General features: G+C 72.8%; 99 protein-coding genes and 2 pseudogenes (2 of these 101 only partly in view). 56 read left to right on the top strand and 45 right to left on the bottom strand.

What is annotated here, in order from left to right; genetic code table 11:
• On the top strand, positions 1–1,481 hold the 3' portion of the coding sequence (locus ACZ56L_RS23515) for a chitinase (RefSeq protein ID WP_471066053.1). Its footprint begins 361 nt before the window's first position; only the last 1,481 of its 1,842 coding nucleotides appear in the window; the start codon falls outside the window, past its left edge; its stop codon occupies positions 1,479–1,481.
• Between the two features lie 138 nt (positions 1,482–1,619).
• Here ACZ56L_RS23515 and ACZ56L_RS23510 read toward each other — a convergent pair whose 3' ends face one another.
• Positions 1,620–1,763: a hypothetical protein gene (locus ACZ56L_RS23510; RefSeq protein ID WP_468690031.1), complete on the bottom strand. Its 144-nt coding sequence runs from the start codon at positions 1,761–1,763 to the stop codon at positions 1,620–1,622.
• A gap of 474 nt (positions 1,764–2,237) precedes the next feature.
• Between ACZ56L_RS23510 and dps the strand changes: the two genes are divergently transcribed.
• Complete coding sequence (gene dps, locus ACZ56L_RS23505) at positions 2,238–2,795, top strand: DNA starvation/stationary phase protection protein Dps (protein WP_345219711.1); 558 nt, start codon at positions 2,238–2,240, stop codon at positions 2,793–2,795.
• Positions 2,796–3,409: 614 nt separating this feature from the next.
• On the opposite strand, the gene ACZ56L_RS23500 is transcribed toward dps, so the two are convergent.
• Positions 3,410–3,910 (bottom strand): MarR family winged helix-turn-helix transcriptional regulator, encoded by a 501-nt coding sequence (locus tag ACZ56L_RS23500; protein ID WP_401760371.1) that lies wholly within the window; start codon positions 3,908–3,910, stop codon positions 3,410–3,412.
• Positions 3,911–4,002: 92 nt separating this feature from the next.
• Between ACZ56L_RS23500 and ACZ56L_RS23495 the strand changes: the two genes are divergently transcribed.
• Both ACZ56L_RS23495 and ACZ56L_RS23490 read left to right on the top strand, forming a co-directional pair.
• Positions 4,003–4,452 (top strand): SgcJ/EcaC family oxidoreductase, encoded by a 450-nt coding sequence (locus ACZ56L_RS23495; RefSeq protein WP_471066050.1) that lies wholly within the window; start codon positions 4,003–4,005, stop codon positions 4,450–4,452.
• 336 nt (positions 4,453–4,788) lie between these two features.
• Positions 4,789–5,250 carry a GNAT family N-acetyltransferase gene (locus tag ACZ56L_RS23490; protein WP_471066304.1) on the top strand — a complete coding sequence of 154 codons (462 nt, stop codon included), beginning with the start codon at positions 4,789–4,791 and terminating at the stop codon, positions 5,248–5,250.
• A 9-nt stretch (positions 5,251–5,259) separates the two neighbouring features.
• On the opposite strand, the pseudogene ACZ56L_RS23485 reads toward ACZ56L_RS23490, so the two are convergent.
• The 3 genes and pseudogenes from ACZ56L_RS23485 to ACZ56L_RS23475 form a co-directional block, all read right to left on the bottom strand.
• Positions 5,260–6,136 (bottom strand): annotated as a pseudogene (locus tag ACZ56L_RS23485) (IS5 family transposase).
• A gap of 335 nt (positions 6,137–6,471) precedes the next feature.
• A complete protein-coding gene (locus tag ACZ56L_RS23480) occupies positions 6,472–7,398 on the bottom strand; it encodes an NADP-dependent oxidoreductase (RefSeq protein WP_401760625.1) in 927 nt (308 codons plus the stop codon).
• A 208-nt stretch (positions 7,399–7,606) separates the two neighbouring features.
• Positions 7,607–8,272 (bottom strand): endonuclease, encoded by a 666-nt coding sequence (locus ACZ56L_RS23475; protein WP_471066048.1) that lies wholly within the window; start codon positions 8,270–8,272, stop codon positions 7,607–7,609.
• A 520-nt stretch (positions 8,273–8,792) separates the two neighbouring features.
• Here ACZ56L_RS23475 and ACZ56L_RS23470 point away from each other — a divergent pair.
• The gene (locus ACZ56L_RS23470) at positions 8,793–9,053 is read left to right on the top strand and encodes a hypothetical protein (RefSeq protein WP_401760360.1); all 261 of its coding nucleotides are present in this window, start codon (positions 8,793–8,795) and stop codon (positions 9,051–9,053) included.
• A gap of 565 nt (positions 9,054–9,618) precedes the next feature.
• Positions 9,619–11,028 carry an erythromycin esterase family protein gene (locus ACZ56L_RS23465; protein WP_471066045.1) on the top strand — a complete coding sequence of 470 codons (1,410 nt, stop codon included), beginning with the start codon at positions 9,619–9,621 and terminating at the stop codon, positions 11,026–11,028.
• Here the strand turns inward: ACZ56L_RS23465 and ACZ56L_RS23460 are convergent.
• Together ACZ56L_RS23460 and ACZ56L_RS23455 are read right to left on the bottom strand one after the other, a co-directional pair.
• Positions 10,988–12,625, bottom strand: a complete 1,638-nt coding sequence (locus ACZ56L_RS23460) for a sensor histidine kinase (RefSeq protein ID WP_471066043.1) — start codon at positions 12,623–12,625, stop codon at positions 10,988–10,990. The two genes, ACZ56L_RS23465 and ACZ56L_RS23460, sit on opposite strands and share 41 nt — an antisense overlap.
• 79 nt (positions 12,626–12,704) lie before the next feature.
• The gene (locus tag ACZ56L_RS23455; RefSeq protein ID WP_471066041.1) at positions 12,705–13,394 is read right to left on the bottom strand and encodes a response regulator transcription factor; all 690 of its coding nucleotides are present in this window, start codon (positions 13,392–13,394) and stop codon (positions 12,705–12,707) included.
• A gap of 140 nt (positions 13,395–13,534) precedes the next feature.
• Here ACZ56L_RS23455 and ACZ56L_RS23450 point away from each other — a divergent pair, with 140 nt between their 5' ends.
• The 4 genes from ACZ56L_RS23450 (at position 13,535) to ACZ56L_RS23435 (ending at position 19,717) form a co-directional block, all read left to right on the top strand.
• Positions 13,535–14,383, top strand: coding sequence for an ABC transporter ATP-binding protein (locus tag ACZ56L_RS23450; RefSeq protein ID WP_471066040.1), 849 nt, complete (start codon positions 13,535–13,537; stop codon positions 14,381–14,383).
• Positions 14,383–16,899, top strand: coding sequence for an FtsX-like permease family protein (locus ACZ56L_RS23445; protein ID WP_471066038.1), 2,517 nt, complete (start codon positions 14,383–14,385; stop codon positions 16,897–16,899). The genes ACZ56L_RS23450 and ACZ56L_RS23445 overlap by 1 nt, the downstream gene beginning before the upstream one ends.
• 339 nt (positions 16,900–17,238) lie before the next feature.
• The gene (locus ACZ56L_RS23440; RefSeq protein WP_471066036.1) at positions 17,239–18,414 is read left to right on the top strand and encodes a serine hydrolase domain-containing protein; all 1,176 of its coding nucleotides are present in this window, start codon (positions 17,239–17,241) and stop codon (positions 18,412–18,414) included.
• A gap of 424 nt (positions 18,415–18,838) precedes the next feature.
• A complete protein-coding gene (locus ACZ56L_RS23435; protein WP_471066034.1) occupies positions 18,839–19,717 on the top strand; it encodes an alpha/beta hydrolase in 879 nt (292 codons plus the stop codon).
• 187 nt (positions 19,718–19,904) lie between these two features.
• Here the strand turns inward: ACZ56L_RS23435 and ACZ56L_RS23430 are convergent, their stop codons facing one another.
• A complete protein-coding gene (locus ACZ56L_RS23430; protein WP_401760340.1) occupies positions 19,905–20,306 on the bottom strand; it encodes a peptidase inhibitor family I36 protein in 402 nt (133 codons plus the stop codon).
• 740 nt (positions 20,307–21,046) lie between these two features.
• On the opposite strand from ACZ56L_RS23430, the gene ACZ56L_RS23425 reads away from it, so the two are divergent.
• From ACZ56L_RS23425 to ACZ56L_RS23410, 4 genes are all read left to right on the top strand, one after another.
• Positions 21,047–22,012: a D-alanyl-D-alanine carboxypeptidase family protein gene (locus ACZ56L_RS23425; RefSeq protein ID WP_471066031.1), complete on the top strand. Its 966-nt coding sequence runs from the start codon at positions 21,047–21,049 to the stop codon at positions 22,010–22,012.
• 74 nt (positions 22,013–22,086) lie between these two features.
• Complete coding sequence (locus ACZ56L_RS23420) at positions 22,087–23,001, top strand: endonuclease/exonuclease/phosphatase family protein (RefSeq protein ID WP_380837496.1); 915 nt, start codon at positions 22,087–22,089, stop codon at positions 22,999–23,001.
• Positions 23,002–23,075: 74 nt separating this feature from the next.
• Complete coding sequence (cseB, locus tag ACZ56L_RS23415) at positions 23,076–23,816, top strand: two-component system response regulator CseB (protein ID WP_468690002.1); 741 nt, start codon at positions 23,076–23,078, stop codon at positions 23,814–23,816.
• 11 nt (positions 23,817–23,827) lie between these two features.
• Entirely contained in the window at positions 23,828–25,102 is a 1,275-nt protein-coding gene (locus ACZ56L_RS23410; protein WP_471066029.1) for a sensor histidine kinase, read from the top strand.
• 433 nt (positions 25,103–25,535) lie between these two features.
• On the opposite strand, the gene ACZ56L_RS23405 is transcribed toward ACZ56L_RS23410, so the two are convergent.
• Positions 25,536–26,405: an AraC family transcriptional regulator gene (locus ACZ56L_RS23405; RefSeq protein ID WP_401760329.1), complete on the bottom strand. Its 870-nt coding sequence runs from the start codon at positions 26,403–26,405 to the stop codon at positions 25,536–25,538.
• A gap of 316 nt (positions 26,406–26,721) precedes the next feature.
• On the opposite strand from ACZ56L_RS23405, the gene ACZ56L_RS23400 reads away from it, so the two are divergent.
• Positions 26,722–27,645, top strand: coding sequence for an aminoglycoside phosphotransferase family protein (locus tag ACZ56L_RS23400; protein WP_471066026.1), 924 nt, complete (start codon positions 26,722–26,724; stop codon positions 27,643–27,645).
• Positions 27,646–28,355: 710 nt separating this feature from the next.
• Here ACZ56L_RS23400 and ACZ56L_RS23395 read toward each other — a convergent pair.
• Positions 28,356–29,207, bottom strand: coding sequence for an alpha/beta fold hydrolase (locus ACZ56L_RS23395; RefSeq protein ID WP_471066024.1), 852 nt, complete (start codon positions 29,205–29,207; stop codon positions 28,356–28,358).
• Positions 29,207–29,824: a TetR/AcrR family transcriptional regulator gene (locus ACZ56L_RS23390; RefSeq protein ID WP_471066022.1), complete on the bottom strand. Its 618-nt coding sequence runs from the start codon at positions 29,822–29,824 to the stop codon at positions 29,207–29,209. Before ACZ56L_RS23390 ends, ACZ56L_RS23395 begins: the two co-directional genes overlap by 1 nt.
• A gap of 97 nt (positions 29,825–29,921) precedes the next feature.
• On the opposite strand from ACZ56L_RS23390, the gene ACZ56L_RS23385 reads away from it, so the two are divergent.
• The 5 genes from ACZ56L_RS23385 to ACZ56L_RS23365 all read left to right on the top strand — a co-directional run bounded on the left by ACZ56L_RS23385 (position 29,922) and on the right by ACZ56L_RS23365 (position 34,883).
• Entirely contained in the window at positions 29,922–31,439 is a 1,518-nt protein-coding gene (locus ACZ56L_RS23385) for a carboxylesterase/lipase family protein (protein ID WP_471066020.1), read from the top strand.
• 198 nt (positions 31,440–31,637) lie between these two features.
• The gene (locus tag ACZ56L_RS23380) at positions 31,638–32,180 is read left to right on the top strand and encodes a hypothetical protein (RefSeq protein ID WP_468689988.1); all 543 of its coding nucleotides are present in this window, start codon (positions 31,638–31,640) and stop codon (positions 32,178–32,180) included.
• Positions 32,181–32,205: 25 nt separating this feature from the next.
• Positions 32,206–32,970, top strand: a complete 765-nt coding sequence (locus ACZ56L_RS23375) for a hypothetical protein (protein WP_471066018.1) — start codon at positions 32,206–32,208, stop codon at positions 32,968–32,970.
• Between the two features lie 712 nt (positions 32,971–33,682).
• Positions 33,683–34,360 carry a GGDEF domain-containing protein gene (locus tag ACZ56L_RS23370; RefSeq protein ID WP_471066017.1) on the top strand — a complete coding sequence of 226 codons (678 nt, stop codon included), beginning with the start codon at positions 33,683–33,685 and terminating at the stop codon, positions 34,358–34,360.
• 244 nt (positions 34,361–34,604) lie between these two features.
• Entirely contained in the window at positions 34,605–34,883 is a 279-nt protein-coding gene (locus ACZ56L_RS23365; protein ID WP_468689983.1) for a hypothetical protein, read from the top strand.
• 16 nt (positions 34,884–34,899) lie between these two features.
• Here the strand turns inward: ACZ56L_RS23365 and ACZ56L_RS23360 are convergent, their stop codons facing one another.
• Complete coding sequence (locus ACZ56L_RS23360) at positions 34,900–35,505, bottom strand: TetR/AcrR family transcriptional regulator (protein WP_471066014.1); 606 nt, start codon at positions 35,503–35,505, stop codon at positions 34,900–34,902.
• Positions 35,506–35,744: 239 nt separating this feature from the next.
• Here ACZ56L_RS23360 and ACZ56L_RS23355 point away from each other — a divergent pair, with 239 nt between their 5' ends.
• The 3 genes from ACZ56L_RS23355 to bla all read left to right on the top strand — a co-directional run bounded on the left by ACZ56L_RS23355 (position 35,745) and on the right by bla (position 39,936).
• Positions 35,745–37,187: a purine-cytosine permease family protein gene (locus ACZ56L_RS23355; protein WP_471066012.1), complete on the top strand. Its 1,443-nt coding sequence runs from the start codon at positions 35,745–35,747 to the stop codon at positions 37,185–37,187.
• Between the two features lie 43 nt (positions 37,188–37,230).
• Positions 37,231–38,883, top strand: a complete 1,653-nt coding sequence (locus tag ACZ56L_RS23350) for an amidohydrolase (protein ID WP_471066010.1) — start codon at positions 37,231–37,233, stop codon at positions 38,881–38,883.
• A gap of 132 nt (positions 38,884–39,015) precedes the next feature.
• Positions 39,016–39,936: a class A beta-lactamase gene (bla, locus tag ACZ56L_RS23345; protein WP_471066008.1), complete on the top strand. Its 921-nt coding sequence runs from the start codon at positions 39,016–39,018 to the stop codon at positions 39,934–39,936.
• A 90-nt stretch (positions 39,937–40,026) separates the two neighbouring features.
• On the opposite strand, the gene ACZ56L_RS23340 is transcribed toward bla, so the two are convergent.
• Positions 40,027–40,857, bottom strand: a complete 831-nt coding sequence (locus tag ACZ56L_RS23340; protein ID WP_471066006.1) for a hypothetical protein — start codon at positions 40,855–40,857, stop codon at positions 40,027–40,029.
• A gap of 344 nt (positions 40,858–41,201) precedes the next feature.
• Between ACZ56L_RS23340 and ACZ56L_RS23335 the strand changes: the two genes are divergently transcribed.
• Positions 41,202–42,215, top strand: a complete 1,014-nt coding sequence (locus tag ACZ56L_RS23335; RefSeq protein WP_471066004.1) for a GNAT family N-acetyltransferase — start codon at positions 41,202–41,204, stop codon at positions 42,213–42,215.
• Between the two features lie 64 nt (positions 42,216–42,279).
• Here ACZ56L_RS23335 and ACZ56L_RS23330 read toward each other — a convergent pair whose 3' ends face one another.
• The 3 genes from ACZ56L_RS23330 to ACZ56L_RS23320 all read right to left on the bottom strand — a co-directional run bounded on the left by ACZ56L_RS23330 (position 42,280) and on the right by ACZ56L_RS23320 (position 44,472).
• Positions 42,280–43,161, bottom strand: a complete 882-nt coding sequence (locus tag ACZ56L_RS23330) for an alpha/beta fold hydrolase (protein WP_471066002.1) — start codon at positions 43,159–43,161, stop codon at positions 42,280–42,282.
• Positions 43,158–43,424, bottom strand: coding sequence for a DUF5133 domain-containing protein (locus tag ACZ56L_RS23325; protein WP_471066000.1), 267 nt, complete (start codon positions 43,422–43,424; stop codon positions 43,158–43,160). Before ACZ56L_RS23325 ends, ACZ56L_RS23330 begins: the two co-directional genes overlap by 4 nt.
• Positions 43,425–43,602: 178 nt before the next feature.
• Positions 43,603–44,472 carry a SigB/SigF/SigG family RNA polymerase sigma factor gene (locus ACZ56L_RS23320; protein ID WP_471066302.1) on the bottom strand — a complete coding sequence of 290 codons (870 nt, stop codon included), beginning with the start codon at positions 44,470–44,472 and terminating at the stop codon, positions 43,603–43,605.
• A 338-nt stretch (positions 44,473–44,810) separates the two neighbouring features.
• Here ACZ56L_RS23320 and ACZ56L_RS23315 point away from each other — a divergent pair, with 338 nt between their 5' ends.
• Complete coding sequence (locus ACZ56L_RS23315; RefSeq protein ID WP_471065998.1) at positions 44,811–45,413, top strand: NAD(P)H-dependent oxidoreductase; 603 nt, start codon at positions 44,811–44,813, stop codon at positions 45,411–45,413.
• Between the two features lie 123 nt (positions 45,414–45,536).
• The gene (locus ACZ56L_RS23310) at positions 45,537–46,757 is read left to right on the top strand and encodes a PP2C family protein-serine/threonine phosphatase (RefSeq protein WP_471065996.1); all 1,221 of its coding nucleotides are present in this window, start codon (positions 45,537–45,539) and stop codon (positions 46,755–46,757) included.
• Positions 46,758–46,795: 38 nt separating this feature from the next.
• On the opposite strand, the gene narI is transcribed toward ACZ56L_RS23310, so the two are convergent.
• The 3 genes and pseudogenes from narI to ACZ56L_RS23295 all read right to left on the bottom strand — a co-directional run bounded on the left by narI (position 46,796) and on the right by ACZ56L_RS23295 (position 49,029).
• The gene (narI, locus tag ACZ56L_RS23305; RefSeq protein WP_471066300.1) at positions 46,796–47,452 is read right to left on the bottom strand and encodes a respiratory nitrate reductase subunit gamma; all 657 of its coding nucleotides are present in this window, start codon (positions 47,450–47,452) and stop codon (positions 46,796–46,798) included.
• 233 nt (positions 47,453–47,685) lie between these two features.
• Positions 47,686–48,114, bottom strand: a pseudogene (locus tag ACZ56L_RS23300) (transposase); the annotation flags it as partial.
• A 45-nt stretch (positions 48,115–48,159) separates the two neighbouring features.
• Complete coding sequence (locus ACZ56L_RS23295) at positions 48,160–49,029, bottom strand: 3-hydroxyacyl-CoA dehydrogenase family protein (protein ID WP_345219676.1); 870 nt, start codon at positions 49,027–49,029, stop codon at positions 48,160–48,162.
• Between the two features lie 311 nt (positions 49,030–49,340).
• Here ACZ56L_RS23295 and ACZ56L_RS23290 point away from each other — a divergent pair, with 311 nt between their 5' ends.
• Complete coding sequence (locus tag ACZ56L_RS23290) at positions 49,341–50,552, top strand: YhgE/Pip domain-containing protein (RefSeq protein WP_345219675.1); 1,212 nt, start codon at positions 49,341–49,343, stop codon at positions 50,550–50,552.
• Between the two features lie 79 nt (positions 50,553–50,631).
• Here the strand turns inward: ACZ56L_RS23290 and ACZ56L_RS23285 are convergent, their stop codons facing one another.
• Positions 50,632–51,543: an SMP-30/gluconolactonase/LRE family protein gene (locus ACZ56L_RS23285; RefSeq protein WP_471065993.1), complete on the bottom strand. Its 912-nt coding sequence runs from the start codon at positions 51,541–51,543 to the stop codon at positions 50,632–50,634.
• A gap of 65 nt (positions 51,544–51,608) precedes the next feature.
• Positions 51,609–52,490, bottom strand: a complete 882-nt coding sequence (locus ACZ56L_RS23280) for a 3-hydroxyacyl-CoA dehydrogenase NAD-binding domain-containing protein (protein WP_468689956.1) — start codon at positions 52,488–52,490, stop codon at positions 51,609–51,611.
• Positions 52,491–52,782: 292 nt separating this feature from the next.
• Between ACZ56L_RS23280 and ACZ56L_RS23275 the strand changes: the two genes are divergently transcribed.
• Positions 52,783–53,685 carry a LysR family transcriptional regulator gene (locus ACZ56L_RS23275; protein WP_471065991.1) on the top strand — a complete coding sequence of 301 codons (903 nt, stop codon included), beginning with the start codon at positions 52,783–52,785 and terminating at the stop codon, positions 53,683–53,685.
• 337 nt (positions 53,686–54,022) lie between these two features.
• Here ACZ56L_RS23275 and ACZ56L_RS23270 read toward each other — a convergent pair whose 3' ends face one another.
• Entirely contained in the window at positions 54,023–54,802 is a 780-nt protein-coding gene (locus tag ACZ56L_RS23270) for a S1 family peptidase (protein WP_468689954.1), read from the bottom strand.
• Between the two features lie 259 nt (positions 54,803–55,061).
• Between ACZ56L_RS23270 and ACZ56L_RS23265 the strand changes: the two genes are divergently transcribed.
• From ACZ56L_RS23265 to ACZ56L_RS23245, 5 genes are all read left to right on the top strand, one after another.
• Entirely contained in the window at positions 55,062–55,292 is a 231-nt protein-coding gene (locus tag ACZ56L_RS23265; protein WP_471065989.1) for a hypothetical protein, read from the top strand.
• 103 nt (positions 55,293–55,395) lie between these two features.
• On the top strand, positions 55,396–56,826 hold the full coding sequence (locus ACZ56L_RS23260; protein WP_380837490.1) for an amino acid permease: 1,431 nt from the start codon (positions 55,396–55,398) through the stop codon (positions 56,824–56,826).
• A 339-nt stretch (positions 56,827–57,165) separates the two neighbouring features.
• Positions 57,166–57,972, top strand: coding sequence for an ABC transporter substrate-binding protein (locus tag ACZ56L_RS23255; RefSeq protein ID WP_471065987.1), 807 nt, complete (start codon positions 57,166–57,168; stop codon positions 57,970–57,972).
• A gap of 13 nt (positions 57,973–57,985) precedes the next feature.
• Entirely contained in the window at positions 57,986–58,780 is a 795-nt protein-coding gene (locus ACZ56L_RS23250) for an amino acid ABC transporter permease (RefSeq protein WP_471065985.1), read from the top strand.
• Between the two features lie 5 nt (positions 58,781–58,785).
• On the top strand, positions 58,786–59,592 hold the full coding sequence (locus ACZ56L_RS23245; RefSeq protein WP_471065983.1) for an amino acid ABC transporter ATP-binding protein: 807 nt from the start codon (positions 58,786–58,788) through the stop codon (positions 59,590–59,592).
• Here ACZ56L_RS23245 and ACZ56L_RS23240 read toward each other — a convergent pair.
• The 3 genes from ACZ56L_RS23240 to ACZ56L_RS23230 form a co-directional block, all read right to left on the bottom strand.
• Positions 59,567–60,955, bottom strand: coding sequence for an MFS transporter (locus tag ACZ56L_RS23240; protein WP_471065981.1), 1,389 nt, complete (start codon positions 60,953–60,955; stop codon positions 59,567–59,569). The two genes, ACZ56L_RS23245 and ACZ56L_RS23240, sit on opposite strands and share 26 nt — an antisense overlap.
• Positions 60,952–62,016: a nucleoside hydrolase gene (locus tag ACZ56L_RS23235; protein ID WP_471065979.1), complete on the bottom strand. Its 1,065-nt coding sequence runs from the start codon at positions 62,014–62,016 to the stop codon at positions 60,952–60,954. Before ACZ56L_RS23235 ends, ACZ56L_RS23240 begins: the two co-directional genes overlap by 4 nt.
• A 737-nt stretch (positions 62,017–62,753) precedes the next feature.
• Positions 62,754–63,605: a ribokinase gene (locus ACZ56L_RS23230; RefSeq protein ID WP_471065977.1), complete on the bottom strand. Its 852-nt coding sequence runs from the start codon at positions 63,603–63,605 to the stop codon at positions 62,754–62,756.
• A gap of 270 nt (positions 63,606–63,875) precedes the next feature.
• Here ACZ56L_RS23230 and ACZ56L_RS23225 point away from each other — a divergent pair, with 270 nt between their 5' ends.
• Positions 63,876–64,628 (top strand): GntR family transcriptional regulator, encoded by a 753-nt coding sequence (locus ACZ56L_RS23225; protein ID WP_345219663.1) that lies wholly within the window; start codon positions 63,876–63,878, stop codon positions 64,626–64,628.
• A 49-nt stretch (positions 64,629–64,677) separates the two neighbouring features.
• Here the strand turns inward: ACZ56L_RS23225 and ACZ56L_RS23220 are convergent, their stop codons facing one another.
• The 7 genes from ACZ56L_RS23220 to ACZ56L_RS23190 form a co-directional block, all read right to left on the bottom strand.
• Complete coding sequence (locus ACZ56L_RS23220) at positions 64,678–64,917, bottom strand: hypothetical protein (protein ID WP_471065975.1); 240 nt, start codon at positions 64,915–64,917, stop codon at positions 64,678–64,680.
• Between the two features lie 3 nt (positions 64,918–64,920).
• Complete coding sequence (locus tag ACZ56L_RS23215; protein ID WP_471065973.1) at positions 64,921–65,661, bottom strand: dienelactone hydrolase family protein; 741 nt, start codon at positions 65,659–65,661, stop codon at positions 64,921–64,923.
• Positions 65,662–65,742: 81 nt separating this feature from the next.
• The gene (locus ACZ56L_RS23210; RefSeq protein ID WP_471065971.1) at positions 65,743–66,294 is read right to left on the bottom strand and encodes a hypothetical protein; all 552 of its coding nucleotides are present in this window, start codon (positions 66,292–66,294) and stop codon (positions 65,743–65,745) included.
• On the bottom strand, positions 66,291–67,754 hold the full coding sequence (locus ACZ56L_RS23205; protein WP_471065969.1) for a sensor histidine kinase: 1,464 nt from the start codon (positions 67,752–67,754) through the stop codon (positions 66,291–66,293). The genes ACZ56L_RS23210 and ACZ56L_RS23205 overlap by 4 nt, the downstream gene beginning before the upstream one ends.
• A gap of 134 nt (positions 67,755–67,888) precedes the next feature.
• Entirely contained in the window at positions 67,889–68,584 is a 696-nt protein-coding gene (locus ACZ56L_RS23200; RefSeq protein WP_401760241.1) for a response regulator, read from the bottom strand.
• Positions 68,585–68,768: 184 nt separating this feature from the next.
• Positions 68,769–70,091 carry an acyltransferase family protein gene (locus ACZ56L_RS23195; protein ID WP_471065966.1) on the bottom strand — a complete coding sequence of 441 codons (1,323 nt, stop codon included), beginning with the start codon at positions 70,089–70,091 and terminating at the stop codon, positions 68,769–68,771.
• Between the two features lie 167 nt (positions 70,092–70,258).
• Positions 70,259–71,176, bottom strand: a complete 918-nt coding sequence (locus tag ACZ56L_RS23190; RefSeq protein WP_471065964.1) for an SGNH/GDSL hydrolase family protein — start codon at positions 71,174–71,176, stop codon at positions 70,259–70,261.
• Positions 71,177–71,357: 181 nt separating this feature from the next.
• On the opposite strand from ACZ56L_RS23190, the gene ACZ56L_RS23185 reads away from it, so the two are divergent.
• The 4 genes from ACZ56L_RS23185 (at position 71,358) to ACZ56L_RS23170 (ending at position 75,479) form a co-directional block, all read left to right on the top strand.
• Positions 71,358–72,119, top strand: coding sequence for an isocitrate lyase/PEP mutase family protein (locus ACZ56L_RS23185; RefSeq protein ID WP_471065962.1), 762 nt, complete (start codon positions 71,358–71,360; stop codon positions 72,117–72,119).
• 279 nt (positions 72,120–72,398) lie between these two features.
• Complete coding sequence (locus ACZ56L_RS23180) at positions 72,399–73,052, top strand: type III effector protein (protein ID WP_468689925.1); 654 nt, start codon at positions 72,399–72,401, stop codon at positions 73,050–73,052.
• Positions 73,053–73,144: 92 nt separating this feature from the next.
• A complete protein-coding gene (gene htpG / locus ACZ56L_RS23175) occupies positions 73,145–75,064 on the top strand; it encodes a molecular chaperone HtpG (protein ID WP_468689923.1) in 1,920 nt (639 codons plus the stop codon).
• A gap of 157 nt (positions 75,065–75,221) precedes the next feature.
• Positions 75,222–75,479, top strand: a complete 258-nt coding sequence (locus ACZ56L_RS23170; protein WP_345219652.1) for a hypothetical protein — start codon at positions 75,222–75,224, stop codon at positions 75,477–75,479.
• 70 nt (positions 75,480–75,549) lie between these two features.
• Here ACZ56L_RS23170 and ACZ56L_RS23165 read toward each other — a convergent pair whose 3' ends face one another.
• From ACZ56L_RS23165 to ACZ56L_RS23155, 3 genes are all read right to left on the bottom strand, one after another.
• A complete protein-coding gene (locus ACZ56L_RS23165; protein WP_471066298.1) occupies positions 75,550–76,767 on the bottom strand; it encodes a serine hydrolase domain-containing protein in 1,218 nt (405 codons plus the stop codon).
• 282 nt (positions 76,768–77,049) lie between these two features.
• A complete protein-coding gene (locus ACZ56L_RS23160) occupies positions 77,050–80,229 on the bottom strand; it encodes an amidohydrolase family protein (protein WP_471065959.1) in 3,180 nt (1,059 codons plus the stop codon).
• A gap of 336 nt (positions 80,230–80,565) precedes the next feature.
• Positions 80,566–82,203 carry an FAD-dependent oxidoreductase gene (locus ACZ56L_RS23155; protein WP_471065957.1) on the bottom strand — a complete coding sequence of 546 codons (1,638 nt, stop codon included), beginning with the start codon at positions 82,201–82,203 and terminating at the stop codon, positions 80,566–80,568.
• Positions 82,204–82,428: 225 nt separating this feature from the next.
• Between ACZ56L_RS23155 and ACZ56L_RS23150 the strand changes: the two genes are divergently transcribed.
• The 8 genes from ACZ56L_RS23150 to ACZ56L_RS23115 all read left to right on the top strand — a co-directional run bounded on the left by ACZ56L_RS23150 (position 82,429) and on the right by ACZ56L_RS23115 (position 91,604).
• Positions 82,429–82,893, top strand: coding sequence for an SRPBCC family protein (locus ACZ56L_RS23150; protein ID WP_471065955.1), 465 nt, complete (start codon positions 82,429–82,431; stop codon positions 82,891–82,893).
• A 161-nt stretch (positions 82,894–83,054) separates the two neighbouring features.
• Entirely contained in the window at positions 83,055–84,332 is a 1,278-nt protein-coding gene (locus ACZ56L_RS23145; protein WP_471066296.1) for a cytochrome P450, read from the top strand.
• Between the two features lie 458 nt (positions 84,333–84,790).
• Positions 84,791–85,798 carry a glycoside hydrolase family 5 protein gene (locus ACZ56L_RS23140; RefSeq protein WP_345219646.1) on the top strand — a complete coding sequence of 336 codons (1,008 nt, stop codon included), beginning with the start codon at positions 84,791–84,793 and terminating at the stop codon, positions 85,796–85,798.
• Between the two features lie 185 nt (positions 85,799–85,983).
• Positions 85,984–87,333, top strand: coding sequence for a discoidin domain-containing protein (locus tag ACZ56L_RS23135; protein WP_345219645.1), 1,350 nt, complete (start codon positions 85,984–85,986; stop codon positions 87,331–87,333).
• Positions 87,333–88,628, top strand: coding sequence for an MFS transporter (locus ACZ56L_RS23130; RefSeq protein WP_468692884.1), 1,296 nt, complete (start codon positions 87,333–87,335; stop codon positions 88,626–88,628). Before ACZ56L_RS23135 ends, ACZ56L_RS23130 begins: the two co-directional genes overlap by 1 nt.
• On the top strand, positions 88,625–89,614 hold the full coding sequence (locus ACZ56L_RS23125) for a TolB-like translocation protein (protein WP_471065952.1): 990 nt from the start codon (positions 88,625–88,627) through the stop codon (positions 89,612–89,614). The genes ACZ56L_RS23130 and ACZ56L_RS23125 overlap by 4 nt, the downstream gene beginning before the upstream one ends.
• A 121-nt stretch (positions 89,615–89,735) precedes the next feature.
• On the top strand, positions 89,736–90,479 hold the full coding sequence (locus ACZ56L_RS23120) for a response regulator transcription factor (protein WP_471065950.1): 744 nt from the start codon (positions 89,736–89,738) through the stop codon (positions 90,477–90,479).
• 9 nt (positions 90,480–90,488) lie between these two features.
• Positions 90,489–91,604, top strand: a complete 1,116-nt coding sequence (locus ACZ56L_RS23115) for a sensor histidine kinase (RefSeq protein WP_471065949.1) — start codon at positions 90,489–90,491, stop codon at positions 91,602–91,604.
• On the opposite strand, the gene ACZ56L_RS23110 is transcribed toward ACZ56L_RS23115, so the two are convergent.
• Together ACZ56L_RS23110 and ACZ56L_RS23105 are read right to left on the bottom strand one after the other, a co-directional pair.
• Positions 91,579–92,136, bottom strand: a complete 558-nt coding sequence (locus ACZ56L_RS23110; protein ID WP_471065947.1) for a DM13 domain-containing protein — start codon at positions 92,134–92,136, stop codon at positions 91,579–91,581. The genes ACZ56L_RS23115 and ACZ56L_RS23110 overlap by 26 nt on opposite strands.
• A gap of 277 nt (positions 92,137–92,413) precedes the next feature.
• Entirely contained in the window at positions 92,414–92,608 is a 195-nt protein-coding gene (locus ACZ56L_RS23105) for a hypothetical protein (protein ID WP_471065945.1), read from the bottom strand.
• A 210-nt stretch (positions 92,609–92,818) separates the two neighbouring features.
• Here ACZ56L_RS23105 and ACZ56L_RS23100 point away from each other — a divergent pair, with 210 nt between their 5' ends.
• Positions 92,819–93,787, top strand: coding sequence for a glutathione S-transferase family protein (locus tag ACZ56L_RS23100; RefSeq protein WP_345219639.1), 969 nt, complete (start codon positions 92,819–92,821; stop codon positions 93,785–93,787).
• A 48-nt stretch (positions 93,788–93,835) separates the two neighbouring features.
• Here the strand turns inward: ACZ56L_RS23100 and ACZ56L_RS23095 are convergent, their stop codons facing one another.
• A complete protein-coding gene (locus tag ACZ56L_RS23095) occupies positions 93,836–94,765 on the bottom strand; it encodes an AraC family transcriptional regulator (RefSeq protein ID WP_471065943.1) in 930 nt (309 codons plus the stop codon).
• A gap of 112 nt (positions 94,766–94,877) precedes the next feature.
• Between ACZ56L_RS23095 and ACZ56L_RS23090 the strand changes: the two genes are divergently transcribed.
• On the top strand, positions 94,878–95,558 hold the full coding sequence (locus tag ACZ56L_RS23090; RefSeq protein WP_345219637.1) for an NAD(P)H oxidoreductase: 681 nt from the start codon (positions 94,878–94,880) through the stop codon (positions 95,556–95,558).
• A gap of 79 nt (positions 95,559–95,637) precedes the next feature.
• Here ACZ56L_RS23090 and ACZ56L_RS23085 read toward each other — a convergent pair whose 3' ends face one another.
• On the bottom strand, positions 95,638–97,662 hold the full coding sequence (locus ACZ56L_RS23085; protein ID WP_471066294.1) for a GTP-binding protein: 2,025 nt from the start codon (positions 97,660–97,662) through the stop codon (positions 95,638–95,640).
• Between the two features lie 273 nt (positions 97,663–97,935).
• The gene (locus tag ACZ56L_RS23080; RefSeq protein ID WP_345219636.1) at positions 97,936–98,607 is read right to left on the bottom strand and encodes an AIM24 family protein; all 672 of its coding nucleotides are present in this window, start codon (positions 98,605–98,607) and stop codon (positions 97,936–97,938) included.
• A 184-nt stretch (positions 98,608–98,791) separates the two neighbouring features.
• On the opposite strand from ACZ56L_RS23080, the gene ACZ56L_RS23075 reads away from it, so the two are divergent.
• Positions 98,792–99,523 (top strand): DUF7873 family protein, encoded by a 732-nt coding sequence (locus ACZ56L_RS23075; protein WP_345219635.1) that lies wholly within the window; start codon positions 98,792–98,794, stop codon positions 99,521–99,523.
• A 433-nt stretch (positions 99,524–99,956) separates the two neighbouring features.
• On the opposite strand, the gene ACZ56L_RS23070 is transcribed toward ACZ56L_RS23075, so the two are convergent.
• The gene (locus ACZ56L_RS23070) at positions 99,957–100,199 is read right to left on the bottom strand and encodes a DUF6411 family protein (RefSeq protein WP_345219634.1); all 243 of its coding nucleotides are present in this window, start codon (positions 100,197–100,199) and stop codon (positions 99,957–99,959) included.
• A gap of 335 nt (positions 100,200–100,534) precedes the next feature.
• Between ACZ56L_RS23070 and ACZ56L_RS23065 the strand changes: the two genes are divergently transcribed.
• Positions 100,535–102,127 carry a S8 family peptidase gene (locus tag ACZ56L_RS23065; protein ID WP_468692867.1) on the top strand — a complete coding sequence of 531 codons (1,593 nt, stop codon included), beginning with the start codon at positions 100,535–100,537 and terminating at the stop codon, positions 102,125–102,127.
• Between the two features lie 136 nt (positions 102,128–102,263).
• On the opposite strand, the gene ACZ56L_RS23060 is transcribed toward ACZ56L_RS23065, so the two are convergent.
• From ACZ56L_RS23060 to ACZ56L_RS23050, 3 genes are read right to left on the bottom strand one after another with little or no spacing between them, the layout of a single operon-like run.
• Positions 102,264–103,280 (bottom strand): ABC transporter substrate-binding protein, encoded by a 1,017-nt coding sequence (locus tag ACZ56L_RS23060; protein WP_468692864.1) that lies wholly within the window; start codon positions 103,278–103,280, stop codon positions 102,264–102,266.
• 14 nt (positions 103,281–103,294) lie between these two features.
• Positions 103,295–104,074 (bottom strand): ABC transporter ATP-binding protein, encoded by a 780-nt coding sequence (locus tag ACZ56L_RS23055; protein WP_345219632.1) that lies wholly within the window; start codon positions 104,072–104,074, stop codon positions 103,295–103,297.
• Position 104,075: 1 nt separating this feature from the next.
• Positions 104,076–105,095, bottom strand: coding sequence for a FecCD family ABC transporter permease (locus tag ACZ56L_RS23050; RefSeq protein WP_471066291.1), 1,020 nt, complete (start codon positions 105,093–105,095; stop codon positions 104,076–104,078).
• 464 nt (positions 105,096–105,559) lie between these two features.
• On the opposite strand from ACZ56L_RS23050, the gene ACZ56L_RS23045 reads away from it, so the two are divergent.
• From ACZ56L_RS23045 to ACZ56L_RS23030, 4 genes are all read left to right on the top strand, one after another.
• Positions 105,560–106,633: a pyridoxal-phosphate dependent enzyme gene (locus ACZ56L_RS23045; RefSeq protein WP_401760185.1), complete on the top strand. Its 1,074-nt coding sequence runs from the start codon at positions 105,560–105,562 to the stop codon at positions 106,631–106,633.
• 73 nt (positions 106,634–106,706) lie between these two features.
• A complete protein-coding gene (locus ACZ56L_RS23040) occupies positions 106,707–107,528 on the top strand; it encodes a Rossmann-like domain-containing protein (protein WP_471065938.1) in 822 nt (273 codons plus the stop codon).
• On the top strand, positions 107,525–108,799 hold the full coding sequence (locus ACZ56L_RS23035; RefSeq protein WP_471065936.1) for an MFS transporter: 1,275 nt from the start codon (positions 107,525–107,527) through the stop codon (positions 108,797–108,799). The genes ACZ56L_RS23040 and ACZ56L_RS23035 overlap by 4 nt, the downstream gene beginning before the upstream one ends.
• 266 nt (positions 108,800–109,065) lie before the next feature.
• A complete protein-coding gene (locus tag ACZ56L_RS23030; protein ID WP_471065934.1) occupies positions 109,066–110,376 on the top strand; it encodes a phytase in 1,311 nt (436 codons plus the stop codon).
• 7 nt (positions 110,377–110,383) lie between these two features.
• Here the strand turns inward: ACZ56L_RS23030 and ACZ56L_RS23025 are convergent, their stop codons facing one another.
• Positions 110,384–111,655, bottom strand: coding sequence for a serine hydrolase domain-containing protein (locus tag ACZ56L_RS23025; RefSeq protein ID WP_471065932.1), 1,272 nt, complete (start codon positions 111,653–111,655; stop codon positions 110,384–110,386).
• 303 nt (positions 111,656–111,958) lie between these two features.
• Here ACZ56L_RS23025 and ACZ56L_RS23020 point away from each other — a divergent pair, with 303 nt between their 5' ends.
• Positions 111,959–112,975 (top strand): permease, encoded by a 1,017-nt coding sequence (locus ACZ56L_RS23020; protein ID WP_345219627.1) that lies wholly within the window; start codon positions 111,959–111,961, stop codon positions 112,973–112,975.
• Positions 112,972–113,119 carry the beginning of a TIGR03943 family putative permease subunit gene (locus ACZ56L_RS23015; protein WP_471065929.1) on the top strand. It continues 713 nt past the right edge of the window, so 148 of the gene's 861 nt are visible here — the first part of the coding sequence; it begins with the start codon at positions 112,972–112,974; the stop codon falls past the right edge of the window. Before ACZ56L_RS23020 ends, ACZ56L_RS23015 begins: the two co-directional genes overlap by 4 nt.

The following is a 113,119-nucleotide window of genomic DNA, read 5'->3' as shown; positions in this document are numbered from 1 at the left end:
GCACCACGGACGTGTCCACCTGGACGCAGTCCGCCGACGCCTACAAGCAGCTCAGCACCACCTTCAAGACCGGCGCGAACACCACCCGGGTGCAGATCTACACCCATGGCTGGTACGGAACCCCCGCCTACCACGCCGACGACCTGAGCCTCATCGGCCCCGGCGGCCCCTCGCAGCCGCAGCCGCCCGCCGCCCCGGCCGGGCTCGCGGCGGGCACCGTCACCTCGACCACCGCCGCCCTGAGCTGGTCGGCCTCCGCCGGAGCCACGTCGTACGCGGTCTACCGCGACGGCGTCAGGGCGGCCACCGTCACCGGCACCTCGGCCACCCTCACCGGGCTCGCCCCCGCCACCGCCTACCGTGTTCAGGTCGCCGCTCTCAACGACGACGGCGAATCGGCGAAGTCGGCTGCCGTCACCGTGACCACTCCCCCGGGCGGCGGCGGCCCCGGCCCCGGTGACGGCCTTCCCGCCCACGCGCTGATCGGGTATCTGCACTCGAGCTTCGCCAACGGCTCCGGATACGTGCGGATGGCCGACGTTCCCGCTTCCTGGGACGTCATCAACCTGGCCTTCGGCGAGCCGACTTCCGTGACCAGCGGCGACATCCGGTTCGCGCTGTGCCCGGTCGCCGAGTGCCCGAATGTGGAGTCCGGGGCCGAGTTCAAGGCGGCGATCAAGGCGAAGCAGGCACAGGGCAAGAAGGTGCTGATCTCCATCGGCGGGCAGAACGGGCAGGTACGGCTCACGACGGCAGCCGCCCGTGACGCCTTCGTCGCGTCCGTCTCGAAGATCATCGACGAGTACGGGCTGAACGGCCTCGACATCGACTTCGAGGGCCACTCGCTCTCCCTGGACACCGCCGACACCGACTTCAAGAACCCGACGACCCCGGTCGTGGTCAACCTCATCTCCGCGGTGAAGGCCCTGAAGGCGAAGTACGGCAAGGACTTCGTCCTGACCATGGCGCCCGAGACGTTCTTCGTGCAGTTGGGCTACCAGTTCTACGGTGTGGGCAAGTGGGGCGGGCAGGACCCCCGGGCGGGCGCCTACCTCCCGGTCATCCACGCGCTGCGCGACGACCTGACCCTGCTGCACGTCCAGGACTACAACTCGGGCCCGATCATGGGCCTGGACAACCAGTACCACTCCATGGGCGGCGCCGACTTCCACATCGCGATGACCGACATGCTGCTCACCGGCTTTCCCGTCGCGGGCGACGCGAACAACGTGTTCCCGCCGCTGCGCCCCGAGCAGGTCGCCATCGGGATGCCGGCCTCCACGCAGGCCGGAAACGGGTGGGTGTCCTCCGCCGAGGTCAACAAGGCGCTGGACTGCCTGACGAAGAGGACCAACTGCGGCAGCTACGCGACCCACGGCACCTGGCCGTCCCTGCGGGGCCTGATGACCTGGTCGATCAACTGGGACCGCTTCAACAACCAGGAGTTCAGCCGCAACTTCGACGCGTACTTCGGGAGCTGACGGGGAGTGCTCCGCGCGGGTGTGGCTCCTCACGCCCGCGCGGAGCGCACCCCTGCGCAGGCAGGACTTCACGGGTGATACCGATGCCGGTGCCGGTGCCGGTGCCGGTGCCGGTGCCCGGGAGAGGCCATAGATCCGTCAACGCCGTGCGGACGGCCCGGTGGCCGCGACGGGGGCTCCCACCTGAGCGTGCACCTCACCGGCCACCAGGAGCACGCCCTGGTGCTCGTCCTCAGCAGTGGCCCCGACGCCGAACGCCCCGATACGGACTTCCTGCTGCATGCCGTCGCAGCCCAGGGCGCAGCGGACCGCGGGGCGGAATCCGCTGCGGACGGCCGCCGCCGGTGGGCATCCCTTCCCCTTACGCCTCCACCACTCACGCACCTCCCCCGTCACCGCAGAACGGGCGAGCTGAAGCACAGCGCCGCCGTGTCCGCCCCAGGCAGTGTCCGACTTCGCGGCGGGCGGCGCGCGGCTCCAGGGCCTCGCGACATGCGGAGGAGTCGTCGGCCGTTCGTCTGCTCCAGCAGCTTCGCCACCCGGCCGGACGTGTCGTCTCCGGCTGTGATGAGGGTGCCGTCCTCGGTCGCCGCCACGACGGCGGCCCGGGGCGTCACCGGCGGACGACGCGACCCGAGCCCCGACCCCTGGGCGCGCAAGCCATCTGGCACGCCCGAAAGAGTGACCCGCGGTGGCACAGAACCGCGAACGGGTACCGGCAAGGTGAACCCTTTCCCCTGACGCGGAGGCTCCGCCATGTCCACGCAAGACACTCCGAAGTACACCGTCCCCGGGCTCTCGACGGACGAGGCCCGCTCGCTCATCGGTCTTCTGCAGATGCGCCTGCACGCGCTCAACGACCTGCACCTCACGCTCAAGCACATCCACTGGAATGTGGTGGGCCCGCACTTCATCGCGGTGCACGAGATGCTGGACCCGCAGGTCGACCGCGTACGGGAGATGGCCGACGACGTGGCCGAACGCCTCGCCACACTGGGCGGCGTCGCCCAAGGCACCCCTGGAGCCCTGGTCGAGGCGCGCGCCTGGCAGGACTACAGCGTGGGCCGCGCCGACGCCATCGCGCACCTGGGCGCACTGGACCTCGTCTACACCGGGGTCATCGAGAGCGTCCGGCAAGCGGTGGCTCAGGCAGGAGAGACCGACCCGGCGACAGAGGACCTGCTGATCGAACAACTGCGAGACCTGGAGCAGTACCAGTGGTTCGTCCGCGCCCACCTGGAGACGGCGGGCGGAAGCCTGAGCACAGCCGGCGCCACGTCAGAGACCGAGGCCGCGCAGGCAGCCGAGCAGTGATCCACCCTCTGGGTGGCAGGCCGGGCGACGGAATGCGCGGCCGATGACGCCCTCGTCATTCGAGGCGCGCCGTCTCCCGGACGCAGCGGTCGCCGCGCCTCTTGTTCCCCGCCGTCGTGGCCCGCACCACCCGGCGTGAACTCGCAAGGGTGCCGACCGGAGCGTTCACAGGCAGCGTGACGCCGCTGGACGCCGGTGGACGAGCCGGCTTGAGGTTCCGTGGTTGCCGAAGGGGCCAACACACAGCCTCCACCGTGACCGGCCTTCGCTGCGGCCCGGGCCTGCCCTCAGCCGGCATGCCTTCCCGTCCCACGTCATCACTCCCTCCGAACCGGCCCGGATCGACACCACTTCGACGGCAGGTCTCTCCGGAACCTTCTCTGACGGCGGGAAGCAACACCTGATCGGCACGGATCAGCACCGGGTGCGCCCTCCCGAACTTGCGCATCGCGACGCCAGAAGGGTGACCGTGACCTGCACTGCGCCGAAGGCACAAGACTCAGAGGTGACAGAGGGCGTCCTGGCGGAGATGGGACTCCGCCAGGACGCCCCGCTCGCGCCTCGGATCAGAGATCACTGATGCAGCGCAGGCACGGCCCGGCGGCCCGCCGCCCTCACGAGCGGCGGGCCGCTGCGCCTCCCTTGCGCTGATGACCGTGGGCTGCCGCGTTCCGGATCTCCTCGGTGGCCGCGCGGAATGCAGGGGCTGCGTGAGCGAAGTAGTCGAAGAGAACAGCGCGTTGGTCCGGTGTGTACAGGTCGAGAACCTCAGCGATCTGGCGGCGGGCAGGACCGACCACCTTCTCGATCCGGTCGAGGGAGTCGGCCACCGGCTCGACGACGACCTTGCGTCGATCGTCAGGATCAGCAGCCCGGCGGACGAATCCGGCTCGCTCCAGGCGGTCGATCAGGCGAGTGGTCGCCCCGGTGGTGAGTCCGGTGCGGGCGGCCAGTTCGCCCGAGGTGAGCGTGCCTTCCAAGGTGATCTGGCTGAGCGCGTACCACTCGGAGGCACTGAGCCCCACCGCTTCCGCCCCAGCCATGCCGTGGAGTCCCACAGCGTCGAGGTACTGACGGAAGACCACGTGCTCATCCGTCGGCGTCGGATCCGCCATGTCCCCAGGTACCCCCTTGCGCAAATAGCTGCACGTGTGCAGATACTGCCTAGGTGCAATGTCTTCATCATTGTAACTACCGGGAGGATTCCATGCCCACCACGGACGACCGGAATGCCGTCACCACGGTGATCGCCTCACTCGTCGACGCCTGGCGACGTCATGACGCCGACACGTACGGCGCGCAGTTCACGCAGGACGCCGGCTACGTCACCTTCGTCGGCACGTACTACCAGGGCCGCCGCGACATCATCGAGAGCCACCGCACGCTGTTCGCCACATACCTCAAGGGCACACAGCTCGCCGACGAGATCCTGGACATCCGCTTCTACGGTCCGGACACCGCCGTGGTCACCGGCCGCGGCGACAGCTACAAGGGCGCCAGGCCGAAGAAACTGACCAAGGTCCAGACCTACACCCTGGTCCGGGAGGCGGACGGCCAGTGGCGCATCGCCGCCTTCCACAACACCAAGCGCAAGCCGCTCATGGAGGCCATCTCCTTCAAGGTCGCACCCGCTCTCGTCCCGGCATCCCGGAAGTGACCGGCCCGTGCACGCCGATCACGTCGGCCATGGTGCTGGCGCCGCCGGGTTGCGAGGGGGCGACCACGCCAAGCGCCTCACCCAGACGCGCCCGTCGGCGGACTGGGGGTCGCCAGGCCGGGGCGGGCGTGTCGGGGCAGCGCGTTGACCGCCCCCGTGGAGGAATCTCGTCGGGAGGGACAGTGCCCGAGCACTGGGGCCTGTGTCGGAAGTGACTGGTTGTGACTCTGCGGCCTGTGTTTCCATGCCCGAGTGAACATCGAGAGCTCCGGGGCACCGGATGGGAGGCCGAGCCGCTGGGTCCGGCGGAGGGCCGATGGCGATGTTGAGGAGTGCGTGCGGGTCCTCGCGGAGGTCCATGCGCGTGACGGCTATCCGGTGAACTGGCCGGACCAGCCCGGCGAGTGGCTGTCACGCGGTCCCCTGCTGGGCTCCTGGGTCGCCGAACTCGAAGGCGGCCTGGTCGGGCATGTCAGTTTGTCGCAAGGCGGCGAAGACGATGTGGCCCCGACGTTGTGGAGCGAGCGGAACGGGGCGACGCGAGGTATGACCGCCGTGGTCAGCAGGCTGTTCGTTGCCCCGCAGGCGAGGGGACACCGGATCGGTGCGCTGCTGATCGGCCGAGCAGTGGAGGAAGCGCGGCGTCGGGGCCTGCATCCGGTGCTCGACGTCGTCGCATCCGATACCACGGCGGCAGCCCTGTACGAGCGGCTGGGCTGGGAGCTGATGGCCACGGTCGAGCAGCAGTGGAGCCCGCACCGGACGGTGGCCATCCGCTGTTACGCAGCGCCCTCGTGACGTGGTCGGTCACAGCCACTCGTCGATGGCCACGACGAGGACGGCCGCCTCGTAACGGACCGCGAGTGTGTCGTATCTGGTAGCCACGGCGCGGTTTCTTCTGAGGCGCTTGATGCCGCACTCGGCCGCGTGCCGGGCCTTGTAGCCCTCGGGATCGAATTCCGGCGGCCGGCCGCCGCGCGAGCCGCGCTTCTTGCGGTTGCGGGCCTGATCGGTCCTGTCCGGGATGGTGCAGCGGATGCCGCACCGCCGCAGGTGGGCGCGGTTCTTACGAGAGGCGTACGCCTTGTCGGCGCGCACCCGCCGCGGCCGGGTGCGCGGCCCGCCCGGCCCCGCTCGGGGCACCGGACCCGGCCCAGGACGGCCTCGAACTGCGGGGCCCCCGCGCTGCCCGGTGGTGACCACGAGGGACATGGGCCTCTGCCCCTGCTCGACCGCCAGGGGCAGTTTGGTGACCAGGCCGCCGCGCGAGCCCCCAGTCCGTGGTCATCGGGCTCGACAGCGACGCCGCCGGGCGGCTCCTTCTGCAGGTCCCCCTTCTCCTGGCTCCGGCGGCGTGCTGGTGGGCTTGGCAGACCGTGGAGTCGACGTTGAGGTCCCACGTGATCAGGTCCTCGGCGTCGGCGTCGGCGTGGGCCTGGAGCTGGGTGAAGATGCGCTGCCAGGTGCCGTTGCGCTGCCAGCGGCGGAACAGGTCATAGGCCCGGCCCCACGGCCCGTGCTGTTCGGGCATGTCCCGCCACGGGATGCCGGTGCGGACCCGGAAGCGTATGCCGTCGATCAGCTGCCGCCGGGTCCATGTCGGTGGTCGGCCGGGCTTCTTGCCCTTCGGCAACAGCGGCACGAGCACCGCCCATTGCTCGTCTGTCAGGTCTCCACGCGCCACGAACCAGGATCACCCCATGCGCAAGATCTACTTTCGATGCACGACCTGGGTCCGTCAGAAGTCCCCGGCGCCTGTCTCCGGGGACTTCTGGGATCGAGCGGCTGAGACCGTCGGAGCGCGGTGGGTGCAGGAGCGCTCGGCGTGCGGTGGGCGGGGGAGGGTGTTCGGGCATGCGTGTGGTGTCGGCGAGAAGGCAGCGGACGCGAAGGGAGAAGCCGGGGCCCGGCAGGGGGAGTTCGCCGCGGGCCGGCGTCGTGTCCTCGTACCGCAGCCTCAATGGCCACCGTTCGGGCCGGTAGTGCCGTCGCATCCGGGGCCCTCCACCCGCGGAGGAGTCATTCGTCCGAGACGTGGATCAGGATCTTGCCGTGCACATGTCCCGTCCGACTGAGCTCGAAGGCGTCCGCGAGCCGTGCCAGCGGGAAGGTCTCCGCGACCGGAACCCGCAGCTTCCCCCGGTCCGCCAGGTCCGCCAGAGCACGGAGTCCCGCTGCGTCCGGGCGCGCCCAGATCCACTGTCCGCCCGCGTCCGTGACGTCCGGGTCGGCGATCGACGCGTGCCGACCGCCCTCGCGGAGCACCGCGCGCGTGGTGTCCAGCACCCCTCCGACGTAGTCGACGACCACGTCCACCCCGTCCGGTGCGAGCGCCCTGACCCGGTCGGTCACCCCGTCCCCGTAACTGACCGGTTCGGCCCCGAGCTCCCGCAGCCGGTCGTGGTTGGTCTCGGACGCCGTGGCGATGACCCGGGCGCCCAGGGCCCGGGCGATCTGCACACCGAACGTGCCGACGCCGCCGGCCGCTCCGTGAATCAGCACCGTGTCGCCGCTGCCCGTGTCCAGACGGGTCAGGGTCTGGTACGCGGTCAGCCCGGCCAGCGGCACTCCGGCCGCCTCGCCCCAGCTCAGGGACGACGGTTTGGCCGCCAGAGCACGCACCGGGACGGTCACGAACTCCGCGAACGTCCCGCCGTGCACGAAGTCCTTGCGCGCGTACGAGAAGACCTCGTCCCCCGCCGCGAACTCGGGGACGTCGATGCCCACCCGCTCCACGACCCCGGACACGTCCCAGCCGGGGATCACCGGGAAGACCGTCTCCATCATCGCGTCGAGCCCGCCCGCCATCACCTTCCAGTCGACGGGGTTCACCGCGGCGTACCGCACCCGTACGAGGACTTCACCGGGGCCCGCCTTCGGCACCGGCTGGTCGGTCAGCGACAGGACTCCGCTGTCCCCGTACTTCTCGTACGTCATGGCCTTCATGGTGGCCGGTGCGCTCTGTTCGTTGCTCATGCTTCTCTCCGGACGTGTGGGGGGGGTGGGGGGGTGGGGGGTTCTGCGATCACTGCGCGGTCGGGCGCGGGCCCGCACCGCATGGATGGTCAGGGTCTGTCTGCATGTGCCTCCTCCAGGCGCGGGTGGGGGGTACGCGTCCCTCCTCGGTAGGGCACGGGTGCCTGCGCGCGTTCCGTCAGGCGCGGGCCTGCTCCATGGTCGACCGCACCACCTTCGGGTCCAGAGCGGCCCGAACGAGCGCTGCCGCAAGAACGCTGGGATCCACGTCACCCGCCAGCCGCAGCAGCTCGTCCGGACTGCCCGGCAGGTCGAGATCCGCGGCCCCCTGGAGCGCCTTGTCCCCGAAGTACGGAGCGGTTTCGGGCCATACCCCCTGAACCTCGCGTACGAAGATGTCGCTGCCCGCCGGACCGATCCCCGGCACCTTCCGAAGCCGCCGGTGCACTTCGGCGACATCGCCCCGCGCCTGGTCACGCAGTCGGCGCAGGTCGCCCCGGTACTCCTGGACGACGAGCCGCGCACCGTCACCGAGCTGGGTCGAGGTCCGCTCGTCGTAGCGGCGGTAGCCGCCTCGGCCGAGCGCGTCCACCCGCTGCTGCCAGGTGGCGTCCGCCATCCGACGCGGGGTGCGCAGGCCCGCCCCGAACAGCTCCCGGGCGGCGTCGACGGCCACGGAACTGCGGATGCGGGCACTCAACAGGACCGAAAGGACAAGGAGTTGGTACAGCGGCTGCGGCGTGTCGCGCAACCGGATGCCCGCTTCGGCGGCGTAGGTGCGTCCGTGTCCGTCGAGCAGTGCGCGTACGACGGCACGCTGCCCGGACTCGGAGGTGTCTGTCATGACGCGCTCTCCTTCGCTGTGCGGGGTGGGTACGGGTGCCGCCCTTCCGGGCGGCGTGTCCCCGTATCGGCGGAGACGACGCAAGGCCCTCCACCGGCCCGCCGGTGCGGCGTGCGCCGCGCACGGTGCTGCGGGTGCCGGGCAGCGGGGAGGCAGTCAGCGTTTCCGGGTGGGCCAGGCAGGGTCGTCCGCCGGTGGCAGGCCCTCGCCCTCCACCACGTGGACTGCCACCCCGGCAGGACTCCTCGCCGTGGTCGGGCTTCGACTCCCTTCCTCCCATGGTTCCTTTTCGCGCTGTTTCGTACGTAAAGACCCCTTCCTGAAACTCCATGTGTCCCGGAGGCCGAGGGTTCACACCTGCCAATGACGGCCGGCCGCCCCGGCAGTCGAACAGCCGTATCGGAACAAACCCGAACACCTCCACCCCGTAAGCCACGCCGATAATCGGACTAATACGACACCGGGAAGGCATCCGTGCGATGGGATGGAGGCGTTCTGCCCCACTTCACAGGAGGAATACATGCGTCGCATTGCCTTCGTCCTCGCCGGCGTCACCGCTGCCGGCTTCCTGGCCGTCACGCCCGCGGTCGCCGATGACGGCGACGACCTGGCCGTGAGCCAGTCCCACGCCTCTGGCAACCGCTTCGAGCAGGAGCGCGAGGACGGCTACGAGCACTACAACATCGGTGGCCCCCACGGCCTCACCGCTGAGACCGGCGGCGAGATGGAGACCAGCGGCGAGAGCTTCGACCTCTCCCACACCACGGTCAACGCGGACTGATCTCCGCACGTCGGCGAAGGCCCGCACATCGCTTCAGCAGCGATGCGCGGGCCTTCGGCCTTGCGCGGAGCCCGGACCTCCGACGGACGAGCGGTCACCGCACAGCTCACGGACGAGCGGTCGTCGTACGGCTGGCGGTCGAGCGGTCGCCGTCCGGCTCGCGGACGGGCACTCGCCGCACAGCTCCACGGTCGGTGCACCGGCGCTCCCGTAACCGCGTCGCAAGGCTGCCGTGACAGCCCGGGGACGCCCGGGCGGTCCCTCGGCGGCCAGGACGCGCCCGTCAGGCGAGCAGTACGCGGACGGGGCGGACGGGAAGGTGCGCACCCGGCGGCCGGACTCCGCCGCCACCGCGGATTCGCGCCCGCGCGGAAGGAGCCAAGGAGCGGCGGGAAAGAGGGCAGTGCCAGAAGGGGGACCGGGCCGGCGGTGCATCGGCGCTCGGCTCCTGTGGGGGCTTCTCCCCCCGGACAGTTCGGTGGCTAGCCCCACCGCGCCGCACCCCCCGCCCGGGCCAAGATCGTTGCACCGCCCCGGCGGACCACCGAACTGAGGAGACATCAGGATGACCGTGCACAGCCAGGCGATCGGCCGACGGGGGCTGCTGGCCGCGACGACCGCGCTCGCCGCCACCGCCGTACTGGCCCCGGCGGCCTTCGCGGCGCCCGCCACTGGCCGGCCGCCGCTCTCCCCCGCCGCCCCGGCGGCGAAGAGCGGACGGGCCGCCGCGATCCGGGCGTTGGAACGCGCCGCGCACCCCCTGAGGTCGACAGATCCGGCGGGGCGCACCGGCGACCTGCGGGCACTGGGCGCGATGATCGGCAACGCGAAGGTGGTCGGTCTCGGCGAGGCCACTCATGGTTCGCACGAGTTCTTCACGATGAAGGAGCGGGTCTTCCGCCACCTCGTCGAGGAGAAGGGCTTCACGACCTTCGCCCTGGAGATGAGCTGGACGGCCGGGCTGCGGATCGACGAGTTCCTCCAGGGCGGGGCCGGCGACGCCCGGCTCGTGGCGAAGGAGGCCCTGGCCGGGTCTCCGTGGGAGCGTGAGGAGTTCGTCAGCCTGCTCACCTGGATGCGTCGGCACAACGACCGGCACCCCCGCCGCCGCGTCCACTTCATGGGCAACGACGTCGGGGCGCCCGAGCTCGGCGACGCGGTCTTCGAGAAGGTCGTCTCCTACGTACGCGCGCACCGCCCCCAGGACCTCGCCCGTCTCGAGGCGCTGTACGCGCAGCTACGTCCCTTGGACGACGTCTTCGCCTATCTGCGCAGGCCGCTGGCGGAACGGCAGCGCAACGCCGTCACCGCCCGGCAGGCGTTCGACCTGGTCGTCGCGGCCAAGGGCGGGGGCCGGGGCGCGAACGGCGGTGGTGGCGCCGGCGGTGAGGCCCACGAGTGGGCCGAGCAGCACGCCCGTAACATCCACCAGACCTTCGTCTTCGCCTCCCTCGACCTGTCCGACCCGCGGTCGGTCTCCGAGGCGGAGCACTTCCGCGACCAGGCCATGGCCGCGAACACCGTCTGGTGGCACCGCCGCACCGGCGACAAGATGCTGCTGTCGGCGCACAACGGGCACGTGGGCTATCTGTCCACCGACCCGGTGATGTACCCCACCACGCAGGGCGTCTACCTGCGCGAGGCCCTCGGCGACGGTTACGCCGCCATCGGCTTCACGTTCGCGCAGGGGTCCTTCCTCACCGCCACCACGCTGGGCAGCCCCTGGAACAAGGTCACCGTCCCCGCGGCCACCGCCGACATGCAGGAGCACACCCTCGACCGGGTCCACCACCGGGACTACTACGTCGACCTGCGCACCCTCCCGGCGGCGGGGCGCAGTTGGCTGGACACCCCGCGTCCCGTCTACGACGCCGGTTCGTCCTTCAAGAACGACCCGCTTCCCAGCCTCGCCGTCCTGCGGGCCTACGACGTGCTCATCCACCTCCACCGGGTCGGCGCGGCCGTTCCGCTCTGATCGCCGGGTCCGCCGGGTCCGCCGCGCCGGCTGCTCCGGGGGCGCCGCCGGACGGCAGGTGCGCGACCAGTCGCGCGCCTGCCGGGCTGTCGCCCACCCGGAGCGTGCCGCCGTGACGTGCGGCGATGTCGCGGGCGAGGGTGAGGCCCAGGCCCGTGCCTCCGGCGTCGCGGGTCCGGGCGCTGTCGAGGCGGGTGAACCGTTCGAAGACGCGCTCGCGGTCGGCGGCCGGAATGCCGGGGCCGTCGTCCAGGACTTCCAGGACGACCGTGCCCGGCGGGCGGGACTCCCGGACGGTGACCGTGACCTCCGCGCGGGCGTGCCGTGCCGCGTTGTCCAGCAGGTTGCGCAGCAGGCGTTCCAGTTGGGTGGGGTCGCCGGGCACCGGGGCGCAGTCGTCCGCCTCCGCCCGCACCCGGGGCCCCGCGGGGTCGAGTGCGCGCTCGGCGACTTGTTCGCGCACCACGTCGGCGAGGTCGACGACGCCCGGGGGCCGCGGGGCCCGGTCCGGGTCCACGGCGAGGTGCAGCAGGTCGGCGGTGAGCGACTGGAGGCGTTGTACGTCGGCCAGGGCACGCCGTGCGGCCGCCGGCCAGTCGGCCCGGTCGGGGTGGGCCAGGGCGACTTCGAGTCCGGTGCGCAGTGCGGCGAGAGGGCTGCGCAGTTCGTGGCTGGCGTCGGCGACGAAGCGTTCCTGCTGCTGGTGGGCGAGTTGGAGGCGGTCGAGGGTGTCGTTGGTGGTGCGGGCCAGGCGGGCGACTTCGTCCCGGGAGGGCGGCACCGGCACGCGGCGGCCGAGCTGGTGCCCGCTGACCCGCGCCAGTTCCCGGCGGATCGCCTCCACGGGGCGCAACGCCCGCCCCGCGGCGCACCAGGCGGCTCCCGCGGTGAGCAGCACGGCCAGCGGGACGAAGAACGCCAGCGTGTCGTCGAGTCGGTCCAGGGTGCGCTGGGTGTCCCACGGAGGTACGTACAGATAGAGCGTGAGCCGGCGCGGCCCGGCCGCGTCCCCCGGTGCGTTCTCCGTCTCCGCCCGGCGGCCCGGCCCGGCCCCGGCCGCCGCGCCGTCCAGTTCCGCGCCCAGGGTGCGGCCCGTGCGGCCCAGCGGGTGCAGCAGGTCCGCCGGTACGCCGTCGACGACCCGCCCCAGCACGGTGTACGAGCGGTACTCGCGCCACTGGGGGTGCGCGCCGGGCCGCAGCGTGGCGGACGTGCGCGTCGTCCAGTCGGCGGAGGCTCCGGCGGGCGCCGGGGGCAGCGGGCGCCAGGCGGGGTCCAGGCGGCACAGCTCGGCGCTGCTGACCACCGGTCGGCCGGAGTCCGCCACTACTTCGAACAGGGCGTCGCCGCTCGCCGGCGTCGCCGTCAGCGCGGCCCGGCCGCTTCCCGCCGCGGCCGCCCGGTAGGCGTCGGCCATCCGGTCCAGTTCGGTACGGGTGGAGTCGAGGGCGTTCGCGGTGAGCTGTGCGCGGAGGAACGCGCGGGTGCCCAGCCAGCCGGCGGCGAACACGGACGCGCACAGCAGCGCGGCCGTCAACGCGGTGTGCCACCGGACCGAGACCGGCCACAGCCGTCTCACCGGGAACAGCCGTCGCACGGGCCACGGTCGTCTCCCCCGCCCTGGCGGTGTCACGGGAGCCGCCCGGCTCCGGCGGGGCGCGCACACGTCGCCGTCCTCATCGGCCGTCGCCGCTCACGTCGGCCACCAGCCGGTAGCCGACCCCGCGCACGGTGTCGATGCTGCGGCAGCCGAACGGCGTGTCCACCTTGCGCCGCAGCGCGCTCACGTAGACCTCGACGATGTTGGGATTGCCCCGGTAGGCCAGGTCCCAGACCTGCCGCAGGATCTCGTCCTTGGTCACCACCCGTCCGTCGTGGCGCAGCAGGCACTCCAGGACCGCGAATTCCTTGGTGGTGAGCGCGATCCGACGGCCCGCCCTGGCGCAGCTCCGGCGCGCGGGGTCCAGGACGAGGTCGCCCGAGCTGAGCGTCGCGGAGGCCCCGGTCGCACCGCGGCGGGCGAGGGCGCGCAGCCGGGCCATGAGGACGACGTACGAGAACGGTTTGCCGAGGAAGTCGTCGGCTCCCGTGTCGAGTGCCTCGGCCTCGTCGTACTCGCCGTTCTTCGCCGTCAGCATGAGGATCGGCGTGCTCACGCCGCGGGCGCGCAGGGCCGCGCAGACGCGGTAGCCGTTGAGTCCGGGCAGCATGACGTCCAGGACGATCACCTGGTACGGGTGCGCCTGGGCGAGCGCGAGGCCCTCATGCCCGTCGTGTGCGAGATCCACCGCGTAGCCGTCCGCCTCCAGCCCCCACTGGAGCGATTCGGCAAGCCTCAGTTCGTCCTCGACCACCAGCACACGCATGCGGTCGATCTTCCCAGACCGCGCGAGCGCCGCCTGAAGAAATCTTCAGGGCGCTTCAGGGGCCGCTCAGGAGCCGCCGCCATGCTCGCGGTGCGGTCGTGGACGGCACGGCCCGCGACAGGGACGGTTCAGGGGAGCGGATGTACGACAGCACCACCGGGGGCACCCCCCGGAGCGACAACGGCAAGGACATCGGGTCACGGTACGGCGATGTGCGGGGGGCCGCGGCCGGAAGCGCGGCCGTACCCGCCGGCGGGGCTCCCCGCGCTGTCGCGGTCGGCGTGCGGGACGCGGTGAAGGTCCACGGGAGCGGGGACACCGCGGTACGGGCGCTGGACGGGGTGTCCCTCGACTTCCCGGCGGACCGCTTCACCGTGATCATGGGCCCCTCGGGTTCGGGCAAGTCCACGCTGCTGCACGCTCTCGCCGGGCTGGACACGCTCGACGCGGGCCGGGTCCGGATCGGGTCGACCGAGCTCACCGGCCTGTCGGACGCCGCGCTGACCCGGTTCCGGCGCGAGCGGGTCGGGTTCGTGTTCCAGTCGTTCAACCTGCTGCCCACCATGTCGGCGGAGGACAACATCCTGCTCGGGCTGCACCTGGCCGGCCGCCGCCCGGACCGGGACTGGTTCGACGTGGTGGTCGGGGCGCTGGGGCTCGCGAGCAGGCTCCGGCACCGGCCCGGTGAGCTGTCCGGGGGCCAGCAGCAGCGGGTGGCGTGCGCCCGGGCGCTGGTGGGCAGGCCCCAGGTGGTGTTCGCCGACGAGCCCACCGGCAGTCTGGACTCGCGTTCCGGCGGCGAGGTGCTGACTTTCCTGCGCGACTCGGTCCGCGACCTCGGGCAGACGGTGGTGATGGTGACGCACGACCCCGTCGCCGCGTCCTACGCGGACGCGGGCGTACTGCTGGCCGACGGCCGGGTGGCCGGCCGGCTGGAGGAGCCCACCGTTCCGAGCGTGCTGGCCGCGCTCGCCGGGGCGGGGGCCTGATGCTGCGCGTCCTGCTGGCCGGGCTGCGGGCGCGGCCGTTGCGGCTGCTGCTGTCGGCGGTCGCCGTCGCCCTGGGGGTGGCGTTCGTCGCCGCCTCACTGGTCCTCTCCGACGCCGCGGGCGCCCGGCTCCGTGCGGCGGTCTCCGTCGAAACCCGGGGGGTCGACGCGTCGGTCCGCGCGACGGGTGGCGTCGCCGCGCTCGACGACGCGCTGCTCGCCCGCGTCCGGCGGGTGCCGGGCGTCGCCGCGGCCGAGGGCCGTGGAGCGGTGAGCGTGCCGCTGCGCGGAGCCGACGGTCTTCCGGAGGACGCCGCGGCGGTCGGCCTGCCCGGCGACCCGGGGCTGCGGCCGTTCGCCCTCCTGTCGGGGCGCTGGCCCGGCGCGCCGGGCGAGGTGGTGAGGGAGCACTCCCGCGCGCACCCGACGGGCCGCCCGGTGACTCTCTTCGGGCAGGACGGGAAGCCGCGTTCCTTCACCGTGGTCGGGACGTTCGGCCGGCCCACGGACTCCGGCATCGGTTCGGAGACCCTGGTGCTGACGCCCCAGGACCTGCGGCGGCTCGGACCCGGACGGGGCTACGGGGAGATCGTCGTGCGGGCGGCCGCGGGCACCGGTCAGCAGCGACTGGCCGGCACACTGCGGCGGGCGGTGGGCGCGAAGGGCGTCTCGGTGGTGACCGGGCGCGAGGCCGCCTCCCAGTTGCTGTCCTCGACGGCCCCGGACGGCGCCCGCACCGCGGGGTTCCTCACGGCGTTCGCGGTGCTCGCGATGGTGGTGGCGGCCATGGTGATCACCAACTCGTTCAGCATCCTCGTCGCCCAGCGCTCCCGTGAATCGGCGCTGCTGCGCTGTGTGGGGGCGGGCAGGCGTCAGGTGTTCGCCGGGGTGCTCGGCGAGGCCGCGGCGGTGGGCACGGTGGCCTCGGTGGCCGGGCTGTTCGCCGGGCTCGGCGTGGCCGGGGCGCTGCAGGCCCTCCTCCAGGACGGCGGGGCCGCCGTTTACACCCCGCTCACCGCGCGGACGGCCCTGACGGCCGTGGGCCTCGGTGTCCTGATGACCGTCGCGGCGGCCGTGCCGCCCGCGTGGGCGGCGACCAGGATCACGCCGATCGAGGCTCTGCGGCCGCCCCGGGAGGGCCCGGCCACGGGCGCCGGGCGGGTCCGCAGGGCGACCGCCCTGCTCCTGTCGGTGGTCGCGGCGGCGGCCGCCGTCCAGGCGGTGCGGGCCGGCTCCGAAGGCACCGGGCCGCAGGGTGCCGCCGTGCTCTGCGTCGTGGCGATGGCGGCCCTGCTCGGGGCGGTGCTCGCCGCGGGCCCCCTGCTGGCCGGTCCGTTCGTACGCGTCCTGGGTGAGGCGGGCGCCCCGCTGCTGGGGCAGCCGGCGAGACTGGCCGCGCTGAACGCCGCCCAGCACCCCCGGCGCACCGCGGCCAGTGCCGCCGCCCTCACCATCGGCCTCGCCGTGGTCTCCCTCGTCACGACCGTGACGGCGGGCCTGGAGGCGGGCCGCACCCGCGGCCTGGCGGAACAGGTGACCGCCGACTTCACCGTCACCTCCGTGGTTCCCCACCGCCCGCTGCCGGCCGGCCTGCCCGCGGCGCTCGCCGCGCTGCCCGGTGTCGCGTCCGCCGCGCCCCGGCAGTCGTTCTCCGGCGATCTGGGGAAGTACGGGACGTACGGGATGGCGGCGGTGCGCGGCGACGCGCTCGGCACCCTGCTGCGTCCGTCCGTCCTCTCCGGGCGGCTGGACCGGCTCGGCCCCGGCGAGCTCGCCGTGAGCCGCGAACTCGCCGAGGGGACCGGGCTGAAGCCCGGCGACACCGTACGGGCCGGACCGCCGCGCTCCCCGGTGACGCTGCGCGTGGTCGCCGTGTACGAGGCGGTGGCCGCCCCGGGCGCCGACCTCCAGCTCGCCCTGGTCGACCTGAGTCACGTGGCGGCGCTGAGCGTCGGGGGCAGCGCCCCGCACGACCCGAGCGTCCTCGTCGGTCTCACCGCGCAGGCGGACCCGGACGAGGTCCGGCCGCGCCTGGCACGGGCGCTGGCCGCGGCTCCGCTCGCCAGGCTCGACAGTTCCGCCGAGATCGAGGAGCGGCTGACGGAGCCGCTGCGCGCCACCCTGGACCTGCTGTGGGCCCTGACCGCGCTGTCGGTGCTCATCGCCTTCGCCGGGATCGCCAACACCCTCGCCCTGTCCGTCCTGGAACGCACCCGCGAGTCGGCGCTGCTGCGCGCGCTGGGCCTCACCAGGGGCGGCCTGCGTGCCGCTCTCACCGCGGAGGCGGTGTGCGTCGCACTGCTGGGCTCGCTGTGCGGGCTGGCCGTCGGCGTCGGCGCGGCCCGGCTGCTGGCCGAGGTCGCGTCCACCGGCGCCGACCCGGTGGTGTTCACCCTGCCGTGGGAGCGCCTGGGCATCCTGCTGGCCGCCGCGCTGCTCGCCGCACCGCTGGCCGCACTGTCACCGGGCCGGCGCGCGGCACGGGTGTCCTTGACGGAGGGGATGGCGGAGACGTAGGTGCTGCTTCCCGCGCTTGGCCGTGTGCTGGGGGCGGGATGTCCGCCGGGACGGGTCAGGAGCGGTGGGCAGGCCGTACACCTAGGCCCCCGAGGCACCGGAGGGGCTGCGCGTCGCCGTACGGGTGCGGGGCAGGGGGCGCGCGGCGCCGCCGCCGACGGGCTTCCCCTGCGCGGAGAAACGCATACGCCGCCGCAACATGCTCCCGCCTTCCATGGACGCGCGGACCAGAGCGGTCCGTACGGACGACTGCCCGTGCCGAGGACCGTTGTGCCGAGGACCGTCGGTGCCCGGCCCGGCTTCTCGGCTCCGGGAGTCGATCACGCGAAGGAGAGCGTCGTGCCCTACGAAAACGTCCGTCCGTCGTTGCGGAAAGCCGGTCCGGCCGCCGGTGCGGCCATGTTGCTGCTGTGCCTCACTCCGCTTGCCACGGCCGCTCCGGCGCCTGTTGGCAGCGTGCAGCAGGCGATGGAGGAGCTGGCCGGGGTTCCCGGGGTGGTGGGGGCCGTCGGCGGGGCCTTCGTCGACGGGAGGCCCGTCGGGCAGGGCAGCGCGGGCTCCCGGTTGCTGGACGGGCACGGCGGGAGGATACCCACGAACGCCCGCTACCGAATCTGGTCCCAGACCAAGCACATGGTGGCCACCGTGGTCCTGCAACTGGTGCAGGAGGGCCGGTTGGGCGTGGACGACAAGCTCGGCGGCCTGTTGCCGGCGGTGGTGGAGCAGGATCTGGTGGCACGGGCCGACGAGATCACGGTGCGGCAGTTGCTCCGGCACACCTCCGGGATCCCCGACTGGTACGCCGGCCGGCCGAACCCGGACGGCAGCGAGGGGGAGCCGTCGTTCGACGTGTTCGACTTCTCGACGCCCTACCGGCCACTGGATCTGGTGAGGTGGAGCCGTGGTCGGCCCCGGACCGGGGAGCCGGGCGAGAAGTGGTCCTACTCCAACACCAATTACACCCTGCTCGGTCTGGTCGTCGAGAAGTTGACCGGTCGCCACCTGGCCACCGAGCTGCACACCCGTCTGTTCGGCCCGCTCGGGATGACCAGGACCCACCTCATGGTCAAACCGCCGGACGGCGTCAAAGGACCGCACGGCCACGGCTACTACCCCGACTCCGACGGCAGGCCGCGCGACGTGGACCGGTACAACGCCGGGCTCGCCGGGGCGGGGGCCGGGGGCGTGGTCTCCACCGCACACGACGTGAGCGTCTTCCACCGGGCGTTCGCACAGGGCAGGCTGCTGCCGCCGGAACTCCGGCGCGTCCTGACGGACCCGCTGCCCGGCGCCGCACACCCCCGGGGTGCGGGCCTCCACCGGTGCGGGGAAGACTTCTCCATCGCGGGAGGGCTTGGGCCCGGCTCCCTGGCCATGACCTTCTACTCGGCGGACGGCCGTCGACAGTTCGCGATGTCGTTCACCCTGAGCGTCAAGCCGGGCGACGTGAAGATCGACGCGGGCAGGGCCGTCGAGAGCGTCTTCTGCCCCTCTTCCTCAGCGGCGGCCCCATGACCGTTCACCCGGCGGAACTTTCCGGCTCCGGCCACAGCACTTCGACCGAGCCGGTTGCCGCAGGCCCGCGGCCTGCGGCCGTTCCCCGCTGCGACAGGTGTGATGCTGCGGGGACGAACCAGGCGGGCGACGCGCGTCTCCGTACGTGAACGCCGCATCTCGCGTTCCTGCGCGCAGCCGACGCCCACGACCAGCTTGCCCGGCTGGGCGGTCGGGAGCTGAAGACGGCGGATGTCGTCGCAATCCGGTGACGGTCGGCGTCGGGCGGGACCTATGGTCTCGATCATGCACGTGGTCCTCGGCAACTGGCATTCTCCGCGCATCCGTTCGGTGTCCCCGACTCGGTGCTGACCAGCGCGTTCCGTCGACACCTGGTCATCCGTGCGCTCTTCACCGTTCACCTCAGGATGACGAGGACTCCTTCATGCGCATCACCGCACACCCGACCTTCGTGTTCGTTCCCGGCGGGTCCAGCAACGCCCGTGCCTGGGGCCCGTTGCAGAACGAGCTGGCCCTGCGCGGGCACCGTTCGTACGCCGTCGACCTGCCCGGTCACGGCGACCGTGCCGACCAGCCGGCCGCCTACTACCGGCAGCCGCAGGACATGGCGGCACTGGCCGCCGCCCCCTCCGCGATGCGGGGCATCACCTTGCGGGACAACGTCCGTCACGTGGTGGACGTGCTGCGCCGGCTCGCCCCCTCGGGGCCCCTGGTCCTGGCGGGCAACAGCTTCGGCGGCCTGACCGTCACCGCCGTCGCGAACGCCGTGCCCGAACTCCTCGACCGCGTCGTCCACCTCTCCGCGGTCTGCCTCAGCGATCCGGCGATGATCACCGAGGAGTGGGACGTACTCGACGACAACCTGCTGGACGCCGCAGCGGCACGCATCAGCGTGCCGGACGCCGCGAACCAGGGAGCAGTACGCCTCAACTGGCGTGCCGCCCACGCCGACCCCGCACTGTTCGCGCAGCTCAAGACCGCCGTCATGGCCGACTCCACCGACCACCAGTTCCGTATGCTGCTCGACTCCATGGACCCGGACGAGAACCACGGGGTGCTGGAGGAGGGCGCGGTGGCCCGGGCCTCGCGGTGGGGTGCGGTCCCGCACACCTTCGTACGCCTCAGCGAAGACCTGAGCATCCCCCCGGCCGTCCAGGACCACATGATCCGCAAGGCAGACGAACTGACCCCGGGGAACCCGTTCGACGTCCGCACTCTGGCCACGTCCCACGTCGGATACTTCAGCCGTCCGCACCTCTTCGCGGACCTCCTGGCCGACCTGGTGCGAACCGCACCGATATAGGCCGATACAGGTGGAGCGGAGCCCCCGTGCCAGTCGTCCGGGGGTGGCTCAGTCGGCCTGATCGTCCCTGGCGGCGCGACGGGGTTCGCAGGTGACGATCAGGCCGCGGGGTCGAGCCGGCTCACCGCACGCCTTGTCCGGGGGCGGCTGCTCGGCCGCCCCCGGCAGGTCCTGCGGACCGTGGAGCTCAGCAGCTCCGTACGGAACTGACCTTGTTGGCGATGTGTTCCGGGAGGGGGCCGATCTTTCCGTCCGGGATCGTCGTCAGCTTGTTGACGTAGCCTGCCTCGCTGTAGAGGCACCAGTTGCCGCCGCTGATGTTCTTGACGGAATACACGTTGTCGTTGAGGATTCCGCCACTGATGCCTCCGAGGTTGTAGACCCCGCTCTTGAGCTTGAGATGAGCCCCGGTGCCGTTGCCGTGCTCGTAGATGCAGAAGGCCCAGGGGTCGCAGTCCCAGGCCAGAGCGCCCTTCGCGCTCGGGGCCGCCGGCAGTTGGGCGAGTGCCGGCGCGGGCGACGCGGCGAGAGTGAGGGCGGCCGCCGCGGCGGACACGAGGAGCGCTACGGACTTGGTCTTTCGGAACATGGTGTGGTCTCCGATCATGATCCCGTTTCCGGACGGGGCGATACGCACCGAAAGTCGTATCTGACGAAAACCCGTCGAACCCGGTCGAACCCGTTGTTCCGGTTCGCACTCCACACCTTGTCCGGTCCCGGGCACCGGCACTCCAGTCCGGTGTATCCCTTCCGTGCCCGCCCGAGGGCAACCCTTCTGACCAGTTGCGATGCCCGCTGACAGGAAACGTTTCCCACTGTCGCGGGCCGGCCGCGACGGGGCCGGCCCGCGGCCCCGTCGCGGCCAGCGCCCTCGCGCGGACCGCCGGCATCTGCTCCGACCCGCCGGCCGGGGTCGCGCTCACCCGCCGTCCCTCGTCCGCGGCGATCAGCGTTCCGGAGACGGGCTTGCCTTCCAGTCCGGCGCACGTCCTCGGCGGGGAGCGCCACGCCCGGTGCCTTCCGGCGGAGCCGGGGGTCGAACCCGTGGCCCGCCTGGGACGAGATCCATGGACGCTGCGCAATGCGGGCAGTTCACGCGCTCGATCGCCGGACCCTTGTCGTTGCCTGTCGGCCTTCGGGCCTCCGCCTCAGGGCCTGGGACCGCCCGGCAGCGGACGAGGACCTGCTGATACACAGCTGCAACACAGCCGCGCGGCGCCGGAAGCTCAGCCCTGACCGGCTGGAAGCGGTGCGCCCCCAGCCTGGGCAGGTACCCGATGGCCGGTGTACATGTGCTGGCTCTGGGAGGCCGCTGCTGTGCCCACACGTGTGAAGCGTTCTGTCCGTACCGCGTACGCGAGACTCCCGCGCGAGCGTCCGGGTGTGGTCTGGGGCCTGGTGGCTGCGCTGCTGGCCGGCGGGGCCGGCGGCTGGATGGCTCTGCCGGAAGGGAGCGGCGGAGGGCGGCTGTCCGCGGTGGTCGCCGGGCTCGATCTGCCGTGGCCCGACGAAGGGCAGGCAGCCCTCGCGGTCGAGCGGGTGGGTGATCTGGGTGCCGTCGGCTCGCGGCGTGCGGTACCGATCGCGAGCCTCACCAAGGTGATGACCGCCTACGTGATCCTGAAGGACCACCCGCTCGGGGACGGGCAGGACGGGCCTCCGGTCGAGGTCGACGGGCAGGCCTCAGCCGAGGCGTACTCGCCGAGCGAGTCCACGGCACCGGTCGTCGAGGGGCAACGGCTCTCCCAGCGCAAGCTTCTGGAGCTGATGCTGCTGCCCTCGGCCAACAACGTGGCCCGTCTGCTGGCCCGTTGGGACGCGGGCAGCGAGACGAAGTTCGTGGCGAAGATGAACGCGGCGGCGGCCCGGCTGGGAATGACCGACACGACGTACACCGGGGCGAGCGGCATCGAGGCCACCACCCGGTCGACCGCGGCCGATCAGTTGAAGCTGGCCCGTGAGGCCATGAAGGACCCGGCGCTGCGGGCGACGGTGGCACTGCGCAGCACGGCGGTTCCGGGGCGGGCCGAGCCGGTGCGGAACACCAACGAGCTGCTCGCCCGGCCCGGTGTGGTCGGTCTGAAGACCGGTTCCAGCACTCCTGCGGGCGGCAACCTGGTGTGGGCTGCCGAAGTTCCGGAGGGCGGGAAGCGCCGTCTGGTCTACGGGGTGGTGCTGGGCCAGCGTGCCGGAACCTCGCCCGCCGAGGGGCGTCGTGCCGCGCTGGAGAGCAGTGGCCGGCTTCTCGACGCTCTGCGGGAGAAGCTGCCCGCCGTCCTCGGGCGGCAGGCGTGAGTGCCGCGCTTGGCGAACGTACGTCCGTGGAGTCGGACGTACCGCCTTCCGGGCCTTCTCGTACGACTGACGGCATGTGGCGGCGGGGGCGGGTGGTCGCTGTGGGCGCTGTGCTCTGCGCCCTGCTCATGGCGTCGCACTCCCTGGTGCCGAACGGATTCGGGAACCTCGGCAGTCTCCTGCAGACGTTGCTGCCCTGGTCCGGCCTGGGCGTGGTGGCGCTGGCGGTGCTCGCGTGCGTGCGGCGGTCCGCGCTCGCCGCCGCGGCCGTTCTCCTCCCCGCCGTCCTGTGGTGTTCGCTGTTCGCGGGAGTGCTGGGCGACAAGCGTTCCGAGGGCGGGGATGTGACCGTGGTCAGCCACAATGTCCGGGAGGAGAACTCGGATCCGGGGCGGACGGCACGGGCGTTGGCGGGGTCGGGCGCCGACGTGCTGGCGCTGGAGGAGTTGTCACGGGAGAGCACGTCGGCGTACGAGCGCGAGCTGGCCTCCGCCTACCCTCACTCCGCCGTGCGCGGCGGCATCGGGATCTGGAGCAGGCTTCCGCTTTCGACCGTGGACACGGTGGAGATCATGCCGTGGACGCGTGCCGTGCGTGTCACCGTCGAAACCCCGCGGGGGCCCGTGGCGCTGTACGCCGCGCATCTCGCCTCGGTGCGGGTGCTGCCGACCACGGGCTTCGCGACGGCGCAACGCAACAGCGCGGCCGTGAAACTGGCAGAGGCGGTACGGGCGGAGCGGCTGCCCCGGGTGGTCGTGGCCGGTGACTTCAACGGGTCGGCCGACGACTCGGCGCTCAGCACGCTGACGGGGTTCCTGCGGTCGGCGCAGGAGGAGGCGGGGGACGGATTCGGGTTCACCTGGCCCGCGTCGTTCCCGGTGGTGCGGATCGATCACATTCTGGTGAAGGGCGTGACGCCGGTCGCGGCATGGACCCTGCCCGGCACCGGCAGTGATCACCTGCCGGTCGCGGCCTCGCTGCGCCTGTGACCTGCGGCCCTGCCTCCAGCCGACGGTTACGATTCGGCCAATAATGAGCATTTACATTTCGAAAGGGTGACTTCTTGTCTGCATCGCACCTCCAGGTCCCGGCACCGGTGAGGGTCCTGGTCGTCGAGGACGACGCCGTGATCCGTCGCGCCGTCCAGCTGGCTCTGGAGCGTTACGGGTACGAGGTCACCGTCGCGGGTGACGGTCTCGACGGGCTGGAGGCGTTCCGGGCCGGCCGGCACGATCTGCTGATCCTCGACGTGATGCTGCCGGGCCTGGACGGCATCGGGCTGTGCCGTCGCATCCGTGAGGAGAGCCTCGTACCGGTGCTGATGATGTCGGCGCGCGGCGACGCCCTCGATGTCGTGTCCGGGCTGGAGGCCGGGGCGGACGACTACGTCGTCAAGCCCGTCGACATCGGAATCCTGGTCGCCCGGATCCGAACGCTGCTGCGGCGGGCCACCTTCCGGCCGGCGCCGGACCCGGCTCAGGCGGCGGGGGCCGACGGCGCCGCCGCGGTGCCGGGCCGCCCGCTCGTCTTCGGCGACCTGACCATCGATCTCCTCGGACTGGAGGTGTACCGGGACGGCAGACCTGTCCTGCTCTCCCCCACCGAGCTGCGGCTCCTGCTGGCGTTCGCGGAGAACCCGGGCAGGGTGCTGGACCGGCGGAGACTGCTGCACGACGTCTGGGACTACGGCTGGGAGGGCGACACCCGCGTCGTCGACGTGTGCGTGGTGCGGTTGCGGAAGAAGATCGGCGCCGACCGCATCGAGACCGTACGGGGCTTCGGCTACAAGCTCCTGCGGGCCTGAGGGCGGCGGCCATGGGGTTCCTCAACCTCCGCGCGTTGCGCTGGAAGGTCGCGGCGCTGACCGCGGCCGCCTGCTGCGCGGTCGCCGCCGTGATCGGACTGCTCGTCCACCGGGCGACGGCGGAACACGGACGGCGAGCGGGCGACGAGCGGGTCTCCACGCAACTGTGGCTCGCGCAGCAGGAGTTCGACCGCACCGGCAAGAGGCCCGAGGCCGCCTCGCTCATGGCGCCGGACGAGCTGCCCGAGCCGCTGGCGCGCAAGCTGGCGGAGCAGCAGCAGACCGATGCCTTCGCCATCTGGTACGACGTGAAAGAGCCCAACTGGTACTGGCTGTGGGCCGCCGCGCCCGTCGAGGGGGGCCGGGTGCTCACCGTACGCACGGACATGAGCGCCGAGGTACGCAGCCTGCAGCTCCTGGACCGCAGCATCGTCAAGGCGGTGCTGGCCGCGCTCCTCGTGGTCGTCCCGCTCGCCGCGCTGGCCACCGAGCCGATGAACCGGCGGCTGCGTCACGGGGCGCGCACCGCGCGCAGGATCGCCGACGGTGATCTCGATGCCCGGATCGGACGCCGGGGCCGGGCCCGTGACGAGATCACCGAGATGTCCGCCGCGATGGACGCGATGGCCGGCGCACTTCAGCTGCGGCTGGACGCCGAGAAGCGGTTCACCGCGGATGTGGCGCACGAACTGCGTACTCCCCTGATGGGACTGCTCACCTCGGCCGGTCTCCTCGCCGCCGACGACGAGGCGGCGGACCTGGTGCGGGAGCGGGTGGAGACCCTGCGCCGGCTGGTCGAGGACCTGTTGGAGATCTCGCGCCTGGACGCCGGAGCGGAGCAGGCGCGGCTCGACGAAGTGCCCTTGGGCGAGCTGGTCACCGATGTGATCCGGCGCGGAAGCCGGGCCGACGGTACGCAGGTGCTGGTCGACGGTGCGAACGTGGTGCGTACCGATCCGCGCCGTCTGGAGCGCATCGTCAGCAACCTCGTTTCCAACGCGCACCGGCACGGAGCGGCGCCCGTGACGGTCACGGTGACAGGCGCACGGATCGTCGTGCGCGACCACGGACCCGGCTTTCCCTCCGGGCTGCTGGCCGCCGGACCGCAGCGGTTCCGGACAGGGGCCACCGGCCGTGGGCACGGGCTCGGGCTGACCATCGCGCTCGGGCAGGCCGCAGTGCTCGGTGCGCGGCTGGACTTCGCCAACGCGGACGACGGGGGCGCGCGGGCCACGCTGGAGCTGGAGCGGCCTCCGGAACTGGCCCGGCACGCTCTTGCCCGGTAGGAGGAGCCACGTCGGCTGCGGCGACGGTGACCGTGCCGACCTCCCGTCCGGCGTCCGGCGGGTGCCGCCGTTGGCGGCTGCTGCCGGGCGAGCGTTCGGGCGGGCCTGGCGGCCGCTGGGCTCTGCGCTGCCTGGTCGCAGTGTGTCCGGCCCGCTCGCCCGGCACGCGTCGGCCACGTCGATGTCGTCCACGTCGATGTCGTCGCCGGACTGTTCGGCGTAGCCGGCGAAGTGCCGGTGGTCTGCGCGTTCGTCGTCCGGGCGGGGCCGTGGGGGCTGTCGACCTGCTCCTGGTGGTCGTGGTCGGCGGCGGCCCGGTGGTTCGCCGCGGGTTCGGGATCGGTCGCCGTGCTCGGACACGGGCCACAGCGGTTGAGCGCTTCAGTGGGCGGGTTCCGCCCCGCTGAAGCGCTCAACCGTGTTCGCCGGTGCGTCAGGCCGGTTCGACAGGCAGCCACAGCTCGCAGGTCGCCGTGGTGAAGTCGTCCGCGCGCTCAAGGATCGCGACGATCGAGGGGCCCGGTCGCAGCCGCCACGGGTTGGAGGGGAACCACTCGGCAGCGGTCGCCGCCCAGGTCGTCTGCAGGGCCTGCGGATGCGGTCCGCTGGTACGGAAGACCGCCCACCTCCCGGGCGGCACCTCGATGGTGTCGAGGTCGTCCGGGGCCGGTGTGCCGTGGGTGAGTGCCACTCCGTGCAGGTAGGTCAGTTCGCTGCCTTCCCCGGCGTCGGGGTCGAGGTCGTCGGAGACCTGGAGCAGACCTTCCGGTTCGGTGTCGCTCAGAGCCTTCAGCCGCAGGTGTTCCTCGTGGGGCAGTGCGGCGATGTGCCGCTGGATGTGGGGGTTGACGCCTTGGTGGATGAGCGGGACCCGGGCTGCGTGTCCGACGAGCCGGAACGCGGGTCGGTCGATGATGCGGGTGTCCATGGAATTGCTCCCTTCAACGGTCAGGCGGAACCTGAGCTGGGGTTGTGTGCGCAGGGGGCCTCCGTCGCGGCGCACGTCACCGGGGCCGGCGCCGTGGACCGACCGGAATGCGCGTCCGAACGCCTCGCTGGAGCCGTATCCGTGCCGGACGGCGATGCTCAGCAGATCGTCCTTGCCCTGGACGACGTCGGCGGCGGCAACGGTCATGCGCCGTCGGCGCACGTACTCCGACAGCGGCATGCCTGCCAGCGACGAGAACATCCGGCGCAGGTGGTAGTCGGTCGTGCCGAGCGCCGCTGCCAGCCCTCGGATGTCGAGTTCCTCCGCGAGGTGCTCCTCGACGAGGTCGACCAACTGGTTGAGTGCTGAGATCACGGGGCCTCCCTTTCGACATCAACTCTGGCAGCGGTCACCCCGGCCGTACCCGACCGTTGCGAACCGATCCGGTCATGCGCCCGGGCTCCAGACGTGCATCCGCTCCCGCTCAGTGCGCCGGCTCGTCCGCGCGCCTGCTCACTCGTTCATTCGCCATCGGAAGAGTGCCGTCACAGGGCCGGTCGAGGGGGCGCGGCCGGTGTCCCCGCTGGCTGCGAGGTGACCGGTACGCCGCGATGGACAGACTGTCCGTCGGCCTCCGGTAGGTTGCGGTGCGAACCCCGTCCCCCGTGGATTCCTGTGCGAGAGGTGCGATGTGCGTACGTTGGAAGCAGGCGAGGTCCCGCCTCACCTGGCTGCTTCGTACTCCACGGGCTTCGGCGAGGAGGGGAGAGCCTGGATCGCCGGGCTGCCGGCTCTCGCGACGAGCATGCTGGAACGCTGGGACCTGGAACGGGACGGCACCGCGAAAGCCGGAGAAGCCGCACTGGTAGTGCCGGTGGTGCGTTCCGACGGTACGCCCGTGGTCCTGAGACTCCAGCTGCCCCGGCAGGAGACCGCCGCCGCGCTGATCGGCCTCCGCACCTGGAACGGCGAGGGGATGGTGCGGCTGCTCGATCATGATCCTGTGAGCAGCAGCATGCTCCTTGAGCGCCTGAACGGGGCCCGCACGCTGGCCTCGGTCAACGACGACGACGTGGCGATGAGCACCCTCGCGGAACTGCACGCGCGGCTGATCGCCGTCCCCGCGCCGCGGGGACTGCGCGGTCTCGGCGACATCGCCTCCGAGATGCTGGATCAGGTCCCCCACGCGAGCAGCAGGCTGGCCGACCCGGCCGACCGTCAGCACCTGCGCAGTTGGGCGTCGGCGGTGACCGAATTGGCCGGTGAGCCCGGGGACCGGCTGTTGCACTGGGACCTGCACTACGACAACGTTCTCGCCGCGCAGCGCGAGCCGTGGATCGCCATCGATCCCGAGCCGCTCGTCGGCGACCCGGGATTCGATCTGTGGCCCGCCCTGAACAGCAGGTGGGACGACGTCGTGGCGCAGGGCGACACTCTGCGCACCGTGCGGCGCCGCTTCGACCTGCTCACCGATGTCCTCGGCCTGGATCGCGCACGTGCGACGGGCTGGACCATGGGACGGCTGCTGCAGAACGCACTCTGGGACATCGACGACGGAGAGACCCGGCTCGCTCCGTCCTCCCTCGCGATCGCGGACTCGCTGCCCGCCCGGTGACCTCCGTGGGTCGTCGCGATGCGGTACGCGTGCCGGGTGGCCGTGGAAGCGGACGTACGGTGATCCCCCCTCACCGGGTGCGCAGGGCTCACCGGGTGCGCAGGGCGCGGGTGGCGGCGTGGGCGTGCTCGTCGCGCATCGGGTCAGGTCGCGCTGCGGTGTTACGGGACGGACGGTGGGGGGCGGGTCGTTCACCGGGGCCGCCTTCGTCGTCGGGATGGACGGTCGTTCTCGGTGACGGGGCGGGACGTACGGGCACTGTTCGGCTCGAACGACCGGAACGCCACGGCGGGGGCACCCACGAACCGGCAGGACCACGCGATGGAGGATCTGCGGGCGAAGGACATGACCCGCAGCGCCAAGGGCACCGTGGAGGTCCCGGGCCGCAACGTACAGGCCACGTCAGGGCTGAACCGGCCGGTCCTGGGCATCGGCGCGGCCGTCGACATCAAGCACCGGTCCAGTGCGCCCCGGGTGGCCGCCACGCATCGGTCCTCCCGTTGGCGGTCAGGTCCGCCCCGTGCCGGGGAAGAACACGGTGTGGCAGCGGGGGCTGTCACGACAGCGCGAGAGTGCCGCACTCGGCCTCGTGACCGGCCCAGGTTCCAGATTTCAGGTGGATGGTGCCGGTGCCTTCCGGGCACGGCCATGAGACGGGGCACCGGCCCGGGCGTGGCCGCGTGGGACCGGCAGCCCGCGCGGAGACCGGCTCAGCCCCAGAACTCCCGCAGGGCCGCGTTGACGAGAGCGGGTTCCTGGGTGTGCGGGTAGTACCCGGGGACCCGCAGGAGCCGGCCGTCGAGCGATTCGGTGAGGGACTCGGCCACGGCGGTGAGGGGCAGCCCCACGTGTTCGCGGTACGCGGCCGGCGCGTGCTCCCAGGTCCCGCAGATCACGAGGACCGGCAGGGCGGCGTTCCGGATCGCCTCCAGCGGGATGTCCGCCTCCCAGACGGGACGCTCCCTCATGGAGGTGGCGACGGCACGGAGCCGGCGGGGCGTGGGCTCGGGCATGTCCATCCCCAGCCCTTCGGTGGACGCCCGCAGGTACTGCTCCGGCGTGACGCCCTCCGGGATGCCCGGCGCGCCGTCGCGCACCCGGTCGAGCAGGCCGGCGACGACGGGGTGATGCGCCGCGGCAGTGAAGGCGGAGGGCTGGATGAGGGCGAGGGAACGGACGAGGCCGGGCCGGCGTGCGGCGGCGATGAGCGCGGCGACGGCGCCGTTCCCGTGCCCCACGAGATGAGCGCCGCCCGGACCGGCGGTGAGCGCCTCGTCGCCGAGAACCGCCACGGCGTCCTCGGCGTCGACCTCGAAGTCGCTGCGTGCGGTGTCGGGACTGTCGCCGTAACCCCGGCGGTCCATCAGGAGGAGTCGCCGGCTGTCGGCGAGGGGTCGCTGCGCGGCGAACCCGTACGCGGGGTCGCTGCCCCAGGTGAAGATGTTGTGGACGAACAGGGCCGGGGCGGCGGCCGTCGTGGCCACCTGGACCGTCGGAGCCGTCCGGGCCCGGCTGCCCGTCGCCCCCTCGCGGTCGTCCCACACGGTCACGTGCACGGCCATTACGCGCCCTGCCGAAGCCGAGGAACGCCGAACAGCCGGTCCAGGTGCGCGTCGATCGCGGCGAGCGCGTCCCGGGGCGCGATCACGTCGAGTTCGATCAGGGGGGTGAAGCCGGTGAGGGCGAGGAGCAGGTTGGTCTCGGTCGCCGGGTCGCGGCCGGAGTCGATGTGCCCGTCGGCGATCGCCTGACGGACCAACTGCTCGACGAGGGCCCGCCCTTGGACGAGGCCGCGGCGCGCCTGCTCGTGCACGGCCTGGTCGTGCAGCGCCTCCAGGACGTAGGCGGCGCTCATCCGGCTCGTCGCGCGGGCGTCGGCGTGCAGGGGGAGCATCTCCGCGAGCGTCACTCGCAGCACGTCCCGGGGGTGCGGACGGTCCCCGAGCTTTTCGAGCCCCTGGCGCACGCGCACCGAGGTCTGCTCGGACGCGAAGTCCATGGCGAACGAGAGCATGGCGGTCCGGGACGCGAAGTAGTGCTGCAACTGACCGAGCGACATGCCCGCCTCCTGCGCCACCACGCGCATCGTCAGTTGTGTGACGCCGCGCTGCTCCACCACCCGCCACAGCGCGCGGGCGATCGCTTCGCGGCGGCTGCGGTGATCCACCTGTTTGGGCATCGCCGGCCCCTTCCTGATGGCCGAGAACTTTTCCAATACGATTGACATAGTACACCTGACCCATAACCGTGGGGCCCACCCGAGGGAAGGATTCGTCATGTCCGAGCAACCGAAGGTGCGGACCACGGAAGGCGTGGTGCAGGGACGTCGGCGGCAGGGGCACGCGGTGTTCCGCGGCATCCCCTACGCCCGGCCCCCGGTCGGGGCGCTCCGCTTCGCCGCGCCCGCGCCGCCGCACCGCTGGGAGGGGACGCGGCAGGCGGTCGAGTTCGGCCCCGTGGTGCCGCTGTCCCTGCCGATCGACGTGTCCCCGCAGGGCACCGACTGGCTGACGCTCGACGTCGGCACTCCGGATCCCGGGGCGGCGGGACTGCCGGTGCTGGTGTGGATCCCCGTGGGCGGCTACCTCTCGGCGGTGTCGAGCGACCCGATGTACGACCCGGCGGCGCTGGCCGGGGCGGGAGTCGTCGTGGTCACCGTCAACTGCCGGGTGGGCGCGGAGGGTTTCGCGTTCCTCGACGACGCGCCGCCCAACCGCGGGTTCCTCGACCAGATCGCGGCGCTGGAGTGGGTGCAGCGCAACATCGCCGCCTTCGGGGGCGATCCCGGCCGGGTCACCGTGGGCGGGCTGTCCGCCGGGGCGGGCTCGGTCGCCGCCCTGCTGACGATGGAGTCCGCGCGCGGCCTGTTCCGGCGGGCCGTCGCCCATTCCGTGCCGGGGCTGTACAGCACCCCCGCGCTGGCACGAGAGGTCACCGCCGCCTTCGCGGGCCGGCTCGGCGCGGCCCCCACCGCCGAGGCCCTGCGCGACATCGACCCGTGGCGCCTGGCCGCCGAGCTCACCTCCTTCAACGCCGGCCTGCACGCGCACCGGGAGAGCTGGGGACGCCTCACGGAGACCGGCACCGCGCTGTGCCCCGTCGTCGACGGCGAGGTCCTCCCGGAAACGCCCTGGTCGGCGCTGACCGGCGCCCGGGCGCGCGGGACCGAACTGCTCGTCGGTCACGCCCGGGACGAGTTCCGGTACTTCAGCGTCGTGAGCGGGCGGTACGGCACCTTCACCGAGGAGGACGCGGACGCGGCCCTGGAACTGCTCGCCCCGCGACCGGACGGCGCGCGGGCCTACCGTGCCGCGTTCCCGCAGGCGGGCCCGGAGGAGCTGGTGGAGACGGTGTACTCCGACGCCCTGTTCCGCATGCCGTCACAGAAGCTGGCCGAGGCGAACGCCGCGGCCGGCGGCACCTCGTACCTCTTCGAACTGTGCTGGCCCGCCCCGGTCCTCGGCGGCATCCTGGGCGCCTGCCACAGCCTCGACCTGCCCCTGGCGTTCGGCACGCTGGACAGCCCCGTCGGCGTCCAGCTCGTCGGCGAGGAGCCTCCTCCCGAGGCCGTCGCGCTCTCCCGCGAACTCCAGGACTCATGGGTTCGCTTCATCACCACCGGCGACGCGGGCTGGCCGGCCCACCGGCCCGGCGGCCGCCTCACCCGCGTCCTGGACGCCGAGTCGAAGACTCTGCCCCACCCCGAACGCGCGTCCCTCCAGATCTGGGAAGGCCACTCCCCCACTCCTTTCGATCATTCGTCATCGCCCGGTTCGGCTCCTTCGTCTCCTTAGGCTGCGACGCCGCCACCCTCCTGCCCGTCGGGGACGGTGTGAACTGGCGTACAGCCAGGCGAAAAAGGCGTTGATCCAGCCGCCGCACGACACTCGTCACCGCGCTTCGGGGCATCGTCCGAAGCCGAGTCCGCAGGCGTGTTAGCTTCAGCGCTGTGTCCGCACGACCAGCGGACACCTTTTCTGTCTGGGGGATACATGCGCGTCATTCGGTTGGCTCTCGTCAGCTCACTCGCGGCGGCCTCGCTCGTCGGATCGTCCTTCGCCACGGCGGGCGCGGAGCAGCTTCCTGCCCCGAAGCCGAGCCCCGCGGTCGAGGCCGCGCCCAGCGTCGAAGGCTCCCCTTCCGCCGCGGCCGCGCCCATCGGTCTCTTCGTGACGACCGGCGACAAGGTCCACTACTCGACCTCGAAGCCGGGGTCTCCCGCGGCGATGTCCGGTCACGGCTGGTGGATCAAGGGGACGACCAAGGCCACCAAGGCCAACATCTCCATCTGGCTCGAGGTGAAGTCCGGGAAGGGCTGGCGCGTGGTCGGCTCGGGCGTGAAGAAGAACGCGTACCCCGGCGGTGGCAGCAAGGGACGGGCGACGGCACGCATGGTGTGCGCCCAGGGCCCGGTCGTTCCGGGTACGAAGTGGACGTACCGCACCCGGATCGACGTTGACCTCATCGGGCACGCCGACAGCAACGAGCAGGCCGTGACGGCGCCGCAGTCGTACCCCTGCCTGCCCCAGGTCTAGTCGGTGGGTGACTCCTGTGACCGGTATGGAATCAACGCTGATCGTCAGCCTCACGGGCTCGATCGAGCTTCACGAGTGGGCCGACCGGCTGTACGCGGACGGCCGGGACGACGACGCGTTCAGCCTGATCGTCAGACAGGGCGTCATGCACGGCCTGACGGAGTTCCACGGGTCGAAGGGATCGCCCCGGGTCAGCTGGAGCCATCACGACGCGGGCGACTCGTGGACCGGAAGCTCCGACGCACCCGAACTGATCTGGTTGCAGGTCGACACTGCCGAATCGGCACCGGGCAGACTTCCGCTGCAGCCGATCGGGGCCCTGCTCGACCGGGTTCTCAGGAAGGTCGGCACACCGCGGATCGATGAGGGCGACTTCCTCATCCCGCTGGGCCGGTTCCCCCGTGACCCGATGGAGTTCGCCTACGACCGCGACTGGTTCGAGTTCTCCGACCCGGACCGGTCGGAAGTGGCCGGCATCGAGCTGTACGCCTCGGCCGGCGAGGGCGGCGGGAGTGCGGACGTGGCCGCCGTGGCCGCGACGGCCCAGGCATGGCTCGGTGACGCAGCCGTACTGGCAGTAAGCGACCGGCCCGCCCCGGGGCCGGTCGCGTTCCGAGGATCTCCCTACGTACCGCTGGAGTTCCTCGGCCAGGTCGACTGCACGGTCCGCGAGTGGTCGATCGAGGCACTGGCCTGGCTGACCGAAGTCCTCGGCTGGGCGATGTCGAGTGCGGGGTGCGGGGGCCACGGGCTCGTGCGGCTGCGCAGACAGCCCACCGCACGCGCCTGAACGGCCCGGGCCCCGTGGTTCCCCTCCCTCCCTGGGGAGGGGAACCACGGGGCACTTCCGTTCACCGCCCCTCTGCCCGCCTGGGCTGCCGCGCCCCTGCCGTGCTGCCCTTCGCTCCTGCCCTTCGCGCTGGCGACACCGGGGGCCGCGGTCGCCGTCGTGATTCTGCCGCGATGTCGCGGCCGTACGCGTCCTGGGATTCCAATCTCCGGCCCGAACGCACCGCGCCGGCCTGGCGGCGCAGCCTGCCGACGACCGGCGTGGGGCGGTCGCGCTGTCCTGTCCGGCCGTCCGGCACAGCGTCGCGCTGTGCGCGTTGACGCCGGCGGTCGCGCTTCCGCCGCTGCTCGCGCTCGCCCGGCTCGCCGCCGTACGTGCGGTGCGCACCGAGCGGTGCCCGCGGGCCGGCGCCCGCCGGCGCTGACCGTACCGATGTGTCCGCCGGGCGTGCCGACGTTGTGCTTCGTGTACGGCACACGGTCGTGGTCGGTGAGTGCCACGGGCACATGAGCGAGCCGCTGGAGGGCGCCGCCGCCCTGCCGGCCGACGGCAGGCGGAACGTCACGCTCGTCGGCGTCCGCGTTCCGGGCCCGGCGGGGAAGGGTGGATCGGCGGTGGGAGCCGGGATCGTGGCACGTGGTGGTCGCGCGCGGTCCGACATCCGTCGGCCGTGGCGGGCAGCCATTCCGTACGAGCCGATACGGAGGACCCCATGACCTCAACACACCTTCCCCTGCGTCCACTTGGGCAGCGCGCCCTCCTTCTCACCACCGCGGCCCTGCCGTTGACCGGCTGGACCGTGCACGCCGTCGTCCTGCACAAGCGACTCGCCGCGACCCGGGTCGACCCGCTCACCGGGCTGTTGCGCCGGGACGCCTACACCGCCCGTGCCCTGCGGGTCCTGCGGCGTCACGGAGACGGCACCGCGGTGGTGCTGGTCGACGTGGATCACTTCAAGTCCGTCAACGACAACTTCGGGCACGCGGCCGGGGACGCCGTCCTGGCCGCCTTCGGGGCGCGACTCTCCGCGTGGGCGGGCCCGCACGCCTCGGCGGGCAGGCTCGGGGGTGACGAGTTCGCCGTCGTGCTTCCGCTGGCCGCCGCCCGCCGCGAGGAGCGCCTGGGGCAGTTGATGCGCATGCTGTGCACCCCGGTGCGGCTGGAGGACGGGCGCACGGTCCTCGTCGGCGCGTCCGTCGGCGCAGCGACTCCGGACGCGGTGGGGACCCGGGACCTGTCCGCGCTGCAACGGGCAGCCGACGCCGCGATGTACGACGGCAAGCACTCCGGCCGCGTGTGCCTGGCCACCCTCACCCACGCCGCCGCACCGTCGGTCAACGGCCGCCGGGCGGGCCGCCCCGGCACGCATCAGTGGGGGCGAGCCGCCTGAACTCCCCACGGGTCCCGGCGCGGGGCTTCGGTGCACGAACCGAGTCCCCCTGGCCACGGCAGTGGCGGGTGAGGCCGCCGGGGCGTCCCGGCGACCACGTCCTGGACCCGCGTGTCGCGGCGGTGTCGCTGGGCCTGGACCCGTCGGGCCTGGCGAACAGGGCGGAGATCAGGAGGCGGGCACGGGCGGCGCGAGGGGGGCCGGTACCGGCGCCGTCGGTCGACGTCGGCCCGGCGGGGGGCTGGTGCCGGGTCCGTCGGCGCTCGTCGTCCTGCTCGGTGCGACCGTGCTGAGCAGGACGGGCTTCGGGGTGCTGCTCGTCCTCGGGTACGGGCTGGGCACGGCCGCCGCCCTCACCGCCGCCGGACTGCTGCTCGCCCGGGGCGGCAACCGGCTCGCCGCCGTCGGGGAACGGCACCTGCCGCCGCTCCGCCGTTCCACTCCGTACGGCGGCCTGCTGACCGCGCCGGTCGTCCTGACGGCCGGTCTGGGCCTGGTCGTGCGCAGCCCGTTGCCCCGGTAGCCGTGCACGGGGACGGTTACAGCGGCGGGACCAGGCGCTCCACCGCCGAACGGGCGGCGGACAGGGCCTGGCGCCGGTCGGTGCCGCGCTGGCCCAGGACCACCCGGGTGCTCAACCCGTCGAGCAGAGCGAGGAGTTCCGAGGCGCGGGCCGCGACGTCCGCGACGGGGGCGAAACGGCCGCGGGCCACTCCCGCGGTGAGAATGCGTTCGAGGTCGTCCTGCCAGCCCCGGTCCATCTCCTCCTGGGCCCGGCGCAGCGGTTCGTTGGCGGGCGCTCTCGCCCAGAGCTCGATCCACAGCATCCAGCGGGGGTCGCGGGCGCCGCGCGGCAGGTACAGCTCCAAGAACTGGTCGAGTTTGCGTTCGGCGGCGGTCCGCCGGGCGAGGAGGGCGGCGCGCTCCTCGCCGAGCGCCGCCTCGCTCCACCGGAGGGCCTCCAGGAGCAGCAGGTCCTTGCTGCCGAAGTAGTACAGGATGTGGCCGCCGCTGGTGCCCAGCCGGTCGGCGAGCGCGGACATGGTCAGCGCGGCCAGCCCGTCCTCGGCGATCGCCGCCATGGCCTCTTCGAGCATCCGGTCCTGAGCCACCAGCCCGCTGCGCCTGCGTGCCGCGCCTGCCACCCCTGCCGCCTTCGTGATCGCCCTGCCGGCAGCCGCCCGGGCCGCGGGCCGGATTACCGGCCGGGCCCCGGGCCGGCGCTTCCGTCGTCGTCCGTCGCTGTCCGCTCTCGACCCTAACGCGTTTTCCGACGGCGGTTCATGGGCGGGTCTTGACGGCGCGCACCGCGTCCCCCATCTTGAATGACGTTCTACTTTCTAGAACGGCATTCAAAATCCGGCACAAGGGGCGAGGTGCGCGCATGGCGCAGCAACAGACGGCCGCAGGGCGGGGCGCAGCCGGTGCGGCAGGACGGAACACCCCCGGGCCGGCCGCCCGGGACGCCGTGTTCCAGGTCGAGCAGCGAGGCATCGAGCCCGTCCCGGAGGAAGAGCGGCACGGCAGCCCCAAGGACCTCTTCTGGCTCTGGTTCGGCTCCAACCTCACCTTCACCTACGTCATCAACGGGGCCCTGGCGGTCGCCTTCGGACTGTCCTTCTGGCAGGCCACCGCCGTCATCGTGATCGGCGGGCTGTCCTTCTTCGTCATCAGCGCGGCGGGCCTCAGCGGCATCCGCACCGGCACCGCGACCCTGGTCGTCTCCCGCGCCGCCTTCGGGACGCGGGGCAACTTCCCGGCGGGAGTGCTCAATTGGGTGGTGAGCATCGGTTACACGGTGGTGAACACCGTGGTGGGCACGCTCGCCCTGGAGTCCCTCTTCGCCGAGCTGGGCCTGCCCGGCGGGCACACCGCCCGCGCCGTGGCGCTGGCGGTCACGCTGGCGCTCACCTTCGTGGTCGCGATGTGGGGGCACGCCACCGTCCAGTTCGCCGAACGCTGGATGGCGTACGTCCTGGCGGTGGGTTTCGCCGCGCTGCTGGCCTTCCTGCTGCCCGGCGCGGACACCTCGGCGCCGGCCACCGGGCCGGGGATCTCGGCGTGGAGCCTGGCCTTCGTGGTCGTGCTGGCCGGGCCGTTCTCGTACCTGCCGATGCCCGCCGACTACACCCGCTACCTGCCCCGCACCACATCGCTGCGCTCGCTCACCTGGAGCGGCGCCCTCGGCGGGCTGCTGTCCTCGGTCGCCCTGGGCGTGGCCGGGGCCGCCGCCGCGACCCGTACCGACATGAGCGACAGCGTGGCGGGGGCGGAGGGGCTGCTGCCGGGCTGGTTCCAGCCGCTGTTCCTCGTTCTGGTGCTGGGCGGTTCGGTCACCAACTCGATCGTCACGCTGTACTCCTCCAGCCTCAACCTCCAGGTCCTCGGCATTCCGTGGACCCGGGCCAGGACCATCCTGATCAGTGCCGGCGTCACGGCGCTGGGCTCCCTCGGCGCGTTGTTCCTCACCGACTTCACCGAGTCGCTGCTGTCCTTCCTGTCGCTGCTGATCATCGTCTTCGCGCCGTGGGGCGGCGTCTTCCTCGCGGACATGCTGCTGCGGCGCTGCACGTACGACACCGAAGCGCTCCACTCGGGCGGCGACCGCGCCTACTGGTACCGGGGCGGCGTCCACCTCCCCGGTGTGGCCGCCCTGGTCGCCGGAATCCTGTTCGGGGCGCTGACCTGCGACTCCGAGCTGTGGACCGGGCCGCTGGTGGCCCCGCTCGGCGGGGCCGACCTCTCCCTGCTGGGCTCGGTCGTCGCCGGCTCCCTCTACTGGCTGCTCGCCCGGCGCACGGTGCGTCCGGTCCCCGCCGCCCTCTGACCTCTCTCCCCCTCTCCCCCACCGACCCCAGGAGTTCCTTCCCATGACCCGCACCGCCCCCGCCGATCTCGTCCTCGTCGGCGGCCGTCTGCACACCGTCGACCCCGGCCGCCCGGAGGCCGAGGCCCTCGCCGTGCGCGACGGCCGCATCGTGTGGCTCGGCACGACCGAGGAGGCCGCCGCCTGGACCGGTCCGGACACCGAAGTCCTGGACGCCCGGGGCCGGCTCGTCCTGCCGGGGTTCATCGACGCCCACAACCACGTCCGGCTCGGCTCGGACGACGCCTGCGTCCAGTTGGCCGGTGCGGGCACCCTCGGCGAGATCCACCGGCGGATCGGCTCCTGGCTCGCGGCCCACCCGGACGCCGCGTGGGTGGAGGCCGAGGCCTTCGACTACTCCGCGATCGAAGGGGGGCGGATGCCGTGCGCCGCCGATCTCGACCCGGTCACCGGCGACGTTCCCGCGTTCGTCCTCAGCTACGACGTGCACACCGCCTGGCTCAACACCGCGGCCCTGCGCCGCCTGGGCGTCGACCGCACCCGCACCAGCCTGCCCTTCGGCGAGGCCGCCACCGACCCCGCGACGGGGGAACCGACCGGATTCATCACGGAGTTCGCCGTCAAGGGGCTCTCGCGCGACGGCCATCGGGCGCTGCGCGCGCTCGGCGTGCCCTGGGCCTGTCAGGACCGTCAGTACGGGCGTCTCGCCAAGAGCCTGGACGACGCCGTCGGCTTCGGCATCACCACCGTCGTGGAGCCGCAGAACTCCCTCGACGACCTGGCCCTGTACGAACGGGCCGCCGCCGAGGGTCGGCTCCGGTCCCGCGTCGTCGCCGCCCTGTTCCACCCCCGGGGCACCACCGCGGCCGACCTGGACGACTTCGCGGCCGCCGCCCGCCGGTACGACGACGACCGGCTGCGGGTGGGGCCCCTCAAGCTGTACATCGACGACGTCGTGGAGCCCCGCACCGCCGCCCTGCTGGAGCCGTACGCGGGCTGCGGGCACCACCGGGGCGAGACGTTCTACCCGCCGGAGGAGTTCGCGGACCTGCTGACCGCGCTCGACGCCCGCGGTTTCCAGTGCTTCGTCCACGCCACCGGGGACCGCGGCATCCGCACCGTCCTGGACGCCGTCGCCCGCGCGCGTACCGCCAACGGGCCCCGGGACGCCCGCCACCAGGTCGTGCACGTCGAGTGCCTCGACCCGCGGGACACCCCGCGCTTCGCCGAGCTGGGCGTGGTCGCCTGCATGCAGCCCCGGCACAGCGCCCCGGAGATCGCCGGGCCGGGCAAGGACTGGGCCGAGAACGTCGGCGCGGACCGCTGGCACAAGGCATGGCCGATGCGCTCCCTGCACGAGGCCGGTGCGGTGCTGGCCTTCTCCAGCGACTGGAACGTGGCCGAGATGGACCCGATGGTCGGCATCTACACGGCCGTCACCCGCCGTCCGCTGGACGGCGGCGAGGCGTGGATGCCGCAGGAGACCGTGGATGTGGAAACCGCGGTGCGCGGCTACACGATGGGCTCGGCGTACGCCAACTTCCTGGAGGGAGAACGCGGTTCGCTCACCGTCGGCAAGCTCGCCGACTTCGTCGTGCTGTCCCGCGACATCCTGCGGACCGCCGACCCCTCGGAGATCCTCGGAACGGTGGCCGAGGTCGTGGTGGTCGGCGGTGAAGTGGTGCACAAGGTCTGACCCGAGGGGGCGCAAGCGGGACATATCACTCTCAATCCACCGCGTCCCGAAGCGCGTGCGCATCGACCGGAACCGAGTGCTCCGCTCCTGCCTCTTGATCATTGTCAGCCCAACGGACCGGAGGAGAAGACGATGACCCTGATGAACGCCCGCAGTCCCCTGTCCCGGCGCGGGATGCTCACCGTGGGGGCCGGCGCGGTCCTGGCCGGCGCCCTGCCGACGAGCGCCCGGGCTGCCACGACGCGGGGCGAGGAGGCGGTCATCCGCCAGTTGCGGGAGCTGGAGGAGCAGCACGCGGCGCGGCTGGGCGTCTACGCCCAGGACACGGCCACCGGCCGTGTGGTGCGGCACCGCGCGCAGGAGCGTTTCCCCGTCTGCTCGACCTTCAAGACGCTGGCCGCCGCAGCGGTGCTGCACCACCTCGACACGGACGGGCGGTTCCTCGCGAAGCGCCTCCACTACACCGAGAAGGACACCACGGACTCGGGCTACGCACCGGTCACCGCCAAGCCGGAGAACCTCGCCAATGGCATGACCGTGGCCGAACTCTGCGCCGCCACGATCTCCCAGAGCGACAACGCGGCGGGCAACCTGCTCCTGCGCGAGCTGGGCGGCCCGAGCGCGATCACGCGCTACTGCCGCTCGATCGGGGACCGTACGACACGGCTCGACCGGTGGGAGCCCGAGCTCAACTCCGCCGAGCCGGGCCGGGTGACGGACACCACCAGCCCGAGCGCCATCGGGCGGACCTACGCGCGTCTGGTCCTCGGCGACGTTCTCACGCCGCCGGACCGCAGGCGGCTCACCGGCTGGCTGAAGGCCACCACCACGGGCGCCGCGAAGTTGCGGGCGGGCCTGCCGGCCGACTGGGTCGTCGCGGACAAGACCGGGGGCGGGAAGTACGGCACCAACCACGACGTGGGCCTCGTGTGGCCTCCCGGGCGCGCTCCCCTCGTCATGGCGGTCCTCACCACCCGGCACGCTCCCGACGCCCTGCCCGACAACGCCCTGATCGCCCGGACGGCCACCCTGCTGTCGAACGCGCTCGTCTGAGCCGGGGCTCCCCCCTTCCGGGACCGCCCCCCCCCGTCGAACGGGGCGTGCCCGGCCGGCCCCGCCCGGGGCGGCGCGCGTCGCCGCCCCTCAGTCGGCGCGCCGCAGCTCGGGCAGGCCGGCGCACAGGGCGGAGGGGAAGGCGGGCTCGGTGCGGTGCACGTCGGCGCATCCCGCGTTCGTGCCGCGTGCGAAGGGCTCCCAGCCCGTCGCGCCGGCCCGGAAGAACCAGCGGTCGCCGCGGCTCGCTCCGCAGCCCGGCGCCCCGCCCTCGGCGCAGGCGGGGCCCATGCGTGAGGACACGTCGAACACCAGCCACTTCCCGTCGCAGTGCTCCTCGCCACGGGAAGTGTGCTTCGGCACGTCGAGCGCCGCGACCGCCTGGTCGTAGGAAGCGGGGGTGCAGCCGGTGGGCGCCGGGTGGCAGCCCAGGCTGCCGCACAGCCGCAGCTCGGGCAGGTCGGCGCCGTCCGCGGTGAACGTCGTGCCGGTGTCCACGGCCAGTTCGCGGTCGCCGAGGGCGGACGGCAGGCGCACGGTCGCCGTGCCGGTCGCGGTCTTCGAGCAGTCGGCGCGCGGGTCGCCGGTCAGGGCGGAGAAGGTGACCTGCACCCACACGGTGCGTGCCGACACCGAGGTCACGACCGCCTTCAGGTCGCGTGCGCAGGTCCGTCCGCCGCCGGGCACCTGCGCGTCGACGCCGAGCGTCCGGCCGCCGCCGGTGAGCCGGGCCGCGGTCACGCGGAAGGGCGCGAACGTCTGCCAGTGCGGCGTCCCGGCGCCGGCCGGCGCCGTCGCGCCCGGCGGCGTCCGTGCGTCCGTCGGTGCGCGCGGGCCGGCCTGCTGGGTCCCGCACGCGCCGAGCGACAGCACGACGAGTGCGCTCAGCAGCACGCCTGCTGGTCGTCTCCTGGATTCCATGGTTGTTCCGCCCCCTGCGAACGGTCGACTGGGGGCCACCCTAGGGCGTCGCGTACACGTCAGCCCTCACCCCGTTGCCGTTCCCGCCCGCTCCCCCGGCTCCTGGTCCGTAATGGGGTTGCTCCGTGGTCGGGCCGGGCCTACGGTGACGGGCGTTCGGCCGTCCGGCCGGGCAACGGACCACGTGAGAGAAGGGAGGCCGTGATGTTCACCCCGAATCCGGCGCTCCAGATCGTTCCCGCCGTTCCCGCGCACGCCTGCCGGGTCTGCGGGAGTCACCCCGCCTGACCTTTCCGGTCCGCCGATCTGGTGGCGCCTCCCGCTGTCATCGCCGTGGAGGCACAGTGACGTTCCGTACGACCTTCCGTTCCGCCGATTTCCGCTCCGTCGTCTTCCGTTCCGTCGCCGCGGACGATCTCGACGGCTTCCTTCCGCTCCTCGTACCCGATCCGGCCAGTGTCCTGTCCGCCGACGCGTACCGGAGCAAGCTCGCCGACGGCCAGTACCGCCACGCCTGGACCTGGATCGCGGAGGACCCGTCCGACGACGGCGGGCCGCTCGCGGTCGCCGTCTGGTGGGGTCCCCCGTCGCAGGCGCATCCCGGTGCTCTGGACGCGGTGCACGTCGACGGGACGCGCGTGCCGGCCGAACGACGGACCGCGCTCGCGGGCGCGTTGCTCCGTGCGGCGCACCTCGCGTTCAAGGAGGCGGGGGCCGACGAGGCGCCCGCGTTCCACATCTTCCTGCCCGGGGACTTCCGGGAGCGGCCCGAGGTGGTCGAAGCGCTCGCCTGGCGGCGGGCGGCGGCCGGGAGCGCCGGTCTCGTGGGCTTCCTGGAACGGCTCGGTTACGAGTGGACGCCGCAGGCCGGGCTGCGTGCGCCGGCCACCGCGCGGCTGACCTTCGAGGCCGAGCCCGACGACGAGGTCTTCGTGGATCTGTTCCGGCAGGTGCTCCGGGGCACCCTCGACGCCGGTACCCGGGAGCAGGCCGAGCAGCTCGGGGCCGAGGCGCAGGCCCGCCATGACGTGGCCCTCTACCGGGACCAGTTCCTCGGCGAGCGCTCCTGGTGGCGGGTGGCCCGCGACGCGTCGGGCGAGGCCGTCGGGTTCGGCGTCCCCACGCGCAACCACCAGGGGCCGGTGGTCGGTTACCTCGGCGTCCTGCCCGGTCACCGCGGGCGCGGCTACATCGACGAGATCCTCGCCGAGGTCACCGCCGTCCTGGCCGCGCAGCCCGGCACCGCGCAGATCCGCGCCGACACCGACCTCGCGAACCGCCCGATGGCGGCCGCCTTCGAACGCGCCGGGTACCGCAACTTCCGGTGCCGGTTGGTGCTGTCGGAGCACGCTGCCTGAGCCGGTCGCGTCCGGGTGGCGCCCCCGCGTGTGCCGGTCCCTGCACACGGGCGGCCGTGCGAGGTCACAGGTCGTCGGCTCGCTCGGCTTCCTCGGCGAATGTGCGGATCAGCGCGGCGACGGCGTCGGGCGCGCTGTAGTGCGCCGCGTGGGCGGCACCCGGCACGTCGACCGATCGGCCGTCCCGGACCAGCCGGGCCACCCGACGGGCCCAGTCGGCGTGGGCGACGGTGTCACCGACGCCCCTGACGACCAGGGCCGGCACGTCGACGCGGCGCAGGTGCTCCTCGAAGGAGGCGTCAGCGTCGCGTGCGGCGCGGCGGAAGGACTGGAGGAAGCGGGCGGGGCCGGTCGTCAGGTAGTCGGAGGTGGCGAGGGCGAGCAGGGAGAGCGGCTCCCGTGGCGCGTCGGCGAGCAGTCGGCCGAGGTGGTGCCGGGCCGGGACACGCGGTTCCAGCGCGGGCCCGATCAGCACCACCCCCCGCACCCAGGGCGACGGGCGGGCGGCGAGGGCGGCCACGACCTGGCAGCCGACCGAGTTCGCCACCAGCACGGCCGGCCCGGCGCGGTGCTCCTCGTGCCAGTGCGCCAGGGCGTCGCTGAGCTGCCCGATGTCCGGGGCGCGGCGCACGGCCGCCCGCGACCTGCCGTTGCCCGGCAGGTCCGGCACGAGCACGGTGGCGCCGTTCGCGGCCAGTCGCCGGGCCAGCGGTACGAAGTACCGGCCGGACAGGCCGAGGCCGTGCACCAGCACCACGGTCGGAGACCGGGTCCCCAGGGGCGGGCCGAACCGGCGGGTGAAGAGGCCGGTCCGGCTCGGGCCGCGCACCGGCCCGCCGGGCCGGCCGGCGGGCGCGTGCTCGCGCCGGCGCGCCGCACCGGGCGGGGCGGGCGGCTCCGTGCGGGTCGGCAGCCGGTCGCCCGGCGCTCCTGCCGCCGGGTTCACGCCGCCGTCGGGAGGTCCTGGCGGAACGCCTGTGCCCCGGTCCGGGCGGACGGGGCGGCCGGGAACTCGGCGCGGACGAGCATCCGGTCCGCCGCCGCGAGGGCCTCCCGGACCTCCCTGGTGCCCGTCATCACGCACAGGGTGTAGGCGAGGTCCCGGAGCTCCTCCTCCGTGCCGGAGCGGGCGTGCTGCGCGTGGGCGACGTGCGCGTCGGCGAAGCGGGCGAGGAGGGTGCGGAGAGTCCTGGCGTCGGGGATCAGCACGTGCGGTTCCTTGCCGTGAGGGGAGGATCGGATTCCTCGGCGTTCCTTGATGATGCTCGTTTTCCCCGGCCTGCCGGTTGTAATCCTGGCAAATCACTCTCTTGTCATGAAATTGGGTGATAAATGGACGGAGCCCCCGCGTCGCCGGGCGACGCGGGGGCTCCGTCTCGCGCGCCGGTCAGGCGGTGGCGAGCATGCCGGTACGGAGCTGGCCCAGGATGCGGGTGAGGAGGCGGGAGACCTGCATCTGCGAGATGCCGAGCACCTCGCCGATCTGCGCCTGGGTGAATTCCTGGCCGAAGCGCATGGTGAGGATGTGGCGGTCGCGGTCCGAGAGCCGGGCCAGGAGCGGGGCGAGGGTGTGGAGGTCCTCGAAGAGCTCCATGCCCGGGTCCACGTCGCCCATGAGGTCGCCGTAGGACGCGGCCTTGCCCGTCTGCCCGTCGCCCGTGTCCGCGGGCAGGTCCAGCGAGCCGGCGGTGTAGCCGTTCGCCGCGACGAGGCCGTCGACGATCTCGTTCTCCGGCAGGTCCAGCAACTGCGCGAGTTCCGCGACCGTGGGGTCGCGGTCCAGGACGGAGGCGAGCTGCTCCTTCGCCTTCGCCAGCTCGGTACGGAGCTCCTGGAGGCGGCGCGGTACGTGCACGGCCCAGGTGGTGTCGCGGAAGAAGCGCTTGATCTCACCGGTGATGTAGGGGATCGCGAAGGAGGTGAACTCGACCTCGCGGCTCAGGTCGAAGCGGTCGATCGCCTTGATGAGGCCGATGGTGCCGACCTGGATGATGTCCTCCATGTCGCCGGAGCCGCGGTTGCGGAAGCGGCGGGCGGCGAACTTCACCAGGGACAGGTTCATCTCGATGAGCGTGTTGCGGGCGTACGCGTACTCGTGCGTGCCCTCCTCCAGGACGTTCAGCCGGTCCAGGAACAGACGGGTCAGCTCCCGGGCGTTCTTCGGCGCGACCGCCGCCGGGGCCTCGATCCGCGGCAGCGCCGCCGGGGCCCCCGTCCTCGGCAGTGCCGTCTGCCCGTCGACCTGCTTCGTCGTCATGTCCTGCACTGCTGTTGTCATGATCCCCACCTTTTCGCGTCCGTCTGCCCCCGTGCTGTCCGGCCTGATGACGCACCTGCCCTCGAACAGCCGTCGCATGCATCAAGCGATAGGGGGAATCCGGGGGACCCGCACCGGGCGGTCGCTCCCGGCGGGCCGGACGGCCGGTCACCGACGCCGAAAGGACCGCTCGGGGAAGCTGTGCGCCTGCGGTGCCGGGCGCCGGTCAGCCCTGCCCGCGGGGCCGGACCGCCCGGCCGGCGCACCGGCCCGCAGGGAGCCCGGCCCGTGGTGATTGAATGACCGATCCTTGTTCTCTGGAAGAGGAGTTGAGCCGGATGGTGGCACGCGTCGGTGTCTATCTCGCCCACCCGCGTCCCGGCAGCTTCAATCACGCGCTGTTCGACGCCGTCGTCGAGGAGCTGCGTTCCGCGGGCTGCGAGGTGGTGACGCACGACCTGTGCGCGGAAGGCTTCGATCCGGTACTCGGGGCGGGCGAGACGGAGACGGTCGACGCGGTCCCGGTCCCGCCGGACGCCGACGTCGCGTCGCACCAGGCGGAACTGGCGACTCTGGACGCGCTCGTCTTCGTGCATCCCAACTGGTGGGGCATGCCGCCGGCGGTCCTCACCGGCTGGCTCCAGCGGGTGCTGGTCCCGGGGGTCGCCTACAAGCTCGCAACGGCGGACGGAGAGCCGGTCGGCCTGCTGCGGGCGACCCGGGCGCTGGTCCTGAACACCTCGGACACGCCGGAGGCCCGCGAGCGGGAGGAGTTCGGCGACCCGCTGGAGCGGATCTGGTCGGCGTGCGTGCTGCCGTACACGGGGGTCACGGAGGTGCGGCGGGTGGTGTTCCGTACCGTCACCGGCTCGACGGCCGAGGAGCGGGACGCCTGGCTGGAGCGCGTACGCACGGAAGCCCGCCGGCTCGCGAACAGCTAGGCCGGGAGAGCACGGCCCGTCAAGGCGTCAGCGGCCCCGGGGCACAGGGGCGACGGCGCGCGTTCCGGTGGCCCGTCGGCGCGTACGCCGTGTGATCGGCCCCGGCGCTGCGAGACTGCCGCGGTGAACGACGCCGAGGGCAACGACGACAGAGCCGAAGCGGACGACGCGCGAGGGCCGGGCAACCGGCTGACGGACTTCCTCGCCGACCCCGCGCACCTGCCGCTGGACCTGGCGACCTCGGTGCGCCGGTGCGCCCGCGCCCTGGGGCTGTCGGACGTGGTGGTCTTCCTCGCCGACATCCAGCAGCGTCAGCTCACCGCCCTGAACCTGGCCGCCCCCACGCAGGACATCGACAGCTCCGTGGCCGGTGCGAGCTACCGGACCCAGACCCCGCGGGAGGAACCCCGGCGGGACGGGGTGACGTTGTGGCAGCCGCTGATCGACGGCGTGGAGCGTCTCGGGGTGCTCTCCGTGCACGCCCCGGCCGCCGACGGGCCCACCCGGCAGCGCGCCTGTGCCCTGGCGGCCCTCTGCGCCATGATGATCACGTCCAAGCGCGCGTACAAGGACACGTTCGTACGCCGGGCACGCACCCATTCCATGGATCTCGCGGCCGAGCTGCTGCGTGCCTTCCTGCCGCCCCGCACCATCGGCACCCCGTCGGTGACGTCCACCGCGGTCCTGGAACCGGCCTACCGGATCGGCGGCGACGCCTTCGACCACGCCCTGTCCGAGGACACCCTGCACGCGGCGGTGCTGGACGCCACCGGCCACAACCTCGCCTCCGGGCTCACCACCGCGGTCGCGCTGGCGGCCTGCCGCAAGGCCCGGCGCACGGATGCGAGCCTGCTGGATCTGGTGCAGGAGGCGGACGAGGCCCTCATCACGTGGCTGCCCGACCTCTTCTGCACCGGGGTGCTCTGCCGCCTGCACCTGCCGTCGGGAATGCTGAGCTGGGTCAACTGCGGCCATCCGCCCCCCTTGCTCATCCGCGAGGGCCGGCTGGTGGAGGACGCCTTCCGGCGCCGGGCCGACCTTCCCATGGGCACGCCGTCGAAGCTCTCGTCGCGCCCGCGCTCCGTGCACCGGATGCAGCTACGGGCCGGGGACCGGGTCCTGGTCCACACCGACGGCATCACCGAGGCCCGGCAGGCCGACGGCAGGGAGCTGGGCATCGAGCACCTCGCCCACGACGTCGCCGGACCCGGCACGCTCAGCGAGCTCGCCCCGGAGACCCTGCGTCGTCTCATTCACAGCTTCCTCGACGCCACCGGCCCCCAGTTGAACGACGACGCGACCATCCTGATGGTGGAGTGGAAGCCCGCGCAGGCGATGACGTAGGACACGGGCGCGGCCGGGGGCCGCCGTCCGGGGGTGCGTCACCGGGTGCGCTCCCAGCCCCGGCGCTGGGACGGCGCCTCGTGCGGGTCCCGGCCGCGGCAGACGGCGTACGGCCGGAAGAGGTACTTCACCGGAGCGCTGAACACGTGCACCAGGCGGGAGTACGGGACGAGGGCGAAGAGGGTGAAGCCGAACAGGACGTGGAGCTTGAAGGCGAGCGGCGCGCCCGCCATCAGCGCGTAGTCGGGCGCGAGGGTGAACAGGGAGCGGAACCACGGGGAGGTGCCCTCGCGGTAGTCGTATCCGTTCGTCGTCCCGGTCGAGTTGAGGACCGTGGCGAGCAGGCCGAGGACGATCGCACCGAGCAGGGAGGCGTACATCAGGCGGTCGCTGCGCAGGGTGGCCCGGCGTACGGCCGGGACCGTGAGGCGGCGGTGCACGAGCAGGCCGATGCCGATCGCCGCCGCCGCGCCCGCCACCGCCCCGGTGGTGACCGCGATCAGGTGGTACGTGTGGTCGCTGACGCCGATCGCGTCGGTCCAGCTCCGCGGGATCAGCAGGCCGACGACGTGGCCGAGTACGACGAAGAGCATCCCGAAGTGGAAGAGCGGGGGGCCGATCCGCAGCAGTCTCGACTCGTGGAGCTGGGAGGAGTGCGAGGTCCAGCCGAACTGGTCGTGGCGGGCGCGCCACACGCCTGACAACGGCGCAACTCAACATCCGTGCCCGGCCCTGGATATGGGGCAGACCAGCACCAGCAACCCGCCAGCTCCGCCGCCGATATGTGTACTGCATTTGAGGAACGCAGCATCAGCAGTGCTTCGTTAGGCGGTGTCGCAGGGCTACCAGGTGGGTTGTCGGCAGGTGGGGCAAGTGCCGGTCCAGGTGGCGATGAGGTGCTGAAGAAGGTCCAGGGACTGGTAGAGGGTCAGGCCCTGGCAGGGGCTCTTGGGCAGGTCCGCTGTTCGGTCAGGAACAGGTCGGCGGCGGTGACGTGGCGGTGCCGGCCGGTGAACGAGCGGCCCTCGAAATGGTCGAGGCCCAGAGCGGTCTTCAGTTCCCGGTAGTCGTGCTCGATCCGCCAACGCGCCTTCGCGAGGCGGACGAGGTCCATGGCGGGAAGGTCGGCAGGCAGGTTCGACATCCCGTACTCCACCGGTTCGTCCTCGCCCTCGGGCCACTGGGCGATCAGCCAGACCAACGGAATCGTCCCATCGTCATAGGGCTTGGGCCGGCGCCCGGCGAGCCTCACCCGCAGGAACACGAAGTGCGAACTCATTTCCGCCTTCGAGCCCTTGCGCCAGGTCATGGCCCGGCCACCGCTGCGGCCCCCGGCCAGCACGTGCTCGCGCAGGGCGGCCGCGTACATCGCTCGGGCTCATGGGCCGGCCCCCTGGCGGCGTCAGCTCGGAGTGTCGTACGTGTAGAAGCCCTGACCGGACTTCACGCCCAGGTGCCCGGCGTCCACGTACCGCTGCAGCAGCTCGCGGGGGCCGGCGGGCAGATAGGGGCGTTCCGCCGCGTAGTGGTTCTCGATGTCCAGGACGACGTCCAGGCCGACATGGTCCATCATCCGGAAGGGGCCGGTCGCGAGCCCCGTGTTGAGCTTCCACATCGCGTCCACGTCCTCGGGTGTGGACACCCCTTCGGCCACGACCTCCAGCGCCTCGCGCTTGATGGCGGCCCAGACGCGATTGAAGATGAAGCCCGTGGACTCCTTGCGTGCTACGAATGGGAAGATTCCGAACAGCGGCAGTTCGCGCTTGAGCAGGTCGAAGATTCCCGGGTCCGTGTGCCCGTCGGACATGAGGTCGACCGCGTCCTGCTGTGGCGGCATGTAGAAGTGCACGTTCAGTACGCGCTCGGGGTGTTCGACCCGGTCGATGAACTCACTGGTCGCGTACGACGAGGAGTTGCTGGCCAGGATCGTGTCAGGGCGGGACGCCCGGTCCAGTTCTCCGAAGACTTCCTTCTTGAGGTCGAGCCGCTCCGGTACGGCCTCTACCACCAGCCAGGCGTCCAGCAACGCCTCGGCCATGTCGTCGGTGACCGTGACCCGCCCCGGTTTTCCGCCGTCGATCCCTGCCGCGACCTCGCGGACGTGCTCCTCCACGTAGGCCCGCGCCGCGTCGCCCGCCTGCGGCGACTTGTCGTAGATCCGCACAAGGCCGCCGCGGGTGGCGAACATCAAGGCGATCCGCCGTCCGAGCGTGCCTGCGCCGATGACGGCGACCGGACGGTTCTGGATGTCCGTGGGCAGGGTGAAGGCCATGACTGCTCCCGTGCTTTCTCGGGTGGTGGGCCGGAGGGGGTGCCCTCCCGCGGGCCGGCTCGCCCCTCTCCCCCATCTGATCCCTCACCTTCCGACGGCGTCCGGCACCGCACGACCCGGGTGACCCGTTCGGGCGAGTACGCACAGCAGCCGGGTGCGCCACGCCTGGCCCTGCCCCGGCCGCGCCTACGCTCCCCAGTGCCCCGGGCGAGCCAGTTGCCCCCGATATCCCGCGGAGCCCCATGCCTTCCCACCTCACGCGATCCTCCAGGTCCACGGCGAACGCCGGATCCCTGTTGCGCCGCGGAAAAATGTGGCTCGCGCCCGCCGTGCTCGGCGGGCTGGTCGCCCTGCTTCTCTCCCTGCTCTACATGGGAGGAATCCTCACACCGGACAGCAGCCTGCACCGGTTGCCGATCGCCCTCGTGAACCAGGACTCCGGCGAGCCGCTGCCCGAAGCACGGCAGAACCTGGGCGCGCAGGCCACCGAGCGGATCGCCTCCTCCACCGCGCCGGAGAGCGTGCAGTGGCGGCGCCTGGGCATGGCAGCCGCGAAGGACCAGCTGGCCTCCGGGAAGGTCTACGGTGCCCTGGTCGTTCCCGCCGACTTCACCGCTGCCGTCCGGTCGCTGGGAGGGGACCGCCCCAGTCGGCCGACACTGACCGTACTCACGAACCCGGCAATGGGCAGCCTCGGTTCGTCGATGGCCGCGAAGATCTCCGAGCGGGCGGCGCACAGCGCGTCAGCGGGCATCGGCAAGCAGCTCATGGCCTCGCCCCGGCTCGCGGGCACGGACTCCGCGGCCCGCCTGCTGTTCGCCGACCCCGTCGCCGTGCAGACGAAGCCGGGGCTCGCCATGGGCGGGCACAGCGGTCTGGGGCTGAGCGCCTTCTACTACGTGCTGCTGCTCGTACTCGCGGGGTTCCTGGGCGGCAACATCATCCACAACTCCGTCGACACCGCGCTCGGTTACGCCGACGTGGAGATCGGCCCCTGGCACCGGCGCCACCCCACGGTTCCGATCAGCCGCACGCAGACCCTGCTGCTCAAGATGGCCATGACGGCGGGGGTGTCCGTACTGACCACCGCGCTGGTGATGGTGGCGTGCCTCGCTCTCCTGGGCATGGACGCCGCCCACCTGCCCCTGTTGGCACTGTTCTCGTACTGCTCCTGCCTGAGCGTGGGACTCGGCGTGCAGGCCATCAACGCGGCGTTCGGGAACATCGGACAGATCGTGTCGATGTTCTTCTTCATCGCCCTGGCTCTGCCTTCCTCCGGCGCCACCATCCCGCTGGAGGCCGTGCCCGGTTTCTACCGCTTCCTGGGGACCTTCGAACCGATGCACCAACTCGTCGCCGGAATCCGGGCGATCCTGTACTTCGACGCGCGCGCGGATGCCGGACTGGCCCGTGGCTGGACCATGATCGGGGTCGGTGTCGCGGTGACCCTCGCCTTCGGTTTCCTCATGACGCGGTACTACGACCGCAAAGGGCTGCACCGCATGGTGCCTCAGCCCGGGTGACACGGCTGCGATCCGCGTCGCGGAACTCCTCCCGCCCGGCATCCCGCCGGGTGGTGGCGGCTCCCATCGGCCACAGGACCTAGTTCCGCAGCAGGCACAGCCCGGTCAGCGGATACGGCAGCACGACGATCTCGCGCGGTTCCTGCCCGGCGGCGGGGCCCCCGGGCAGGGGGACGGCGCGGATGTGGCCGTGCAGGTCGGAGACGTAGGCAATGCCCGCCTCGCCGTCGACGGCGAGGCCGATCGCCTCCTCGAAGCCGTCGGTCAGGATCTCGGGGGCCTGCCCGGCCTCGCCGGGCGGCGGCACGGGCGCACGGTTGAGCGTGTTGCCGGCGGGCTCGGCACCGCGGTCGGTCCAGTACAGCCAGTCGCCGTCGAGGTGCAGGTCGATCGGCTCGGGCAAACCGCTCCAGAGCACCTCGACATCGGTACGGTTCTCAGCGCTCTGGCCCGGCGGGATCTCCAGGCCCGCTCGGAAGATCCGGCCCTTGCCGCCCTTGGCCGGTCCTTTCTGCGTCCAGTACAGGTATCCGCGAACGGGATCCACCGCCACGCCGACGCACTCCCCCATGATCTTGTCCTCGGCCGGGTTCACCACCAGGTCGGTCAGGCCACTGCCGTCCACCCGGGCCCTGCTGACCCGGTGGCCCTCGCGGTCGCTCCAGTACAGCGTGCCGGCGCCGTCGGACGTCAACTGCTTGCCGGTCGTCATCGCTCCGCTCGGAACCACGTCGCGCCTGGGCCCGCCGTCGAGGCTCCATCCGTGAACGCCGCCGTTGCGCGCGGAGAAGTCGTAGCCGGCCTCACCCGGAGTGTCAGGGTCGATCACGGGGGCGCCCATGGTGGTCCAGTAGGCGGTACGGGAATCCACGACGATGCCGTCGGGTCCGTCCCCGGCATCGTCGAGCAGGGTCTGCACCTGACCGTCCGGAATGCTCACCCGCAGCACTTTCGCGGGCATGAACTGCAGCGCGAGCAGCTCTGTGGCCATGGCAGTTGTCCTCCTTCTCGGTATGTCTCGCTCTGTCCCGGCTTCACCCCGGTCGGGGCCGGCGGTCACTGTCGCGGGCCGTCCGCGGACATGGCCTCCGGCCAGCCCAGCGGCTGGAGAACGGCGCGGGTACGTACGTCGCGCAGTTCGACGAGCCGCTCGTAGGCCGCCTCACCTGTGCCGTAGGCGTCTTCGACCGCAGTGAGGACCGCATCCAACCGGGCCGGGTCCGGGCTGCCGGTCTCGAAGGTCAGCTGCGAGCCGACGTGCTCCACCAGATGGCGCATGCCTGCGGGGCCGCCACCGAGAGTGCCGCTCTGGAACGGCCCCGTCACGGCCCAGCGCAGTCCGAGCGAGGCCCGGACCAGGTCGTCGAGGTCCTGCACGTCGATCACCCCCTGCTGCACCAGATAGGTGGCCTGGTCGTTGAAGACCTTCTGGAGGCGGTTGCCGACGAAGCCGGGGATCTCCTTCTTCAGCCGGATGGGCAGTTTGCCGAGGTCGCGGTAGACCTCGACGGCCCGGTCGACGGTCCGTGCCGTGGTTTCGGGTCCTGGCACCACCTCGACCAGCGGCATCAGCTCCGGCGGGTTGAACGGGTGGCCGATCACGATCCGGCCGGCCGCGGGGTTGCCCTTGGCGATCACCGAGGGCAGCAGGGACGAGGAGGACGAGGCCAGCACCACGTCGTCGCGGGTGTGCGCGGCGAGCGTGGCGAACATCTCCTCCTTGATCTCGACCCGTTCCGGCCCGGCCTCCTGCACGAAGTCCGCACCGGACACCGCGGCGGCCAGGTCCTCACTCGCTGCCACCGGCAGCCCCGCCAGCTCACGTTCCACCAGCTCGTGCAGGTCGGGGCGCGGGTCGCTGACACGTACCTCCCAACCGCCCTCGCTGAACAAACGCGCCCAGGAGACACCGATGACGCCGGCACCAACGATTGTCACGACTGCCACAAGAACCACTCCAGACGGATGCCAGGGAAACCTGCTCGGGTCGGCTCGCCCGCAGACCCTGTCTTCAGGAGAAGGGGCTGGAGGACGGGCGGCAATGTGACCGAGCTGCAAGGGAAAGATCTGGATCCGCATCGGTTGACCGGTACGACATGGGACCCGTACGACGGCGGATCGGGTGCGGCAGCAGCGCCTCCAGGACCCAGAACTTCCAAGGCCCAGTCGACACCCGACAGAGCAGGTCTGTCCAATATATGATGAGGTAATGGACCATATGGTAAATGATATGAACCTGTCGCGACGGCTATTGGAACAATTCCTGACGGTGGCGCAGGAGAAGCACTTCGGCCGGGCAGCCGAGCGGCTCGGCATGAGCCAGCCACCGTTGAGCCAATCGGTCCAGCGCCTGGAGCGGACAGTGGGCGCGCAACTGTTTGACCGCGGCCCGGGAGGCGCGCGCCTCACCGCGGCCGGAAAGGTGTTCGCCACCGATGCGCAGCGGCTCCTCGATCTGCAGATCGCCGCGGTTGCCCGGGCCCGGCGGGTCGCCGCCGGGATGGAAGGCGGCGTCCGGGTCGGGTACGTGAGCCTCTTGAGCCACCTCTACCTCCCCACGATGCTGCGGGAGGCAGCGGAACGACTCCCGGGCCTCCGCGTACACCTCCAGCACAGCTCATCGGCGGGTGTCGTCGACCAGGTGCGGGACGGGGTGCTCGACCTCGGATTTCTGCGGGACCCGGGGCGGCTCTCCGACGATCTCGTCAGCCGGATCATCGTCACCGAGCGGATCGCTGCCGCGGTGCCACGCGACCACCGGCTGGCCGGGGCCCGCGGGATCGAACTCGCTCAACTGGCCGACGAGGACTTCGTCCTGCCCGACCCGACGGCGCTGCCCACCCTCGCCGGGCAACTCCAACTCGCCTGCCAGCAGGCGGGATTCAGCCCACGGGGAGTAGCGGTCGCGGACGACCTCAGCGGCTTGTTCAGCTACGTGTCCGCAGGGCTGTGCGTGAGCCTCGCTCCCGGGAGTCTGCGGCACCTTACCGATCCCGGCGTGACACTGGTCCCGCTCCGAGGGCAGGTGAGCCACCTGGACACCAGCGTCTACGCCGTCCACCGCCCTGACGCCGACGCCGCGGTGATCCGCCTGCTGGAAATGACCACCCACCTGCAACCACCGGGCCTCTGACCCGCCCACCGTGTCGTCGTCGGGCCCCGTTACCGAGTTTCTCCTTCAGGTCGGCGAGGAGTGCGACTGGTTCCGGTGGGGCGCAGAGGCAACGAGTCGCCGGATGTCACGTTCCCGGCCAGAGTCCACGGAGGCACCGGAGACTGGCCCAGGCGTGGATGAGGTGAGTCCCGGGGTGGTGTCGGACAATATCCGTGAGCGTGCCGGCAAGTTCGGCAACACACGCCGGGCCGTGGCCGACACGCCCGGCGGCGGACGCCGAGCCGTACTGGACACGCTCGGCTCGCGGTGGACGACAGCGAAGAAAGCGGCGCGGCGAGTAGGGGCGGGCAGGTGTTCAGGAGGTGGGTATGCCCAGGTTTGCCGTGATGGCGGTGGACCGGGTGAAGATGCTGAACGGATAGGTGTCGTCGCAGTAGTGGTTGCCCGACGAGGTGAGGCCGACCAGCTTGCCACCCGCGATCAGCGGACCGCCCGAATCGCCGGCGCAGATGCTGTTCTTGGTACCGGGGAGAGGGGTCCCGCAGAGCTTGTTGGCCGCGGTCTCCCAGGGCTCGGTGAACGGAGCGCACTTCGCGAGCGGCTCCAGTACCAGCCCCGCCGACTTCAGCCGCACACCCCTCGTACCGGTCTCGGTGAGGCCCCAGCCCAGCGCGGTCACCCGGGTACCGGACTTGAACAGTGCCGCGTCCTTCGGGCCCGCCACCGGCAGCGTCTTGTACGGCATGGGCTTCGCAAGGGTGACCACGGCTGCGTCTTGGTTGTAGGTGCCGTCGTCGTACTTCGGGTGGATCTTGATCGTCGCGACCTTCGCGACCGTACCCTTGCTGGTCCGCAGGTCGGTCCGCCCGCCGACGACCCGCAGTGCGCCGGGCTTCAGATTCTCGTCGACACAGTGCGCGGCGGTGAGCACCTTGGCCGGGGCGATGAGGGTTCCGCCGCAGAAGTGCTCTCCCGCCACGGTCTGGAGCGACACCACGTAGGGGTGATCCACGACGGTCGTACCTTTGCCTCCGTGAATGGCGGCCGCTGGAGCGATCCCGGCCGCGGTTCCGAGCGCGGCGAGAAGCCCGGTGGTGAGGACGGCGGTGGTGGAACGCTTGCTGAGCTTGAACACGAGGGCTCCCGGTGTGGTGCGTGAGACGGCACGGGTGGCGCATGTGCCGTACGGGCGTTGCGGTACGGCGGTGCACATGTCATGAGGGGCGGGAAGGGGTGTGCGGTTCCGTCACGCCACCACAAGAATGATCACTTCTCGCATACCGGGAGGGGCCGGGTGGAGAAACGCCTGGCGACGCTGCATCGTGGAGCGGTAGCCGGCAGCTGTCCACTGCCGCCGGTCGCGATGCGCGGGCTCGCACTTCGCGTTCCTGCGGGTGAGGCCCGCCGGGCGCCGCAACCGCGGCTACCGGTACGGCTCGGTCGCGTACCACGCCGCGGCGGCGGTCTGCGCGGCGCTGTCGCTCCCGGTGTCGGCGGCGCTCTTCGCCTGCTTCCTGCTGCGGGCGGCGGTGCTGCCGGGCCGGGGGCCGCGGGTACGGACGGTGGGCCTGGTCGAACCCGGCTGCTCGGCGGCTCTGGCCGCCCTGCTGCTGGTCTTCGCCTGAAGCCCGGAGGGACACCTGTCCGAATATCGGACACTCGCTTCGTTCCGGGCGTGATCGCTCCATACTGTGAGCCACTCGTCTCACATACCGAACAGGCACGACCATGAACCGGACAACCTCGGCGGGCACGGCCCTGGCCGATCCCCCCGCCCAGCACGGCCCCGTCGAGAGCGACCCGCCGAGCGGGCTCTCCCACGGCCTCAAGCAGCGGCACCTTTCGATGATCGCCCTCGGCGGGGTCATCGGGGCCGGTCTCTTCGTGGGGTCGGGCGCGGGCATCGCGGCAGCGGGTCCCGCGGTGGTGCTGCTGTTCGCGGTGGCGGGCGCGGTCGTCATGCTCCTGATGCGGATGCTGGGCGAGATGTCCGCCGCGCGCCCCTCCACCGGTTCGTTCTCGGTGCACGCGGAGCGGGAGTTCGGCGCCTGGGCCGGGGCCACCTCGGGATGGACGTACTGGACCATGCTGTGCTGCGGGGTGGCGGCGGAGGCGGTCGCGGCCGGGGAGATCATGCACGGCTGGGTGCCGTTCCTGCCCGCCTACGGGTGGGTCGCCGTCTTCATGGTCTTCTTCTGCCTCAGCAACCTCGCCGCGGTGCGCAACTTCGGCGAGTTCGAGTTCTGCTTCTCGGCCCTGAAGGTCGCCGCGATCTGCGCGTTCCTGGTGCTCGGCGTGCTCGGCGTCTGCGGAGTGTTCGGCGAGGCCCCCGGCGCCTCGAACCTCACCGGCGCGGGCGGCTTCTTCCCGACCGGCACGACCGGGCTGATCGCCGGACTGCTCACCGCCGTCTTCGCGTACGGCGGTCTGGAGACCGTCACCATCGCCGCCGCCGAGTCCGACGACCCGCGCGCCAACGTGGCCCGCGCCGTGCGCACGGCCGTCTGGCGCATCGCCCTGTTCTACGTCGGCTCCATGGCCCTGGTCGTCGCCCTCGTGCCGTGGAACGACCCGCGGGTGGCCGCCGACGGCCCGTACGTCACCGTCCTGGACCGCCTCGGCATCCCCGCCGCCGGCACCGTCATGCAGGCCGTCATCCTCGTCGCGCTGCTGTCCGCGATGAACGCCAACATCTACGGCTCCTCGCGCATGGCGTACTCGCTGGTCTCGCGCGGCCTCGGCCCGCGCTTCCTCGGCGGTGTGCGCGGCGGCGTCCCGATGGCCGCGGTCGTCGCCTCCTGCGGCTTCGGCTTCTTCGCCGTGTTCGCCGGGATCTGGTGGCCGGACACGGTCTTCACCTGGCTGATGAACACCACCGGCGTCGCCATCCTGGTCGGCTGGGTCTTCATCTGCGTCACCCAGTTGCGGATGCGGCGCAGGCTGGAGCGGGAGTCGCCCGAGCTGCTCACCATCCGGATGTGGGGCTTCCCGTACCTGACGTGGGCCGCGCTGCTGGCGATCGCCGGGGTGTTCGTGGCGATGGCCACGACGCCCGGCGGACGCGACCAGTTGTACGTCTCCGCGGTGATGGTGGCGGCGCTCGCCCTGGCGGGCTGGGCGAAGCAGCGCAGGGACGCGGCACGACGGACGGCGGCCTGATCCGGCGGAGCCTCAGCAGCCGGGGCCGAGGGGTGGAACTGCCTCCCCCTCGGCCCCGGCTGCGTTGTTCCCGGGACCGCCTCGGGCCGGGCCGTACGGCGGTCCCGGGCTCCGTGGGCCCCGGCCGTGTCGCTCCCGGGTTTCCACGGTCCGGGCGGCGGCGGTTGCGGACCCAGTCGGCCCCGGCCGTGGCGGACAGCCGGAGACAGCCGTCCGCGCTGGAGACATCCGGCACCGGGGGTGGCAAGATCGGCGCATCGCACGCGCACCACGACCGCACCACGATTCCGTGCGGCCCGCCCCCGGGGCGTCGGCCGCACCTCTTCGTATGGAGGCGCCTTGTCCGTTCGCACCGTGCTGTCCCGCGTCACCGCCATCACCGCCGTCACCGCCCTCGCCCTCGTGGCGACCGGCTGCACCAGCACGAAGACCTCCGGCTCGGACGGGTCCGGGATCTCCCTCGTGGCCGAGGGCAAGCTCACCACCTGCACGCACCTGCCGTACGAGCCCTTCCAATTCCGCAAGGACAACAAGGTCGTGGGCTTCGACGTCGACATCGTCGACCTGGTCGCCAAGCAGCTCAAGGTCACCCAGGAGATCGTCGACACGCCCTTCGAGGGCATCCAGACCGGCGAGGACCTGAACGCGGGCAAGTGCGACCTCGCGGCCGCGGGGATGACCATCACGCCGGTGCGCGAGCAGAACCTGGACTTCTCCGCGCCGTACTTCGACGCCACCCAGGCCCTGATCGCCAAGAAGGGCTCCCCGTACACCTCCCTCGCGGGCCTGAAGGGCAGGAAGCTGGGGGTCCAGCAGGGCACGACGGGTGAGACGTACGCGAAGAAGAACGGCGCGGGCGTCGAGACCGTGCAGTTCGAGGACGTGGCGCTGCTGCTCACCGCCGTGAAGACGGGGCAGGTGGACGCCGCCGTCAACGACAACGGTGTCCTCTTCGAGTACGTACGCAAGAACCCCGAGCTGGCGGTCACCGCCGAGTTCGACACGGGCGAGAAATACGGGATCGCCGTCAGGACCGGGAACACGGCCCTGCGCGAGGAGATCGACAAGGCCGTGAAGGCGGCGCGGGCGGACGGGCGTTACGAGGCGATCTACACGAAGTGGTTCCCCGCCGCCCCCAAGAGTTGAGGACCCCCAGCCGATGGCCAAGTCCAGACTGTCCCGACGGCAACGGGCCCGGGCGGTGCGGGGCGTGCAGTACGCCGTCCTGCTCGGCGTGGTGCTCGTGGTCGCGCTCGCCGCCGACTGGGGCGAGATCCGGCGTGCCTTCTTCGACGTCGAGGTCGCCAGGTCCCAGTTCCCCGACATCATCACCACCGCGCTGGTCAACACCGTTCTCTACACCCTGCTGGGCTTCGGCTTCGGGCTGGGCCTCGGGCTGCTGCTCGCGCTGATGCGGCTGTCGACGGTGCCGCCGTACCGCTGGCTGGCCGTCGCGTACATCGAGTTCTTCCGCGGGGTGCCCGCACTCCTGGTGTTCATCGCGCTGGGCTTCGGCGTCCCGCTGGCCTTCCAGGTGTCCCTCAACCAGTACGTGACGGTCATGCTGGCGCTCGGCCTGGTCGGCGCCGCGTACATGGCGGAGACGATCCGGGCGGGCATCCTGGCGGTGCCCAGGGGGCAGACGGAGGCGGCGCGTTCGCTCGGGATGTCGCAGGGCAGGGCGATGGTCTCCATCGTCGTCCCGCAGGCGCTGCGCATCGTACTGCCGCCGCTCACCAACGAACTGATCCTGCTGACCAAGGACTCGTCGCTGGTCTATCTGCTGGGGCTCTCGCTGTCCCAGTACGAACTGGCGAAGTTCGGCAGGGACGCGCTGAACCAGAACCGCAGCCTGACCCCGATCCTGATCGCCGGCCTCTGCTACCTGGTGATCACCCTGCCGCTGGGCCATCTCGTCCGGCGGCTCGAAGCACGTACGTCAAGGGCGAGGTGAGCGAGATGGAGAACTCTCCGGACGCACGGAGGGCGCCCGACGCGCCCGCCATCGAAGTGCGCGGCCTGCACAAGTCGTTCGGCGCGCTGGAGGTGCTCTCGGGCATCGACCTGAGCGTGGCGTACGGCGAGGTGGTGTGCGTCATCGGCCCCTCGGGTTCCGGGAAGTCGACCCTGCTGCGCTGTGTGAACCTGCTGGAGGCGCCCACCTCGGGCACGGTCCGGGTGGCGGGCGACGAGGTCACCGACCCGGACGTGGACATCGACCGGGTGCGCCGCGGCATCGGCATGGTCTTCCAGTCCTTCAACCTCTTCCCGCACCTGACCGCCCTGGAGAACCTGACGCTCCCGCAGCGCCGGGTGCTGGGACGGGACAAGGCGGAGGCGGCCCGGATCGGCCGCGAGCGGCTGGCCCGGGTCGGCCTCACGGACAAGGAGGCCGTCTACCCGGCGAAGCTCTCCGGCGGCCAGCAGCAGCGCGTGGCCATCGCCCGCGCGCTGGCGATGGACCCGCGGCTGATGCTCTTCGACGAACCGACGTCGGCGCTCGACCCGGAACTGGTCGGCGACGTGCTGGCGGTGATGCGTTCGCTGGCCGACGAGGGGATGACGATGCTCGTGGTCACGCACGAGATGGGCTTCGCCAGGGAGGTCGCGGACCGGGTGGTCTTCATGGACGGCGGGGTCGTCGTCGAGCAGGGCCCCCCGGACCGGGTGATCGGCTCGCCGGCGCACGCCCGCACCCGTTCCTTCCTCGCCCGCCTGCTGGACCCGGAGGCGAGGGGCGTCAGGAGCGGTCCGCCGGCTGCTTGATCAGCAGGGAGGCGAGCAGGGCGAGCAGCGAGACGCCGACCGCCAGGCCGAGTGCGGTCCGGTAGCCGCCGAGCGTGCCGGTGGCGGCCACCGGGCCCACGAGGGCGATGCCGACCGAGGCGCCGATGCCGAAGCAGGCCCCGTTCAGCCCGGGCAGCGCGCCGGGGCTCTCCTTCGGGGAGAGCACGACCCCGAGGCCGTTCAGCATGGTGAGCGTGAGTCCGTTGTAGAAGACGCCGAGCGCGCAGCAGGCGGCCAGCACCACCCAGCGGTCCCCGGCGAAGACCGCGGCGACGGCGAGGGTGAGCGCCGACGCGAGCAGACCGGCGCGCAGCATCGGCAGCCACCCCTTGCGGGGTGCCAGCCAGCCCGCGACCGGGGCCGCGAGCAGTCCGATCGCCGCGGGCGGAGTCAGGAACAGCAGGGCGGCGAGCGTCGCCGACATGCCGAATCCGGCACGGTCGTCCTGGCTCAGCAGGACGACCGTGAAGTTCATGGCGGCGAAGACACTGACGAGGGTCAGCAGCGTCGTCGTCATCAGGGGCCACACCTGGCGCGAGCGCAGGGCCTCCACCGCGATGAGCGGGGTGCTGCCGTGCTTCTCGATCTGCCAGAAGGCGACGAAGAGGGCGGCGCCCGCGACCAGCAGCACCGGCGGCCACGGGGAGCCCCAGCCGTGCGCACCGCCCTGGCTGATCGCCTGGTTGACGCAGACGATCGCGGCGGACAGCGAGGCGGCCCCCCACCAGTCCATCCGTCCGGTGTGCGCGGCCGGTGCGGTGCCGGGCACGGCGCGTGCCACGCAGACCAGGGCGAGCAGGCCCACGACGAGGATCACGCCGAAGATCCAGCGGAACCCGAGCCGGTCGGCGACGAACCCGCCGAGGAAGCCGTCGACTCCGCCCACGCCTCCGTTGATGGCGGTGATGACGCCGAGCGCGGTGCCGAACTGCTTCGGCGTCATCGTGTCGCGGACCAGGAGGTACGTCAGTTGGAAGGTGGCCCCCGCGGCTCCCTGGAGCACCCGCCCGGCGATGAGGAGCCCCGCGTTCGGAGCGAGCATCGCCAGCACGGTGCCGGCGCACATCACGAGGAGGGAGGCGAGCAGTACCGTACGGCGGCCGAGGTGGTCGCTGAGCCGGGACAGCACGACGCCCGCGACGCCGCCGACGAGGAAGAAGAGGTTCTGCGAGAGGGAGACCGTACTCAGCGGGGCGTCGAGCGCGCGGGCGATCTCCGGCAGCGCGGGCGTCACCATCGAGGCGTTGAGCTGGAAGGCGACGACGCCGGTGATCAGGGCCGGCAGCAGGAAGCGGTGGGTCCGGGGGGCGGTGCCGGTGGCGTGGGGCGCGGTCGGGTTCACGCGGCGGTACCGCCGTTCGTACGAGTCGTACGAGTCGTACGGGTGCTCGTGGCAGGGCTTGCGGAGTTGTTCGCGGTGTCGCTCGCGGTGTCGGCCGCCGGGGTGCTCGTGCGCAGGCGCTCGACCAGTTGTCCGGGGAAGCGGCCGTCGGTCTCCAGGACCACCCGGGCGTTGGCGTCGGCCCGTTCGGGATACGACAGGTAGAGGGCACGGGTGTCGGCGACGAGCGCCCCGCGTGCCGGGCCGTCACCGGTCTCGACGTCCACGTGCAGCCTCGGGGCCAGCCGCGGAACGACGTGACCGGCGGCTATCGCGGCGGCCAGCGGGTCGTGACACGCCGACCCCCGGAAGGGCAGCGCGACCTCCTCGTGGAAGTCGAAGTAGACGTCGAGCGCGCGGGCGGCGAAGACGCAGGCCGGGGAGCCGTGGGCGAGCAGGTCCCGCTGGGTGGCGGTGGTGAGGTTCTCCCGCATGGTCACGTCGAGCGGAACGATCGTCAGGTCCCAGTCGGCGGCCAGGACCAGCGCGGCGGCTTCCGGGTCGTTGCCGATGTTCGCCTCGGCGAGCGGGGTGATGTTGCCGGGGTGGTGCACGGCGCCGCCCATCACGGTGAGGTGACGGACCAGTTCGGGCAGCCGGGGCTCCCGGCGCAGGGCGAGGGCGAGGTTGGTGAGCGGTGCCGTGGCGAGCAGGGAGAGCGCTCCGTCCGCCTGCCGGGCCGTCTCGATGATCAGGTCGACGGCGTCCGTGTCGGCCACCGGGGCGGTGGGGGCGGGCAGTTGCACGTTGCCGATGCCGTTGTCGCCGTGCACGTGGGTGGCGTAGTGGGGCAGCGAGCCGTTGAGGGTCCGGTCGGCTCCGGCGGCCACCGGGATGTCCGTACGTCCCACGAGTTCGAGGACCTGCAGGGTGTTGACCGCGGCCTGCCGGGCGGCGGTGTTGCCGCCGACGGTGGTGACCGCGCGGAGGTCGACGTCCGGGGAGAGCGCCAGGTAGAGCAGGGCGAGGGCGTCGTCGACGCCGGTGTCGCAGTCCATCAGCAGGGGCTGGGGGGTCGTCATGTCACTTCGTCCTTGAGGTGATCGATCGGTTGGGTACGGGGGGCTGCCGCCGGCCGGGCAGGGGGATCGTGTGGGGGCGGGGTGGGTGAGTGCGGGGCGACGGGGCGGCGGCCGGGGTGAGGGTGGTGCGCTCAGGGTGGGGAGAGCGTGGGTATGGAGTGGCGGGGCCCCGGCCGGGATCAGGGCGGAGGGGAGGTGGGTGCGTTCAGGGCGGGGGCCCCGACAAGCCTGGGGGGCAGGGAAGTGGGTGCGGGGGGAACGGGACCGTGGCCGGGGGGCGAGGCGCGGGGAGCGTGGATGCGCTCAGCGCGACAGGGCCCGGAGCCGGCTCACCGCGCAGCGAGCGTGGATACGCCGGGGGCGGGGCCCCGGCCGCCGTCAGGGCGGAAGGGTCGTGAATGCGCCCAGAGCGGCAAGACCCCGGCCGCGCTCACGGCGCGGGGAGCGTGGATAAGCCCAGGGGCGGGACCCCAGCCGGGCTCACCGCGCACGGAATGTGGATACGCCAGGGGCGGGACCCCAGCCCGGCTCACCGCGCAAGGAGCGTGAGTGCGCCCAGGGGTGGGGCCCCGACCGCCCTCGGGGCAGAAGGGGCGTGAACGCGCCCAGAGCGACAGGGCCCGGCCGGGCTCACGGCGCACGGAACGTGGATACGCTCAGCGCGACAGGACCCCGGCCCGGCTCACCGCGCAGGGAGCGTAAGTCCGCCCAGGGCAGAGGCGGGGCCCCGACCGCCGTCAAGGCAGAAGGGGCGAGGAGGGCGCGTCCAGGCTTCGTCCCTGGGCGCCGTGCCAGGTCGTCGCACGCGCCCCCGCCGTGACCGCGGCACGGAGCGCCTCGGCCGGCGGTTCCCCGGCGGCGATCCGGGCGGCGAGCGTGCCCGCGAAGCAGTCCCCGGCACCGGTGGTGTCCACGACCTCGACCGGCGGCGGCACGGCTTCGTGTTCGCCCCAGCGGGCGCCCCGGCCCCCGAGGGTCACGCACACCGACCCGGCGTCCTCGCCGAGTGCCTCGTACTCGTGCTCGTTGACGATCACCGGATCGGCGAGCCGCAGGAGCCGGGAGGGCACTTCGGCCACGGGAGAGGCGTTGAGGACGACTCGCACGCCGGACCGGTCGGCGAGCTCCGCGGCCCGCACGACGGCCGGGAGCGGCGTCTCCAACTGGAGCAGCAGCACGTCGGCCTCCGCGATGACGTCGGCGGCCCGTTCGACGTCGGCCGGGGTGACGGCCCCGTTGGCGCCCGCGATCACCACGATGGTGTTCTCGCCGAGGTCGTCGACACAGATGTGCGCCTGCCCCGTGGGCTCGCCGGGGGTGGGGACCACGTCCCGCGTGTCGACGCCGTCGGCGTCCAGTGCCGCGAGGTAGCGGCGGCCGCCGTCGTCCTCGCCGACCCGGCCGAGCATCCGGACCCGGGCTCCCCCACGTGCGGCGGCCACCGCCTGGTTGGCGCCCTTGCCGCCGGGCAGCACGGTGAGCCCGCTGCCGAGCACGGTCTCGCCGGCCCCCGGGTGCCGGGGCACTCGGGTCACCAGGTCGATGTTGAGGGATCCGAGCACCACCACGGTGGGCTGCTGGTCATGCATTGTCGGACCTTTCACGGGGAGCGGAGGAAACTTTTCGGCCGATTTGCCGCCCGGGAAGGGAGGGCTAGACGCCAGTTGTCTTACAACTCGTGATCGACTGGTGGGACAGTAGCTCCGGACGGGGCTCACGACAAGGGGGTACTTCACACGTATTCGGGCGGACCGGGCCCGAGTATGCTCGGCAGGGCCCGCAGAAGTCCGACAACTCGCGCGGTCAGTGAGGACGAACGGATGTGCCGGGCCGGCACAGCAGCACGAGGGGGATGCGGAGTGACGCAGGTTCGTACGCGACGCCGTCAGCCGAGGGTCGAGCTCTACGAGCGCATCGTCGCCGCGATCCATGACGGCACGTATCCACCGGGCACGAAACTCCCCTCCGAGCCCGTGCTCGCCGCCGAACTGGGGGTCGGTCGGCCCGCCCTGCGCGAAGTGCTGATCCTGCTCCAGGAGGACGGCGTCATCACGCGCAAGCACGGGGTCGGAAGCCGGGTGAACCAGCCCCCCGCCACCCGGGGCATCGAACGCCTGTCACCCGTCGAGGCGCTGCTCGGCCCCGGCCCGGTGACCTGCCGTCGCCTCGCCGCCGAGCTGGACGAGCCGACCGACTTCTCCGGCTTCCACCTCCGGCTCCCGCCCGTCAGCCGCACCTGGTTCTGGGAGACCCTGGTGGAGGTCGACGGCGTCCCGGCCTGCTTCGCGCACGAATGGGCGGCCGACGCCTCCGTATTGGGCGAACTAGGCCCCGCGTTCGCGGCCGCGCTCGGTGCGACCGTCTCGCCCGCGCCGCCGACCAGCATGCTCGCGCTCCTGATCGCGACGGCCGAGAACCGTGCGCTCGCGGCCAAGAGCACGATGGGTGCGACGATCCTCGGCAAGGAGCGGGGCAGGGCCATGAACCGGCCGCCCGAGACGCCCGCGATGCTGATCACGCAGGTCGTGACCGCGGACAACAGCCCCGTACTGGCCGCGAAGTACCTCGTCCCCGGCGGCGCGCCCCTGATCCACCTGAACCAACGCCACTGACGGCGGGAGCGCTCGCGCAGCAGGAGCGTCAGCGCGATCCGGCGGCGGATCACACCAGGGTGACGTCCATGCCGCCCTCGGCCAGGACTTCCAGGGCCCCGGCGAACACGTCGTAGGGGCGGCTCGTCGGTGACGTACCGGCCGTCGAGTTCCTGGGCGTGCCCGGCCGGCCGGTCCCGGCCCGGTCGTCGGCGGCCCCGCTCACGTACGAGGTCGTGCCGGGCCCCGCCGCGGCGGGTGTCGAGACCGGCTCAGATGTCCACGGCGGCCGGTGGTCCACGGTGATCATGCCTCAGTCCGTGCCGGACGGGCGCTCCGGGAGCAGGCACTCCGCCAGCAGGGCGACGACGTCGTGCCAGGCCCGCCGGGCGTGTCGGGGGTGGTGGCCGACGCCGGGACGCACCGTGTGGCCGACCGTCGGGTGGTGGAAGGCGTGCAGGGCTCCGCCGTAGACCACGATGCGCCAGTCGACGCCCGCGGCCTGCATCTCCTCGGCGAACGCCTCCCGTTGCGCGGGCGGCATGATCGGGTCCTGGGACCCGACCCCGGCCCACACCGGGCAGCGGATGCGCGCCGCCTCGCCCGGCCGGCCGGTGGTCAGTGCGTTGACCGTGCCGATCGCGCGCAGGTCGACGCCGTCGCGGCCGAGCTCCAGTGCGATCGCGCCCCCGGTGCCGTAGCCGATGGCGGCGGTCCGGGCGCGGTCGGCACGTGGTTCGGCCCACAGCACGTCGAGCGCGGCGTGACCGATCGCCCGCATCCGGTCGGGATCGGCGAGCAGCGGCATGCAGCGCGCCAGCATGTCCTCGGGGTCCGCCAGATAGCGTCCGCCGTGGAGGTCGAAGGCCAGTGCCACGTACCCCAGTTCGGCCAGCGCCTCGGCGCGGCGGCGTTCGACGTCGCTGAGCCCCGTGCCCTCGGGTCCGATCAGGACGGCGGGCCGGAGTCCGGTGCCGGCGGGGAGGGCGAGGTGGCCGGTCATCGTCAGGTTGTCGGCGGGGTACTCCACCGTGCGCGTGGTGATCGTCGTCATGCGGCTGGACGGTAGTGCCGGGCGCGCCCGCTCGGGGTGGTGTTCACCGACGGCAGACGGCGGACCGGCACCGGCCGGGGGTCAGGAGGTGACGGGCACCGCGTTGTTGTCCGGGGCGCAGCGGACGGTCCAGGGAGTGGCGGAGCGGACGAGGTTCTCGTGGATGCGGATGTCGATCTGCTCGGGTTTCCTGGTGCCGGGGACCTCCGCGTGCGCGGCGGTGCAGGCGAGCTGGCTGATGGCGGTGACGTCGAGGTCGCCGGCGCTGACCGCCGAGGGGACGAAGACGTCCACCGCGCCGGTGACGGCGTTCGCGGTGAGCTGACCGCCCATGGGCGGGACCTGGTTGATCAGGCCGCGCCGGCGTTCGGCGGGGGTGGGGCCCTCCAGGAGGAGGTCCAGTGCGTGCTGCGGGCTGAGCGGGCGGTCCGTGGGCCGGGTGACGGCCCGGATGCCGTACGGGCCCGCGAAGTACAGGCGTACGGAACGGGCTTCGGTGCCCGGCCGCGGGACGCCCGAGGCGGGGCCGCCCGCGTCGCGGGGATCGGTGGCGCTGATCCCGCAGCCCACGGTGGTGGTGAAGAGGAGAAGGAGAAGGAGAAGGAGGGCGGGGGCGGGGCGGGGGCGGGTCATGGCTGTTCCAGCGGGGCGGGGGGCAGGGCCAGGGTGAAGACGGCGCCCCCGTGGGGGCTGTTGGCGGCGGTGAGGGCGGCGCCGTGCAGCAGGGCGTTCTCGTGGGCGATGGCGAGGCCCAGGCCGCTGCCCTCGGAGCGGGTGCGGGCGGTGTCGGCCTTGTAGAAGCGCTCGAAGACGTGCGGGAGGACGTCGGCGGGGATGCCGGGGCCGTGATCGGTGACGGTGACGACCGTACGGCCGTCGTCGGCGTCGGCACGGGCGGCGAGGACGACCGGCGGGCGTCCGTGGCGCAGGGCGTTGCCGATCAGGTTGCCCAGGATCACGTCGATGCGGCGGGGGTCGGCCCGTACCGGCAGCGGTCCTTGGAGGTCGGTGCGCACGCGGGGGTCGTCGGCCCAGCCGCGGAGCTGGAGCGTCTTGGCGACGAGGGTGCGCAGGTCCGTGTTCTCCAGGTGCAGGGGGGCCGCCTTGGCGTCGAAACGGGAGACCTCCATGAGGTCCTCGACCATGCGGGCCAGGGTGCGGGTCTCCGTGCTGATCAGACGTACCGCGTCGGCGGTGTCCTCGGGCAGGACCCCGGACGCGGCGTCCTCGTCGAGGACTTCGGTCACGGCGGCCATGGCGGCGAGCGGGGTGCGCAGTTCGTGGGCGACGTCGGAGGCGAACCGGCGGGCGCCCGCCTCCAGGCGGCGCAGCTCGGCGTCGTCGCGTTCCAGGGTGGCGGCCATGGTGTTGAAGGAGCGGGTGAGGGAGGCGAGTTCGTCGTGGCCCCGGACGTCGAGCCGGGTGTCGAGTTCCCCGGCGGCGATGCGTTCGGCGCCGCCCCGCAGCCGGCGTACGGGACGCAGGATGTGCGCGGCGGCGTACAGGGCGGGGATCAGGGCGAGCGCGAGGGCGGGCACCGCTCCGGCCTGTGCGGCGGTGATCAGGGCCTCGATGTCGGCCTGGTCGTCGTCGAGGGGGAAGGAGACGTAGGCGGTGAGACCGGAGAGCCCGGCGGGGTTGTCCTGCCGTGGGGTGTCGGCGCGGGCGGGTTCCCGGGCGTAGGCGACGGGCATGCCGACGGCGAGCCAGGGGCGGCCGTCGCGCTCGACGTACTGGTAGGCCGCGCGGCCGCCGCTCTCGACCTCGCGGCGCAGGGTGTCGGGCACCGGTGTGACCGGCGGTGCCGGGGAGGCGGGGGCGGCCGGGGACGCGGAGACCAGGGGGCCGCGCTGGTACGCGGCGGAGGCGTGCCAGAGGCGGGAGCCGCCGGCCCGGTCGAGCTGGAGGGCGAGGCCGCGCAGGGTCTGCGTCGTCGGGGGGAAGACGAGGTCGGGGGCGAGGGAGTCGAGCTGGCCGCGCAGGTCGGCCGTCGCGGTGTCCTGGGTGCGTTGCAGGATCGCCGAGCGGGCCTCGCGGAAGGTGAGACCGGCGGTCAGCAGGGCCCCGAAGGCGGCGGCGAGCAGGAAGGCCACGACGAGCCGGGCCCGCAGGCCGCGCGGCGGGCGCGGCCGGAGTGGCGGGCGGGGCTCGTGTGCCGGGACCGGCCGGGGCGGTCTGCGGGCTCCTGGGGGCGCGGAGTCCGTTTCCCCGCCGGGCGGGCGAGGGGTCACGACAGGGGCCCGAAGCGGTATCCGAAGCCGCGCACCGTCTGTACGTAGACGGGGTGGCGCGGGTCGTCCTCGATCTTGGCGCGCAAGCGCATGACGCAGGCGTCGACGAGGCGGACGTCCCCGTAGAAGGAGTGCTCCCAGACCTGTTCCAGGAGCTGCTGGCGGCTGTGGACCTGACCGGGTACCGCGCTCAGGAACAGCAGCAGCTTCAACTCGGAGGGGGCTAGGGCGAGTTCGGTGCCGTGTTTGGTGACGCGCAGGGAGGCCCGGTCCACCGTGAGACCGGCGAACTCCTCCATGCCCAGGGGGGCGACACCCGTGTCCTGGTGGGGGGCGACGCGGCGCAGCACCGCCTTCATCCGGGCTTCGAGGATCTCCCCGCTGGCGGGTTTCACGACGTAGTCGTCCGCGCCCGCTTCCAGGCCGACGATCATGTCGAGTTCGTCACCGCGCGCGGAGAGGATGATGATCGGGATCTGCTGGGACTCACGGATGCGGCGGCACACTTCGAGGCCGCTCATCTGCGGCAGCATCAGGTCGAGCAGGACGAGGTCGGGCCGATACCGCTCCAGGGCGAGCAGCCCCGTCTCGCCGCTCCCCGCGATCTCGGTGTCGTGACCGCGCCGCTTCAGGGCGAGGGCGACGCCCTTCTGGACGGCGGGGTCGTCTTCGATGAGCAGGACTCGTGCCATGGGTGCTGTGCCCTTCCGGCGGAACACGGGGGTCGGGGTGGGAGGGGGCGGCGCTGGGGCGCTCCCGCCACCAGGGTGCTGGAAGCATATGACGCGGGTTCTCCCGTTTTATGACGAAACGTTGACGGTCGGGGCGAAGACGGCGCTGCGTCGTGTGGACGGGGTCGGGCCGCGAGAGCCGGGTTCAGCCCCCCGTGAGGCGGGTGAGGTCCACCGAGCCCGCGCCCGCCCGGGGCTGCGGGATGACGCCCCAGAGGCACACCAGGACGACGTACACCGCTGCGAGGGCCAGGGCTCCGGTCCTGCCCGTCGCCCAGCGGGCCCGGAACCGCACCGGGTCCTCCACCAGGTACGTGGAGAGCGCGGCCGCTGCCACGGACACCGCCATGACGACGGCCGTACGGCTCCAGCCCGTCAGCCCGAGGCGTTCCTCGCTCAGCAGCAGGAACACCGGCCAGTGCCACAGGTAGAGGCTGTACGAGATCCGCCCGGCCCAGCGCAGCGGCCGGACCCGCAGGGCCCTGCCGAGCGGGGCGGCCGGGGCCTGGGCCAGGCAGCCGATGAGCAGGGCGGCGGCCAGCGCGTGGGCGAACAGGCCGCCGCGGAAGAGGGCGGCCGACGTCTGCCCTTCGGTCAGCGCCCAGTACGCGCCGATCCCGCACGCCAGGACCAGCGCCACCCGCCCGGCCGCCCTGGTGGTGAGGCGGGCGAGCAGCCGGGCGGCGGGCGGAGTGGCCGTCAGGGCGCCCAGGAGCAGCGAGAAGGCCCGGGTGTCGGTGCCCTCGTAGACGCGGGTGGTGTCCACCGGGCCGACGAGGACGATCATGAGCAGCAGCGAGGCGAGGGCCCCGGCGGCGGCCACGACCGCGACGTTGCGGCCCGCGTGCCGGCCCCGCGCCACCAGGCACAGCAGCGGTGGCCACAGCAGGTAGAACTGCTCCTCGACGGCGATGCTCCACAGGTGGCTGAAGACGTGGGTGCCAGCCGCGTCCCAGTAGCCGAGCCGGTCGGATATGAAGTGCCAGTTGGCGAGGTTGATGAGCACCCAGGGGGTGTCGTCACGGGCCTGGCCCAGGAGCGCGGGCGGCCCGAAGGCCCACAGCAGGACCAGGGTGGCGGCGACGGTCACGGCGAGGGCGGGCACCAGACGGCGGGCGCGCCGCCCCCAGAAGGCGAGGAGGTCGACGCGTCCGCCCCGGGCCGCCGTCTCCCGCAGCAGGAGCCCGGTGATCAGGAACCCGGACAGCACGAAGAACAGGTCCACGCCGAGGAAGCCGCCGCCGAAATGGCCCGCGTGGAAGAACAGGACACCGAGGACGGCCAGACCGCGCAGCCCGTCCAGGGGTTCGATGTGCCGCTTGCGCCCGGCCGGGGCGGCGGGGACGGCGGCCGGGACTGCGGTGCCGACGGTGGGTGGCGCAGTCGTGTCTGCGGTACGGGCATGCCTGCCGGCGCGCTGGGAGGCGGCGCGCGAGAACGCGGTTCGGAGGGCGACGGGGGTGCGCATGCGGATGTCTTTCGGGTGGACGGGGTGACGGGTGCGGGGAGGGGGCAGGGCGGGGCCGGCCGGACGCCGGGGGCGGCAGCAGTGACGCCGCGCGGCCGGCGGCCCGCCGTCGGCACAGCCGGAAGACCGGGCGGCCCGCAGGGCTGCGGCTGCGGACCCGCTCGCGGCTACTTGCAGCCCAGCGGGCCGTAAACCTTGTCGCCCGTCCAGGAACCGGTGGCCCACTGATCGGCGGGCGCGGGCGTGTACGAGTACCGCTTGCCGAGTTCCTTGTCGAACCACTGGGCGAACGCGGCCGAGCCCTGCTGGCAGGAGTGGATGCCGTCCTTGCTCCGCTGGGCCTTCGCCGCCGAACCGTCGTCGCCCCACAGGGCGGAGGCGTCGAGGAAGTGGACCTCGTCCGGGTGCCGCGAAGCGACGTCCCGGGCCGACTTCGGGGCGGCCTTGATCGCCGCCTCGTTCGCCTTGTAGAAGTCGTCGATCCTGAACGGGGGCGCGGAGACCAGGACGAGTTCGGCGCCCGCGTCCTTCACCGTCTTCGCCAGCTTCTCGTAGGCGGCCCTCTGCTCCGCCGGGGTGCCCCAGTCGTAGGTGGTGATCTGGTACGCGACCACGTCGGGCTTGAAGGAGCTCAGCTCGCGGGGCAGGCTCTCCCAGGTGGGCGCGGCGATCTCACCGACGACACCGCCGCCGCCGGCCGCCGCCATCGACTTGAACTCCACGCCGTCGGCCTTCATCGCCGCGCCCAGCGCGGGTGCCTGCGCCTCGCCGATGGAGTCGCCCATCCACAGCAGTCTGGCGGGCTTCGCACCGTCCTTGGTGGCCGCGCCGGACGCGGTGCCCGTTCCTTTGCCCGCGGTGTCCGCGTCCTTGGCGGACCCGCTGCCCTGGCAGGCCGTGAGCCCGAGGACACCGACGCACGCGGCCGCCGCGACGAGGGCGGCGAGCCGGCCGGAGGGCCGACGGAGGAGGGGCCGGCCCGCCCGGTTGCGGTTCGTGCCGTTGCCGTTGCCGTTGCGGTCGAAGTCGTTGGTGTTCATGTCGTGGTTGTTCATGTCGTCGCTGTTCATGTCGTGGTTGTTCATGCGGTCCAGCGAAAGACACGGAACCGCCGTTCGGACGGCCCGTCATCGCTTCATCACACACCGGGGAACGGCCCGTCACGTCCCGCGGAAACCGCCGTCAAGCAGGCGCTTCGAGGCCCGTGATCACCGGCGTCCCGCGAAGGCGCTCCTTTGTCGCGGTGCAGGGGGTAGCGTCCTGGTCATGGACTTTCACACCACCGTTGAGCGGGCTCAACGCCTCAAGAAGCTGCACGCCGAGCACCAGCCGCTCGTTCTGCCGACCGTCTGGGACGTCTGGTCCGCCCGGACGGCCGTCGCCGCCGGGTTCCCCGCGCTGACCATCGGCAGTCATCCGCTCGCCGACTCCCGGGGAGCCGCAGACCAGGAGGGGCAGACCTTCGAGGAAGTGCTCGCCGCCGTCAGGCCGATCATCGCGGCGGTCGACGTCCCCGTCTCCGTGGACCTGGAGGCGGGTTACGGGCAGGACCCCGCCGACCTGATCGCCGGACTCACCGAGGCCGGCGGGGTCGGCCTCAACCTCGAGGACACCGTCCACTCCGAGGGCGGCCGCGTACGGACCACGCAGGAGCACGCGACGTACATCGCCGGCCTCCGCGCGGCGGCCGACAAGGCGGGCGTCCCGGTCTGGGTCAACGGGCGCACCGACCTGTTCATGCACGCGGACAACGCCGCCGACGTCCTGGACGAGACCGTCGAGCGCCTGCGCGCCCTCCAGGAGGCCGGCGCCGACAGCGTCTACCCGGTGGGCATCCAGGACAGCGACGACCTGCTCACGGCGGTGACCGGCGCGGTCGGCGTGCCCGTGAACACCACGGCCCACCCGGTCAAGCACGACCTTGAGCGCTTCCGCCGCCTCGGGGTCGGCCGGATCACCTACGGCCCGTTCCTGCAGTTCGCCATGACGGAGGCGCTGAAGGACGCCATCGCTCCGTGGGCGCCGTGACGGCCTCGTGACCGGTCACTGAGCCAGGCGTACGGGCCGGCTCCCCGCCACGGAAACGGGCGCGGGGAGCCGGCCCGTACGGCATGACGGCCCCACGGCACGGCGGAGCGGCCGCCGCCCAGGAGAGGGCACACCGGACCGCCGGGCACTGGGCCACCAGATCTCCGGGCCACCGGGCCACCGGGCCCAGGCTCCGAGCGTGCCTCTGTACTATGTCATCCGATCGACGACAGCTCAGATGTCGTCGCCACGATGACCGTTCGCCCGAGGGAGGTACCCATGGCCGCAGCCGACCAGCCGCCCACGCCCCGTACCGACGACGCCCACGGTCCGGCGTCCTTCCTCGCCGCGGCGGCCGCCCTCGCCGCCGTGGACGACGCCCTGCGCGACGCCCAGCACGAGGGACCCGACCCCGTCCGGCCCGGCCCCGAACAGGCGCTGGCCTCCCTGATGCTGTTGCGGCAGGTCCGTGAGCGGTTGGCCGGCTGGGAGACCGGCCTGATCGAGACCGCCCGCGGCGCGGGCGCCAGTTGGGCGGACCTGGCCGGCCCGCTGGGCGTCGCCAGCCGCCAGGCCGCCGAACGCCGGTACCTGCGCGGGCGTCCCGGCGCCGTCGGCACCACGGGCGAGCAGCGCGTGACGGCCACCCGCCGGGCCCGCGCGGCCGAACGCGACACCGCCGCCCGGGCCCGCGCCAACGCGGCCGACCTGCGCCGCCTCGCCGCGCGGATCACCGCGCTCCCCCACCTCGGGCCCGAGGCGCGGCCGGCCCAGGCCGCCCTGCACAGCGCCCTCGGCGCCGCCGACGCAGCCGAACTCCTCGCGCCGCTGGCCGACCTGCGCCCCCACCTCCTCGCCCGCCACGCGGGTCTCGTCGCGTCCCTGGACGCCCTCGAAGACCGAGGCGCTCCGACGGCCGCTCCCGAGGACTGACCTGCCCGGCGCGGCGCACGCGGTGGCCGCGCCCGCCCCGTCCCTGCCCGTTCCGCAGCCCAACAAGCCCAGACCCACAGAAAGGTCCCTCCATGGCCAGCAGTGTCGAGACGATGGAATTCCAGGCCGAGACACGGCAGTTGCTCCGCCTGGTGATCCACTCGATCTACTCGAACAAGGACATCTTCCTGCGCGAGCTGATCTCGAACGCCTCCGACGCCCTCGACAAGCTGCGGCTGGAGTCGCTGACCGACTCCGGCCTCTCCGGGCTCGACACCAGCGACCTGCACATCGCGCTGGAGGTCGACAAGGAGGCCCGCACGCTGACCGTCCGGGACAACGGCATCGGCATGAGCCGGGACGACCTCGTGGAGCTGATCGGCACGATCGCCAAATCCGGCACCGCCGACCTGCTGGCGAAGATCAAGGACTCCCAGGACGCCGCCACCGCCGAGAACCTGATCGGACAGTTCGGCGTCGGCTTCTACTCGGCGTTCATGGTGGCCGACACGGTCACGGTGCGCACCCGGCGGGCCGGCACCGACTCCGGCACCCAGTGGGAGTCCGACGGCGAGGGCGCCTACACCCTGCGGCCCGTCGAGGACCTGCCCGTGGGCACCTCGGTCACCCTGCACCTCAAGCCCGTCGACAGTGAAGACGGCCTCGCCGACTACCTGTCGGAGTCGAAGATCCGTCAGATCGTCAAGCAGTACTCGGACTTCATCCGCTGGCCCATCCGGATGGCCGCCGAGCGCACCGACGCCGAGGGCGCGACCACGCGGGAGGTCGACACGCTCAACTCGATGAAGGCGCTGTGGGCCCGCCCGCGCGCCGAGGTGGCCGAGAGCGAGTACCACGAGTTCTACCAGCAGATCAGCCACGACTGGCAGCCCCCGGCCGAGACGATCCACATGCGCGCCGAGGGCACCTTCGAGTACGAGGCGCTGCTGTTCGTCCCCTCGCAGGCGCCCTTCGACCTGTTCTCCCGCGAGACCCGCGGCGGCGTGCAGCTCTACGTCAAGCGGGTGTTCATCATGGACGACTGCGAAGCGCTGATGCCCGACTACCTGCGCTTCGTCAAGGGTGTCGTGGACGCCCACGACCTGTCGCTGAACGTCTCCCGGGAGATCCTCCAGCACGACCGGCAGATCCGCGGCGTACGCCGGCGGCTGGTCAAGAAGGTCCTGGGCGCGGTCAAGGACATGCAGGCCAAGGACGCCGAGCGCTACGCGAAGGTGTGGGCCCAGTTCGGCCGGGCGCTGAAGGAGGGCCTGATCGAGGACCCGGACAACACCGAGACCCTGCTGGAGCTGGTGTCGGCGGCCTCCACGCACGACCCGGAGAAGACCACCACGCTGCGCGAGTACGTCGAGCGCATGAAGGACGGTCAGGACGCCATCTACTACCTGACCGGCGAGACCCGCGCCATGGTGGAGAACTCCCCGCACATGGAGGCCTTCACGGCGAAGGGGTACGAGGTGCTGATCCTCACCGACCCCGTCGACGAGGTGTGGGTGGACCGGGTCCCGGCCTTCGACGGCCACCGGTTCCAGTCCATCGCCAAGGGGCAGGTGGACCTCGGCGGGAGCGCCGAGGGCGACGAGGAGAAGGACGCCGAGAAGGCCCGGCACGAGCAGGACTTCGCGGCCCTGCTGCCGTGGCTGACCACCGCGCTGTCCGAGCAGGTCAAGGAGGTCCGCCTGTCGTCGCGCCTGACGACCTCCGCGGCCTGCATCGTCGGCGACGCCCACGACGTGACGCCGACCCTGGAGAAGATGTACCGGGCGATGGGGCAGGAGCTGCCTCCGGTGAAGCGGATCCTGGAGCTCAACCCCGCGCACCCGCTGATCACCGCGTTGCGCACCGCGCACGAGGCCGACGCAAACGATCCGGCGCTGGCGGAGACCGCCGAACTGGTCTACGGCAGCGCGCTGCTCGCAGAGGGCGGCGAGCTGCCCGACCCGGCCCGGTTCACCCGGCTGCTCACCGAACGTCTCACCCGCGCGCTGTGACGCACGGGTGCGGCCGGGCGCGTGCGCCGCGCCCGGCCGCACCCGCCCCGGCACGGGACGGTGGGACGCGGACGACCCGTGCGACGGGGGCCGTGACAAGTTTCACCATGCAGACGCATGCCGTCGCCACGCCGGACAGCGGTAAGAATGTCTTCTCGTGACTACCTCAGCCATATCCGCACCCACACCGATCTACGACCTCCTCGTCCAGGAACGGGGAGACGCCCTGACGGCGAGCCGTGTCGCCGCCGAGCAGACGCAGGACCAGGCCAGGCGGGCCCTGGACTGGGGCGGTCCACGCGCCGTTCCGGGTCAGCGGCCCGAACGCGCGTTCTCCGCCTTCGGCCACGCGGAGAGCTTCGGCCGCACGGACGGTCCGGAGGGCCCGGACGGGGCGCGGCCCGCGTCCTCGTAGCGCCTGTCGCCCGGACCGGAGGGGCGGAGGCGCCCGCCCTCCTTCCCGCCCCTCCGGTCCGGGCGGCTGCTCAGCGGTTCTCGGGCAGGTCGGCCTCCGCCGGGACGACCGAGAGCGAGCGCTGCTTGCCCTGGCCGGCGGCCGGCTTGCCGCAGAAGGCCGCCTCCAGCGTGCCGCCGAGCACGGTGTTCACCGCGCCCCGGTTCGAGGTGTTCGCCATCGCGGACAGCGCGCGGCGGCCGTCGCGGGTGGCGAAGGCGTAGGTGTAGAAGCCCTGGACGGTCCCGGTGTGGCCGTACACCTGGGTGCCGCAGGACAGGTCGTACCGGCGCAGCCCCAGCCCGTAGAAGCGGGTCTGGGCGGCGTCCGTCGGGGTGACCGTGGTCATGGCGTCCATCATCCGGGGCGACAGCAGCCTGCCCCGCATCAGCGCGGTGGTGAAGGTGTTGAGGTCGGCGGGGTCGGAGATGACCGCACCGGCCGCCTGCGCCCAGGAGACGGTCTGCTCCGTGGAGTCGACCAGCGGCGCGCCCTCCTCGTCGGGGTGGAGGTAGCCGCGTACGTGCTGGCCCTGGATCCGCGTCTCGGGGTGGACGTAGGACGTGTGGCGCAGGTTCAGGGGCTTGATGACGCGGCGCTCGTACTGCCGGGCGAGGGAGGTGCCGGTGGTCTTCTCGATGAGCATGCCGACGACGACGAAGTTGGTGTTGGAGTACTTGTACGCGGCGCCCGGCTCGGTGGTGCGCGGGAGGGCCAGCGAGAGGCCGACCAGTTCCTGGGGGCTGAAGACGCGGTTGCGGACGGCTTCGAAGCCGGGCACGGTCCGGGCGAACATCTGGTCGGTGTAGTCGGCCAGCCCGCTGCGGTGGGTGAGCAGGTGACGGACCGTGATCCGCTCGTCGGGCAGCAGGCCCGGCAGGTAGCGGTTGACGGGAGCGTCCAACTCCAGCCGCCCCTCGTCGACCAGTTGGAGCAGGACGACGCTGGAGAAGGTCTTGCTGACGCTGCCGATGCGGAAGCGTGCCCGGGTGTCCATGGCCTCGCCGCTGACCCGGTCGCGGACGCCCACGGTACGGGTGCGGACGCCGTCGGGGCCGGTGAAGCGGGCCATCGCGCCCGGGGCGCCGTTGGCCATCGCGGCGTTCAGGGCCGCGGTCACCCCTTCCAGGTCGGGGGCGGGGACGGCGGGGGTCCGGGGCCCGGCCGGGGCCTGCGGGGCGGCGGAGGCCACCGTGGCGGGGGCGAGGCCGCAGGCCAGGGCGGTGATCAGGGTGGCGCTGACGGCCATGCGCCGGTGCGTCGGCAGGGACACGTGACTTCCTCGTTCTCAACTGGTCGCTGAAGCGGCGCACCTGTGGGGTGCGCCGCCGGGGCCGGGAGGACGGCCGTCGAACGCGGCCCCGCCCGCCCCTCACCGATCATGAGGGTCCGCACGGCGGGACGGTTCCTGACACGGGGCGGAAAATTGAGTTCGACCCGAGGACGGCCGTTGTTCACCCGCCCGGCGACGGATCCGCTGTCCGCCCGCCCCGGGGCGGTTCCCCGTGTCCACCCGCCCGGTGACGGCCCCTCAGCAGCAGCCGCCCTCCTCCATCCGGTGCCGGACGGCCTCCCAGTGCGACTCCGCGCCGCGCGCCGCGGCGGCCGCGCCCCGCTGCCGGTACGGCGCGGCCAGGGCCGCCCGGGTGTGCGGCCGCCCGCCCACGAGGACCGCGCTCACCTTCACCAGGTCGTCGAAGTCGACCAGCGGGTTGCCGTCCACGACCGTCAGGTCGGCCAGCTTCCCGGGCTCGACCGTGCCCAGGTCCCGGTCCGCCCCGAAGAGTTCGGCCGGGGCCCGGGTCACCGACCGCAGGGCCTGCGCCGCCGGGAAGCCGCCCCGTACCATCGCGCGCAGGACGATGTGCAGGGTGAGTCCGACCGGGGTGATCGGGGTGTCCGTGCCGATGGCCATCAGCCCGCCGCCGTCCACGATCCTCCGGTACGTCGCCAGCTCCCGCCGCAGCGCCAGCCGCTGGACGTCGGTCGGCCGTTCGGCGGCGTTGGCACGGACCGCCGCCGCGTCCCACGGCGGCATCATCGCCGTGACCCGGGCGTCGTCGGCCAGTTCCGGGAAGTCGCCCAGCAGCGGGGAGGCGACGAAGGGGGTCGCGAGGAGCTTCAGCCCGCCCCGCGTGTAGGCGGCGACGGTGTCCGCGTAGGTGAAGCCCTCGCTGGTCGCCCCGTGGCCCTGCTCGGCGCGCTCGGTGGCGACGAGGTGGCTCGTCAGGTCCTCGCCGCTCTGCAGGCCCTGCGACACGAGGTGGGAGCCGGACAGCACCCCCAGCCGCTCGTGCCCGAAGCGGGCCGCCTGCTCCATGTGGTCCTGCGGGGAGCGGACGTACGTCTTCACGAAGTCCCAGTCCAGGGCGGCTCCCCGGGCGAGCGAGCGCCGCAGCCCCTCCCGCGTCCGGTGCGCCCGGCCCATGCTGTAGGCGACGCGCGAGCCGTCGAGGAGTTCGCCGGTGGTGAGCAGCCGGGGGCCCGCCAGCCGCCCGGCGACGACGTCCTCGCGCAGCCGGGCCTGTTCGTAGGAGAACCCGGCCAGGGACACGGTGGTCGTGATGCCGTACGCGAGCGAGACGGCGGTCTGCCGCGCCCCGTACGTGTACTGCCAGGGGTGGGTGTGCGCGTCCCAGAGGCCGGGCAGCACGGTCTGGCGCGAGGCGTCGACGAAACGGCCGGCCCGGCGGCCCGCCCGGTGCGGTTCGACGGCGGTGATCCGCCCGTCGCGGATCAGGATGTCGACGTCGGTGCGCACCCGGCCGTCCGTCGCCGTGCCGTCCCAGAGCCGTCCGGCGTGCACGACCACGTCGGCGGGCGCGGAGCTGCGGTAGTCGAGCCGTACCGGGAGCACGCGCCCGGGACCGGCCGCGTCGCGGGTGGTGAGCCGGACCTTTCCCTCGGCGAGGTACAGGAGGGTGCGGCTGTCGGCGCCCCAGCTCGGATGGTCCGCCCCGAGGTCGCCGATCTGCCGGGCCTCCCCCGCCGGGCTGCCGTCGGCGCGCACCGGCAGCACCCACAGCGCGGACTCGCTCACCACGGCCAGCCACCGGCCGTCGTACGACCAGACGGGCCCGGAGGCGTACCGGTCGGACAGCGAGGCGAAGCGGGCGACGGGGTACAGGCGGGAGGCGCCGGTGGCGACCTCCACCACGCGGATCAGGTTGTACCCCTCCCGGAAGCGGAAGTTGAGCCGGTTGCGGTCGGCGTAGACGAGGTGGCGTCCGTCCGGCGACCAGCTCGGCGGGCCGGGCAGTCCGCCGCCGCCCAGCGGCGCGGCCACCACCTTCTCCGTTCCGTCCGCCAGGTCCCGGACGACCAGGCCGCCGGCCATGTCCAGGCAGGCCAGCCGGGTGCCGTCCGGCGAGAGGGCGGGATGGGTGCGTCCGCCCGGCGCGAGCAGCTCGTCCTTCCCGGTGGCGAGTTCGATCCGCCGTACGGCGTTGAGGCCGTCGCGGTCGTCGACGTAGAGCAGCCACCGGCCGTCACGGCTGAAGGAGGGACCCTGGAGGTACGTGGACGGATCGGCCTCCAGGACCCGCCGGGGCCCGGTCGGCCGCCCAGAAGTCGGCTGGATCCAGAGGGAGTTGAGGGCGACGAAGGCGAAGGAGCGGCCGTCGGGGGCGAGCACCGGCTGCTGGATGCCGCGCACGCGGCGGGTGCCGCGCGGCTCCAGGTCGTAACGCTTCACCCGGTACGCCGGCCGGTGGACGGGCAGGGTCGCGGTGAACGGCACCGTGCGCCTGGCGGGGTCGCGGTGCGGGCGCAGGATCTGGAACTGGCCGTCGACGGTGAGCAGGAGCCGCTCGTCGTCCAGCCAGCGCGGCGGTACGGCCGCGAGGGAGCCCTCGACCGGTACGTTCCGGCCGTCGACGACGAGGGTGACGGGCTGGAAGCGGGTGGTCGTGCCGGTGGCGGTGGCGCGCAGCCAGGCGGTGCGGCCGGCCGGGGAGACGGCGGGCGTGAGGAGCCCGCCGGGCGGTGCGGAGGCGGGCTCGGTGTGGACGACGGCGACCGGGCCCGCCCGGCCGGCGTCGGCGGGGACGGCGGCGATCGTACGGGACCGGAGCGCCGTCCCCTCGACCGTGCCGCGCACGAAGAGCACCCGGGAGCCGTCGCCGCTCCAGGCGGGGTCGAAGTCCTCCCAGGGCTTGTCCTGGTGGGGCCCCGGCTGCCCGTTCAGGCCCGTGAGCTGGCGCAGCGTGCCGTCGGCGACGTCCACCGTCCAGATGCGGTACGGGCTGCCCGTGACGGGGTCGCCGCCGCGTTCGGAGGAGAAGGCGAGGCGGGTGCCGTCGGGGGACCAGGCGGGGCTCCGGTCGTCCCAGGGGCCTTCGGTGAGGCGGCGCAGGCCCGTGCCGTCGGCGTTCAGCAGCCAGAGGTGGAACTGGCCGCCCCGGTAGCCGGAGACCGCGATGCGGCGGCCGTCGGGCGAGAGGACCGGGCGGGCGGGTTCGAGGTCGGGCGGGGTGAGGGCGCGGGCGGGCCGGCCGTCGTCGCGGAAGGACCAGAGGACGTTCTGCACCTCGGCGACGTAGTGGCCGCGGTGGGCGGTGACGGAGCCGTTGGTGGCCGCGTCGAGGCGGACGCGCCGGGTGGGGCCCCCGGGGTCCGCGAGGGCTTCGGAGGGCGGGGCCGCGCCGACGGCGGCGGCGCCGATGGTGACGGTGGCGGCCTGGAGGAAGGTGCGGCGGGGCAGGGACGGCAAGGTGACTCCCCCTGGGGTCTCAGGTGTACGCACGTGCCCCACCAGGAAACGCCGCGGGGGGCCCGGCGTCCATGAGGCGGGGCGGGCGGGGGCTCATTCCGGCCGACCCCGCACGCTGCCGCGGCGGGGCTTGAGGGGGTGTCAGGCGTCTGTGCGGGCCGTCTCCTCGTGGGCGGCCCAGGCGTGTTCGCGGACGGCGGGGTCCTCCAGTACGTCCGCGGCCGTGCAGGCCGGGGCCCCGGCGGCGGCGAGCAGCACGGCGGGGGCGCGCGGTGCTGCTCGCCGCCCCGGCGAGGTGCGGGTGTGGTCACCGGCGTCGGGGCCGTGCGCCGGGCGTCAGAAGGACGCGTCCGGCTCCGGGGCGGGCGCGGCCCGGCCGGTGTCCTCGGCATCGGCCTGCCCGACGCGCGACGCACGGGCCAGCGGATGCACCGCCGGGCCCTGCAGGACCTCGCCGTCCACCCCGAACCGGGACCCGTGGCACGGGCACTCCCAGGTGCGCTCGGCGTCGTTGAACCGCACCAGGCAGCCCATGTGGGTGCACCGGGCCGCCACCGCGTGCAGCGCTCCGGTGTCGTCGCGGTGCACCGCGAGGTGCCGCTTGCCGTCCCGTACCACCGCGCCGCCGCCCGGGGCGATGTCCTCGACGGAGCCGGTGCGGTGCGGCAGCCGGTCGCCGACGAAGTGCGCCGCGACCGTGGCCGACGTACTGAGCACGGAGGGCGCCTCGTGCCGGGGGCTCAGGCGCACCGGGTCGTACAGGTCCGCCCACGACAGGACGTCCGGCCCGGACACGCCGGTCCCGCCGCCGTCGCCCTCCTTCGCGGTGATGCGCGCCGCGAGCAGCCGGCCGGCCATCACTCCGCCGCTCATCCCCCAGCCGTTGAACCCGGTGGCCACCCAGGTGTGCCGCGCGCCGGGATGCAGCCTGCCCACGAAGGGCACGCCGTCGGAGGGTTCGTTGTCCTGGGCCGCCCAGCGGTGGGTGAGGCGTACGCCGGGGAAGCGTTCGGCGGTCCACCGCTCCAGTCGCGCGTACCGCTCCTCGACCCCGCCGGCGCCCGGGGTGAACTTCTCACCGGTGACGATCAGCAGCCGGCGGCTCCCGCCGTCCTCGTCGTCGTCGTAGGGCGCGGTGCGCACCGAGCGGGTCGAGCCCTCCGGGGTCAGGTACATGCCGTGCGGGTCCTGCGCGGCGGGGATCGGCCCCGCCACAACCAGTTCGCGGTGCGGGGTGAGCCGGGCGAACAGCAGCGACCGGTCGAAGAGGGGGTAGTGCGTCGCCACGACCACCTCGCGCGCCCGCACCACGGACCCGCCCGCCAGCGTCAGGCGGCACGGGTCGCCCTCGTGCAGGCCGGTCACCCTGGCTCCCTCGAAGACCGAAGCGCCCTGCCGCCGCAGGTCCGCCACGAGGGCCAGCAGGTACTTGCGCGGGTGGAACTGGGCCTGGTCCTCCACCCGCACGGCTCCCGCCACCGGGAACGGCAGCCCGGTCTCGGTGACGTACGTCGCGGGCAGTCCCGCCGCCCGGGCGGCCTCGGCCTCCGCCACCACGGCGCGTCCCTGCTCGCCGGTCTCGCTGTAGGAGTAGGCGGCCACGCGTTCGAAGTCGCAGTCAATCCCCAGTTCCTCGCAGACCTGGGCCACCCGCCCGATCGCGTCGCTCTGCGAGCGCGCGTAGCGGGCGGCGGCGTCCGCACCGCGGGACTTCCGCACCCGCTGGTAGGCGAGTCCGTGCAGGGCGGACAGTTTGGCGGTGGTGTGTCCCGTCACGCCGGACGCGATCCGGCCGGCCTCCAGGAGGACCACCGACCGTCCGGCACGGGCGAGCTCCCAGGCCGTGGAGATCCCGGCGATGCCCGCGCCGATCACGGCGACGTCCGCTTCGACGCGGCCGGAGGGCGGTGGGTGCGCCGCGCCGGCCCCGTACTCCATCCAGTACGAACCGGAGTCCGGCGATTCCGTGCTCATGAGCCGCTCCTTGCCATCGTCGCCCGGGGGCCGGCGTTCCCCCAATGGGAGGAAGCCACTTTCGACTGTGCCACAGCGGGGTACCCACGTCTCGCGCACCTACACGGCATGCGGACCGGGGGAAGGGCGAGTAGACCGGGACCACAGGGGCACCCGGCGAGTGCCGCACCCAGTCGGCCGGTCCTCCGCGACCGGCCGACGACCAGCCGACATCCAGGAGGACACGTGGCCGTCCGACACCAGCTCATCCGCCGCCCGCCGGACGCCCTGTGGGCGGTGCTCAGCGACGCGTCGCGTTACGGGGAATGGGTGGTGGGCACGCACTCCACCCGCCCGGACACCGGGGCCTGGCCGAAGCAGGGGGCGACCCTGCGCTACACCGTCCGCCTGGGCCGCAAGGAGTTCGAGGGGCACACCACCGTGCGCCGCCACGAGCCTCCGCACTCCCTGGAGCTGGAGGCGTACAGCGGGCCGCTGGGCACCGCGCGGATCGCCTTCGACATCAGGCCGTGGGGCGAACACACCCTGGTGACCCTGGACGAGCACCCGCTGCGCGGCGTGGGCGGCGCGCTGCACAACGGTGCGCTGGACGCGCTGATGCAGTTGCGGCACCGCAGTCTGCTGGGCCGCCTGGCCCGCACCGTGGAGGAGTCGAGCCCGGACCGGAGCGGGCAGGACGCCCGGGTCTGACGCCGCGGCTCCGGCGCCGGGGCCGCGACGCGCCTTCCGCCGCCCCGCCCCCGGCGTCCCGCGGGTCCGTCGCACGGAAGCACGACCAGCACACCGTGCGCGGCAAGCACGAAATGCACGACAAGCACGACGAGCACGACGAGCACGAGAAGAGAGAACGCATGATGGACAGCACCCTGCCCCTGCTTCTGAAGGGCTACGCCTGGCTGCCCGACCGGCACCGGCGCGAGGGGAGCTGGCCCGTGCACACGCGGCTGGCCGGGCGCCGGGCGCTGGCCCTGCACGGCCCGGACGCGGTGCGCTGGTTCTACGACGAGCACAACGTCGTACGCGAGGGCGCCCTGCCGGGGCCGCTCCTGGACACCCTGTTCGGGCGGGGCGCGGTGCACACCCTGGACGGCGGGGCCCACCGGGTCCGCAAGTCGCTCTTCATGGCCGAGCTCAAGGACGCCGGCGGGCTGCGGGACCTGTCCGACCGGCTGGCCCGCGAGTGGGACCGGACGGTGGCCGCGTGGCCCGGCCGGGACCGGGTGGTGCTCTTCGACGAGGTGTCCGAGATCATCACCCGGGCGGTCTGCGACTGGGCGGGCGTCGCCCTGCCCGCCGGCCCGGACGGCTCGCGGCACCTGGCCGCCGACCTGGTCGCCATGGTCGACGGCTTCGCCACGGCGGGTCCCCGGCACTTCCGCGCCCGCCGGGCCCGGGCGAGGCAGGAGGCCAGGATCGCGGAACTCGTGACGGCCGAGCGCCGGCGGGCGGGGACCGGGACGGAAGCGGGCGGACCGTCCGTCAAGGCGGCCACGGCGTTCGCCGCCGTCGCCCACCACCGGGACGCCGACGGCGCCCTGCTGGACCCGCACACGGCGGCCGTCGAGGTGCTCAACGTCATCCGGCCCACCGTGGCGGTCAGTTGGTACCTGGCGTTCGCCGCCCACGCGCTGCACCGGTGGCCCGAGCAGCGCGAGCGGCTCGCCGCGGGGGACGCGGCCCGGGCCCTGGCGTTCGCCCAGGAGGTGCGCCGCTTCTACCCCTTCGCGCCCTTCGTCGCCGGTCTGGCCACCGACACCGCGCAGTGGGACGGCCGGCCGGTGCCCGCCGGCACGATGGTGGTCCTCGACCTCTACGGCCACGACCACGACCCGGCGCTCTTCCCCGACCCCTACGCCTTCGACCCCGGCCGCTTCCTGGACCGGGCGCCCGGCCGGGACGAACTCGTCCCCCAGGGCGGCGGCGATCCGGCCACCGGGCACCGCTGCCCCGGCGAGGACGTGACGCTCGCGGTGCTGGCGACGCTGACGCCGCGGCTGGCACGACTGGCGTACGACGTGCCGGAACAGGACCTCCGCATCCCCCTGAACCGGATGCCGACCCGGCCGCGCAGCGGCTTCGTCCTCACGGACGTACGGACGAACGCGCGGGACACCGACGCAGCCGGATGACGCGCCGGCCGGGCGCGGGGCGCGTTCCGCACCGCGCCCGGCCGGGACGGGCACACAGGCGCAGCCGTCGGGGTCCCGCAGGGCCCGCACCCCGTGCAGCCGCCCCGGCCGGGCGGGTGCGGGGGGGGGCGGACGCGCCTGAGCGTGCCGGTGCTCCGTGTCGGTACGGCGACCGGCGGACGGCGGGTGACCCCGTCGTCCGGTGTACACGAAATGAACGAGGGGGAGCCCCGCCGAGCGCGGCGATCTCCCGTAGTCCAACAGCCCTCCCCCCGCGCCGGGTTCAGGAGGGCTTTCTGCCGCCCACGAGCAACTCCTCATATTCCGCTTAATCGTTAGGAAGGTTTCCCAACACTCTTGACGCCGCCTGGGCGGACCCCTAGCTTTCACGCCAGGAACACACGCTCACCCCACACCTGGAGTTCGTGATGCGCCGGTCCGCCCGATCTGTCATGTCCATGGCCAGCGGCTCCCTCGCGGCCGTCCTGCTGGCCCTCTCCGGCACCGCCTCCGCGTCCCCCGCGGGGGATTCCTCCTCCTCCGCACCGGGGGCCCGTGCGATCAACGGTCCCCTCAAGGTCTGCGGCACCCAGCTCTGTGACGCCGACGGCAAGGCCGTCCAGCTCAACGGCATGAGCACCCACGGCACGCAGTGGTTCCCCCAGTGCGTCACCAGCAAGTCCATGGACGCGCTCGCCACCGACTGGCGCGCCGACGTCCTGCGCGTCTCCACGTACGTCCAGGACGAGGGCTACGAGGACGACCCCGCCAAGTTCACCGCCCGCGCGCAGAAGTTCGTCGACCTGGCCCTCGCCCGGGGCATGTACGCGATCATCGACTGGCACATGCTGGAGCCGGGCGACCCGCACTACAACCTGGAGCGGGCGAAGACCTTCTTCACCGCCATGGCGAAGAAGTACAAGGACCACCCCGGCGTCCTCTACGAGATCGCCAACGAGCCGTCCGGCGTCAGTTGGTCGCGCGTCAAGTCCTACGCCGAGCAGGTCATCCCGGTCATCCGCGCCAAGGACCCCGACTCGGTGGTGCTCGTCGGAACGCGCGCCTGGTCGTCCTTCGGGGTGTCCGAGGACTCCGACGAGTCCGAGGTGGTGAACAACCCGGTACGGGCCTCGAACATCATGTACACCTTCCACTTCTACGCGGCCTCGCACCGCGAGGAGTACCTGCAGACGCTCGACCGGGCCTCCGACAAGCTGCCCGTCTTCGTCACCGAGTTCGGCACCCAGAACTACAAGGGCGAGGACGCCAACGACTTCGCGATGGCGCAGAAGTACCTCGACCTCATGAAGCGCAAGAAGATCTCCTGGGTCAACTGGAACTACTCCGACGACCACCGCTCCGGCGCCGTCTTCAAGGACGGCGTGTGCGACACCGACGACAAGTGGACCGGCACGTCCGTCCTCAAGGAAGCCGGCGTCTGGATCCGGAGCAAGATCCGCGCCTGAGCCGCACCACCAGCACCGATTTCGACGTACGGCGGCTCGGCGCGGTGCCCGCGTTGCGACGGGCATGACGCGCTCAGCGAGAGCTCTGACCCGGCCGCCGTTCCGCCGTCCCGCCCGCCCCGGCGGGCGGGACGGCGGCCCGCACACATTCCAGCTCTCCTCGCCCCACGTCAGGGAGTCCAGGTATGCGCCTGAACGTCTCAGCCCATCTCCCCCCTTCCCCCGGAAGGACCCCCACCCTCCTCCTCTCCCTCACCGCCCTGCTCGCCCTCGTCGGCGGGCTCCTCCTCGCCCTTCCCGGCCCGGCCACGGCCGCCGCCGACCCGGTCATCTCCGGGGGGAAGGCCACCACGTCCTCCTCCGACGAGTCCTCCTCCTTCGGCCCCGAGAACGCCGTCGACGGCGACCCCGCCACCCGCTGGGCCAGCGCCGAGGGCAAGGACCCGCAGTGGCTGCGCATCGACCTGGGCGCCAACGCCTCCGTCTCGCGGGTCCGGCTGGTCTGGGAGGCCGCCTACGCCAAGGCGTACCGCGTCGAGACGTCGGCGGACGGGGTGGCCTGGACCACGATCGCCCAGGAGACCGCCGGAAACGGCGGCACCGACGACCTCACCGCCCTCACCGGCACCGGCAGGTACCTGCGCGTGTACGGCACCGCGCGCGGCACCGAGTACGGCTACTCGCTGTTCGAGGCGGAGGTGTACGGCACCCTCGACTCCACCCCGCCGCCCACCGGCGCCTTCACGGTCGTCGCGGCCGGTGACATCGCCGCCCAGTGCACCGCGTCCGACAGCAACTGCGCCCACCCCAAGACCGCCAAGCTGGCGCAGCAGCTCAACCCGAAGTTCTACCTGACCATGGGCGACAACCAGTACGACGACGCCCGCCTGAGCGACTTCCGCGCCTACTACGACAAGACCTGGGGCGCCTTCAAGGCCAAGACCCGCCCGGTGCCCGGCAACCACGAGACGTACGACCCGGCGGGCTCCCTCTCCGGCTACAAGTCCTACTTCGGCTCCATCGCCTACCCGAAGGGCAAGAGCTACTACAGCTACGACGAGGGCAACTGGCACTTCGTCGCCCTCGACTCCAACTCCTTCGACAAGGCCGAGCAGATCAACTGGCTGAAGGCCGACCTCGCCGCCAACAGCAAGAAGTGCATCGCCGCCTACTTCCACCACCCGCTCTTCTCCTCCGGCGGGCACGGCAACGAGCTGGTCTCCAAGCCGGTGTGGAAGATCCTGTACGGCGCCAAGGCCGACGTCGTCCTCGGCGGCCACGACCACCACTACGAGCGGTTCGCCCCGCAGGACCCCGAGGGCAAGGCCAAGGCCGACGGGATCGTGCAGATCGTCGGCGGCATGGGCGGCGCCGAGCCCTACCCGATCGAGGAGATCCAGCCGAACAGCCAGAAGCGGATCAGCGGCCCCTACGGCGTGCTGAAGATGGACTTCGACGACACCGGCTACGCCTGGAGCTACATCGGCGTCGACGGCAAGGTGAAGGACACGAGCCCGAAGTACAGCTGCCACTGATGTACCTGGCAGCCAACGGCCGCCCGGACGCGCCGCCCCGCCCCGCAGGGGCCCGGCGGCGCGTGCCCGGCACCGTCATCGCACTCGGCGCGGTCAGCCTCGTCACGGACGTCTCCTCGGAGATGGTCACGGCGGTGCTGCCGCTCTACCTGGTCCTCGGTCTGGGTCTCACCCCGCTCCAGTTCGGCTTCCTGGACGGCCTGTTCAACGGGGCGACCGCCCTCGTGCGGCTGCTCGGCGGACGGCTCGCCGACCGCGGGGGCCGGCACAAGCGGGTCGCCGGGGCCGGCTACCTGCTCTCCGCCCTCTCCCGGCTCGGGCTGCTCCTCGCGGGCGGCGCCACCGCCGGGATCGCCGCCTCGCTCGCCGCCGACCGGCTCGGCAAGGGCGTGCGCACCGCGCCCCGGGACGCCCTGATCTCGCTCAGCTCCCCGCCCGGCGAACTGGGCCGCTCCTTCGGCGTGCACCGGGCGATGGACACCACCGGCGCGCTGCTGGGCCCCCTGGTCGCCTTCGCCGTGCTGTGGGCGACCGCCGACGCCTACGACGCGGTGTTCGTGGTCAGCTTCTGCGTGGGCCTGCTCGGCGTACTGCTGCTCGTGATGTACGTCCCGGCGGCCCCCGCCGGCCCGCCCGTCCGCACGCGCCCCGCCACCCACCGGCCGCTGCGCGACCCCGCCTTCCGGCGCATCCTGTACGCCGCCTCCCTGCTCGGCGCGGCCACCATCGGCGACGCCTTCCTCTACCTGCTGCTCCAGCAGGGCCTGGACCTCCCGCCGGCCCTGTTCCCGCTGCTGCCGCTCGGCGCCGCCGTCGGTTACCTGCTGCTCAGCGTCCCGGCGGGCCGGATCGCCGACCGGACCGGACGCCGGGTGCCGTTCCTGCTCGGGCACGCCGCGCTGCTCGGCGCGTACGCCGTGCTGCTCGGCCCGGTGACCTGGACGACGCTCGTCGTCGTCCTCGCCCTGCTGGGCGTCTTCTACGCCGCCACCGACGGCGTCCTGATGGCCCTCGCCGGTCCCGTGCTGCCCGCGCACGGCCGGGCGAGCGGATTCGCGATCCTGCAGACCGGGCAGGCCCTGGCCCGGCTGGTCGGCGCGGCCGGCTTCGGCGCGGCCTGGACCTTCTGGGGGTCGGGGCCCGCCCTGGCGACGGCGGCGGCCGTCCTGGCGGCGGCCCTGGTCGCGGCGTGGCGCGTGCTGCCCGCCTCCCCGCCGCCGCCCTCCTCCGCCGCCGCCTCCCCGCCGCCCACCTCCTCCGCTCCCGCTCCCTCTGCCGCCCCGGAGGCGTCATGAATCTCCGCAACCGGCGACTGCGTCTGGTCCTGGTGGTCGCCGCCGTGCTCCTGCTGGGGGGCGGCTCGCTGGGTTACGTCCTGCACGCCCGCGAGCGCCAGGCCCCGGCGGGCCAGGTGCAGGCCGACGCCTCGTTCACCCTCGCCGCGCCGGGCCTGTACTTCCGCGAGGGGGACTCGGGCCGGGTCGCGCGCCGGGTCGCCGGCCAGGCGTCCGCGCAGACCGGCGGGCCCTCCTGCGACCGGTTCCACGCGGCGGGGCAGCACGCCCTGTGCCTGCGGAAACTGCCCGGGGTGCCCGCCCGCACGCACGCCGTCGTCCTCGACCGGAACCTGCGGGAGGTCCGCCGGGTCACCGTCGCGGGCATCCCCAACCGGGCCCGGGTCTCCGCCTCGGGCAACGTCCTGGCCTGGACCACCTTCGCCACCGGCGACTCCTACGCCACGTCGGCCTTCTCCACCCGGACGGCCGTCCTGGACCTGCGGACCGGGTTCCTGGTCAAGTCGATCGAAGGCATCCCGCTGACCATCGACGGGGTCCGCCACCACTCCCCCGACGTCAACTTCTGGGGCGTGACCTTCGCCCGCGACGACAACCGCTTCTACGCCACCGTCTCGACCAAGGGCAGGACCCACCTCGTCGAGGGCGACCTGCGGAAGTGGTCGGCCAAGGCGCTGCGCACGAACGTCGAATGCCCCTCGCTGTCGCCGGACAACACCCGGATCGCCTTCAAGAAGAAGGTCAGGGACGACCCCTCGAAGCCCTGGCAGCTGTACGTCCTGGACCTGGCGACCCTGCGCGAGCACGCGCTCGCCGAGACCCGCAGCGTCGACGACCAGGCCGCCTGGCTGGACGACGCCACCCTCGGGTACGCCCTGCCGGGACAGGACGGCCGCAGGAGCGACCTGTGGACCACCCCCGCCGACGGCACCGGCGCTCCCCGCCTCTCCGTCCCGGGCGCCTCCTCCCCGGTGGCGGTGCGCTGACCCGGCCGCCCCCGGCCCACGACGGCGGGCCGGGGGCGGAAGTCCTTACGGAACGCGGACGTCCGCGCGCTGCGGCCGCCCGCGTGCGCCTCCCCGCCCGCGCGGATGCGAGGCTGTGCGGATGGGGAACGTGCAGCGGGTGCTGGTGGTGGACGACGACCCGACCGTGTCCGAGGTGGTCGCCGGGTACCTGGAGCGGGCCGGGTTCGCGGTGGACCGCGCCGCCGACGGGCCCGGTGCGCTGGCCGCGGCCCGCCGCCGCCGGCCCGACCTGGTGGTCCTGGACCTGATGCTGCCCGGCATGGACGGCCTCCGGGTCTGCCGCACGCTGCGGGCGGACGGGCCCGTTCCGGTGATCATGCTGACCGCCCGCAGCGGCGAGGAGGACCGCATCCTCGGGCTGGAGGTGGGGGCCGACGACTACGTGACCAAGCCGTTCAGCCCCCGCGAACTGGTCCTGCGGGTCGCCTCCGTGCTGCGCCGCGCCTCCCGGCCCCCCGCGCCGGGTCCCGTGCTGCGCGCGGCCGGCCTCGAACTCGATCCGGCGGCGCGGCGGGCCCGCCAGGACGGGCGCGAGCTGTCCCTCACGCAGCGGGAGTTCGACCTGCTCGCCCACTTCCTGCGGCACCCGGGGCAGGTGTGCGGCCGGGAGCTGCTGATGCGGGAGGTGTGGGGGTGGGAGTTCGGCGACCTCTCCACCGTCACCGTCCATGTGCGGCGGCTGCGCAGCAAGATCGAGGAGGACCCGGCCCGCCCCCTGCTGATCCAGACGGTCTGGGGCGCCGGATACCGTTTCGACCCGCCGCAACTCCCACCGCGGGACCGGATGCAGGACCCGCCGCGGCCCCGGACGGCGGAGAGCTGAGGGCCGCCCGTGCGCGACATCCTGATCATCGCCCTCTACGCCTTCCTCGGCGCGGCCGGGGCCGGGCTGCTGGGCGCCGCCGTCCTGCACCTGCTGCGCCGCCGTTCGGTCGCGGTGTCGCTCGCCGTGGTGGCGGCGGTCGCGGTGGGCGCGATGCTCGCCGGGACCCTCGCCGTGGCCTGGGCGATGTTCCTGTCCCCCCACGACCTCTACGTGGTCACGCTGGTCGTCGCGATGGCGGCGGGGGTCTCGCTCCTCACCGCGCTCGCCCTCGGCCGCCGCCTCGTCGTCAGCACCCGGCAACTCGTGCACTCGGCGCGGGAGTTCGGCGACGGCGGCACCTTCACCCCGCCGCCGCCGGGAGCCGCGCCCGCCGAGCTGGCCGCCCTCAGCGCCGAGCTCGCCGCGACGGCCGCCCGGCTGGCCGGGGCGCGCGCACGCGAGCGCACCCTGGAGGCGTCCCGGCGCGAGCTGGTGGCCTGGATCTCGCACGACCTGCGCACCCCGCTGGCCGGTCTGCGCGCCATGTCGGAGGCGCTGGAGGACGGCGTCGCGCAGGACACCGCCCGCTACCACCGGCAGATCCGCACCGAGGTGGACCGGCTCAACTCCATGGTCGGCGACCTGTTCGAGCTCTCCCGTATCCACGCCGGCGCGCTCGCCCTGCAACCGGTCCGGATGTCGGCGTACGACCTGGTCGGCGAGGCCCTGGAGGGGACGGACCCGCTCGCCCGGGAGCACGGGGTGCGGCTCGTCGGGGAGCGGGTCGATCCGGTGCCGCTGGAGGTGGACGGCCGGGAGATGTCCAGGGTGCTGGCGAACCTCCTGGTCAACGCGATCCGTCACACGCCGGCCGACGGCACGGTGACGGTCGCCGCCGAGCAGCGGGCCGCCGGGGCGGTCCTGTCCGTCACGGACGGCTGCGGCGGCATCCCGGCCGAGGACCTGGCCCGGGTCTTCGACACCGGCTGGCGCGGCACCGCGGCCCGGACCCCGCCGGCCGGGGCGGGCCTGGGCCTGGCCATCGTGCGCGGCATCGTGGAGGCGCACTCCGGGCGGGCCGAGGTCCGCAACGTGCCGGGCGGCTGCTGCTTCGAGATCACGCTGCCGACCGCCGGGGCGTGAGGTCGGCGGCGCCGAAGGACACCGAGAAGCGCTCGCACCAGATGACGGCGCTGCGGTAGGCGGAGAGATCGGTTCCGGCCGGGACGGCGTAGTTCTGGTCGCCCCGGTTGCCCTTGAGCCCGCCCAGCTCCACCGCGCCCTCGCCGAGGTCCCTCTCCGCCCCCTCGGCGTCCTCGCGCGACAGGTAGACCCGTACGTCCGGGCCCTCCGAGGTCACGAGTCCCTCGAGGCGCAGCACGGTCCCGGCGCCGCCGGCGAGGCGGACCGTGCGGGCGGTGCCCGTGGTGGTGTGCTCGTGGCTGACGAAGTCGCCCCGGGCGAGGTCGACGGGGCCGGCCGGGCCCGGGGCGGGCGTCGCGCCCGGCGGGCCGGGGGCGGTGGGGGCGGCCGCCGCGGGGGGAAGCGCCTCGTTCACGGTGGTCGTGGTGAACGCCTTCCAGGGCTGGAAGGCGTAGAGGGCGGCCCCCGCGGCCACGGTCAGGACGACCAGCAGGGCGACGAGCGTGCGGCGGCGTGCGGCGGGCGCGGGCATGGGAACTCCAGGGGGGCTGGGCCGGGACGGACGGGCCCGCGCAGGGTGCCGGGCCGGGTCTTCGTGCCCCCAGTGAACCCACGGCAGCGCCCGCCGGGCGAGCCCTGGCGGGGGCCGTAAGAGATCGGTAACACCTGCCCGGCCGATGGCACTTCACCACGGCGGCCGGGTGCGCGGCCCACCGCATCCGGAACCTCGAACTGACGACGCACGGCGCGGCGCGGGGCCGCCTGCCGGGTCATGCCGGCAGTCCGGCCCCTCGGGCCGAGGCGTCCTCTCAGTGGCCCGAGGCGTCCTCCTGGGCCTCCTCGTTGGGGGACAGCGCGTCCCCGGCCTCCCCGTCGTGGTCCGCGGGGAGGTCGGTCCGGCCGACATCGCAGGTCTCGGCCTCCTCGAACTCCTTCAGGGCCTCGTCGAGAGCCGTCTCCGGGCGTCCGGCGTCCTGGTCCGACTGGTGCTGGGGGCTGGTCATGCGCGTCCTCACTCCTGGCCTGTACGCGTCCTCGGGTCCGCGTGCCTCCGCGCTCTGTTCGCAGCGGCTGCGTACACACGTAACCCGCTCCCCCGTCCCGTAACCCGTGCAGATGACATCGGTCCGCCGTACGGGACAGAATCGGCATTCGTCGCACAACGGGCCGACGGCGTCGGCGCGGCGCATTCACGAGCGAGAGGGAGAGCCGGGATGGGCAACGAGTCCTACGGGAAGAAGCGGTTCAAGAGGTCGCGCAGTCACTTCGCGGACCGGATCACCGCCGACGGGCGCGACGGCTGGCCGGTGGAGGCGGGGCGCTACCGGCTCGTGGTGAGCCTGGCGTGCCCGTGGGCCGGCCGGGTGCTCGTCGCGCGCCGGCTGCTCGGCCTGGAGTCCGCCCTGTCGCTCGGGATCACCGACCCGATCCAGGACGACCGGAGCTGGCGCTTCACCCTCGACCCGGACGGCCGCGATCCGGTCCTGGGCATCCGGTACCTGAGCGAGGCGTACGAGGCGCGGGAGAAGGACGCGCCGGGCGGGGTGAGCGTGCCGGCGATCGTGGACGTGCCCAGTGGGCGGCTGGTCACCAACGACTTCCAGCAGATCACCCTCGACCTGGCCACCGAGTGGACGGAGCTGCACCGTCCGGGAGCGCCCGACCTGTATCCGCGGGCCCTGCGCGCGGAGATCGACGAGGTGATGGAGGACGTCTTCCAGGACCTCAACAACGGTGTGTACCGGGCGGGGTTCGCGACCGGCCAGGAGGAGTACGAGAGTGCGTGCCGGGACGTCTTCCGCCGGCTCGACGCGCTGACGCGGCGGCTCGCCGGCCGGCGCTACCTGGTGGGCGACACCCTCACCGAGGCCGACATCCGGCTGTTCACGACGCTGGTGCGCTTCGACGCGGTCTATCACGGCCACTTCAAGTGCAACCGGTACAAGCTCAGCGAAAACCCCGTGCTGTGGGCGTACGCCCGGGACCTCTTCCAGACGCCGGGGTTCGGGGACACCGTGGACTTCGACCACATCAAACGCCACTACTACCGGGTCCACCGGGGCATCAACCCGACGGGCGTCGTGCCGCTGGGGCCGGACACCGACGGCTGGACCACCCCGCACGGCCGCGAGCGCCTGGGCGGCCGTCCCTTCGGAGAGGGAACGCCGCCGGGCGCGCCCTGACGCGGTCCGCGCACCGGCCGTGGGCGCCGGCGCGTACGGCCGGGGCGGTCAGGCCGCCGCGGTGCGGAACGCGCGGGGGCTCTCGCCGGTGTGGCGTTTGAACGCGGCGCTGAAGCCGAAGGCGTCGGCGTAGCCGACGGACCTTCCGACCTGCGCGACGCTGAGGTCCGTGTCGGTCAGCAGCGTCTCGGCCTCGGCCATCCGGCATTCCGTGAGGTAGGCCAGGGGCGGCCGGCCCATCAGCGCGGTGAAGCGCTTGGCGAACAGGGCCCGGGAGACCCCGGCCCGGGTGGCCAGCGAGGCGACCGTCCAGGGTTCGGCGGGCCGGTCGTGGAAGGCCTGGAGGGCGGGGCCGAGGACCTCGTCGGCGAGGCCCCGGTACCAGCTCGGCGCGTCGGCGCCGGCCTGGTCGAACCAATTGCGCAGGGTGCACACCAGCGCCCAGTCGAGGAGCCGGTCCATCAGCGCCTGTGATCCTGCGGTGAGTTGGGCGGCGTCGGCGGCGGCCTGTTCAAGCCAGGCGCAGACCTCCGCGTCCTCCGTGACCACCAGGACGGGCGGCAGCGCGCGCAGCAGCCGCTCGTGGCGGCGGCCCGAGGCGCGGTAGGCGCCCACGATCAGCGCGGTCGCCGCCTCCGTTTCGCCGCCCCAGCGGATTCCGGCGAGCTCCTCGGCGGTGCACTCCGCGTCCGCGGCGAAACAGGCGATCTCGTAGGTGGAGTGGGGGCGTCGGACGCTGTCGGGGCGGTCCGCCAGGTGGAACGGCGCGGGGCCGCGCACGATGGCCGTGTCACCCGCGCGGACCGTCCGCCGCGTGCCGTCGGGCAGCAGCAGGGTGCCGCCGCCGCGCAGCACGCTGACCATGGTCAGCGGCGCCCCGTCGGCGAAGCGGATGGTCCAGGGCGCCGTCAGTACGGCGTGGCTGACGACCGAGCCCTCGGCCCGGATGCCGCTCAGGAGCGAACTCAGAGGATCCATGGAAGCAGCGTAGACGATCGCCTATGTTCCGTAGCGTTTCTCCCATGGATCATCTATCCCGCCGGGGCTGTACTGGGTTCATCGCACCGACCGAGACCTACCGGGAGACACCGTGACCGAGCTCGCCAGCCAGAGCAGGACCGCCCTCGTCGTCGTCGCGCACCACCGCGCCGACTCCCTCACCGCGCACACCGCCCGCCGGGCCGCCGCCCGGCTCGAAGCGGCCGGGTACCGCGTCGACCTGCTCGACCTGCACGCGGAAGGGTTCGACCCGCGGATGAACACCGCGGACGAGCCGGACTGGGGCAACAGGGAGAAGGCGTACTCGGACGAAGTGCAGGCCCACATGCGGCGCGTCCTCGACGCCGATGTCGTCGTCGCCGTCTTCCCCGTCTACTGGCAGAGCGTGCCCGCCGTGCTCAAGGGCTGGATCGACCGCGTGTGGAACTACGGGTTCGCCTACGGCCGCAGCAAGCCCCGCCTCGCCGGCAAGCGCATGCTGTGGCTGGGCCTGGCCGGCGCCCCGTCCGACGATCCCGTCGTGGCGGGGATGCAGGCCGTCCTGGACAGCGGCCTGAACGACGGCATCGCCTCCTACTGCGGTTTCTCCCGGTCCACCGTCGGCCTGCTCACCGACGCGGAGGAGCGGCCCCAGCGCGTCGACGCCGAAGGCAACCTCCTGGTCGGCCAGGCGGTCACGGGCGCCGAACGGGAGGCGCAGTACGCCGACTTCGACCGCCGCGCCCAGGAGTTCGTGGACAGGTTCGTCGCCGAGGAGCTCGTCGCGGCCTGACCGCCGGCGGTCACCGCGCGCCCGCCGGTGCGCGGCGTCCGCCGACGGCGCCGCGCACCGGCCGCGGCCCGTCACCGTCTCAGACCCTGCGCACGACGTGCAGCAGGTACTCCCGGCGGTGCAGCGGGTTGTGGTCGGTGCGCGCCCTGGACGGGGGCCGCCGGGTGGCCGTCACCGGCCGGTGACGGGCGAAGGAGGTCTCCAACAGCCCCTCGCCGCCGGTGAGCCCGGCCAGCCGGCGTTCCAGCGGGTGGACGGAGGCGGCCGGGATCTCACCGGTCAGCGAGCAGCCGTACCGCTCGACGCGCGGTGCGGCCGGCACCGCCCGCAGGCGGGCCAGGAGTGGCACGACCTGTCCGAGCGCGGCCGACGGGACTTCGAGGCGGAAGTCGTGCATCGGCTCCAGCACGGTGGTCCCGGCCCGGCGCAGCGCGCTCATCAGCACCAGCGGGGTCAGGCCGCGGAAGTCGGCGGCGGTGCTCCGCACGGAGCAGAATCCGCTGTGCGTCAGCGTCACGACGCAGTCGCTCACCTGCCAGCCGTACAGGCCCTGGTGGAGCGTCGCCCGGACGGTGTCCTCCACGGCGCGCATGAACGCGTGGGGCATCGAGCCGAGTTCGACGCCCAGCCGGTGGTCCACGCCGCTTCCGGGCGGGCCCGGCTCCACCCGCAGTCCGACGGTCGCGGCGAAGGGGTTTCCGTCCTCCCCCCTCGTTTCGTGCGCCTGCCCCGGACCGTCGACGCTCTCCCGGTGCAGGGTGGTGGTCGCGGAGAACGAGACGGGGATGCCGTAGTCCTCGTCGAGCGTCGTCCCGATGACCTCCTTCTGCACCTCCCCGTACAGCGATACGGAGGTCTCGCGCCGGATCTCGTCGTGCCGCAGCCCGATCAGCGGGTCCTGCTCGGCGAGTTGCAGGAGCGCGGAGTGCAGGGCGGCGCGGTCGCCGGGGCGGACCGGCCGGACGACGGTCTCCAGGGCGGGCGGCGCGAAGTGGCGGTCCGTCCCCGTCCGCGGCCCGGGCCTACCGATCGTGTCGCCCACCCGTACGTCGGCGAGGCCGAGCAACTGGCCTATCTGCCCGGCCGCGACCGCCCGCGCACCGGTGACCGTGCCCTCCGCGAAGACCCGCACTCCGGTCACCCTGCCCTCCCGGGCCGCGCCCGGGCCCTGCCGGAGGGTCACGTGGTCGCGTACCCGCACCCGTCCGCCGAACAGCCGGACGTACGCGATCCGCTCCCCGGCGGCGCCCCGCTCGACCTTGAAGACCGTGCCCGAGACCGGTTCGTCCGGGGCTCCCCCGGCCGGCGGCAGCAGTTGGCCGATGCCCTCGGCGAGGGCGTCGACGCCTGCCCCGGTGACGGCCGATCCGAAGAACACCGGGTGGATCAGCGCCCGGTGGGTCTGCCGCACGAGTTCCGCGCGCAGCCGGGCGGGCGGCAGCGGGTGCGGCAGGGCGTTCAGGCAGGCGGCCAGCACGGCGTCGTCCTGCTCCGCGAGGCGCTGCCCCAGACGGTCGGCGAAGTCCGCGTCCGCTTCGGGGTACGGCTGGAAGGAGGCGGTGGGGAGGCCCGCGTCGTGGACCGCGCCCAGCGGGGCGAGCGCGGGGGTGAGCCGGTCGCCGAGGGAGCGCAGCAGGGAGGTGTCCTGCGCCCCCCTGCGGTCGATCTTGTTGACGAAGATCAGGGTGGGGATGCGCAGGCGTCGCAGGGTGCGCATCAGGACGCGGGTCTGCGCCTGGACGCCTTCGACGGCGGACACCACCAGGACGGCCCCGTCGAGCACGCCGAGGACCCGTTCCACCTCGGCGATGAAGTCGGGGTGCCCGGGGGTGTCGATGAGGTTGACCGTACGGCCGTCGAGTGCGAACGACGCGACGGCGGACTTGATGGTGATGCCGCGGCGGCGCTCCAGCGCGAGGGTGTCGGTGTGGGTGCTGCCCGCGTCGACGCTGCCGATCTCGTCGAGGACTCCGGCGAAGTGCAGGAGCCGCTCGGTGAGGCTCGTCTTGCCCGCGTCCACGTGGGCGACGATGCCCAGGTTGAGGGCGTCAGACCCGGGGGTCGGGGAGGCGGAGCGCGCGGGGTTGGGCGCGCCCGCGGAGATGTGCGTTTCCGTGTGCACTGACGATCCGGTTCTCTGAAGAGGTGAAGGGGGCCTTCGGAGGGAACGCGGAAAGTCGGCGCATGTGCTGTCTCCTTGCGGGGTGGCTACGAGTGCTGGTCGCACCCTGCCGCAGGCGGGCCGGGGCCGCAATCGAATTGTGTGCGCGCGAATCGTGTGCGCGGGAGGAGGGCGGGACCGCGCGGGCGCAGCGCGCCCGTCCCCTTCCCGGCGCTCGTGCCGAGGGGCCCCTCGGCACGGACGCGTGCGGCGGGGTCAGGACGACGGAGTGGGCTTGGGCTCGCCGGGATTGACCACGACGACCCCCTCCCCTTCCAGCTTCAGCTGCACGGCCTCGCCCGAGCCGCCCTTCACCATGGACCCGATGCTCTGCGAGCGGTGCAGCGAGGTGCTCAGCGCCGGGCTCCAGGCGACCACGGCGTCCGTGTCCACGTGGACGGGTGCCTGCGGCGTCACCGGCAGCACCAGCGGGATGCCCGCACTGGTGAGCGCCAGCCGGCCGGTGCCGGTGAAGGTGCAGTTGAACAGGCCGCCGCCGGCCATCCCGGCGCCCTTGACGGTGGTGATGTCGTAGTTCAGGGAGGCGTCGAAGCACAGGACGTTCTTGCCGTTGACCGTCAGGCCGTGGTTCTCGTCCACGTCGACGAGGAAGCAGTGGGCCGCGTCGGAGGCGAACCACGCCTCGCCCTCGCCGGTGACTGTCATGAGGGCCAGGCCCTCGCCGGTCACCGCGCGCTTGAGGAAGTTGCCCACGCCCTGGCCCTGGCGCTCGAACTCCAGGGACCCGCGCCAGGCGACCATGGTGCCCTGCCTTGCCCGTGCCTCGCCCTTGACGGCGTACCGCACCGCCATGGCGTTCTCCTGGGTGAGCCCGGGGGCCGACACGGGCTGGACGAGGTTCTCGGGATCGAAGAGGTTTCTCAGCATGCCGGTCCCGGTACCCGGCCGTGCGGCGGTCATACGAACGGAGTTGTACGTTCCGCGCACAGGTGGTTCCGCGCACAGGTTCACGTCTTGTGTTCACGTCCCGTGCGGACGTCGCGCCCGCCGTGTGCGAGCCGCGCGGTGAAAATCGGATGTGCTGACGGCGCGGGCTTGTTAGGTTCGCCGGGTGCCGAAGCTGAATCAGATCATCGCCGTCGAAAAGGGCGTCAAGTCCAAGGCCCTCCAGGAACTCACCCAGGCCCACCAGGACGTGCAGAAGCCCGCCCTGCTGGCCGGCATCTCCCGGACCTACCAGCCCAAGGACGAGGAGGGCGAGCAGTTGCCGCCCGAGTCCACCCGGGTGCAGATCAAGGCCGAGGACGCGCTGCGGGCGACCGCCGGAACGCTGACGCGACTGTTCGACGTGACCGCGACGAAGGACTGGGCGAACCGGTCCGCGGCCGCGGACGTGGTGGTCGACGGTGCGGTGCTGCTGCCCCAGGTGCCCGTCCCGTACCTGCTGTTCCTGGAGAAGCAGCTCACCGATCTGCACACCTTCGTGCGCAAGCTGCCGGTGCTGGACGCCTCCGAGTCGTGGAACCTGGACCCCTCGACGGATTCCTGGAAGACGGAACCGGTGCGGACCATCCGGACGAAGAAGGTTCCGCGCAACCACGTGAAGGCCGAGGCCACCGAGAAGCACCCGGCGCAGGTCGAGGTGTACTACGAGGACGTGCCGGTCGGTTACTGGACCACGGTGAAGTTCTCCGGCGCACTGCCCGCCCGGCGCGTCAACGAGCTCCTGGAGCGCGTCGAGAAGCTCCAGCAGGCGGTCAAGTTCGCCCGTGAGGAGGCGAACAACACGGAGGTCACCGACCAGCGGGTCGGCGACGCGGTATTCGGCTACCTCTTCCGGTAGCCCCACACACGCCCTCCGTCGCGAGCGGAGGGTGCGCGATGAGCGCAAGCTGAAACTGATGTTGAAGCTGATCAAGGGGTGTCAGTCGGGGGTTCGAATCCCTCCCCCCGCACCACGTGCGGGGGTGGCCCAGACCTGGCAGAGGCGGCCCCGTGAAACTCAGATTCTCGCTCCAGTCTCAGTATTCGCCGCCGAACACCGGATCGACCGGCCGTGGGCGAACATCGACGGATGGAGGTTCAAGTCCTCTCGGCGCCTCTTGCGTGGCGCTGTAGTTCAAAGGCAGAACACGTCGATCTCAACCTGATCCGCGGTCTTCAACGCCGCCGGTGTGCGCAATTGGGTGGCAAGCTGGAGCCCGGGAGCTGGACATGCTCCCGGGCTCCGTCACGTTCCGGCGCGTTCTTCGCGCCGAATTCCGGCCGGTTTCCGGTCAGAAGGGCATCCGTCCGCGGCCCTTGCGGCCGGCCGCACCGCTGCGGGAGACGGCCCGGGAGCTGGTGCCGAACGGCTTGCTCAGCCAGCGGCCGAGCGGCCCCGGGGCCTTGCTCGCGGCACGCGAACCCGCGCCGAGCGTGCGCTGGGTGCCGCGCTCCGGGTGCCGCGAGAGCCGGGGCAGGAAAAAGGCCAGGACCAGCAGGACGACACAGACGACGACGATGCCGACGACCATCATGGGGACACCTCGGTTCACTGGGGAAGGGGACGGCAGGGGACGCGTTCCGTGTGCCCCGCACCGCACCGCTTACGCCCCGCGCCCGGCCGCAGCTCCGCCCGGGTCCCGGGCGCCGACCTTGTCCACGCATATGACGGATCGTCATGTCGGTTGTGTGGCACAGGTGTTACGGGAGTGCGAGACCTCTTGTGGGGTCCGGGGGGATGGGCCAGTCTTTCGGTGTCGGCGGGTCGGCGGCAAGCCGGGATTCACCGCGCGTTGGCTTGTCATGCCCCTGTCGTGCACTCCCCCACAGCTGCACCCCGGTGCACCACCCCACGAGGAGGATCCCTCCGATGTCGATGCATTCAGCGCCTTCCCGCAGCGGTTTCGTCGCCCGAAGATGGGCGGTGGCCGGCGCCACCTCCGTGGCCGCCCTCGCGCTCGGCGCCGTCTCCGTGCTGCCCGCCGCCGCCGCTCCGGCCGCCGCGGAAGGCCGGATCGAGAACGCCGGCGTCGCCGGAGCCGTTCCCGGCAGCTACATCGTCACCCTCAAGGACTCCGTCGTCGACGCCGAGTCGCCGCGGGGCCAGGCGCTCGCCAAGCGGTACGGGGCCACGATCAAGGACACGTACGAGCGGGCTCTCAACGGGTACGCGGTCGAGCTGTCCGAGGCCCAGGCGAAGAAGTTCGCCGCCGACCCGGCGGTCGCCTCGGTCGCCCAGAACCGCGTCTTCAGGATCTCCGCCACCCAGCCCAACCCGCCCTCCTGGGGCCTGGACCGCATCGACCAGCGGGCCCTGCCGCTGGACCGGAGCTACACCTACCCCGACTCCGCGGGCGAGGGCGTGACGGCGTACATCATCGACACCGGTGTCCGCATCACCCACAGCGACTTCGGCGGCCGCGCCAGCTACGGCTTCGACGCGATCGACAACGACAACACCGCCCAGGACGGCAACGGCCACGGCACGCACGTCGCGGGCACCGTCGGCGGCACCGCGTACGGCGTGGCCAAGAAGGCGAAGATCGTCGGCGTCCGCGTGCTCAACAACCAGGGCTCCGGCACCACCGCCCAGGTCGTCGCCGGCATCGACTGGGTGACCCGGAACGCCGTGAAGCCCGCCGTGGCCAACATGAGCCTCGGCGGCGGCGTGGACAGCGCGCTCGACACCGCCGTGCGCAACTCCATCGCCAGCGGCATCACGTACGCCGTCGCCGCGGGCAACGACAGCTCCAACGCGCAGAACTACTCCCCGGCGCGCGTCACCGAGGCGATCACGGTCGGCTCGACGACCAACACCGACGCCCGCTCCAGCTTCTCCAACTACGGCAGCGTGCTGGACCTGTTCGCCCCGGGCTCCTCCATCACCTCCTCGTGGAACACCGGCGACACGGCCACCAACACCATCTCCGGCACGTCGATGGCCGCTCCGCACGCGGCGGGCGCGGCCGCGCTCTACCTGGCCGCCAACCGGACCGCCACCCCGGCGCAGGTCTCCTCCGCGCTGACCGCCGCCGCCACCCCGAACGTGGTCGGCAACCCGGGCACCGGCTCCCCGAACAGGCTCCTGAACGTGGGGAGTTCGACCACCCCGCCGCCCGGCAAGCGCTTCGAGAACGCCACCGACGTGGCGATCGCCGACAACGCCACCGTGGAGTCCCCCGTCACCGTCAGCGGTGTCGCGGGCAACGCCCCGGCGGCCCTGAGCGTGCAGGTCGACATCAAGCACACGTACATCGGCGACCTGAAGGTCGACCTGGTGGCCCCCGACGGCAGCGTCTACAACCTGAAGGCGTTCGGCACGGGCGGCAGCGCCGACAACATCGCCCAGACGTACACCGTCAACGCGTCCTCGGAGCCGGCCAACGGCACCTGGAAGCTGCGGGTGGCCGACAACGCCAACGCGGACGTGGGCAAGATCGACCTCTGGGCCCTCCAGTTCTGACAGTTCCGACCCCGGGCAGTCGGCAGTACCGGGAATGAAGGACCGCTCCCCGGGGCGGGCCGGGCGGCGGGGCCCCTGGGCTCCCCGCCCCGGCCCGCCCCGGCTCGTCCCGGCTCATCCCGGGGCTGCCCGTGCTTCAGCCCTTCGGCCCGAGCTCGCGCAGGTACTTCGCGAACTTCTCCAGGCCGTCCATGTTGCGCGGCCCGCTGATGCCCTCGTTGTAGTCGAGGACGAAGAAGTTGTTCTTCTTGACGGCGGGGAGTTCCTTCGTGCGGGGCGAGTTCTTCAGGAAGTCGATCTTCTTCTGGGCGGGCAGATCCCCGTAGTCGAGGATCACGACGACCTCCGGCTCCGCCTCGGCGACGGCCTCCCAGTTCACCTGGGTCCAGCGCTGGTCGAGACCGTCGAAGACGTTCCGGCCGCCGGCGGACTTGATGATGTCGTTGGGCGGGACCTGGTTGCCCGCCGTGAAGGGCTGCTCGGTGCCCGAGTCGTAGAGGAAGACCGGGACCGGGTCGCCCTTGGGCGCCTGTGCCTCGACCTTCGCCACCCGCTCCTTCAGGCGGCCGACGACCGCTTTCGCCCGGTCTTCCACCCGGAAGATCTTCCCCAGCCGTGCCAGGTCCTCGTACAGGGCCTCGAAGGGGGTCGACTTCTCCGGGAAGCCCGGGTAGTTGAAGCAGCTCTCGCCGTGCAGGAAGCTCTGCACGCCCAGCTTGTCGAGGATCTGCGGGGTGATGCCCCGCTCGGCCTTGAACCCGGAGTTCCAGCCGGCCACGACGAAGTCCGACTTGGCCTTCACGACGATCTCCTTGTTGAGCAGGTCGTCGCTGAGCATCTTCACCTTGGCGTAGTCGGCCGCCCACGGCGACTCCGTCACCGGCGGGTTCGCCGGGGGCATGACGTACCCGTGGACGTGGTCCACCAGGCCCAGGCTGAACAGCTTGTCGGCGCTGCCGCCCTCGTACACGACGGCCCGTTGGGGAACCGTGTAGGCGACCGGTTCGCCGCACCTCTTGACCGTGACCTTCGGGGGCGCCTTGGCGTCCGCCTCGATCGTGGCGCCGCAGCCGCTGAGCAGCAGGACGGCGGCGAGGGCCGTGCCGAGGGCGACGGGGCGGCGCAGGGCGACGGGGGCGCTGTTCGTCTTCATGACGGGGGTGCCTTTCACGGGTTGTCACAGGAGGGGAGGGAGTACAGCAGTTGGGGGCCGCCCGTCAGCGGGTGGGGCACGACGCTCGCCGTGACGCCGAAGACCTCGGCGACGAGTTCCGGAGTGAGGACGTCCCGCGGCGGGCCCGCCGCGACCAGTCGTCCCTCGCTGAGCACGCCGATGCGGTCGCAGGCGGCCGCGGCGAGGTTGAGGTCGTGCAGGACGACCAGGACGGTGAGTCCCGAGCCGCGCAGCAGGGAGAGCAGTTCGACCTGGTGGCGGACGTCGAGGTGGTTGGTCGGTTCGTCCAGGACGAGGATCTCCGGTTCCTGGACGAGCGCACGGGCGAGCAGGACGCGCTGGCGTTCCCCGCCCGAGAGGGTGAGGATGCCGCGCCGGGCGAGGTGGCGGACGTCGAGCCGGTCCATCGCGCGCTCGCACAGTTCCCGTTCGCGGCGGTCGAGCGCCTGGTTGCCGCGCAGGTGGGGCGTGCGTCCCAGGGCGACGACCTCCTCGACGGTGAAGTCGAGGTCGACGGAGCCGTCCTGGGTCATGGCCGCGACGAGCTGGGCGCAGCGGCGCAGCGTCAGCGCGGAGAGGTCGTGGCCGTCCGCCCGTACGGCGCCCGCGCTGGGAGTGAGGGCCCGGTAGACGCACCGCAGGGCGGTGGACTTGCCGCTGCCGTTCGGTCCGACCAGTGCGACGACCTGCCCGCTCGGGACGTCCAGGGTCAGTGCGTCCACCAGCGTTCTGCCGTCGGTCTCGACGGAGATCCGGTCCAGTGCGAGATCCATGTCAACGCCCCCCGAACAGATAGCCCTTGCGGCGCATCACGGCCAGGAAGACCGGCACGCCGACGAGGGCGGTGATGATGCCCAGCGGCAGTTCGCGCGGTGCCACGAGCGTCCGGGACACCAGGTCGACCCACACCATGAACACCGCTCCGGCCAGCGGCGCCACGGCCAGCACCCGGGCGTGCGAGGCGCCGACGACCATGCGCACCAGATGCGGCATGACCAGTCCGACGAAGGCGATGGAGCCGCTGACGGCGACCATCACGCCCGTCATCAGCGAGGCCAGGACGAGCAGGGCCTTGCGGTGCCGGTCGGGGCCGATGCCCAGGCTCGCGGCGGTCTCGTCCCCGAGGGCGAGCACGTCGAGCGCCCGCCCGTACCGGTGCAGGACGAGCAGGCCGAGGACGACGACCGCGGAGACCACCGGGAGCGCCCCCCAGTCGGCGGCGCCGAAGCTGCCCATCGTCCAATACAGGACCATGCTGGTGGCCTCGCTGTCCGGGGCGGCGTAGATGAGCAGGCTCATCACCGCCTGGAAGCCCAGCGACAGGGCCACCCCGGTGAGCACGAGCCGCAGCGGGGAGAGCGCACCGCGCCGCGAGGAGGCGGCGTACACCAGGAACGACGCCGCGAGTGCTCCGAGGAAGGCGCCGGCCGAGACCGCGTGGACGCCCAGCGCGGCCAGGCCCCCGGTGACCGTCACGGCGACGGCCCCGACGGACGCGCCGGAGGAGACGCCCAGCACGAAGGGGTCGGCGAGGGCGTTGCGCACCATGGCCTGTACGGCCACGCCGACGGCGCTCAGCCCGGCTCCCACGAGCGCCGCGAGCAGGACGCGCGGGGTGCGGATCTCCCAGATGATCTGATACGTCGTCACCTCGGCGGCGGTGACGCTGCCGCCGCTGACGGCCGCCCACACGTACCGGGCGGTGTCCGCCGGGGAGACGACGGCGGCCCCCAGGCCGATCGCGACCACGATCGAGCACAGGAGGAGGACGGCCAGCAGGCCGCAGGCGAGCAGCAGGCCCGTGCGGGACGCGAGCCGGCCCCCGGGGCCTGCCGGGGGTCCGAGCGGAACCGGGTCGGCCGGTGGGGCGGCGCCGCTGTTCGCCGACGGTGCGGCGACGGGGGGCGGGGACATGAGGCAGGACCTTCCGGGAGGAGTGTGCCGAGGGCGGCGAGGGCCGCGCGGCCCCTGAAGGGGGGCGCTTCGTTCGCCGGCCGCCGCCGACGCGGCGCGGGAACAGGGCAGTTGCCCGTTCCTGTCCGTCGGGAGCGGTCGCCCGGAGGAGGGCGGCGAGGCCAACGTATATGAAAACGATAATCAGAACTAGTCTTGCCCGGAACTTCTTGACAATCATTTTCATCTCGTGAAGGCTGCTGGAGGCCTCCCCCACTCCGCCTGCCCCGGCGCCTCTCCCCGGGCTGCCCGGGCGCAGTTCCAGCGCAGCTCAGGCGCATCCCGATCCGACCGAAGGGCCACCCATGCACGAGCACATAGCCGAGGCCGTCAAGGAACCGCACGTCGTGACCGTCCCGCCGGGCGCGATCTGTCTGCGGTTCGAGACGATGAAGCTCTACGCCGCCCTCGGCGCCGTACGTCACCTGCTGGACACCGGGCTGGTGAAGCCCGGCGACACCCTCGTCGACAGCTCCAGCGGCATCTACGCCCACGCGCTCGCCCTGGCCTGCCACCGCCACGGCCTGCGCTGCCACATCGTCGGCTCGACGACGGTCGACCGCACGCTCCGCGTCCAACTGGAGATCCTGGGCGCCACCCTGGAACAGGTCCGCCCCTCCCGGAACCTGCGGCTGGACCAGAACCTGCGCGTCGAGCGGATCTCCCAACTCCTGCGCGAGAACCCGCACTTCCACTGGATGCGGCAGTACCACGACGCCGTCCACTACCTCGGCTACCGCGACGTCGCGGACCTGATCCGCAAGGAGGTGCCGGAGGGGCCGCTCACCCTGGTCGGCGGCGTGGGCACCGGGGCGTCCACCGGGGCCGTCGCCACGTATCTGCGCGAGGCGGGCCGGGACGTGAGACTCGTCGGGGTGCAGCCCTTCGGCAGCGTCACCTTCGGCGCGGAGCACGTCCTGGACCCGGACATGATCATCGCCGGTATCGGCAGCTCCATCCCGTTCCAGAACGTGCGGCACGACCTGTACGACCGCATCCACTGGGTGAACTTCGACTACGCCACCTCCGGCGCGGTCGCCCTCCTGCGGGCCAGCGGCATCTTCGCCGGACTGTCGGCGGGGGCCGCCTACCTCGCCGCGCGTTGGGAGCTCCAGCGCGACACCACGCGGACCTGCGTCTTCTTCGCGGCCGACACCGGGCACCGGTACGTCGACAGCGCCTACTCCCGGCACGCCGACGCCGTCGCCCCCGGCGCGATGCGTCCCCACGAGGTCGCGGGACAGGGCGCGTTGCGGCATCCGTGGTCGGCGATGGACTGGCCGCCGGCCGGCGCCCCGGAGGCCCAGGGCGACGGCCGCCCGCAGCGGTCCCCGCACCCACTCCACCCGCGGCCTCTTCCCCAGCCCGAGAACGTCTGACGCTCCCCGGGAGCCGTCAGCGCCCCGCCACCGAACCGCACCCACCCCACCCTGCACACCCCGAGGAACCGCGATGCCCCCTTCGCTGCCGCACTCCCTTCCCGACCTCCAACACGCCGTACTCGACGGCGACTTCGGGCCCCGCCCGGCCGAACTGACCGTCACCAGCGCCTTCTGGCTGCACCACACCACGCGGCTGGCGGACAGCGCGGTCACCTACCGCAACAGGTATCTGCTGATGCGCTCGGGCGACGCCTTCGGCGCCTGCTCGTTCGAGGGCGACGAGGTGGCCGCCGACTTCTGCGCCAACGCCTCGGGGCAGACGCTCGACACCCTCCTGCGCCACGACGCGCCGGCCGTGCGCGTCGCCGCGCTCGACGCCTACCTCGGCCGCGTACGGCCGCACCGCACCGACCCGGAGGCCGAGCCCGTCCTGCTGCCCACCGGTACGCCCGAGGAACGCGCGCGGGCCAGGGACGCCGCCGTCGCCGGGCTGCTGGACATCGCGCCCGGCGCGAAGGTCGCGCTGATCGGCGTCGTCAACCCGCTCGTCGCCGCGATACGGGAGCGGGGCGGCGTACCGCTGCCCTGTGACTTCCAGCTCCGCGCCACCCACTGGGGCGACCCCGTCACCGACGACATGACGCAGGTGCTCGCGGCGGCGGACGCCGTGGTCGCCACCGGCATGACCCTCGGCAACGGCAGCTTCGACCCGATCCTGGAGCACTGCCGCAAGCACGCGCTCCCCCTGACCGTGTACGCCCAGACCGGCAGCGCGGTGGCCCGCGCCTTCCTGGGGGCGGGCGTGACCGCACTGTCCGCGGAGCCGTTCCCCTTCTCCCAGTTCAGCGCCGACACCACCGTGCTGTACCGGTACCGGGCGGAGCGGGCATGAGCAACGAGACCCAGCACGACGCCGCCGCCCCCGAACCTCCCGCTTCGACCGCCACGGGCCGGGGCGAGGTGCCGGGCGACCTGCGGATGACCCGCCTGCTGTGGCCCTTCGTCCTGGCTTCGGCCGCCGGCCTGGTGCCCTTCACCGTCTACGGCACCTTCCTCGTGCCCATCGCCCGGGCGGCGGACGGCAGCGTCGCCGCGCTCGGGCAACTGCGCGGCCTCGGCGGGCTGGCGGCCCTCGCGGTGGGCACCGCCCTGGCACCGCTGATCGACCGGGTGCGCAAGGAGTGGGCGGCCGCGGGCGGGCTCGCCGTGCTCGCCGTCGCCGCGGCGCTCGGCGCGAGCGGCGACGTCCTGCTCCTGGCGGCGTTCTGCCTGCTCGTCGGCGCGGGTACCGCCGTACTGAACCCGGCCCTCACGGCGGCGGCCGCCGACCGCTTCGACAACGACGCGGCGGCCGGCCGCGCGGCCACCCTGATCACCGCCACCCAGTCGCTGACCGCCCTGCTGGCGGCTCCGCTCGTGGCCCTGCCCGCCCTGTTCTGGGGCTGGCGGGGCGACCTGTGGGCCGTCGCCGCGCTCACCTCGGCACTCGCGCTGTACTTCCTGCTGCGGGGCCGCCGCGCGCGGCGCGCCGAGGTCCCGGCCGAGGCGGCGGCACGGTCGGGCTACCTGGAGTCGTTCCGGCTGCTGGGGGCGCTGCCCGGCGTGGTGCTGCTGCTGCTGGTGGCCCTGCTGCGGACGGCGGCCTTCATGGGGTACCTCGCCTACCTGGCCGCCTACTACGACGAGCGCTTCCGCCTCGGGCCCGAGACCTTCGCGCTCGTCTGGACGCTCAGCGGGACCTCCTTCTTCCTCGGCAACCTGTGCGCCGGACGGCTGCTCAGCGCGGAGCGGCGCGGGCTCGGCGGGGAGCGGCTGATGGCGGTCGCGCTGGGGGTGGCGCTGTGCGCGCTGGTCGGCGTCTTCCTCTCCCGGTCGCTGCTGGTCGCGCTGCCGCTGACGGCCCTGCTCGGCGCGGCCCACGCGACGGTGGCGGCCTGTGTCACCACCCTGCTGGTACGCCGCTGCGGCTCCCTGCGCGGAACGGCGCTGGGCGTCAACGCGGCCGGCATGAGCTTCGGCGTCTTCCTGGGGGCCGGTCTCGGCGGCGTGGGACTGTCGCTCGGCGGCTACCCCGGCACGGCGGCGGTGCTGGGCGCGCTCACCCTCGTAGCGCTCCTGCTCACCCGGTGGGTGAGTCGCGGCGCGCCCGCCCCCGCCACGTGACACGCCGTCAGCACACGCGGGAGCGGACGCTGACGGCGCGGCCGCGGGCGGGCCCGCAGGGGGCGCCGTCCCAGGTGGCGGGCCACGGCGGGTCCGGTGCCGGGGACCGGCAGCGGGATCACGCGCCGGTCTCCACGGCAAGGGACGCCCCCGCCGTACATGACATGTACATCTGGGTGGAGGACGGTGGGTGTCCGGCGGCTGCCGTGGCGTCACGTGGCGGCGGCACGCTCGCGCGGAATCATCACTCGGCAGAGGAGAACCCCGTGTTCCGCTCCCCCATCGCCCCGCCGCTCGCGCTGGCCGCGACCACCCTGCTCGCGGTGTCGGCCGTGGCCGTGCCCGCCCAGGCGGGCGACCGTTCGTCCGGCGGCCCGCTGCCCGCGGTCGCCGCCCGCGCGGAGACTCCGGTGCTGCACGACGACGCGCAGGGCGGCAACGCCGACGCCGACGACCCGGCGATCTGGCGCGACGCCACCGCTCCCGGACGCAGCCTCGTCATCGCGACGGCGAAGGAGGGCGGCCTGCGGGTTTACGACCTGGACGCGCGGCCCGTGCAGACGATCGCCGCGCCGCCGGCCGCCGGGGAGGAGGACGCCCCGGGCCGGTTCAACAATGTCGACCTCGTCGCCGGGCTGCGGCTGTCGTCCGGGCGGGCGGACCTGGCCGTCACCACCGACCGGGGCCACGACCGGCTGCGTTTCTACCGCATCGACCGCGACCGTGCGGGCGGCCCGCTCACCGACGTCACGGACCCGGCCGCTCCCGCCGTCTTCTCCCGGGACCAGGCCGAGGTCAATGAGCAGCGGACCGCGTACGGGCTCGCCACCTGGACCGATCGGTCCAGCGGACGTTCGTACGCGTTGGTGAGCCGCCGTGAGCGGACCGGGATCGCGCTGCTGGAGCTGCTTCCCGCCGCGGGCGGCAAGGTCACCTACCGCACGGTCCGCCACCTGGACCTGCCCTCCGCCTTCCGGCTGCCGAACGGCAGGACGTGGACCCCGTGCGCCGAACCGGGCGAACTGCCCCAGGTCGAGGGCATGGTGGTCGATCCGGCCGACGGCACCCTGTACGCCGGGCAGGAGGACGTCGGCATCTGGCGTCTGCGCGCGGACCTCACCGGGACGCCCGAACTCCTCGACAAGGTCCGCGAGTACGGGGTGCCCGGCACCTACGACGAGCAGACCGAGGAGTGCGTGGCGGGCACCGACCCCGGCTTCGGCGGCACCCGGATCAGCGCGGACGTCGAGGGCCTGACACTGGTCACCGAGGCGGACGGGGACGGACACCTCCTCGCCTCCAGCCAGGGCGACAACACCTTCGCCGCCTACGACCGCGAGCGCGGGGACGACAACGAGTACGAGGGCGGGTTCCGGGTCGCGTCGGCGGGCGGCAGGCCGGACGGGTCCGAGGAGTGCGACGGGGCCGCCGCGCTGAACGCCCCCCTCGGGTCCCGCTACCCGCGCGGCCTGCTGGTCGTGCAGGACGGGCAGGACTCCCCCGGTGACGGAGACCGTCCCGCGACCAACTTCAAGTTCGTCGACCTCGGTACGGTGCTGGACGCCCTCGACGACTGAGCCCCCCTCACCCCGCGTCGCGCGCCGGGCCGAGGACGGCCCGCATCTCCTCCTCGATGATCCGCGGGAACGGCGCCCCGTCCTGGTTGCCCAGGATGACGCCGACCCAACCGGTGTCCGGATAGATGTTCCAGCTCGCGAAGCTGCCGGGGTTCACGCCCGCACGCCCCTTCAGCCACTGGCCGTTGACGATGCCGACCGGCATCTGGTACGCCCCGAACGACGCGTCGACGGGGAACGCCGCCCCGCGTGCCAGGCCGCCGCCCTGCGGGGCGTGCGGGATCTTCGGCCCGGTGAGCAGTTCGGCGTAGTGCCGGTCCAGCAGCGTTCCGTCGGTCAGCGCGTGCGCGAAGCGGACGAGGTCCGGGGCGGTCGCGAAACCGCCGTCCCCGGGGGCGTCGACGAAGGTGCGGGCGGGGTTCTTGCCGAGCTGGTACGGGTCCTGGCTGCCCTTGTCCAGGTTGCGGACGGCGTCCACCAGGCTGCCGTCCGCCTGGCGCATGTACGAGTGCGCGAGGTGCCTGTCGGTGAGCCACTGGGGCCGGGTGAAGAACGCCGTGCCGGTCATGCCGCAGCGCCGGAAGACGTTCTCCTCGACGTAGTCCCAGTACGTCGTCCCGGTGACGGCCTCCACGATCATCGCGGGGATGGCGATCTCGGCCCCGGCGTGCTCGGTCGGCGTGCCCGGGGCGGCCACCGGCCTGGCCTGCCGGGCCCACCGCTCGCAGTACTCGCGCACCTCCTCGCGGCTCTGGAAGACGCGTTCCAGGTCCTCGGGCGGGCTGTCCAGGCCGGAGGTGCCGGAGAGCAGGTGGTGGAGGGTCACCTTCTCGGCGACCTCCTCGGCGAAGCCCTTCAGGTGAGCGCCCACGGTGTCCCAGAGGTGCAGCCTTCCCTGCTGTGCCAGTTGCAGGACCGCCACCGGGCCGAACGGCTTGCCCGCCGAGGAGAGGTTGAAGGCGATGCCGGGGTGGTTGCGGATGCCTCTCTCCTTGTCGGCCATGCCGTAACTGCGCGACAGCACGGTGCGGCCCCGGTGCGAGAGCAGCACCACGCCGGAGAAGTCGCCCTCCGCCGCCAGCTTCGCCAGGTACCGGTCGTAGGCGCCGCCGGGCCGGGTGTCCGGCGGCACGGTGTCCGCTCCATCCGCTGGCGGAGCGGCGCGGCCGGGTCCGGCGGCCGCGGCCCGCCCCCCGCCGGCCACCATCGCGGCCGTCGCGGCCCCGCTCCAGCCGAGCAGCCGCCTCCTGCCGAGACCGCGTACGGAATCCGATCCCATCGCCACACTTCCCTTCCGTTGCCCCGGCGCCCGGTCCTCCGGATCGCCCGGTCCTCGGGGCCGCCCGCTCCTGCGGCTGCCCGCCCGACCGACCGGCCCTGTGCGCACGGTGGTTCGTGGGTCCACTGAAGCCGGTGCGCCGATGCGCGGACGTATCCGTTTTTCGATACGTCCGCGAAAGGCGCGGGGTGCCGTCTGTGCCCGTGGGGAAGGCGTGCCGAAGGGCGCGGCCCGGCCGGCAGCGCACGGCCATCGCCCGGATAGGGTGGCGTCCTCCCCTTCGCCTTACGCTCCGGAGCCCCCATGGAACCGCCCACCGGCCTGATCCAGGCCCCGCCGGGCAGCTCACCGGGCCGGGGCACCCCGGCTTCCGTCCGGGCCGCGGGCGCCGCGTCGGTGGTGACCGTGTGCGCGATCGCCTGGGCCGCCGGGGGCGACGAACTGCTCACCGGCCCCGGTTTCCGCGCCTGGCAGACGATCACCGTGGCGATTCTCGTGCAGGCCCTGCCGTTCCTGCTGCTGGGCACGCTGATATCCGGCGCGGTCAACGCCTTCGTGCCGGCCCAGGTGTTCGGCAGGGCGCTGCCGCGCAATCCCGTTCTCGCGGTTCCGGTGGCGGGCGCGGCGGGGATCGTGCTGCCGGGCTGCGAGTGTGCGTCGGTACCGGTCGCCAGGAGTCTGATCCAGCGCGGAGTGACCCCGTCGGCCGCCTTCGCCTTCCTCCTGTCGGCTCCCGCGATCAACCCCGTCGTCCTGGTGTCCACGGCGGTCGCCTTTCCGACGAGCCCGGAGATGGTGGCGGCCCGGCTGGTCGCCTCGCTGGCGACGTCCGTGCTGATGGGCTGGCTCTGGCTGCGGTTCGGACGTGACCGGTGGCTGCGGATGCCCGCCCGGCACACCGGTCACCAGCACGGCGGCAGCCGCCTGGAGGAGTTCCGGACCGGCTTCCAGCACGACTTCCTGCACGCCGGCGGTTTCCTGGTGCTGGGCGCGGCGGCCGCGGCCACCTTCAACGTCACCGTCCCGAAGTCGGTGCTGGAGACCTTCTCGTCGTCGCCCTGGCTCTCGGTGCTCTTCCTCGCCGCGCTGGCGATCGTGCTGGCCGTCTGCTCGGAGGCGGACGCCTTCCTGGCCGCCTCGCTCACCGGCTTCTCCCCGACCGCCCGGCTGGCGTTCATGGTCGTCGGGCCGATGGTCGACCTGAAGCTGATCGCCCTCCAGGCGGGGACCTTCGGCCGGGCGTTCGCCTGGCGCTTCTCGGCGGCGACCGCCGTCGCGGCCGTCGTGTGCACCGCGCTGACCGGATGGTGGCTGCTGTGAGACCCCACGCCCAGCCGCTTCTTCTGCTGGTCCTCGGCACGGCGGTCCTGCGGATCTCGCTGTTCAGCGACGTGTGCCTGCGGTACGTGAAGGAGAGCGCCCAGCCGTTCCTGATCGCGACCGGGTTCCTGCTCGCCGCCCTCG

The organism is Streptomyces sp. NPDC039736 (genome assembly GCF_055596485.1).
This window is presented reverse-complemented; position numbering and strand designations above follow the sequence as displayed.

What these genes read in the sequence shown, in the direction of transcription:
- dps (WP_345219711.1), top strand. Translation starts at nt 2,238, where the DNA reads ATGTCCACGCAAGACACTCCGAAGTACACCGTCCCCGGGCTCTCGACG.
- ACZ56L_RS23350 (WP_471066010.1), top strand. Translation starts at nt 37,231, where the DNA reads ATGACCCGCACCGCCCCCGCCGATCTCGTCCTCGTCGGCGGCCGTCTG.
- ACZ56L_RS23235 (WP_471065979.1), bottom strand. Translation starts at nt 62,016, where the DNA reads ATGACGACCCCCCAGCCCCTGCTGATGGACTGCGACACCGGCGTCGAC.
- ACZ56L_RS23450 (WP_471066040.1), top strand. Translation starts at nt 13,535, where the DNA reads ATGTACGACAGCACCACCGGGGGCACCCCCCGGAGCGACAACGGCAAG.
- ACZ56L_RS23420 (WP_380837496.1), top strand. Translation starts at nt 22,087, where the DNA reads ATGTGGCGGCGGGGGCGGGTGGTCGCTGTGGGCGCTGTGCTCTGCGCC.
- ACZ56L_RS23245 (WP_471065983.1), top strand. Translation starts at nt 58,786, where the DNA reads ATGGAGAACTCTCCGGACGCACGGAGGGCGCCCGACGCGCCCGCCATC.
- ACZ56L_RS23145 (WP_471066296.1), top strand. Translation starts at nt 83,055, where the DNA reads ATGATGGACAGCACCCTGCCCCTGCTTCTGAAGGGCTACGCCTGGCTG.
- ACZ56L_RS23045 (WP_401760185.1), top strand. Translation starts at nt 105,560, where the DNA reads ATGCACGAGCACATAGCCGAGGCCGTCAAGGAACCGCACGTCGTGACC.
- ACZ56L_RS23120 (WP_471065950.1), top strand. Translation starts at nt 89,736, where the DNA reads ATGGGGAACGTGCAGCGGGTGCTGGTGGTGGACGACGACCCGACCGTG.
- ACZ56L_RS23190 (WP_471065964.1), bottom strand. Translation starts at nt 71,176, where the DNA reads ATGAACAACCACGACATGAACAGCGACGACATGAACAACCACGACATG.
- ACZ56L_RS23070 (WP_345219634.1), bottom strand. Translation starts at nt 100,199, where the DNA reads ATGATGGTCGTCGGCATCGTCGTCGTCTGTGTCGTCCTGCTGGTCCTG.
- ACZ56L_RS23470 (WP_401760360.1), top strand. Translation starts at nt 8,793, where the DNA reads ATGCGTCGCATTGCCTTCGTCCTCGCCGGCGTCACCGCTGCCGGCTTC.
- ACZ56L_RS23480 (WP_401760625.1), bottom strand. Translation starts at nt 7,398, where the DNA reads ATGAAGGCCATGACGTACGAGAAGTACGGGGACAGCGGAGTCCTGTCG.
- ACZ56L_RS23020 (WP_345219627.1), top strand. Translation starts at nt 111,959, where the DNA reads ATGGAACCGCCCACCGGCCTGATCCAGGCCCCGCCGGGCAGCTCACCG.
- ACZ56L_RS23340 (WP_471066006.1), bottom strand. Translation starts at nt 40,857, where the DNA reads ATGGAATCCAGGAGACGACCAGCAGGCGTGCTGCTGAGCGCACTCGTC.
- ACZ56L_RS23065 (WP_468692867.1), top strand. Translation starts at nt 100,535, where the DNA reads ATGTCGATGCATTCAGCGCCTTCCCGCAGCGGTTTCGTCGCCCGAAGA.
- ACZ56L_RS23435 (WP_471066034.1), top strand. Translation starts at nt 18,839, where the DNA reads ATGCGCATCACCGCACACCCGACCTTCGTGTTCGTTCCCGGCGGGTCC.
- ACZ56L_RS23195 (WP_471065966.1), bottom strand. Translation starts at nt 70,091, where the DNA reads ATGCGCACCCCCGTCGCCCTCCGAACCGCGTTCTCGCGCGCCGCCTCC.
- ACZ56L_RS23200 (WP_401760241.1), bottom strand. Translation starts at nt 68,584, where the DNA reads ATGGCACGAGTCCTGCTCATCGAAGACGACCCCGCCGTCCAGAAGGGC.
- ACZ56L_RS23320 (WP_471066302.1), bottom strand. Translation starts at nt 44,472, where the DNA reads ATGACGACGAAGCAGGTCGACGGGCAGACGGCACTGCCGAGGACGGGG.
- ACZ56L_RS23260 (WP_380837490.1), top strand. Translation starts at nt 55,396, where the DNA reads ATGAACCGGACAACCTCGGCGGGCACGGCCCTGGCCGATCCCCCCGCC.
- ACZ56L_RS23080 (WP_345219636.1), bottom strand. Translation starts at nt 98,607, where the DNA reads ATGCTGAGAAACCTCTTCGATCCCGAGAACCTCGTCCAGCCCGTGTCG.
- ACZ56L_RS23455 (WP_471066041.1), bottom strand. Translation starts at nt 13,394, where the DNA reads ATGCGTGTGCTGGTGGTCGAGGACGAACTGAGGCTTGCCGAATCGCTC.
- ACZ56L_RS23500 (WP_401760371.1), bottom strand. Translation starts at nt 3,910, where the DNA reads ATGGCGGATCCGACGCCGACGGATGAGCACGTGGTCTTCCGTCAGTAC.
- ACZ56L_RS23370 (WP_471066017.1), top strand. Translation starts at nt 33,683, where the DNA reads ATGACCTCAACACACCTTCCCCTGCGTCCACTTGGGCAGCGCGCCCTC.
- ACZ56L_RS23180 (WP_468689925.1), top strand. Translation starts at nt 72,399, where the DNA reads ATGGCCGCAGCCGACCAGCCGCCCACGCCCCGTACCGACGACGCCCAC.
- ACZ56L_RS23355 (WP_471066012.1), top strand. Translation starts at nt 35,745, where the DNA reads ATGGCGCAGCAACAGACGGCCGCAGGGCGGGGCGCAGCCGGTGCGGCA.
- ACZ56L_RS23140 (WP_345219646.1), top strand. Translation starts at nt 84,791, where the DNA reads ATGGCCAGCGGCTCCCTCGCGGCCGTCCTGCTGGCCCTCTCCGGCACC.
- ACZ56L_RS23285 (WP_471065993.1), bottom strand. Translation starts at nt 51,543, where the DNA reads ATGGCCACAGAGCTGCTCGCGCTGCAGTTCATGCCCGCGAAAGTGCTG.
- ACZ56L_RS23275 (WP_471065991.1), top strand. Translation starts at nt 52,783, where the DNA reads ATGAACCTGTCGCGACGGCTATTGGAACAATTCCTGACGGTGGCGCAG.
- ACZ56L_RS23105 (WP_471065945.1), bottom strand. Translation starts at nt 92,608, where the DNA reads ATGACCAGCCCCCAGCACCAGTCGGACCAGGACGCCGGACGCCCGGAG.
- ACZ56L_RS23410 (WP_471066029.1), top strand. Translation starts at nt 23,828, where the DNA reads ATGGGGTTCCTCAACCTCCGCGCGTTGCGCTGGAAGGTCGCGGCGCTG.
- ACZ56L_RS23060 (WP_468692864.1), bottom strand. Translation starts at nt 103,280, where the DNA reads ATGAAGACGAACAGCGCCCCCGTCGCCCTGCGCCGCCCCGTCGCCCTC.
- ACZ56L_RS23380 (WP_468689988.1), top strand. Translation starts at nt 31,638, where the DNA reads ATGCGCGTCATTCGGTTGGCTCTCGTCAGCTCACTCGCGGCGGCCTCG.
- ACZ56L_RS23390 (WP_471066022.1), bottom strand. Translation starts at nt 29,824, where the DNA reads ATGCCCAAACAGGTGGATCACCGCAGCCGCCGCGAAGCGATCGCCCGC.
- htpG (WP_468689923.1), top strand. Translation starts at nt 73,145, where the DNA reads ATGGCCAGCAGTGTCGAGACGATGGAATTCCAGGCCGAGACACGGCAG.
- ACZ56L_RS23290 (WP_345219675.1), top strand. Translation starts at nt 49,341, where the DNA reads ATGTGGCTCGCGCCCGCCGTGCTCGGCGGGCTGGTCGCCCTGCTTCTC.
- ACZ56L_RS23230 (WP_471065977.1), bottom strand. Translation starts at nt 63,605, where the DNA reads ATGCATGACCAGCAGCCCACCGTGGTGGTGCTCGGATCCCTCAACATC.
- ACZ56L_RS23130 (WP_468692884.1), top strand. Translation starts at nt 87,333, where the DNA reads ATGTACCTGGCAGCCAACGGCCGCCCGGACGCGCCGCCCCGCCCCGCA.
- ACZ56L_RS23315 (WP_471065998.1), top strand. Translation starts at nt 44,811, where the DNA reads ATGGTGGCACGCGTCGGTGTCTATCTCGCCCACCCGCGTCCCGGCAGC.
- ACZ56L_RS23295 (WP_345219676.1), bottom strand. Translation starts at nt 49,029, where the DNA reads ATGGCCTTCACCCTGCCCACGGACATCCAGAACCGTCCGGTCGCCGTC.
- ACZ56L_RS23110 (WP_471065947.1), bottom strand. Translation starts at nt 92,136, where the DNA reads ATGCCCGCGCCCGCCGCACGCCGCCGCACGCTCGTCGCCCTGCTGGTC.
- ACZ56L_RS23465 (WP_471066045.1), top strand. Translation starts at nt 9,619, where the DNA reads ATGACCGTGCACAGCCAGGCGATCGGCCGACGGGGGCTGCTGGCCGCG.
- ACZ56L_RS23185 (WP_471065962.1), top strand. Translation starts at nt 71,358, where the DNA reads ATGGACTTTCACACCACCGTTGAGCGGGCTCAACGCCTCAAGAAGCTG.
- bla (WP_471066008.1), top strand. Translation starts at nt 39,016, where the DNA reads ATGACCCTGATGAACGCCCGCAGTCCCCTGTCCCGGCGCGGGATGCTC.
- ACZ56L_RS23510 (WP_468690031.1), bottom strand. Translation starts at nt 1,763, where the DNA reads ATGCAGCAGGAAGTCCGTATCGGGGCGTTCGGCGTCGGGGCCACTGCT.
- ACZ56L_RS23495 (WP_471066050.1), top strand. Translation starts at nt 4,003, where the DNA reads ATGCCCACCACGGACGACCGGAATGCCGTCACCACGGTGATCGCCTCA.
- ACZ56L_RS23095 (WP_471065943.1), bottom strand. Translation starts at nt 94,765, where the DNA reads ATGGATCCTCTGAGTTCGCTCCTGAGCGGCATCCGGGCCGAGGGCTCG.
- ACZ56L_RS23250 (WP_471065985.1), top strand. Translation starts at nt 57,986, where the DNA reads ATGGCCAAGTCCAGACTGTCCCGACGGCAACGGGCCCGGGCGGTGCGG.
- ACZ56L_RS23040 (WP_471065938.1), top strand. Translation starts at nt 106,707, where the DNA reads ATGCCCCCTTCGCTGCCGCACTCCCTTCCCGACCTCCAACACGCCGTA.
- ACZ56L_RS23025 (WP_471065932.1), bottom strand. Translation starts at nt 111,655, where the DNA reads ATGGGATCGGATTCCGTACGCGGTCTCGGCAGGAGGCGGCTGCTCGGC.
- ACZ56L_RS23445 (WP_471066038.1), top strand. Translation starts at nt 14,383, where the DNA reads ATGCTGCGCGTCCTGCTGGCCGGGCTGCGGGCGCGGCCGTTGCGGCTG.
- ACZ56L_RS23395 (WP_471066024.1), bottom strand. Translation starts at nt 29,207, where the DNA reads ATGGCCGTGCACGTGACCGTGTGGGACGACCGCGAGGGGGCGACGGGC.
- ACZ56L_RS23100 (WP_345219639.1), top strand. Translation starts at nt 92,819, where the DNA reads ATGGGCAACGAGTCCTACGGGAAGAAGCGGTTCAAGAGGTCGCGCAGT.
- ACZ56L_RS23135 (WP_345219645.1), top strand. Translation starts at nt 85,984, where the DNA reads ATGCGCCTGAACGTCTCAGCCCATCTCCCCCCTTCCCCCGGAAGGACC.
- ACZ56L_RS23475 (WP_471066048.1), bottom strand. Translation starts at nt 8,272, where the DNA reads ATGACAGACACCTCCGAGTCCGGGCAGCGTGCCGTCGTACGCGCACTG.
- ACZ56L_RS23430 (WP_401760340.1), bottom strand. Translation starts at nt 20,306, where the DNA reads ATGTTCCGAAAGACCAAGTCCGTAGCGCTCCTCGTGTCCGCCGCGGCG.
- ACZ56L_RS23055 (WP_345219632.1), bottom strand. Translation starts at nt 104,074, where the DNA reads ATGGATCTCGCACTGGACCGGATCTCCGTCGAGACCGACGGCAGAACG.
- ACZ56L_RS23125 (WP_471065952.1), top strand. Translation starts at nt 88,625, where the DNA reads ATGAATCTCCGCAACCGGCGACTGCGTCTGGTCCTGGTGGTCGCCGCC.
- ACZ56L_RS23385 (WP_471066020.1), top strand. Translation starts at nt 29,922, where the DNA reads ATGTCCGAGCAACCGAAGGTGCGGACCACGGAAGGCGTGGTGCAGGGA.
- ACZ56L_RS23165 (WP_471066298.1), bottom strand. Translation starts at nt 76,767, where the DNA reads ATGGCCGTCAGCGCCACCCTGATCACCGCCCTGGCCTGCGGCCTCGCC.
- ACZ56L_RS23155 (WP_471065957.1), bottom strand. Translation starts at nt 82,203, where the DNA reads ATGAGCACGGAATCGCCGGACTCCGGTTCGTACTGGATGGAGTACGGG.
- ACZ56L_RS23375 (WP_471066018.1), top strand. Translation starts at nt 32,206, where the DNA reads ATGGAATCAACGCTGATCGTCAGCCTCACGGGCTCGATCGAGCTTCAC.
- ACZ56L_RS23210 (WP_471065971.1), bottom strand. Translation starts at nt 66,294, where the DNA reads ATGACCCGCCCCCGCCCCGCCCCCGCCCTCCTTCTCCTTCTCCTTCTC.
- ACZ56L_RS23215 (WP_471065973.1), bottom strand. Translation starts at nt 65,661, where the DNA reads ATGACGACGATCACCACGCGCACGGTGGAGTACCCCGCCGACAACCTG.
- ACZ56L_RS23220 (WP_471065975.1), bottom strand. Translation starts at nt 64,917, where the DNA reads ATGATCACCGTGGACCACCGGCCGCCGTGGACATCTGAGCCGGTCTCG.
- ACZ56L_RS23035 (WP_471065936.1), top strand. Translation starts at nt 107,525, where the DNA reads ATGAGCAACGAGACCCAGCACGACGCCGCCGCCCCCGAACCTCCCGCT.